This window comes from Roseateles sp. GW821-FHT09G03 (genome assembly GCF_059416045.1).
This window is the reverse complement of the sequence record NZ_JBWKOK010000003.1, coordinates 280,716-394,826: the sequence shown is the minus strand read 5'-3', so window position 1 is coordinate 394,826 and position 114,111 is coordinate 280,716. Positions and strand designations below refer to the sequence as shown.

The 114,111-nt window shown below is 69.2% G+C and carries 91 protein-coding genes (2 of these 91 running past the window's edge); 40 read left to right on the top strand and 51 right to left on the bottom strand.

The window, feature by feature from the left end:
- On the top strand, positions 1-920 hold the 3' portion of the coding sequence (locus AC07OZ_RS13935) for a M48 family metalloprotease (protein ID WP_495467694.1). It extends 580 nt beyond the left edge of the window; 920 of the gene's 1,500 nt are visible here — the last part of the coding sequence; its start codon lies off the left edge, out of view; it ends in the stop codon at positions 918-920.
- Between the two features lie 169 nt (positions 921-1,089).
- Here the strand turns inward: AC07OZ_RS13935 and AC07OZ_RS13930 are convergent, their stop codons facing one another.
- A complete protein-coding gene (locus AC07OZ_RS13930; protein WP_495467693.1) occupies positions 1,090-3,759 on the bottom strand; it encodes a S9 family peptidase in 2,670 nt (889 codons plus the stop codon).
- 213 nt (positions 3,760-3,972) lie between these two features.
- Here AC07OZ_RS13930 and AC07OZ_RS13925 point away from each other — a divergent pair, with 213 nt between their 5' ends.
- From AC07OZ_RS13925 to AC07OZ_RS13915, 3 genes are all read left to right on the top strand, one after another.
- Positions 3,973-4,587, top strand: coding sequence for a hypothetical protein (locus AC07OZ_RS13925; RefSeq protein WP_495467692.1), 615 nt, complete (start codon positions 3,973-3,975; stop codon positions 4,585-4,587).
- A 73-nt stretch (positions 4,588-4,660) separates the two neighbouring features.
- Entirely contained in the window at positions 4,661-4,954 is a 294-nt protein-coding gene (locus AC07OZ_RS13920; RefSeq protein ID WP_495467691.1) for a hypothetical protein, read from the top strand.
- 37 nt (positions 4,955-4,991) lie between these two features.
- Positions 4,992-5,375: a VOC family protein gene (locus AC07OZ_RS13915; protein WP_495467690.1), complete on the top strand. Its 384-nt coding sequence runs from the start codon at positions 4,992-4,994 to the stop codon at positions 5,373-5,375.
- Positions 5,376-5,416: 41 nt separating this feature from the next.
- Here AC07OZ_RS13915 and uvrA read toward each other — a convergent pair whose 3' ends face one another.
- A complete protein-coding gene (uvrA, locus tag AC07OZ_RS13910; RefSeq protein WP_495467689.1) occupies positions 5,417-11,053 on the bottom strand; it encodes an excinuclease ABC subunit UvrA in 5,637 nt (1,878 codons plus the stop codon).
- Positions 11,054-11,401: 348 nt separating this feature from the next.
- Here uvrA and AC07OZ_RS13905 point away from each other — a divergent pair, with 348 nt between their 5' ends.
- From AC07OZ_RS13905 to AC07OZ_RS13895, 3 genes are all read left to right on the top strand, one after another.
- Complete coding sequence (locus AC07OZ_RS13905) at positions 11,402-11,932, top strand: response regulator (protein WP_495467688.1); 531 nt, start codon at positions 11,402-11,404, stop codon at positions 11,930-11,932.
- A 187-nt stretch (positions 11,933-12,119) separates the two neighbouring features.
- Positions 12,120-12,332, top strand: a complete 213-nt coding sequence (locus AC07OZ_RS13900; protein ID WP_495467687.1) for a hypothetical protein — start codon at positions 12,120-12,122, stop codon at positions 12,330-12,332.
- On the top strand, positions 12,322-12,591 hold the full coding sequence (locus tag AC07OZ_RS13895) for a hypothetical protein (RefSeq protein ID WP_495467686.1): 270 nt from the start codon (positions 12,322-12,324) through the stop codon (positions 12,589-12,591). The genes AC07OZ_RS13900 and AC07OZ_RS13895 overlap by 11 nt, the downstream gene beginning before the upstream one ends.
- A gap of 22 nt (positions 12,592-12,613) precedes the next feature.
- Here AC07OZ_RS13895 and AC07OZ_RS13890 read toward each other — a convergent pair whose 3' ends face one another.
- The 9 genes from AC07OZ_RS13890 to AC07OZ_RS13850 all read right to left on the bottom strand — a co-directional run bounded on the left by AC07OZ_RS13890 (position 12,614) and on the right by AC07OZ_RS13850 (position 23,340).
- Positions 12,614-13,459: an alpha/beta fold hydrolase gene (locus tag AC07OZ_RS13890; RefSeq protein WP_495467685.1), complete on the bottom strand. Its 846-nt coding sequence runs from the start codon at positions 13,457-13,459 to the stop codon at positions 12,614-12,616.
- Positions 13,456-14,529: a branched-chain amino acid ABC transporter permease gene (locus AC07OZ_RS13885; RefSeq protein ID WP_495467684.1), complete on the bottom strand. Its 1,074-nt coding sequence runs from the start codon at positions 14,527-14,529 to the stop codon at positions 13,456-13,458. Before AC07OZ_RS13885 ends, AC07OZ_RS13890 begins: the two co-directional genes overlap by 4 nt.
- A gap of 15 nt (positions 14,530-14,544) precedes the next feature.
- Positions 14,545-15,555 carry a branched-chain amino acid ABC transporter permease gene (locus tag AC07OZ_RS13880; RefSeq protein WP_495467683.1) on the bottom strand — a complete coding sequence of 337 codons (1,011 nt, stop codon included), beginning with the start codon at positions 15,553-15,555 and terminating at the stop codon, positions 14,545-14,547.
- Complete coding sequence (locus tag AC07OZ_RS13875) at positions 15,552-16,337, bottom strand: ABC transporter ATP-binding protein (protein ID WP_495467982.1); 786 nt, start codon at positions 16,335-16,337, stop codon at positions 15,552-15,554. Before AC07OZ_RS13875 ends, AC07OZ_RS13880 begins: the two co-directional genes overlap by 4 nt.
- Positions 16,338-16,363: 26 nt before the next feature.
- Positions 16,364-17,119, bottom strand: coding sequence for an ABC transporter ATP-binding protein (locus AC07OZ_RS13870; protein ID WP_495467682.1), 756 nt, complete (start codon positions 17,117-17,119; stop codon positions 16,364-16,366).
- Positions 17,119-18,399, bottom strand: coding sequence for an extracellular catalytic domain type 2 short-chain-length polyhydroxyalkanoate depolymerase (locus tag AC07OZ_RS13865; protein ID WP_495467681.1), 1,281 nt, complete (start codon positions 18,397-18,399; stop codon positions 17,119-17,121). Before AC07OZ_RS13865 ends, AC07OZ_RS13870 begins: the two co-directional genes overlap by 1 nt.
- A 56-nt stretch (positions 18,400-18,455) precedes the next feature.
- A complete protein-coding gene (locus AC07OZ_RS13860; RefSeq protein WP_495467981.1) occupies positions 18,456-19,601 on the bottom strand; it encodes a substrate-binding domain-containing protein in 1,146 nt (381 codons plus the stop codon).
- 393 nt (positions 19,602-19,994) lie between these two features.
- Entirely contained in the window at positions 19,995-21,620 is a 1,626-nt protein-coding gene (locus tag AC07OZ_RS13855; protein WP_495467680.1) for a methyl-accepting chemotaxis protein, read from the bottom strand.
- A 184-nt stretch (positions 21,621-21,804) separates the two neighbouring features.
- Positions 21,805-23,340, bottom strand: a complete 1,536-nt coding sequence (locus AC07OZ_RS13850) for a sigma-54 interaction domain-containing protein (RefSeq protein WP_495467679.1) — start codon at positions 23,338-23,340, stop codon at positions 21,805-21,807.
- 214 nt (positions 23,341-23,554) lie between these two features.
- Between AC07OZ_RS13850 and AC07OZ_RS13845 the strand changes: the two genes are divergently transcribed.
- From AC07OZ_RS13845 to AC07OZ_RS13825, 5 genes are read left to right on the top strand one after another with little or no spacing between them, the layout of a single operon-like run.
- A complete protein-coding gene (locus AC07OZ_RS13845) occupies positions 23,555-24,862 on the top strand; it encodes a malonyl-CoA decarboxylase domain-containing protein (RefSeq protein WP_495467678.1) in 1,308 nt (435 codons plus the stop codon).
- Between the two features lie 59 nt (positions 24,863-24,921).
- Positions 24,922-25,926 carry a Bug family tripartite tricarboxylate transporter substrate binding protein gene (locus tag AC07OZ_RS13840; protein WP_495467677.1) on the top strand — a complete coding sequence of 335 codons (1,005 nt, stop codon included), beginning with the start codon at positions 24,922-24,924 and terminating at the stop codon, positions 25,924-25,926.
- Between the two features lie 41 nt (positions 25,927-25,967).
- Positions 25,968-27,536: a malonate--CoA ligase gene (locus tag AC07OZ_RS13835; RefSeq protein WP_495467676.1), complete on the top strand. Its 1,569-nt coding sequence runs from the start codon at positions 25,968-25,970 to the stop codon at positions 27,534-27,536.
- 21 nt (positions 27,537-27,557) lie between these two features.
- Positions 27,558-27,851 (top strand): cysteine-rich CWC family protein, encoded by a 294-nt coding sequence (locus tag AC07OZ_RS13830; RefSeq protein ID WP_495467675.1) that lies wholly within the window; start codon positions 27,558-27,560, stop codon positions 27,849-27,851.
- A gap of 31 nt (positions 27,852-27,882) precedes the next feature.
- Complete coding sequence (locus AC07OZ_RS13825) at positions 27,883-30,297, top strand: bifunctional diguanylate cyclase/phosphodiesterase (RefSeq protein WP_495467674.1); 2,415 nt, start codon at positions 27,883-27,885, stop codon at positions 30,295-30,297.
- A gap of 49 nt (positions 30,298-30,346) precedes the next feature.
- Here AC07OZ_RS13825 and AC07OZ_RS13820 read toward each other — a convergent pair whose 3' ends face one another.
- The 4 genes from AC07OZ_RS13820 to AC07OZ_RS13805 all read right to left on the bottom strand — a co-directional run bounded on the left by AC07OZ_RS13820 (position 30,347) and on the right by AC07OZ_RS13805 (position 34,854).
- Positions 30,347-30,925, bottom strand: coding sequence for a 3'-5' exonuclease (locus AC07OZ_RS13820; RefSeq protein ID WP_495467673.1), 579 nt, complete (start codon positions 30,923-30,925; stop codon positions 30,347-30,349).
- Between the two features lie 53 nt (positions 30,926-30,978).
- A complete protein-coding gene (locus AC07OZ_RS13815) occupies positions 30,979-32,028 on the bottom strand; it encodes a VTT domain-containing protein (RefSeq protein WP_495467672.1) in 1,050 nt (349 codons plus the stop codon).
- Positions 32,029-32,089: 61 nt separating this feature from the next.
- Positions 32,090-32,776, bottom strand: coding sequence for a class I SAM-dependent methyltransferase (locus tag AC07OZ_RS13810; protein ID WP_495467671.1), 687 nt, complete (start codon positions 32,774-32,776; stop codon positions 32,090-32,092).
- 188 nt (positions 32,777-32,964) lie between these two features.
- Positions 32,965-34,854, bottom strand: a complete 1,890-nt coding sequence (locus AC07OZ_RS13805) for a methyl-accepting chemotaxis protein (RefSeq protein ID WP_495467670.1) — start codon at positions 34,852-34,854, stop codon at positions 32,965-32,967.
- 313 nt (positions 34,855-35,167) lie between these two features.
- On the opposite strand from AC07OZ_RS13805, the gene AC07OZ_RS13800 reads away from it, so the two are divergent.
- Positions 35,168-37,228, top strand: a complete 2,061-nt coding sequence (locus AC07OZ_RS13800) for a beta strand repeat-containing protein (RefSeq protein WP_495467669.1) — start codon at positions 35,168-35,170, stop codon at positions 37,226-37,228.
- Positions 37,229-37,263: 35 nt separating this feature from the next.
- Here AC07OZ_RS13800 and AC07OZ_RS13795 read toward each other — a convergent pair whose 3' ends face one another.
- The gene (locus AC07OZ_RS13795; RefSeq protein WP_495467668.1) at positions 37,264-37,863 is read right to left on the bottom strand and encodes a DUF3455 domain-containing protein; all 600 of its coding nucleotides are present in this window, start codon (positions 37,861-37,863) and stop codon (positions 37,264-37,266) included.
- A gap of 258 nt (positions 37,864-38,121) precedes the next feature.
- Here AC07OZ_RS13795 and AC07OZ_RS13790 point away from each other — a divergent pair, with 258 nt between their 5' ends.
- Positions 38,122-38,568, top strand: coding sequence for a hypothetical protein (locus AC07OZ_RS13790; RefSeq protein WP_495467667.1), 447 nt, complete (start codon positions 38,122-38,124; stop codon positions 38,566-38,568).
- Between the two features lie 22 nt (positions 38,569-38,590).
- Here the strand turns inward: AC07OZ_RS13790 and AC07OZ_RS13785 are convergent, their stop codons facing one another.
- On the bottom strand, positions 38,591-41,569 hold the full coding sequence (locus AC07OZ_RS13785; RefSeq protein ID WP_495467666.1) for an adenosylcobalamin-dependent ribonucleoside-diphosphate reductase: 2,979 nt from the start codon (positions 41,567-41,569) through the stop codon (positions 38,591-38,593).
- A 321-nt stretch (positions 41,570-41,890) separates the two neighbouring features.
- Here AC07OZ_RS13785 and AC07OZ_RS13780 point away from each other — a divergent pair, with 321 nt between their 5' ends.
- Positions 41,891-42,541 (top strand): hypothetical protein, encoded by a 651-nt coding sequence (locus tag AC07OZ_RS13780; RefSeq protein WP_495467665.1) that lies wholly within the window; start codon positions 41,891-41,893, stop codon positions 42,539-42,541.
- Positions 42,542-42,619: 78 nt separating this feature from the next.
- Here the strand turns inward: AC07OZ_RS13780 and AC07OZ_RS13775 are convergent, their stop codons facing one another.
- A complete protein-coding gene (locus tag AC07OZ_RS13775) occupies positions 42,620-43,270 on the bottom strand; it encodes a DUF1134 domain-containing protein (RefSeq protein ID WP_495467664.1) in 651 nt (216 codons plus the stop codon).
- 254 nt (positions 43,271-43,524) lie between these two features.
- On the opposite strand from AC07OZ_RS13775, the gene AC07OZ_RS13770 reads away from it, so the two are divergent.
- A complete protein-coding gene (locus AC07OZ_RS13770) occupies positions 43,525-43,953 on the top strand; it encodes a hypothetical protein (protein WP_495467663.1) in 429 nt (142 codons plus the stop codon).
- Positions 43,954-43,977: 24 nt separating this feature from the next.
- Positions 43,978-44,343 (top strand): PilZ domain-containing protein, encoded by a 366-nt coding sequence (locus AC07OZ_RS13765; protein WP_495467662.1) that lies wholly within the window; start codon positions 43,978-43,980, stop codon positions 44,341-44,343.
- A gap of 21 nt (positions 44,344-44,364) precedes the next feature.
- Here AC07OZ_RS13765 and AC07OZ_RS13760 read toward each other — a convergent pair whose 3' ends face one another.
- On the bottom strand, positions 44,365-45,213 hold the full coding sequence (locus AC07OZ_RS13760) for an alpha/beta fold hydrolase (protein WP_495467661.1): 849 nt from the start codon (positions 45,211-45,213) through the stop codon (positions 44,365-44,367).
- A 133-nt stretch (positions 45,214-45,346) separates the two neighbouring features.
- On the opposite strand from AC07OZ_RS13760, the gene AC07OZ_RS13755 reads away from it, so the two are divergent.
- The 4 genes from AC07OZ_RS13755 to AC07OZ_RS13740 all read left to right on the top strand — a co-directional run bounded on the left by AC07OZ_RS13755 (position 45,347) and on the right by AC07OZ_RS13740 (position 50,813).
- Complete coding sequence (locus AC07OZ_RS13755) at positions 45,347-46,531, top strand: sensor histidine kinase (RefSeq protein WP_495467660.1); 1,185 nt, start codon at positions 45,347-45,349, stop codon at positions 46,529-46,531.
- Positions 46,528-47,637 (top strand): histidine kinase, encoded by a 1,110-nt coding sequence (locus AC07OZ_RS13750; protein WP_495467659.1) that lies wholly within the window; start codon positions 46,528-46,530, stop codon positions 47,635-47,637. The genes AC07OZ_RS13755 and AC07OZ_RS13750 overlap by 4 nt, the downstream gene beginning before the upstream one ends.
- Positions 47,634-48,395, top strand: a complete 762-nt coding sequence (locus AC07OZ_RS13745) for a LytR/AlgR family response regulator transcription factor (protein ID WP_495467658.1) — start codon at positions 47,634-47,636, stop codon at positions 48,393-48,395. The genes AC07OZ_RS13750 and AC07OZ_RS13745 overlap by 4 nt, the downstream gene beginning before the upstream one ends.
- Positions 48,396-48,503: 108 nt before the next feature.
- Positions 48,504-50,813 carry a molybdopterin-dependent oxidoreductase gene (locus AC07OZ_RS13740; protein ID WP_495467657.1) on the top strand — a complete coding sequence of 770 codons (2,310 nt, stop codon included), beginning with the start codon at positions 48,504-48,506 and terminating at the stop codon, positions 50,811-50,813.
- Here the strand turns inward: AC07OZ_RS13740 and AC07OZ_RS13735 are convergent.
- From AC07OZ_RS13735 to AC07OZ_RS13720, 4 genes are all read right to left on the bottom strand, one after another.
- Positions 50,773-51,867 carry a sce7725 family protein gene (locus AC07OZ_RS13735; RefSeq protein WP_495467656.1) on the bottom strand — a complete coding sequence of 365 codons (1,095 nt, stop codon included), beginning with the start codon at positions 51,865-51,867 and terminating at the stop codon, positions 50,773-50,775. The genes AC07OZ_RS13740 and AC07OZ_RS13735 overlap by 41 nt on opposite strands.
- Before the next feature lie 246 nt (positions 51,868-52,113).
- Entirely contained in the window at positions 52,114-52,758 is a 645-nt protein-coding gene (locus tag AC07OZ_RS13730) for a BON domain-containing protein (RefSeq protein WP_495467655.1), read from the bottom strand.
- A gap of 109 nt (positions 52,759-52,867) precedes the next feature.
- Positions 52,868-53,437: an SIS domain-containing protein gene (locus AC07OZ_RS13725; protein ID WP_067277832.1), complete on the bottom strand. Its 570-nt coding sequence runs from the start codon at positions 53,435-53,437 to the stop codon at positions 52,868-52,870.
- 24 nt (positions 53,438-53,461) lie between these two features.
- Positions 53,462-53,881: a YraN family protein gene (locus AC07OZ_RS13720; protein ID WP_495467654.1), complete on the bottom strand. Its 420-nt coding sequence runs from the start codon at positions 53,879-53,881 to the stop codon at positions 53,462-53,464.
- Here AC07OZ_RS13720 and rsmI point away from each other — a divergent pair.
- Positions 53,880-54,815 carry a 16S rRNA (cytidine(1402)-2'-O)-methyltransferase gene (gene rsmI, locus AC07OZ_RS13715; protein ID WP_495467653.1) on the top strand — a complete coding sequence of 312 codons (936 nt, stop codon included), beginning with the start codon at positions 53,880-53,882 and terminating at the stop codon, positions 54,813-54,815. The genes AC07OZ_RS13720 and rsmI overlap by 2 nt on opposite strands.
- A 34-nt stretch (positions 54,816-54,849) precedes the next feature.
- Here the strand turns inward: rsmI and AC07OZ_RS13710 are convergent, their stop codons facing one another.
- Entirely contained in the window at positions 54,850-55,200 is a 351-nt protein-coding gene (locus AC07OZ_RS13710) for a hypothetical protein (RefSeq protein ID WP_495467652.1), read from the bottom strand.
- Between the two features lie 193 nt (positions 55,201-55,393).
- Here AC07OZ_RS13710 and tldD point away from each other — a divergent pair, with 193 nt between their 5' ends.
- Both tldD and AC07OZ_RS13700 read left to right on the top strand, forming a co-directional pair.
- Complete coding sequence (gene tldD, locus AC07OZ_RS13705) at positions 55,394-56,857, top strand: metalloprotease TldD (protein WP_495467651.1); 1,464 nt, start codon at positions 55,394-55,396, stop codon at positions 56,855-56,857.
- A 320-nt stretch (positions 56,858-57,177) separates the two neighbouring features.
- Positions 57,178-58,329 carry a 3-deoxy-7-phosphoheptulonate synthase gene (locus AC07OZ_RS13700; RefSeq protein WP_495467650.1) on the top strand — a complete coding sequence of 384 codons (1,152 nt, stop codon included), beginning with the start codon at positions 57,178-57,180 and terminating at the stop codon, positions 58,327-58,329.
- Positions 58,330-58,372: 43 nt separating this feature from the next.
- Here the strand turns inward: AC07OZ_RS13700 and AC07OZ_RS13695 are convergent, their stop codons facing one another.
- Positions 58,373-59,218 carry a lectin gene (locus AC07OZ_RS13695; RefSeq protein ID WP_495467649.1) on the bottom strand — a complete coding sequence of 282 codons (846 nt, stop codon included), beginning with the start codon at positions 59,216-59,218 and terminating at the stop codon, positions 58,373-58,375.
- Positions 59,219-59,286: 68 nt separating this feature from the next.
- The gene (locus AC07OZ_RS13690; protein WP_495467648.1) at positions 59,287-59,673 is read right to left on the bottom strand and encodes a hypothetical protein; all 387 of its coding nucleotides are present in this window, start codon (positions 59,671-59,673) and stop codon (positions 59,287-59,289) included.
- Positions 59,674-60,008: 335 nt separating this feature from the next.
- Between AC07OZ_RS13690 and AC07OZ_RS13685 the strand changes: the two genes are divergently transcribed.
- Entirely contained in the window at positions 60,009-60,827 is an 819-nt protein-coding gene (locus AC07OZ_RS13685; protein ID WP_495467647.1) for a M90 family metallopeptidase, read from the top strand.
- Positions 60,828-60,869: 42 nt separating this feature from the next.
- On the opposite strand, the gene AC07OZ_RS13680 is transcribed toward AC07OZ_RS13685, so the two are convergent.
- Positions 60,870-61,424, bottom strand: coding sequence for a protein phosphatase CheZ (locus tag AC07OZ_RS13680; RefSeq protein ID WP_495467646.1), 555 nt, complete (start codon positions 61,422-61,424; stop codon positions 60,870-60,872).
- Positions 61,425-61,712: 288 nt separating this feature from the next.
- Here AC07OZ_RS13680 and AC07OZ_RS13675 point away from each other — a divergent pair, with 288 nt between their 5' ends.
- Entirely contained in the window at positions 61,713-62,165 is a 453-nt protein-coding gene (locus tag AC07OZ_RS13675; RefSeq protein ID WP_495467645.1) for a hypothetical protein, read from the top strand.
- A gap of 19 nt (positions 62,166-62,184) precedes the next feature.
- Here AC07OZ_RS13675 and AC07OZ_RS13670 read toward each other — a convergent pair whose 3' ends face one another.
- Both AC07OZ_RS13670 and AC07OZ_RS13665 read right to left on the bottom strand, forming a co-directional pair.
- Entirely contained in the window at positions 62,185-62,883 is a 699-nt protein-coding gene (locus AC07OZ_RS13670) for a CBS domain-containing protein (RefSeq protein ID WP_495467644.1), read from the bottom strand.
- 186 nt (positions 62,884-63,069) lie between these two features.
- Positions 63,070-63,540, bottom strand: coding sequence for an Lrp/AsnC family transcriptional regulator (locus AC07OZ_RS13665; RefSeq protein ID WP_067277870.1), 471 nt, complete (start codon positions 63,538-63,540; stop codon positions 63,070-63,072).
- Between the two features lie 162 nt (positions 63,541-63,702).
- On the opposite strand from AC07OZ_RS13665, the gene AC07OZ_RS13660 reads away from it, so the two are divergent.
- The 7 genes from AC07OZ_RS13660 (at position 63,703) to AC07OZ_RS13630 (ending at position 74,314) form a co-directional block, all read left to right on the top strand.
- Positions 63,703-67,290 carry an indolepyruvate ferredoxin oxidoreductase family protein gene (locus AC07OZ_RS13660; RefSeq protein ID WP_495467643.1) on the top strand — a complete coding sequence of 1,196 codons (3,588 nt, stop codon included), beginning with the start codon at positions 63,703-63,705 and terminating at the stop codon, positions 67,288-67,290.
- Between the two features lie 78 nt (positions 67,291-67,368).
- Positions 67,369-68,955, top strand: coding sequence for a DUF1800 domain-containing protein (locus AC07OZ_RS13655; protein ID WP_495467642.1), 1,587 nt, complete (start codon positions 67,369-67,371; stop codon positions 68,953-68,955).
- 53 nt (positions 68,956-69,008) lie between these two features.
- On the top strand, positions 69,009-70,292 hold the full coding sequence (locus AC07OZ_RS13650) for a DUF1501 domain-containing protein (RefSeq protein WP_495467641.1): 1,284 nt from the start codon (positions 69,009-69,011) through the stop codon (positions 70,290-70,292).
- A 322-nt stretch (positions 70,293-70,614) separates the two neighbouring features.
- Entirely contained in the window at positions 70,615-71,088 is a 474-nt protein-coding gene (locus AC07OZ_RS13645) for a hypothetical protein (protein ID WP_495467640.1), read from the top strand.
- A gap of 19 nt (positions 71,089-71,107) precedes the next feature.
- On the top strand, positions 71,108-72,508 hold the full coding sequence (locus tag AC07OZ_RS13640; protein ID WP_495467639.1) for a class II fumarate hydratase: 1,401 nt from the start codon (positions 71,108-71,110) through the stop codon (positions 72,506-72,508).
- Positions 72,495-73,421 (top strand): ZIP family metal transporter, encoded by a 927-nt coding sequence (locus AC07OZ_RS13635; protein ID WP_495467638.1) that lies wholly within the window; start codon positions 72,495-72,497, stop codon positions 73,419-73,421. The genes AC07OZ_RS13640 and AC07OZ_RS13635 overlap by 14 nt, the downstream gene beginning before the upstream one ends.
- Before the next feature lie 176 nt (positions 73,422-73,597).
- Positions 73,598-74,314, top strand: a complete 717-nt coding sequence (locus AC07OZ_RS13630) for a hypothetical protein (protein WP_495467637.1) — start codon at positions 73,598-73,600, stop codon at positions 74,312-74,314.
- Positions 74,315-74,411: 97 nt separating this feature from the next.
- Here the strand turns inward: AC07OZ_RS13630 and AC07OZ_RS13625 are convergent, their stop codons facing one another.
- Both AC07OZ_RS13625 and AC07OZ_RS13620 read right to left on the bottom strand, forming a co-directional pair.
- Complete coding sequence (locus AC07OZ_RS13625; protein WP_495467636.1) at positions 74,412-76,082, bottom strand: outer membrane protein assembly factor BamB family protein; 1,671 nt, start codon at positions 76,080-76,082, stop codon at positions 74,412-74,414.
- Positions 76,083-76,300: 218 nt separating this feature from the next.
- Positions 76,301-77,977 (bottom strand): outer membrane protein assembly factor BamB family protein, encoded by a 1,677-nt coding sequence (locus AC07OZ_RS13620; RefSeq protein WP_495467635.1) that lies wholly within the window; start codon positions 77,975-77,977, stop codon positions 76,301-76,303.
- A 297-nt stretch (positions 77,978-78,274) separates the two neighbouring features.
- On the opposite strand from AC07OZ_RS13620, the gene AC07OZ_RS13615 reads away from it, so the two are divergent.
- Entirely contained in the window at positions 78,275-79,024 is a 750-nt protein-coding gene (locus AC07OZ_RS13615; protein ID WP_495467634.1) for a carbonic anhydrase, read from the top strand.
- A 58-nt stretch (positions 79,025-79,082) separates the two neighbouring features.
- On the opposite strand, the gene AC07OZ_RS13610 is transcribed toward AC07OZ_RS13615, so the two are convergent.
- The 9 genes from AC07OZ_RS13610 to AC07OZ_RS13570 all read right to left on the bottom strand — a co-directional run bounded on the left by AC07OZ_RS13610 (position 79,083) and on the right by AC07OZ_RS13570 (position 90,470).
- Complete coding sequence (locus AC07OZ_RS13610) at positions 79,083-80,213, bottom strand: acyl-CoA dehydrogenase family protein (RefSeq protein ID WP_495467633.1); 1,131 nt, start codon at positions 80,211-80,213, stop codon at positions 79,083-79,085.
- Positions 80,214-80,215: 2 nt separating this feature from the next.
- Positions 80,216-81,634, bottom strand: a complete 1,419-nt coding sequence (locus AC07OZ_RS13605) for a hypothetical protein (protein ID WP_495467632.1) — start codon at positions 81,632-81,634, stop codon at positions 80,216-80,218.
- Between the two features lie 127 nt (positions 81,635-81,761).
- Positions 81,762-82,430, bottom strand: coding sequence for an SDR family oxidoreductase (locus AC07OZ_RS13600; protein WP_495467631.1), 669 nt, complete (start codon positions 82,428-82,430; stop codon positions 81,762-81,764).
- Between the two features lie 11 nt (positions 82,431-82,441).
- A complete protein-coding gene (locus AC07OZ_RS13595) occupies positions 82,442-83,620 on the bottom strand; it encodes an acetyl-CoA C-acyltransferase (protein ID WP_495467630.1) in 1,179 nt (392 codons plus the stop codon).
- 31 nt (positions 83,621-83,651) lie between these two features.
- Positions 83,652-85,475 carry a bifunctional isocitrate dehydrogenase kinase/phosphatase gene (aceK, locus tag AC07OZ_RS13590; RefSeq protein WP_495467629.1) on the bottom strand — a complete coding sequence of 608 codons (1,824 nt, stop codon included), beginning with the start codon at positions 85,473-85,475 and terminating at the stop codon, positions 83,652-83,654.
- A 23-nt stretch (positions 85,476-85,498) separates the two neighbouring features.
- Positions 85,499-86,176 (bottom strand): carbonate dehydratase, encoded by a 678-nt coding sequence (gene can / locus AC07OZ_RS13585; RefSeq protein WP_067283092.1) that lies wholly within the window; start codon positions 86,174-86,176, stop codon positions 85,499-85,501.
- A 56-nt stretch (positions 86,177-86,232) separates the two neighbouring features.
- Positions 86,233-87,411, bottom strand: a complete 1,179-nt coding sequence (locus AC07OZ_RS13580; protein WP_088404942.1) for an isovaleryl-CoA dehydrogenase — start codon at positions 87,409-87,411, stop codon at positions 86,233-86,235.
- 266 nt (positions 87,412-87,677) lie between these two features.
- Positions 87,678-88,145, bottom strand: a complete 468-nt coding sequence (locus AC07OZ_RS13575; protein WP_495467628.1) for a cyanophycin metabolism-associated DUF1854 family protein — start codon at positions 88,143-88,145, stop codon at positions 87,678-87,680.
- A gap of 18 nt (positions 88,146-88,163) precedes the next feature.
- Positions 88,164-90,470 carry a cyanophycin metabolism-associated ABC transporter gene (locus tag AC07OZ_RS13570; protein ID WP_495467627.1) on the bottom strand — a complete coding sequence of 769 codons (2,307 nt, stop codon included), beginning with the start codon at positions 90,468-90,470 and terminating at the stop codon, positions 88,164-88,166.
- A 193-nt stretch (positions 90,471-90,663) separates the two neighbouring features.
- Here AC07OZ_RS13570 and AC07OZ_RS13565 point away from each other — a divergent pair, with 193 nt between their 5' ends.
- From AC07OZ_RS13565 to AC07OZ_RS13555, 3 genes are read left to right on the top strand one after another with little or no spacing between them, the layout of a single operon-like run.
- Complete coding sequence (locus AC07OZ_RS13565) at positions 90,664-92,841, top strand: cyanophycin synthetase (protein ID WP_495467626.1); 2,178 nt, start codon at positions 90,664-90,666, stop codon at positions 92,839-92,841.
- A gap of 56 nt (positions 92,842-92,897) precedes the next feature.
- Positions 92,898-95,483, top strand: a complete 2,586-nt coding sequence (gene cphA / locus AC07OZ_RS13560) for a cyanophycin synthetase (RefSeq protein WP_495467625.1) — start codon at positions 92,898-92,900, stop codon at positions 95,481-95,483.
- Complete coding sequence (locus AC07OZ_RS13555; protein WP_495467624.1) at positions 95,483-97,603, top strand: FUSC family protein; 2,121 nt, start codon at positions 95,483-95,485, stop codon at positions 97,601-97,603. The genes cphA and AC07OZ_RS13555 overlap by 1 nt, the downstream gene beginning before the upstream one ends.
- A 93-nt stretch (positions 97,604-97,696) precedes the next feature.
- On the opposite strand, the gene AC07OZ_RS13550 is transcribed toward AC07OZ_RS13555, so the two are convergent.
- The 6 genes from AC07OZ_RS13550 to AC07OZ_RS13525 form a co-directional block, all read right to left on the bottom strand.
- Positions 97,697-98,122, bottom strand: coding sequence for an Hsp20/alpha crystallin family protein (locus AC07OZ_RS13550; protein ID WP_495467623.1), 426 nt, complete (start codon positions 98,120-98,122; stop codon positions 97,697-97,699).
- A gap of 64 nt (positions 98,123-98,186) precedes the next feature.
- Positions 98,187-98,690 carry an Hsp20/alpha crystallin family protein gene (locus AC07OZ_RS13545; RefSeq protein ID WP_495467622.1) on the bottom strand — a complete coding sequence of 168 codons (504 nt, stop codon included), beginning with the start codon at positions 98,688-98,690 and terminating at the stop codon, positions 98,187-98,189.
- Between the two features lie 202 nt (positions 98,691-98,892).
- Positions 98,893-100,056, bottom strand: a complete 1,164-nt coding sequence (locus AC07OZ_RS13540; protein ID WP_495467621.1) for a Fic family protein — start codon at positions 100,054-100,056, stop codon at positions 98,893-98,895.
- A gap of 205 nt (positions 100,057-100,261) precedes the next feature.
- Complete coding sequence (locus AC07OZ_RS13535; protein WP_495467620.1) at positions 100,262-101,629, bottom strand: c-type cytochrome; 1,368 nt, start codon at positions 101,627-101,629, stop codon at positions 100,262-100,264.
- Entirely contained in the window at positions 101,626-102,396 is a 771-nt protein-coding gene (locus AC07OZ_RS13530) for a c-type cytochrome (protein ID WP_495467619.1), read from the bottom strand. The genes AC07OZ_RS13535 and AC07OZ_RS13530 overlap by 4 nt, the downstream gene beginning before the upstream one ends.
- A 38-nt stretch (positions 102,397-102,434) precedes the next feature.
- On the bottom strand, positions 102,435-104,351 hold the full coding sequence (locus AC07OZ_RS13525; RefSeq protein WP_495467618.1) for a diguanylate cyclase domain-containing protein: 1,917 nt from the start codon (positions 104,349-104,351) through the stop codon (positions 102,435-102,437).
- Positions 104,352-104,584: 233 nt separating this feature from the next.
- Between AC07OZ_RS13525 and AC07OZ_RS13520 the strand changes: the two genes are divergently transcribed.
- The 3 genes from AC07OZ_RS13520 to AC07OZ_RS13510 all read left to right on the top strand — a co-directional run bounded on the left by AC07OZ_RS13520 (position 104,585) and on the right by AC07OZ_RS13510 (position 107,079).
- On the top strand, positions 104,585-105,805 hold the full coding sequence (locus AC07OZ_RS13520) for a low temperature requirement protein A (protein WP_495467617.1): 1,221 nt from the start codon (positions 104,585-104,587) through the stop codon (positions 105,803-105,805).
- Complete coding sequence (locus AC07OZ_RS13515) at positions 105,802-106,779, top strand: alpha/beta fold hydrolase (protein WP_495467616.1); 978 nt, start codon at positions 105,802-105,804, stop codon at positions 106,777-106,779. Before AC07OZ_RS13520 ends, AC07OZ_RS13515 begins: the two co-directional genes overlap by 4 nt.
- 66 nt (positions 106,780-106,845) lie before the next feature.
- Entirely contained in the window at positions 106,846-107,079 is a 234-nt protein-coding gene (locus AC07OZ_RS13510; protein WP_495467615.1) for a hypothetical protein, read from the top strand.
- Between the two features lie 7 nt (positions 107,080-107,086).
- On the opposite strand, the gene AC07OZ_RS13505 is transcribed toward AC07OZ_RS13510, so the two are convergent.
- The 5 genes from AC07OZ_RS13505 to AC07OZ_RS13485 all read right to left on the bottom strand — a co-directional run.
- A complete protein-coding gene (locus AC07OZ_RS13505) occupies positions 107,087-108,010 on the bottom strand; it encodes a nucleotidyl transferase AbiEii/AbiGii toxin family protein (RefSeq protein WP_495467614.1) in 924 nt (307 codons plus the stop codon).
- On the bottom strand, positions 108,007-108,744 hold the full coding sequence (locus tag AC07OZ_RS13500) for a type IV toxin-antitoxin system AbiEi family antitoxin domain-containing protein (protein ID WP_495467613.1): 738 nt from the start codon (positions 108,742-108,744) through the stop codon (positions 108,007-108,009). Before AC07OZ_RS13500 ends, AC07OZ_RS13505 begins: the two co-directional genes overlap by 4 nt.
- A gap of 250 nt (positions 108,745-108,994) precedes the next feature.
- Positions 108,995-109,528 (bottom strand): NYN domain-containing protein, encoded by a 534-nt coding sequence (locus AC07OZ_RS13495; protein ID WP_495467612.1) that lies wholly within the window; start codon positions 109,526-109,528, stop codon positions 108,995-108,997.
- Between the two features lie 163 nt (positions 109,529-109,691).
- Positions 109,692-111,107, bottom strand: coding sequence for an efflux transporter outer membrane subunit (locus AC07OZ_RS13490; RefSeq protein ID WP_495467611.1), 1,416 nt, complete (start codon positions 111,105-111,107; stop codon positions 109,692-109,694).
- 99 nt (positions 111,108-111,206) lie between these two features.
- On the bottom strand, positions 111,207-114,111 hold the 3' portion of the coding sequence (locus AC07OZ_RS13485; RefSeq protein ID WP_495467610.1) for an efflux RND transporter permease subunit. Its footprint extends 359 nt past the window's final position; 2,905 of the gene's 3,264 nt are visible here — the last part of the coding sequence; the start codon falls outside the window, past its right edge — the gene reads right to left on this strand; its stop codon occupies positions 111,207-111,209.

The window sequence follows — 114,111 nt, the reverse complement described above, 5'->3', positions numbered from 1 at the left end:
AGCAGGAACTGCAGGCCGACCAGCTCGGCGCCGAGTACCTCTCCCGCAACCACTACGACCCGAAGCACATGGTCGACGTGATCCAGGTGCTGAAGGACCAGGAGCAGTTCGCCGCCGACCAGGCCAAGGCGCAAGGCAAGCAGCCGCAGAGCGGCAACAGCTGGCTGGCCTCCCACCCGAGCAACGAGCAGCGCCTGCAGCGCATCCGCGACGAGGCGGCGCAACTGACGGGCGGCCAGCCGGTCGACGAAAACCGCGCCGCTTTCCTGCAGGCGATCGACGGCATGGTCTTCGGCGACAGTCCCGCACAGGGGCTGGTGCGCGGCCAGCAGTTCCTGCATCCGACGCTCGACATCGCGCTGACGGCGCCCACGGGATGGGCACTGCAGAACGGCAGCGAGACGCTGACGGTGATGAGCCCGCAGCGCGACGCGGCGCTGATCCTGCAGCCGGTGCCGGAGAAGGCCGGCACGGTGCACGACGACATCCTGCGCCGCTGGGGCGCGGAGCAGGGTCGCACGGACGAGAAGACGATCAACGGCCTGAAGGCCACGCACTTCAGCGGCGTGCGCAAGAACGCGCAGGGCCAGCGCGGCAATGCCGAGATCACGCTGATCACGAGCGCCAAGGGCGCGGTGTACGCGCTGGTCTATGCGGCGAAGGACGGCCAGTCGCTGCAGGCGCGGCGTGCCGCGCTCGCGCAGGCGGAAGAGAGTTTCCGCGCGTTGACCGCCGACGACAAGAAGCTGGCCAAGCCGTGGAAGGTCGCGCTGCGGCCCTACCCGGCTGGCGGCTTCGCCGAGATGGCGAAGACCTCGGTGATCACCGAGGCGCAGCTGAAGCTGCTCAACGGCCGCTACGGCGGCGAGGCGCTGCCGAAGGTGGGTGAGCGCGTGAAGACGGTCGTCGCCGCGCCCTGACCCGAGAAACGACAAGCCTCGCAGTCCTCGGTCGCAAAACCGACGAAGTGCGGGGCTGATGGGGGACGGCTGGTCGCGGGGTTCTGGCGCTTGACGCCAGGGCCCTGCGACCTGGCGGCCAACGCACCACCTTCAGCAGGTGGGCGCCGACACGCCAAGCACTCCAGCATCACTTCTGCTGAGCAGGCCCCAGGTTCCTCAACCAGAACTGCTCGTACTTCCGGTGCCAGCCGACGGCCTTCACCGCGCCGCCGAGGGCGTGCTCGCCGTCCGGATCCAGGAAGAGCTCAACGAGCCCTTCCTTCCCCGACTCCAGCAGCGCGCGGTACACATTGACGGTGTCTTGGTACAGGACGTTCGGGTCCTGCATCCCGTGCACCAGCAGCAGCGGCTTCTTGAGGTTCTTCGCCAGCGGCAGCAGCGAGTACTTCCGCAGCACGGGCTTGGTCCGGTCGACCTTGCCGATGGTGCGTCCGCTGTACCAGCTGTTGTAGTTTTCCCATTCCGTCGGGCCTGCGCCCGCGATGCCGGCCGCGAAGAGATCGGGCTTCGTGTACATCGTGTACTGGGTCTGGAAGCCGCCGAAGCTCCAGCCGTTCAGGCCGATGCGCGCGCCGTCGACGCCCAGGTTGGCCTTCATGTACGCAGCGAGGTCCTCGAGGTCTTCGGTCTGCGGCGCGCCCGGCTTCTCCCAGTTGGCGTCGGCGAACTTCTCGCCGTAGTTGGAGTGGCCGCGCGGGTCCACCGTCACCGTGACGTAGCCGTGCTTGGCCGCCATGTACATCGCGAAGACGTAGCCGGTCGGCTGGAAGCTGTCGGTCTCGACCGAGTGGCGGTCGTTGAGCGGGCCGCCGTAGGTGTAGACGATCGCCGCGCGCTTGTCCGTCGGCGCCCAGCCCAGCGGCTTGAACACGTAGGCAGGGATGGTGTCGCCGTGTCGGTTCTTGAAGCTGAAGCGCTCCGGCCGCAGCACGTCGACCTGCGCCCAGGCGGGGTCGTGGCTCTGGGTGAGCAGCTTGCCGGCTTCCGCGCCGGCCGCGGGCGCCTGGCCCTTCAGCAGCTTGAGCTCGGGACGCTCGGCCCAGTTGCCCGCCACCGCCGCGGCCCATTGGCCGTTGCGCGCCACCACGGCGTTGCGGTGGTAGTCCGGCGAGCGGCCCAGCGCCGTCATTCGACCGTCCTTCAAGTCCACGCGCCAGACATTCATCGCGGCGTAGTCGTCCTTGTTGGCCACGACGAACATCGTCTTCGCATCCGGCGTGAAGCCCAGCACCTGGAAGGCCTCGAACTCACCCGTCAGCAACGGCTTCACCGAACGGTCCGCGCCGGCCGCGAGGCTCATTGCATACGGTTGGCGCCAGCCGTTGTCGGCCAGGATCAGCACCAGCTGCTTGGAGTCCGGCGTGAACGACGGCGTCATCACGTTGACCAGCTCGTGGTGGATGGGCGCGCGGCGCTCCAGCACCATCTCGGGCTTCGCATCGCCCGGCTTGCCCAGGTAGACGCGGAACTGGTCCTTCTCACGCTCGAAGGTCGTGAAGGCGTAGACGCTGCCGTCGCGGGCCCACACGACCGGCGAGATCTCGAACCAGCTGTCGCCGCCCGGATGCGTGAACACCGGTTGCGGCTGGCGTTCCGGCGCGGCGCCCGGCGCCGGCACCTTGCGGACGTAGATCGCCATAGAAGGCACGCCGCGCTTGTCGTCGGAGACCTCGCGGTCGACCTTCTTCGCGGTGGCCCAGCGGTCGTTGAAATTCATGATCTCGACCTGCCGGCCCGGCTTGGGCAGCGGCTTGCCGTCGGCGCCGACCAGCGGCGCGTTGGCGACCAGCGCCATCCAGCGGCCGTCCTCGCTCATCGCGGTCTGGGCGATCTTGAACTTGCGGTCCTCGTCGTCCGGATTGAAGAGCTCGCGGTTGATCACCTCGATGCCGGCCGTGGCCAGGCGCACGCGCAGCACGCGCGTCTCGTCCTGGACGATCAGGAACTGGTCGTCCGGCGCGTAGGCCACCGGCTTGAGCGTGCGGCCCGTGGCGAGCAGCGGCTCGGCGCGCTCGCTGCCGGCCTTCCAGCGCAGCAGCTGGCCGCGGTAGGCCAGCACGAGCTCCTCGCCCTTGGACGCCCACACAAACTGCGACACGCCGGGGTACAGGTCCTCGGGCTTGAGCTTCTCGCGCTCGCGCTTCTTCTTGAGTTCGTCGCGAAGCTCCCAGAGTGCCATGTCCTTGGGATCCTTGGCCGGCTTCTTCGCCTCGGGCGCCGAAGCGGCGGAGGCAGGCGCGGCGGCCGCGACCGCGGCGTCGCCCCAGGCAGCCTTCTCGGCGGCCTTGCGGGCCTCCTCGCGCGCCTTGCGCTCGGCCAGTTCGACCTTCAGTTCCTCGATGGCCTTGCGTTCCCATTGCTCGAGGTCGACCGCCTCGCCGCGCAGGTAGGCGGCCTGCGCCTCTTCCCGCACCTGGCGCTCGGTCAGCTCGTCGCGCTTCTGCTTGAGCTTCTTCGCGTAGCGGTCCAGGTTCTCCGGCGTCTCCACCGCGGCCATCAAGGTCGGCGACGTCAGGCGCAGCGTCTTGCCCGTCTGCGTGTCATGCACGTAGAGGTCGCTGCCCGGTTCGCCGAACGGATTCCACAGGTAGGCGACGTAGCGGCCGCTCGCGCTGAAGCGCACGTCCTTGGCGGACTCGCCGCGATAGGGTTCGGCGCGGAACAGCTGTTCCAGCGTCAGCGGCCGGTTGGTCACGGCCACCGGCACGGCGGCCGTCTGTGCCAGCGAGCCTTCGCTGGCGCCCAGTCCCGTGGCCAGGGTCGCCAGCACCAGGGAAGTCAGGATCCATTGCTTCAATCGTTGCTCCACGCCCCGCAGGTTCGGCGGGGACGCGGGATTCTAGGGACGCCCTCAACAACTGCTTACCGCTGCGATGTCCACCGCATCCGTCAAGCGCGCGTTAACTGTCCATACTTTCCCTAGGCAGGCCCTTTCCGGACGCCTCGCCCATGACCTCCGGCAGGGGGAAAGGTCGCGAAGCGAACCGGAAGCACCAGAAAGAGGTATTCGATGAAGCACCTGATTCAACGCATCCTCGGCGCCGTGGCGCTGACGGCTGGCGCGCTGGCCGCGCCGGCGGCCTTCGCGGGCGACGTGGGCGTGTCCATCAGCGTCGGGCAACCGGGCTTCTATGGCCGGATCGATGTGGGCAACGTCCGTCCCGACGTGGTGTACGCGCAGCCGATGGTGATCGAGCGCGTCTACGCGCCGGCGCCGCCGCTCTACCTGCGCGTGCCGCCGGGGCACTACCGCTCCTGGGCGCGCCATTGCGGCTACTACGGGGCCTGCGGCCGGCAGGTGTACTTCGTGCAGGAGGGTTGGTACTCCCGCGCCTATGCGCCGGCGTACTACGGCCGCCCGCACGTGCATCCGATGCCGGTGTACGCGCCGCCGCCTCCGCGGTGGGATCCGCCGCGCCGCGACCATTGGGACGGCCGCCGCGACTGGCACGACCATCGCGACGACCGCCGCGGCTGGGAAGGCCGCCGCTGGGACGAGCGCCGCGACGACCACCGGGGCGGTGACCGCGGCGGCTGGGACCGGGGCGGTGATCGTGGGGACCGGGGAGATCGCGGCGATCGGGGGGGCGACCACGGCCACGGCCACGGACGTCATCGCGACTGACAGACGGCCTGCGGGGCCTCGCGTATAGTGGTTGGCTTACACACCAGCAAGGTGTGATTCACAGCGCCGACGTATGTTCGCCAAAGTCCTCGCCGCTCTCGGTCTGCTGACCTGCGTGTTCCTCGCGATCGACATGGCCTTGCCGCGCCGGCATCAACTGGCCTGGCGCGGCTGGTTGAAGCAGACCGGCGTCCGCATGAGCGGTTTCAGCCTGCGCGGCCGCTTCAATTCCCGCGACCGCCGCCGTGCGGCCCACGATGCGGCGCTCGACGCGATCGCCCGCGCCAAGAACCGCTCGGGTACCTGGGACGGCAACGTCTATCACGGCGACGACTTCGAGCAGCGGCAGCGGCGCAAGCCGCATTGAAAACCTCGCGCCGCGCGATCGATCCGGAAGTGCCGCGATGGCCGTCCTCGATCACTTGATCCTGAAGGTCAACGACCTCGCCGACAGCCTCGCGTTCTACGTCGGCATCCTGGGATTCACGAACGAAGGCGCCTCGGGCCCGTTCACGGTGATCCGTGTCGGTCGAGACTGCCAGCTGCAACTCGCCCCTTGGGGAACTCCCGGCATGGAGCACTACGCGTTCTCGGTGTCTCCCGAGGAGTTCGATCGCATCTTCGAACGCGTGAAGGCGGCCGGTATCGGGTACGGACCGAGCTTCCACGCGGTCGGCACCAACACCGGCCCCGGCGAGGAAGTCGGCGCACGGGGCGCGGCGCCGACGCTGTACTTCAACGATCCGAACAAGCACTTGATCGAGATCCGCGCGTATCCGGTCGTTTGAGTGAACTCGTCCGAGCGGCCGCTTGAGCAGCCGCCCGAACCTCAGCGCCGCGCCAACACCGGCGCGAGCGCCTTCCCGGTATGCGTCCCCTGCTCGACCAGCGTCTCCGGCCGCCCTTGCGCGACCACGAGGCCGCCCGCCGAGCCGCCTTCCGGCCCGAGGTCCAGCACCCAGTCCGCTTCCGCGATCACGTCGAGGTCGTGCTCGATGACGACGACACTGTGCCCGCCGTCCACCAACCGGTGCAGCACGCGGATCAGCTTCTCGACGTCGGCCATGTGCAAGCCCACCGTCGGCTCATCCAGCACGTACAGCGTGTGCGGCGGCTTCTGGCCGCGGCGCGTGACGTCGTCGCGCACCTTCACCAGTTCGGACACCAGCTTGATCCGCTGCGCCTCGCCGCCCGACAGCGTCGGGCTCGGCTGCCCCAGCGTCAGGTAGCCCAGTCCCACGTCCTGCAGCAGCTTCAGCGGGTGCGAGATCGAGGTCATCGCCGCGAAGAACTCCACCGCCTCGTCGACCTCCATCTGCAGCACCTCGCCGATGCTCTTGCCGCGCCAGCTCACTGCCAGCGTCTCCGGATTGAAGCGCTGTCCGTGGCACTGGTCGCAGAGCACCTTCACGTCCGGCAGGAAGCTCATGGCGATCGTGCGCATGCCCTGACCCTCGCAGCCCGGGCAGCGGCCTTCGCCGGTGTTGAAGCTGAAGCGGGCCGGCGCGTAGCCGCGCGCCTTCGCTTCCAGCGTCTCGGCGAACAGCTTGCGGATCGCGTCCCAGAAGCCGATGTAGGTCGCCGGGCAACTGCGCGGCGTCTTGCCGATCGGCGTCTGGTCGACTTCGAGCACCCGGTCCACCTTCGCGTGGCCTTCGACCGCGTCGCAGCCCACCCACTTCGACGGCGCCCGGCGCAGCGGCACGGCCGCGGCCATGTTGGCCAGCAGCACGTCCCGCGCCAGCGTGGACTTGCCGGAGCCCGACACGCCCGTGATCGCCACCAGTCGGTGCAGCGGCACATCCACCGTCACGCCGCGCAGGTTGTGCAGCGTCGCGTTGAGCACCGTGAGCTTCGGCGCGTCAGCCTCCATCACGCGGCGCTCCTTCAGCGGGTGCACCAGCGGTCTGGACAGGAAGCGGCCCGTCAGCGAGTCGGGGTTCTTCGCGATCTCTTCCGCCGTGCCCTCGGCGATCACGCGGCCGCCGCGCTTGCCCGCGCTCGGACCGATGTCGATGATGTGGTCGGCGCGCCGGATGGTGTCCTCGTCGTGCTCGACGACCACCAGCGTGTTGCCCTTGTCGCCCAGCGTCGCCAGCGCCTTCAGCAGGATCTGGTTGTCGCGCGGATGCAGGCCGATGGTGGGCTCGTCCAGCACGTAGCAGACGCCCTGCAGGTTGCTGCCGAGCTGCGCCGCCAGCCGGATGCGCTGCGCCTCGCCGCCCGACAAGGTCGGTGCCGCGCGGTCCAGCGTCAGGTAGCCGAGCCCCACTTCCTCCAGGAACTCCAGGCGCCCCTTGATCTCGACGACCACGTCGCGCGCGATCTCCGCGTCGCGACCCGTCAGCGTCAAGGCGGCGATCCACTCGCGGGCCTCCTTCACGCTCCACGACGCGACCGTGCCGATCGTCTCGTGCTCGAAGCTCACCGCGCGCGCCACCGGATTCAGTCGCGCGCCATGGCAATCGGGACACGGCGCGTCGCTCAGGTCCTCGATCTCGGCTTCTTCCGCGGGGAAGCTCTGCTCGCGGCCGCGGTTGTCCTTGTCCTGCTGCGTGTCGTCCAGCGCCTTGCGCTGCTCGCGCGTCAGCGCCAGGCCCGTTCCGACGCAGGTCGTGCACCAGCCGTGCTTGGAGTTGTAGCTGAACAGCCGCGGATCCAGTTCCGGATAGCTGGTGCCGCACTGCGGGCACGCCCGCTTGGTGGAGAACACGCGCAGCTCGCCGATGCCGCGCGTCGCCTTCCCGCTGCGCAGCGCGTCGTGCAGGCCGTCCAGCGGCGACAGCACGTGCACCACGCCCTTGCCGTGGTCCAGCGCCTTGGCCAGCAGCTCGCGCAGCTCGGCCTCGGTCTCCGGCGTGATCTTCATGTCGCCGACCGGCAGCTCGATGCTGTGCTCCTTGAAGCGGTCCAGGCGCGGCCACGGGCTGGTCGGCAGGAACTCGCCGTCCACGCGCAGATGCGTGTGGCCGCGCTGCTTGGCCCACTTCGCCAGATCGGTGTAGACGCCCTTGCGATTCACCACTAGCGGCGCGAGCAGCCCGATGTGACGGCCCTTGTAGTCGCGCAGCAGCTGCGCGGCGATGGCCTCGACGCTCTGCGGCTTCACCGGCGTGCCGTCGTGCGCGCAATGCTGGACGCCCAGCTTCACGTAGAGCAGCCGCAGGAAGTGCCAGACCTCGGTCGTCGTCGCGACCGTGCTCTTGCGGCCGCCGCGCGACAGGCGCTGCTCGATGGCCACCGTGGGCGGGATGCCCCACACCGCGTCGACCTCGGGCCGGCCCGCCGGCTGCACGATCGAGCGCGCATAGGCGTTCAGCGATTCCAGGTAGCGGCGCTGCCCCTCGTTGAACAGGATGTCGAAGGCGAGCGTGCTCTTGCCCGAACCCGACACCCCGGTCACGACGTTGAACTTGCCGCGCGGGATGCTGACGTCGACCGACTTCAGGTTGTGCTCGCGCGCGTTGACGATGCGGATCACCTCGTCTTCCTGGCGGCGCCGGCGCAGCAGCGACTGCAGCGGCTGCCCCTCCGAGACCTTCATCGGCGCGCGGTCCATCTCCAGCGCGTACTCGCGCAGCGCCTTCGCGGTGTGCGAGGTCGGGTGGTCCTTCAGGTGCTCCGGCGTGCCGGTGGCGACGACCAGACCGCCGTCCTCGCCGCCTTCGGGGCCGAGGTCGATGACCCAGTCCGACGCGCGGATCACGTCGAGGTTGTGCTCGATCAGGATCAGCGAGTGTCCCGCCGACAGCAGCTTGCGCATCGCGCGCATCAGCTTGGCGATGTCGTCGAAATGCAGGCCCGTCGTGGGTTCGTCGAACAGGAACAGCGTGCCCTTGGTCGCCGTCGCCTGGCGCGGCTTGGACGCTGCCTCGGCCAGGTAGCCGGCGAGCTTGAGCCGCTGCGCCTCGCCGCCCGACAGCGTCGGCACCGGCTGCCCCAGCGTCAGGTAGTCGAGCCCGACATCCGACAGCGGCTGCAGCTTGTTGATCACCTCCCGGTCGTCCTTGAAGACGCTCAGCGCTTCGGCCACTGTCAGCTCCAGCACGTCCGACACGCTGAGCTGCCGGCCGGCGCGCTCGAGCTTGACCTCGAGCAGCTCGGCACGGAAGCGCTTGCCGTCGCAATCGGGGCAGCGCAGGTAGACGTCGGACAGGAACTGCATCTCGACGTGCTCGAAGCCCGAGCCGCCGCAGGTCGGGCAGCGGCCGTCGCCGGCGTTGAAGCTGAACATGCCGGCGCCGTAGCTGCGCTCCTTGGCCATGGGCGTGTCGGCGAAGCGCTTGCGGATCTCGTCGAAGACGCCGACATAACTCGCCGGGTTCGAGCGCGCCGTCTTGCCGATCGGCGACTGGTCGACGAAGACCGCGTCGGCCAGCCAGTCCGCGCCCAGCAGCCGGTCGTGCTGGCCGGGTGTCTCCGTGGCCTGGCCGAACCAGCGCGCCAGCGCCGGATAGAGCACGTCCTGCATCAGCGTGCTCTTGCCCGAGCCGGACACGCCCGTCACCGCGACCATGCGCTGCAGCGGGAACTCGACGCTCACGTTCTTCAGGTTGTGCTCGCGCGCGCCTTCAAGGATCAGGCGCGGCGTGCTCTCCTCGACCACCCGCTTGAGGCCCATGCCCACGTGCTTGCGCGCACCCAGGTAGGCGCCGGTCAGCGTGTCGGCGGCACGGATCTGTTCCGGCGTGCCGTCGAAGACGATCTGCCCGCCCAGCTTGCCCGGTCCCGGGCCCATGTCGATGAGCCGGTCCGCCGCCAGCATCACCGCCGGGTCATGCTCGACGACGACCAGCGTGTTGCCCGCGTCGCGCAGCCGCTGCATCGCCTCGACGATGCGGTTCATGTCGCGCGGATGCAGGCCGATGCTGGGCTCGTCCAGCACGAACAGCGTGTTCACCAGCGAGGTCCCGAGCGCCGTCGTCAGGTTGATGCGCTGCACCTCGCCGCCCGACAAGGTGCGGCTCTGCCGGTCCAGCGTCAGATAGCCGATGCCGACGTCGACGAGGTACTTGAGCCGATTGCGGATCTCGTCGAGCAGCAGCTTGAGCGCCTCGTCGAGCAGCGAGCCCGGCAGCTGCAGCTCGTCCATGAACCGTCTGAGCCGATGGATCGGCAGCTGCATCAGGTCGTGGACCGACAGGCCCGGCAGCGCTTCCAACTGCTCGCGCGACCACTTCACGCCTTCCGGCATGAAGCGCTTGTCCGCCGGCAGGGCCGCGTCCGCCAGCGCCTTCGAGCCGACGCGCCACAGCAGCGCCTCGGTCTTGAGCCGCGCGCCGCGGCAGGTCGGGCACTCGGTGTAGCTGCGGTACTTCGACAGCAGCACCCGGATGTGCATCTTGTAGGCCTTGCTCTCCAGGTACTCGAAGAACCGGCTCACGCCGTACCACTGCTTGTTCCAGTTGCCGTTCCAGTTCGGGCTGCCGCCAATGACCCAGTCGCGCTGCGCCGGCGTCATCTGGTTCCACGCGGTGTCGCGCGGGATGCCGGCATCGCCCGCGTACTTCAGCATGTCGTCCTGGCTCTCCTTCCAGGCCGGCGTCTGCATCGGCTTGATCGCGCCGCCGCGCAGGGTCTTGCGCTCGTCGGGGATGACCAGGCCGAGGTCCACGCCGATCACCCGGCCGAAGCCGCGGCAGGTCTCGCACGCGCCCATCGCCGAGTTGAACGAGAACAGCGCCGGCTGCGGATCGGCGTAGCGGATGTCGCTCTCCGGGCAATGCAGGCCGGTGGAGTAGCGCCACAGCGTCGGCTCGACACCCTCCTCCGCGCTGAGCACGTGGACCGTCAACCGGCCGCTGCCGCGCTTGAGCGCCAGCTCGATCGCCTCCATCGCGCGCGCCTGCTCGACGCCCTGGATGCGGAAGCGGTCGGCCACGACGTCGAGCACCTTGCGCCCGTTGACGACGCGCTCGGACTGCACGCGCGTGAAGCCGGAGGCGGACAGCCATTGCTCGACCTCGCCCGCGCTGACCGATTCGGGCAGCTCGACCGGGAAGGTCAGCACCAGGCGCGGATCGTCGCCGACCGTGCGCGCCAGCAGTTCGGCGTAGATCGTCTGGGGCGTGTCGTGGCGGACCGGCAGCGCGGTCTCGCGGTCGAACAGGTCGGCGCCGCGCGCGAACAGCAGCTTCAGGTGGTCGTTGAGCTCCGTCATCGTGCCGACGGTGGAACGGCTGGTGCGGACCGGGTTGGTCTGGTCGATCGCGATGGCGGGCGGGACGCCCTCCACCTTGTCGACCGCCGGACGGTCCATGCGGTCCAGGAACTGGCGCGCGTAGGCGGAGAAGGTCTCCACGTAACGGCGCTGGCCTTCGGCATACAGCGTGTCGAAGACCAGGCTGGACTTGCCCGACCCGCTGGGCCCGGTCACCACCGTCAACTCCCCCGTGCGGATGTCCAGGTCGAGGTTCTTGAGGTTGTGCTGGCGGGCGCCCCGGATGCGGATATCGGAATCGGACATGTGATGTGGGCCTTGGAGCCTCGGGAAAGGCAGTGGGCGACGATTCTAGGGAGCGCCGGTGCCATGAAGTGGCAGCAGCGGGCGAGTGATGGTGAAGACCGGCGCGCGGGGCGGACGCGGCGACACAGTGGTAAGCAAATGAAAACGGGTGACCGCTCAGGAAGCTGGGGCCTACCTCTTGTCAAGGCCTCCGATTGATGACTTCCGCACACTTGCTAGTCTTCGCGGGCTGCGGCAACAATGGACCCCGTCGTCGCCGAACAACACCGGCTTCCGGTTCCACCCGAACGGCGGACGATATACCTAGGGAATACCCGCATCCCGATCGGATCGGGGACGACAAGCGACATGGACAGAAACGACGGCCATTCCACTTCGGAGTTTTCCGAGACCCCGCTGGTCTTGATGACCTCGGACGCGTCCGCGAAGCCCGCGCCGCCGTCGTCGATGACTGACCCGTCCGTGTCCGGTCAACGCCCGGCCCCCGGCGAACCCTTCGTGCTGCTGGTCGAGGACAACCCGATCAACCAAGTCGTCGCCCTGGAGTTCCTGGCGCTGATGGGTCTGAAGACGCAACTCGCGCGCAACGGCCAGGAAGCGCTGGACCTGTGCGAACAGGCGGCGCCCAGCCTGGTGCTGATGGACATCCAGATGCCGGGCATGGATGGCCTGGAATGCGCGCGCCGGCTGCGGGAGCAGCAGGCGCAGGGACGGCTGCCCCGTTTCCCGATCCTGGCGCTGACGGCGCATGCGCTGGACAGCGACGTCGCCGACAGCCTGAAGGCCGGCATGGACGAGCACCTGACCAAGCCGCTCGACTTCCTGACGCTGCGCCGCCGGCTGGCGCGCTGGCTGGATCTGCCGCAGCTCAACGACTGACCCCCGCGAGGGATCCCTCCGACGAGGGACGAGGCGTCGCCACAACGGGGGGACGCTCGTTATTTCGAGGGCCTTTGACAGCGCGCAAAGCTTCCACGAATCCCCCGTCGCGGCGCTGGCGTTGAGCGCTGCCTGCGTGCTCCACTTTCGATCCGTGCCCGATGTCCGGGTGCGCCAGGAGTGATGCATGCTCAACCCAGTCAATGTCCAGATGTCGGGGCCGCTGATGGCCGAAATCCAGCGCACGGCCCGAGAGGACGGGCTTCGCGACACGGAGGTCATCATCCGGGCCTTCGCCATGTACTTCTCTTTCCGCAGGGAGGTCCGGAGCGGGTTGGTGCTCGGCCTCATCGACCCCGAACATCAACACCAGCTGAAGAGGGCCTTCGATGTCTTCTAAGTGGGAAGCGCTCGTACGGGAGATTCCCGCCAATCACGAGGTGAAGATCGGTCCCGCTGAATCCGCCCCGGACGGATCAGTACGACGTCTCAAGGACGTGACCCTGTTCTTCTTCGGGCTGCTGGTGCTCGTGACCGTCGTGGTCTATAGCCTCGTCGTCCTGTTGGCCGACTGCATTGTTGAAGAGGATCGTCGATGGGCGACGTCCACACTGACCGCCGTCTTCGGGGGCGCACTGGGCTGGCTCGTCAAGCGATGAGGTCCATCGCGCGGTCGTCCCCTCAAGTGCTTTCGAGAAATCGCTGCACGATCGCGAAATGCTCCGGCACGTTCAGCGCCGGCGCGTGCCCGCAGCCGGGGATCGTCGCCACCTCCGCCCGCGGACCGCGCACGCGCATCGCCTCGGCTGTCTCCGGCAGCAGAAGATCCGACGTCTCCCCGCGCAGGCACAGTACCGGCAAGCTCAGCGAGTCCCATTCGGTCCAGCGCTTGTAGTCGTCCGGATGGACGAAGAACTGGCGCACCATCGCCGGGTCGTAATGCGGCGTCACGCGCCCGTCGGGCAGCCGCCGGACGGAGCTCTCCGTCAGCCGCCGCCATTGCAAGTCGCTCATCCAGCCGTAGGGCTGGTAGATCTGGCGGAAGTACTGTTCCAGTTCCGACACCGTGTCGAACGCCGACGGCGACCCCGCGTAGCTGCGGATGCGCTGGATCGCCGGCTCCGCGAGCTCCGGACCGATGTCGTTGAGCACCATCCGACGGATGCGCCCGCGCAAGGACGTCGCCGCCGCCAGCAACCCGATCGCGCCGCCCATCGAGGTCCCAATCCAGTGGAACTCCTTCAGCCCCAGCTGATCGACGAGCGCCACCGCCAGCCTCACGTAGAACGCGAGGCAGTACTCGTTGTCGGGATCGGGGCTCCACTGCGACAACCCTCTTCCGAGGGTGTCCGGACACACCACGAAGTAGCGCCCCGTCCCCGCCAGGTGGGTGGCCAACTCGTCCATGTCGCGCCCGGTGCGCGCCAGGCCATGCCAGGCGATCACCGGCTCGGCGCCCGGGTCGCCCCAGGCCTGGAAATGGATCTCGCGGTCTTCGCAGCGCAGGTAGTTCGACGTCGACTTCACGATCTCCTCCTCGCCTGCCGCAGGCGCCCGACCAGTCCGTTCGGGAAGTGGTACACGGCCAGCACGAACAGCACGCCCAGCCACAGCAGCCAGCGTTCCGGCGCGATCAGTTGCGAGAGCACCGGCACGCCTTCGACAGCGGAGGCGCCCACACGCATCAGGTCCTGCAGATAACTCTGCGCCAGCACGAACAGCGCGCTGCCGATCACCGCGCCGTAGATCGTCCCCATGCCGCCGATCACGACGATCAGCAGGATGTCCAGCATGATCTCGAAGGACAGCGAGGTGTCCGGTCCGTTGTAGCGCAGCCAGATCGCCAGCAGCGCGCCCGCCAGTGTCGCGAAGACCGCCGCCAGCAGCGTCGACAGCGTGCGGTAGGTCACCAGCCGGTAGCCGATCGCCTCGGCGCGGAAGTCGTTGTCGCGGATGGCCTGCAGCACGCGCCCGAACGGGGAATTGACGATGCGCAGCAGCGCGAGCACCAGCACCACGGTCACGACGAACAGCAGGTAGTAGCTCAACAGTCGTCCGTCGATGACGACACCGAGCACGGGTTCTTCGAAGAACTCGGTCGACGGCGAGAGCAGCGCCGGCAGCCGGAAGTTGAGGCCATCCTCACCGCCGGTGAAATCGGACAGCTGCGAGGCCAGCCCCTGGAACGCCGCCGCGACGGCCAACGTGATCATCGCGAAGAAGATCGCCTTCACGCGCAACGAGAACAGCCCGATCACAAGCGCGAGCAGCAGCGACACCACCAGCGCGCCGCCCACCCCGACAGCAAGCGCCGCGAAGCCCGGATCCATCCGTGAGCTCGCGATGGCGACGCCATAGGCGCCGATGCCGAAGAACATCGTGTGCGCGAAGCTGACGATGCCGGTATAGCCGAGCAGCAGGTCGTAGCTGCCCACGAGCACGATGAACACAAGGATCTTCGCCGCCACGTTGAGCGCCTTCGTGCCCGGGAACACGAAGGGCGCGAGCGCGAGCCCGAGCACGGTGACCAGCAGCAGCGCCGCCAGCACGCGGCTGCGCGGCAGGTCGTGGGACAGCAGGGAGCGGATGAGCGTCATGGGGGATCGCTCCATTCAACGGCGGCCGACCGCATAGAGGCCCTGCGGCCGCCACAGCAGGACGGCAACCATCAGCCCGATGTTGGAGAACAAGGCCGCCTTCGGTGCGAGGAAGCCGCAGTAGTTGGCCATCAGGCCCACCAGCAGCGCGCCCACGAAGCATCCCAGCGTCGAGCCCAGCCCGCCGATGATGATCACGATGAAGATCAGCGTGTTGACCTGCGCGCCGATCTGCGGGATCACGCTCTGCTGGTAGAGCCCCCACAGCACGCCGCCGAGACCTGCCAGCCCCGAGCCGGCGACGAACACGGCCACGAACAGCCGCCGGATGCGATAGCCGAGGCTCTCGACCATCTCGCGATCCTGGACTCCGGCGCGGATCAGCAGACCGAGCTTGGTACGGTTGAGCAGCCACAGCAGCCCGACGAAGACGGCAAGGCCGACGACGACGGCCAGCAGCCGGAACTTCTCGACCGCCACGTCGCCGACCACGAGCGCGCCGCGCAACGACTCCGGCGGCTGCAGCGGGATCATCTGCGCGCCCCAGACCAGCTTGATCAGTTCCTCGCCGATGATCATCCCGCCCATCGTGATCAGGATCTGCTTCAGGTGCATGCCGTAGACGGGTCGCACCAGCACGCGCTCGAAGACCAGACCCAGCGCCGCGGCGCTGGCGATGCCGGCCAGTGCCGCCACGGCGACCGCGAACAGGTTCGCCGCCAGCGACGGGCTCGCGACGAATCCGCCGTAGGTGTTCATCGCCCCCATCACCGTCGTCGCGACGAAGGCGCCGAGCGCGATGAACACGCCGTGCCCGAAGTTCAGCACGTCCATCAGGCCGAAGATCAGCGTCAGCCCGGAGGCGATGACGAAGATGATCAGCCCCATCGCGAGGCCGGCGATCGTCAGCGTCGCCCAGCTCGACATCGAGCCGATGAGCGGCAGCGCCGCCAGCGCCAGCGCGGCGATCAGCAGCAGCGGGATCGCGTCGAATCGTGCCTGCGGCACCGGAGAGGTCTCGTTCATTGATGGGCCGCCAGCGACAGTCCGAGCAGCCGCTGCTGCAGCGCCTCGTCGGCGGCCAGGTCGGCCATGCGGCCCGCATGCACGACACGGCCGTCGTCCATGACGGCCACGCCGTCGCCCAATGCCTGGGCGACCATGAAGTTCTGCTCCACCAGCAGCACCGTCGTCCGCGCGCCGTCGCGTCCGCGCTGGATCTCCCGCAGCGCCTCGATGAGGTTGCGGATGATCGCGGGCGCCAGCCCCTTGGTGGGTTCGTCGATCAGCAGCAGCCGGCGCGGCTCGACCATCGCGCGCGCGATCGCCAGCATCTGCTTCTGCCCGCCGCTCAGCTTGCCGGCCGGGTACAGCCAGAACTTGCGCAGCGCCGGGAACAGCCCGAACAGCCAGTCGAGCCGTGTGGTGTCGAGGTCGTCGAGCGAGCGCGCCCTGCGCGCCGCCAGCAGCAGGTTCTCGCGCACCGTCAGGTCGCCGAAGATGCCCATGTTCTCGGGCACGTAGGCGATGTCCAGGCGCGCGATCTCCGGCGTCGGCACGGCCTGGATCTCGCGGCCGTCCAGCAGCACGCGACCCGCGCTCGCGCGCCACAGACCCATCACCGTGCGCAGCGTCGTCGTCTTGCCGGCGCCGTTGCGGCCCAGCAGCATCGTGACCTCGCCGTCGGCAACGGCCAGGTCGACGCCGTGCAGGATGTGATACGCCCCGATGTGCGTCTGCACCCGCTCGAGCCGCAGCAGCACCCGGCCCTTCGACGCGTTGTCCGTCCCGTCCGTCGCCGTATCCATCGGCATTCCCGTCGATGCGGCGGCGTTCATGCGGCCTCCGGCATCGCGAGCCCCAGATAGGCGCTCTGCACGACCGGCGAGGCGATCACCGTCTCAGGATCGCCGTCCGCCACGAGCTGCCCGTTGTGCAGCACGACGATGCGATCGGCCAGCTCCCGCACGACGTCCATCTTGTGCTCGACGAGCAGGATCGTGTGCGTCCCTTCCGCCTTCAGCGCGCGGATCAGGTCGAGGATCACCGGCACCTCGTCGACGCTCATGCCCGCGGTCGGTTCGTCGAACAGATAGACCTTGGGCTTGAGCGCCATCAGCATCGCCACCTCCAGCTTTCGCTGGTCGCCGTGCGGCAGGCTCGCGGCCGGCGCATCGACGCGATGACCGAGCCGCACGCGCTCGACGATGGCGCGCGCCTCGTCGAGCAGCTCGCGGTGGTTGAGCCACACCGAGAACATCCTCAAGCCTTCCCCACACCGCGACTGCACGGCCAGGCGCACGTTCTCCAGCACGCTCAGGCTCGGGAACAGCTGCGTCAGCTGGAACGCCCGCCCTAGGCCCCGCCGCGTGCGCAGCGGCGCGGCCAGGCGCGTCAGGTCTTCGCCGTCGAGCAGCACGCGACCGGCGCTCGCGCCGAGCTGGCCGGAGATCAGGTTGAAGTAGGTCGTCTTGCCGGCGCCGTTGGGCCCGACGATGGCCGTCAGCGTGCCCGGATGGAAACTGCAGCTGACGCGGTCGACGGCCGTGTGGCCGCCGAACCGGATGGTGAGGTCGCGGGTCTCGAGCATCAGGGACAGGTGCCGATCACGTAGTAGTTGGGCGCGGTCTGCTTCAGCGTCGTGGTGACGAAGATGTTCCACAGGCCCATCGCCTGGTTGGAGCCGTTGGCGTAGGTGATGCCGTACAACGCGTAGGCGCGGCCGGAGATCGAGTGGGTGTAGTTGGACGCGGTGAAGCAGGTCGCGGGCGTGCCAGGATCGCCCGGGTCGCCGGGATCACCGGGGTTGCCCGTCGTGCCGCCGGCGACCTTGTCCACCATCGCCTTGAGGGCCGCGATCTGCGTGCCCGCCTTCTGCGCGAAGTTCGAGCCGTACCAGCCGACCCAGTCCCAGCAGCCGTTCGGGTTGGGCAGCAGGCCGCTGGCCGCGGTCGAGCGCGAGGTGTTGTCGACCTTCGTCTGCGGAAACAGCACGACGATGTTGTTGGTGTCGGCCCAGCGCGAGAAGCCGGTGTTCCTCACGAACTTGTCGCCGATGGTCGCGTAGTTCTGCTGGCAGCCGTGCAACGCGACGTGCAGCTTGCAGACCTGACCCGCCGCGCAGTTGGCCGGCACGTAGGCCCAGCCGGTCGCCGCAAGGCCGGGGTTGGTGCTGAACGCGGTCTGGTCGAACTCGATGTAGTTGGCCGCGGCGGGGCTGTTGTTGCGCGCGCTCAGCGTGCCGTAGAGCTTCGTGAGGACCGCCTTCGCGCCGTCGTAGCCGCAATTGGCGATGTAGGGCGACGCGCTGCTGCCGCAGCTGTTGTTGCCGGTGGCGTCGAAGTCGGTCGGCAGCACGTGGGCGGTGCCGCTGCGCTGGACGTATTCCAGGTTGGCGGCCGTGACGCCGTTGTTGAGGTACTGCGTCTGTACCGCGTTCATCGGATTGGGACCGACGGTCGTGTCGCTCAGGCCGACGAACAGGTAGACCTTCTGGGACGCGACGTTGCTCTTGGCGTCGATCGCCGTGCCGCTCCAGTTGTTGAGGTCGGCCTGCATCGTGTTCAGCGCGGACGACGAGATCGTCGCGTTGTACATGCAGGCGGTGTAGTTGCTGTGGCCGGCGCAGTTGTAGGGCCCGGCGGCGAAGACGCCGACGCCCTTGAACGTCGATGAATGCGCGTAGCCGAGCTGGTTGGCCATGAAGCCGCCCGACGAAAGACCCGACACCGTGATCTGGGTCTTGTCGATGTTGAGCGATGGCAGCGGCACGGCGGCCCGCGCCAGACCGGCCAGCAGGAACGATGCAGCCACCGCGACGGTGGGAACGAAACAGCGGAACGCGGAACTTCGGACAGCGGATGACTTCATTGGAAACCTCCTTGATGTCGACGGACCTTCGGCGTTGGATTCGCGGCGCTGGATGCTCAGCGCTTGTTGCGGATGGGGATGCTCATTTCCTCCGGCTTGATCTCGCGCACCAGCTCGGGCACGCCCCAGGCGAAGGCCGGATCGACCTTGATCTTGAAGTGGTACATCGATTGCATCGCCTGGTGGTCCTCGGGCCGGAAGGTCATGCGGCCCTTGGGCGTCTCGAAGCTCATGCCTTCCATGGCCTTGATGAGCTTGTTGGTGGTCGTGTCGCCGCTGGTTTTCTTGAGTGCCTCGACGACCGCGATCGCCGCGCTCATGCCGCCGGCGGTGAAGAAGTCGGGCGGTGTCTTGAACTGCTTGTAGTGGTTGGCGACCAGCCACTCGTTGACCGGATTCTTCGGGATGCCGAAGTAGTAGTAGGTCGCGCCCTCCATGCCGGGCAACGCCTTGTACGCCGCCATCGCCGGCAGGATGTTGCCGCCCGTGGCGATCTCGATGCCGTAACGCTTGAGGTCGAGGTCGGCGATCTTGAACGGGTTCCCCGCCCCGGCCCAGATGATGAAGATCACCTTGCGGCCGGGCTGGTCCTTGAGCCGGTCGATGAGACGCTGCGCGCCGGCGGTGAAATCGGTGGTGGTGGTCGGCAGGTATTCCTCATGCACGACCTTGGCCTTCTTGATCGCGTCCTTGAAGGCCTTCACGCCGTCGCGGCCGAAGGCGTAGTCCTGCGCCAGCGTCGCGATCACGGTGCCCGGCTTGTCGAGCGCCACCGCGTTGGAGATCGCGTCCTGCGAGCTGTTGCGGCCCGTCCTGAAGATGTACTTGTTCCACTTGTCGCCGGTGATCGAATCGGCGACGGCGGGCTCGACGAGCAGGATCTTCTTGTACTCCTCGGCCACCGGCAGCAGCGCCAGCGCAACACCCGAGGAGGACGGTCCGACGGCGATGTCCGCCTTGTCGTCACCATAGGCCGCGGCCAACAGACTCTTGCCGACGTCGGGCTTGCCCTGGTCGTCCTTCTCGATGACGACAAGCTTGCGGCCCGCCACGGTCATCGTGCCGCCGGTCGCGTAGTCCAGACCCATCAGGAAACCGGTCTGCGTCTGCTTGCCGTAAGCCTCCAGCGGGCCGGTGCGGCTGTAGACGTGAGCGATGCGGATCTCCTTGCCTTGGGCGAGCGCCGGGGCGCTGATGCTCATGCTCAGGACGGCGGACAGCGCCAGCACCGCGCCGGTCGCGGCGCGGATGAAGCCATGGGTCATGGAACTTGTCTCCTGTGGGCGGTCCGGTCGTGCGCCGGACTCGATGGGGCTCCTTTGCAAGGTCCATGCCGACTGCGGTCGGCCAAGCGCGGGCTCTCCACGACGCAGGGGGCATCCCTCCGGGAACCCCCAGCATCATTCCGGCCCCACCGGGGCTCGCTGACTCCCGCTTCGTCTTGCGAGGGTCGTGGTGATCGTCCTGAAACGACGACGCCGCTGTCCGGGTTTCAGACAGCGGCGTGTGTTGGCGAACAGAAGCTTGTCCGGAAACCGGTCAGTGTCCGGAGTCCAGACAGCGGCGTGATCGGCACGCCGCCCGGGAGCGGTGCGTCAGGTGCGGAAGGTCGCGACGTGCTCGTTGAGCAGGCGCGCCTGCTGTTGCAGCGATTCGGCGGCGGCAGCGGTCTCCTCGACCAGCGCCGCGTTCTGCTGCGTCATGTCGTCCAGATGCTTCACGGCCTGGTTGATCTGCGCCAGGCCGTCGGACTGGCCCGCGCTCGACTGGCTGATCTCGGCGACCGTGCCGCTGACCTGTTGCACCGACTGCAGGATCTGGCCCATCGCCTCGCCGGCACGGCCGACCTGGGCACCGCCCGCGTCGACGCGCGTGACCGAGTCGTTGATCAGCGCCTTGATTTCCTTGGCCGCGTTGGCGCTCCGCTGCGCGAGCGCGCGCACTTCGGAGGCCACGACCGCGAAGCCGCGGCCCTGCTCGCCCGCGCGGGCCGCCTCGACCGCCGCGTTCAGGGCCAGGATGTTGGTCTGGAAGGCCACGCCGTCGATGACCGAGATGATGTCCGCGATCTTGCGGCTGGCGCCGGCGATGCCGTCCATCGTTTGCACCACCTCGCCCATGACGTCGGCACCGAGCTTGGCGCGATCGGCCGCGCCGATGGCCAGCTGGTTCGTCTGATGCGCGGCCTGCGCGGAGTGCGTGACCTGCTGCGTCAACTCGTGCATGGACGCGGCCGTCTGCTGCAGGCTGGAGGCCGCCTGCTCGCTGCGCTGCGACAGGTCCTGGCTGCCCATCGCGACTTCGCGCGACGCATGCTGGATGGAGTCCGTGGCGTCGCGGATGGCGCGCACCAGATCGCTGAGGCGCCCCTGCATCGCGGCGACCTGCGTGAGCACCTGGCCGATCTCGTCGTTGCCCATGCCCTCGCCGCCGGTCACCTGCGCGCGCAGATCACCGTTGGCCACGGCCTCGACGACCTCGCGCATCTGGTTCAGCCGGCGCTTGAGACCGCGCGCGAACCATTCGACCGCGCCCAGCGCGGCGATGCCCACGGCGATCACCAGCGCCAGCGCGATCATCCCGTCGCGGCGCGCGATGCCGGCCACATCATCGATGTAGACGCCGGAGCCGATCACCCATCCCCAGGGCTTGAAGCCGGCGACGTAGGAGCGCTTGGGCTCCGGATCCTTGGCGCCGGGCTTGGGCCACAGGTAGTCGACGAAGCCGCTGCCCTGCGTCTTGACGGTGTCGACGAAGGCGACGAACAGCTTCAGGCCGTTCGGGTCCTTGTTGCCGGAGAGGTCCTTGTCGTTGAGCTCGGGCTTGATCGGGTGCATGACCATCTTGGGGGTCATGTCGTTGATCCAGATGTACTCGTTTCCGGAGTAGCGGATCTTGCCGATCTCGGCGGCGGCCTGCTTCTTCGCGTCGGCCTCGGTGAGGCCGCCCGATCCGATGCGGTCGAAGTGGCGCTTGGCGATCTGCTCGGCGTTCTTCACCTGCTCGACCGTCGTGATCATCTTGACGTCCAGCAGGCTCATCGCGGAACGGTGGCTCAGCCACATCACCAGCACGACGAAGCCGACCACCGCGGCGAGCACCGCGACGCGCAGCTTGGTGGCCAGCGTCCAGGCCCGAGGGGCCGTTCCCTTCGCGGTCGTCGTGGCGCCCGAGGGCGCGTCCGCATGGAAGCCGGTGGCAGTCGTGGTGAGCGTGTTCATGAAGTCTCCTGGGCGGGCCGGTCCATCCGGTCCTCATCGTCTAACCCCGGCCTCGAATATGCGCATGCCGCACGGTGTGCGGCAAGCCCCCAGAACCCTCGAAGAAGCCCTTGAACACAGGCCAAACGTGACGATGTGACGTCGCCCCCACCCTCCGTTCGAGGGCCTTCCGCTGCCGTACGCGTCAGGCAGAAGCGAGCTCGGGGTACTTCGCCAGCTTCTCGTAGAGCGTCGCGCGGGAGATGGCCAGCATCCTCGCGGCGGCGACGCGGTTGCCGTTCGTGCTCCTCAAGGCCTGCGCGATGGCGGCGCGCTCCAGCTCGGCTTTGCGGGCGGGCAGGGTCTCCGTTTGACCGAGCCCACGCTGCGGCTGCCGGTACCCCTCCTCGCTCCCACTTCTCCTCACGCTCGAAAGGTCGCTCGGAGGGGCACCGGCAGCCGCAGCGTCCGCATCGCCCGTGGCGATCGCGTCCGTCAGCGTCGCCGCCTCGTGGAGCCCGAAATGCCTCGGGAGCAGCTCGTCGTCATCGCTCATCAGGAAGGCCTGCTCCAGCGCGTTGCGCAACTCGCGCACGTTGCCGGGCCAGGTCTTGCCTTCAAGCGCCTTCAACGCCGAAGCGCTCAGCGTCTTCGGCGCGAGGCCGCTGCGCCGCGCGATGTCCCCGAGCAGCACGTCGACCAGCGTTCCGATGTCCTCGCACCGCTCCCGCAGCGCGGGCAGGCGGATCGGCAGGACGTTGAGGCGGTAGAAGAGGTCGGCGCGGAACTCGCCGCGCTGCACCATCGCCGCCAGATCGCGGCTGGTGGCCGCGATCACGCGGACATCGACCTTCACGACCTCGTTGCTGCCCAGCGGTTCGAGTTCCTGCTCCTGCAGCACCCGCAGCAGCTTGGCCTGCAGCGCCGGGGGCATGTCGCCGATCTCGTCGAGGAAGAGCGTGCCGCCGTCGGCCAGCTTGAACTTGCCCTCGCGCCCCTTGCGATCGGCGCCGGTGTAGGCGCCGGGCGCAACGCCGAAGAACTCCGACTCCAGCAGCGTCTCCGGCACGGCGGCGATGTTGACCGACACGAGCGGCCGGGCCGCGCGTCGCGAGGCCGCGTGGATGGCATGCGCGAGCAGTTCCTTGCCGGTGCCGGTCTCGCCCAGGAGCAGCACCGTCGCCTCGGTCTGCGCAACACGGCGCGCGTGGCGCTTGACCTCGACCGCGGCCGGGCTGGCGCCGACGAAGTCGATGATCCGGTGCTTGGCGCGGCGATTGCGGGACTGCTCGGCGGCGAGCTGGCGACGGGTGTCGTCGAGCTCCGCCTGCAGGCACGCGAACTTGTTCATCAACGGTTGCATCGTCGTCTCGGGATGGTCCAGCAGGACCATGCCCATCGCGCCGATGACGTCGCCGCCGGGACCGCGCAGCGGCAGCCGGCTGACGAGGAAGGTCCCCGCCTTGTTGGTCAGCAGGTCCACGAGGATGGGCTGACCGGTGTCGATGACCTGCGCCATCAGGGTGTTGGGAACGACCTCCTCGACGCGGCGGCCGACGAACTCGGATTCGTCGCGGAAGCCGAGCGCGGGCAGGAAGCGCTTGTAGCCCTCGCTGATCCAGACGACGCGGTGCTCGCGGTTCACCACCATCGCCCCCTGCGCGGTGCTGGCCAGCACATCGAACATGGATTGCGCCGCCAGCCGAAGCACCGCCTCGGCATCCTGGGGAATGTCGTTCATGGCTTGTCTCCTGGACGTTCGTCCTGGGCCTTCCGCAGCACGGAAGGGTGTCCGGGATCGGCCTGCCGCCACGCGGCGTCGCCCCGGATCTGATGCGGACCAATGTAGCAGCCGCCTCCCGGTGCGAAGGCCGTCCCTGCACACGAGCTCCCTGGGGAATCCCCGAAGAGGACCTCTCGCCGCGCGGGAGGCGATCCGGCTATAAACCGCCCTCATGGCCATCGTGGATTCCTGGACTTCGGCGCGGGCGGCAAGGCAGGTGCTGTCGCTGGCGCACAAGCTGCTGTCGGAACGCGGGCAGGCGAACAGCCTGGGCCTGGCCCATGACCTGAGCGGCCGGATGGGTACGCTGCCGGCGGAGGCCTGGCCGGCGGTCTTCGACAAGCTGGCCGCCGACTTCAATCCTGACCCCGCCGCGGTGCTGCGCGCCGCGCAGGCCTATGCCGACGCGCCCGGCACCGACACGCTGCGCCAGTTGACCGACGTGAGCGAGCCGCCGCGGCAGGAACTGTTCCGCCGCCTGAACCGCGCGCCCGGCGGCACCGGGACCCTGGTGCGGATGCGGCGCCGGCTGCTGGAAGGCCTGGCATCACACCCGGACTGGCGCATGGTCGACGCCGACCTGCTGCACCTGCTGTCCTCGTGGTTCAACCCCGGCTTCCTGGAGATGCGGCAGGTCGACTGGCACTCGCCCGCGCACCTGCTGGAGCAGATCATCCGCCACGAGGCCGTGCATGCGATCGACGGCTGGGACGACCTGCGCCGCCGGCTGCTGCCGGACCGGCGGCTGTTCGCGTTCTTCCATCCGCAGTTGCCGGACGAGCCGCTGATCTTCGTGGAGATCGCGCTGCTGCCCGACATGCCGGACGCGATCGCGCCGCTGATCGGCAAACGCAGCGAGCCGATGCCGCCCAACAGTTTCAAGACCGCCGTTTTCTATTCGATCAGCAATTGCGAGCCGGGCCTGCGCGGGGTCTCGCTGGGCAACTTCCTGATCAAGCGCGTGGCCGAGCACCTGCGGCGCGAGCTGCCGCGGCTGAAGCAGTTCTGCACGCTGTCGCCCATGCCGGGCTTCGCGGCGTGGCTGCAGGCGATCCGGTCGACGGACGACGAGTCGCCCGCAGGCGCGGGCCTCTCCGGTCTCTCCAGTCTGAAGCCGGCGCAGCGCACGCGAGCGGCTGAGGCGCTCGAACGACTGAAGCGCCACACGCCGGCCGAACTCGCCAGCCCGGGCGCGCTCGACGACGAGGCGCTGCAGGCCGACCTGCGCCGCCTGGCCGCCGTGTACCTGATCGGCCAGACGCCGCTCGCGGGCGGGGATCCGGTGGCACGCTTCCATCTCGACAACGGCGCCCGGCTGGAACGTCTCAATCCCGGCGGCGACCGCTCGGCCAAAGGGCTGAAACAGTCGCACGGGATGATGGTCAATTACCTGTACGACCTCGACCGCATCGAGGAACACCACGAAGCCTTCACCCAGGGAGAGATCGCGACGGCGCGCGCCGTCGGCGGTCTGCTCTGACCTTTTCGACACCCTTGCCTACCGACACCGCGGCCCGCAGAGGCCCACAGGAGACACGCATGACCCAGAGTTCCACGACCCGCCGCCGCCTGCTGGGCGCCGCCGCCCTGGCTTCCCTGTCCGCCGCGGGCGCGGGGCTCGCGCCTTCGGCGTTCGCGCAGGCCGCCTGGCCGAGCCGGCCGGTGGTCATCGTCGTGCCCTTCCCCGCCGGCGGCGGCACCGACGCCTTCGCCCGGCCGCTGACCGCCGTGCTGACCAAGCAGACCGGCAAGCAGTTCATCATCGACAACAAGGGCGGCGCCGGCGGCACCGTGGGCGCGACCATCGCGTCCAAGGCCGCGCCGGACGGCTACACCTTCTTCATGGGCGCGGTGCACCACGCGATCGCGCCGGCGATGTATCCCAAGCTCGACTACAAGCTCGAGGAGGACTTCATCCCCGTCGCCCTGGTCTCCAGCGTGCCGCAGGTCATCGTGATCAATCCGCAGAAGGTGCCCGTCACCGACGTCAAGGGCCTGCTGGACCTGCTCAAGAAGAACCCCGGCAAACTGAACTACGGGTCCGCGGGCAACGGCACCTCGCACCACCTGGCGGGTGAGCTCTTCAAGCTGCAGACGCAGACCTTCATCACCCACATCCCCTACCGCGGCGCCGGTCCGGCGCTGCAGGACCTGATGGCGGGCCAGGTGGACCTGATGTTCGACGGCCTGGGCTCGTCGGCCGCGCACATCCGCGGCGGCCGCATCAAGGCGCTCGCGGTGGCCTCCTCCAAGCGCGCGCCGGGCTTCCCGGACATCCCGAGCGCGACGGAAGCCGGCATCCCGCAGTACCAGGTGTCGACCTGGTACGGCCTGTGGGCGCCCAAGGGCACGCCGAAGGAAGTGATCGCCGCGATGCAGGCCGAGCTCCGCAAGGCCTATGCGACGGAAGAACTGAAGAACATCTGGACGGGGCTGGGCACCGACATGCCGACGCTCTACGGCGATGCGTTCGGCAAGTTCGTGCACGGCGAGGTCGTGCGCTGGGCCGACGTGGTCAAGCGCAGCGGTGCGAAACTGGATTGATCCGACAGCGATTGCCTGAACCACGGCCTGCGACTCCCGACATGAACGCTCCCCAGAAAGCCACCGCGAACGCCAACCTGTTCGCCGCGCTGCGCGCGAATTTTTCCGACGACCTGGACGCCTGCGCGATCGAGCTGGCCGACGGCCCCGACGCCGGCCAGCGCTACAGCTGGCGCGACATCGACCGCGCCACGGCGATGATCGCGAACCTGCTGGACTCGCTGGACCTGCCCGCGGGCAGCCGCGTCGCGGTGCAGACGGAGAAGAGCGTGGAGGCGCTGCTGCTGTACCTCGCGGTGCTGCGTGCCGGCTACGTCTACCTGCCGCTGAACACGGCCTACCAGGCGGCGGAGCTCGAGTACTTCATCGGCAATGCGGAACCGGCCGTGGTCGTCTGCGCGGGCAGGCATTTCGGCTGGATCAGCAAGCTGGCGTTCCAGGCGAAGGTGCCGTGGGTGTTCACGCTGAACGAGGACCGCAGCGGCACGCTGCTGGACCGCGCGGTGCAGATGCCCGATTCGCACCAGGTGGCGGAGAAGAAGGCCGATGACCTGGCCGCGATCCTCTACACGAGCGGCACGACCGGTCGCAGCAAGGGCGCGATGCTGAGCCACGGCAACCTGCTGTCCAACGCGGAGGTGCTCAAGCACTACTGGGGTTGGAAGGCGGATGACGTGCTGATCCACGCGCTGCCGATCTTCCACGTGCACGGGCTGTTCGTGGCGTCGCACGGGGCGCTGCTGGCCGGGGCGAAGATGCTCTGGTTCAACCGCTTCGATCCGCGCGGCGTGATCGCGCGGCTGCCCGACGCGACCCTGTTCATGGGCGTGCCGACGCTGTATGTGCGGCTGCTCGAGCAGGCCACGCTGACGAAGGACGCGTGCGCGCGGATGCGGCTGTTCATCAGCGGTTCCGCGCCGCTGCTGATCGAGACCTTCCACGAGTGGCAGCGCCGCACCGGGTTCACGATCCTGGAGCGCTACGGCATGAGCGAAACGATCATGCTGACGTCCAACCCCTACAAGGCCGAGGACGGCGAGCGCCGCGGCGGCACGGTCGGTTATCCGCTGCCGGGCGTGGGCCTGCGCGTCGTCGACGACGCGGGCGCGCCCTGCCCCAGCACGGGCGACGGCGAGATCGGTCACCTCCAGGTCAGCGGGCCCAATGTGTTCTCGGGCTACTGGCGCATGCCGGAGAAGACGAAGGAGGAGTTCACCGCCGACGGCTGGTTCAAGACCGGCGACGTGGGCCGGCGGGACGACCGCGGCTACGTGACGATCGTCGGCCGGAGCAAGGACCTGATCATCACCGGCGGCTACAACGTGTACCCGGCGGAGATCGAGGGCTGGCTCAACGAGCTGCCCGGGGTCGCGGAGTCGGCCGTGGTCGGCGTGCCGCATCCGGACTTCGGCGAGGGCGTGATCGCGGTGGTCGTGCCGCGGGCCGGCGCCGCGCTGGACGGCACGACGCTGGTCGCGGCGCTGAAGGACCGCATCGCCGGCTTCAAGGTGCCCAAGCGCGTCTTCGTCGAGACCGAGCTGCCGCGCAACGCGATGGGCAAGGTGCAGAAGAACCTGCTGCGCGAGCGGCATCGGGGGCTGTTCGGCTGAGCATCGCCGACAATCGTCGTCATGAGCACGCCGACGCCGCTCCCCGCCAGCACGACCGGCACGGCCGACAAGGTCGCCGCCCTCGACACCGCCTGCCCGCGCTGCGGCGGCGGCTTCCATTGCGGCGTGAACGACGGCTGGTGCGCCTGCTTCGGCACGCGGCTGGGCGAGGGCCTCAAGCGCGAGCTCGCCGCGCGCTGGCCCGACCGGTGCCTGTGCCTGCGCTGCCTGGGCGAACTGGCCCGCGACGATCCGGACAGCCACGTGCCGGACGCGCCGAAAAACCCGCCTGAGCCCCCGCTGTTGGGCGTTTGAAGGCGTACGCGGCACGGCCACAATCCGACCGATGCCCGCCTCCCCATTCAGCCAATCCGTCGCGGAGCGCCTCCAGGTCAGGCGCCTGGTGGTCTTCGGCCCCTTCCTGGCGCTGGGGCTGGTGCTGGTCGTGCTGTGGGCGCTGGTCCTCTGGTTCGCGCTGATCTATCCGAAGTCGCTGGTCGAAGACCTGCAGGACGACCTGCACAGCATCGCCCTCAACGCGGCCCAGGACACCGAACAGCTCCTGCGCGAGACCGAGGGCAGCCTGCGCACGCTCGACCTGCTGCTGCTCACCCGCAGGAACGAACGCCAGGACCTCGACGCGACCGTGTCGTTGCTCGCCGATTCGATGCGCGACAACTCGCGCGGGATCACCGACGTGATGCTGGCCAGCGCCGACGGACGCCTGTGGCGCATCCCGTCGGTCACCGGCGAACCCTATGTGGACCTCGGACGGAAGAGCTTCCTGTCCGAACTCGGCCGCCCCGGCGGACCGAGCGTCGTCCTCGGCGCGCCGATCCGGCTGCGGCCGGGCGCGCACTTCGTGCTGCCCATGGCCACGCGCCTGAGCGCGCCGACCGGATCGTTCACCGCGACGGTGGGCTTCATCGACCTCGACGTCCTGCTGCGCGTGTACCGCACGCGATCGATGCGCTCGGGCATGGCCGTGCTGCTGGAACGCGACGACGGCGTCGCGATGGCGCGCTGGCCCGAAGTCCCGGGCCTCATCGGCACCAACATGCGGCAGGTCCCCGGCGGCGAGGTGCTGCCGCCGAGCCCGCCGGCCAGCGGCCAGTTCATGGTGTCGCGGAGCCCGGCCGACGGACGCGACCGCATCGTCTCGTACCGCGTGCTGCAGGACTATCCGCTGCGTCTGTTCGTGTCCTTCGAGCGGGACCGCATCCTCGCCGGCTACCTTCAGCAGCGGCGCGCCGTGCTGGGCTTCTCGCTGGTGGTCACCGCGATCGCCGTCGGCCTGATGGCCTGGTTCACGCGGCTGCAGCAGCGCACCCGGCTGCGCGAAGCCGAACGCGAGGCCACCGCCGACGCGTCGCCGATGGGCCTCTTCCGCTGCGACCTGCAGGGGCGCACCGTGTATGCCAACGAGACCTACCTGCGACTGATGGAAGTCGACCGCAAGGACCTGGCCTGGGGATGGCTCGACCGCCTGCCCGCGTCGGAACGCGAGCTGACGCGCGAGCAGTGGGCCGCGCTGGTGGCCGTGGGCGAGCCGGTCGACCGCGTGCGGCAGCTGACGCGCCGCGACGGCACGGAGCTGCTGGTGCGCCTGCGGATGCGCCCGATGCGGCTGGGCGGGCGCGTCGTCGCGCATGCCGGCACGATCGCCGACATCACGCCCGAGCTCGCGGCCCGGCGCGAGCGCGAGCGCAGCCAGGCCGTCATGAGCGCGATGGCGCAGAGCGTCAACGTGATGATGCTGGCCGTCGACACCGATGAACGCGTGCTGTTCTGCAACAAGGCCTTCGAGCGCCGCTTCGACATCCCGGAGAAGTCCTGGCAAGGCCGCCACGCAGCGGACGTGTTCGACGACCTGTACCCGGCCGTGCATCCGCTGATCCAGCGCGCCTTCGCGGGCGAGACCAGCGTCGTCGAGATGCGCGACGACGACGGCGTCAGCCGCCCGATGCCGCTGGACGGCGACGACCGTGGCGAGACGCGCTACGTCGAACTCACCTACGCGCCGCTGCTCAACGATGACGGCACGATCCTCGGCGCCTACGGCGTCGCGCGCGACGTCACCGACGTGAAGCAGGAACAGATGCGGCTGCTGCGGGCCTCCAACACGGACCCTCTCACCGAGCTGCTCAACCGGGCCGGCTTCGCCTCGCAGGTCAACGCGGCGCTCGGCCGCGCGACCGACCGCGACGAGCTGGTGGCGCTGCTGTACCTCGACCTCGACCGCTTCAAGCCCGTCAACGACGAGTACGGCCATCCCGTCGGCGACGCGCTGCTGAAGGCCGTCGCCGGCCGGCTGCGGCACGCGCTGCGGCCGCAGGACCTGGTCGCCCGCGTCGGGGGCGACGAGTTCGCCGTGTTCCTGACCCACGTCGCGAAGCCGGTCGACGCGCAGGTCGTGGCCGACAAGCTGGTGCACGCGTTGACGATGCCGTTCCGCATCGGTGCGCTCGAACTCCACATCGGTACGAGCGTCGGGTTCTGCGTCCAGTGGGCGAGGCAGGCCGACATCGACGACCTCGTCACGCAGGCGGATGAGCAGCTCTACCGTGCGAAGCGGGCGGGGCGGGGGAGATCGAGCGGGAGCCTCTGCGCGGAGCGCAGGCCGGCTTCTGGCGCAGTGGGCGCGGTAGGCGCCGTGAGCGAGGTTGCGGACCCCGGGTTGCCAGGCGCGGGCTCTCCACGGGGCATGGGGGATCCCTCCAGGACCCCCAAGCCCCATTCCGGCCCCACGGAGGTCAGCTGACGTCGTGACGATTTGAGATCGGGGACTTCGTTGTCGAGGGATGCGGGCGTCAGCCGCAGTTGCCGAAGTCGCCGGGGTCGCGGCCGTTCAGGGAAGCGGTCGGTGTCGAGACGCCGTGCTTGAGGCGCATCAGCGTCATCTGCAGCACCTTGGCATCGGCGCTGGCGCGATGACGCCGCAGTTGGGCCTCGGCACGGACCTCCTGCTGGACGGCGTTCCAGCGCAGGGCCTCGTCCTCGCTGAGCAGGCGGCGCAGGTCCTCGATCCGGAAACGCGGCAGGCGGCCGACGCTGTCGAAGAGCTTGCTCATCCACGGGTAGTCGTGGCCCCAGCTGTCGGAGTAGACCGTCTGGCCCGCCAGGCGCTTGTTGAGCTCGTCGACGACCCATTCACGGGGACGGCCGTGGCGAAGCAGAAGCTCGCGCGTGATGCCGTGCAAGGCCTCCGCCTGCTCGTCCCAGTGCTCCCATTCGGGCGCCGGCTGGATCAACGAGCAGAACGGCAGACCGCCGGCCTCGACGAAGCCGATCTCGATCGGGTAGCTGCCGCGACCGAAACCGGAAGCCTCCAGGTCGAGGATGGTCGGCGCAAGGACCGGCGAGGCGACGGGCAGGACGGCAACGGTCATGGGCGCCAGTATGCAAGCGCCGGGCCAGCCGCGGGAGCCGCCCCCTCCTCAGATCAGGGGACGGCGGGCGTGGCCGAATGCAGGGCCGCCGGCGTGGCGGGAGCAGCCGTCGACACGGTCGTCGGCTTGGGCGCCTGGCCCGCCGCGTCGCCGTCGCCACTGTCGCCCCGGTCGCGACCCTGGCGCCGTTGCAGTTCGTGCCAGCCGTCCAGGCCGCCGTCTAGCGCCAGCACGCGCGGGTGACCGCGCTTCATGAGCTCGTGCGCGCCCTGGATGGCGGAGACCTCGTTCGGGCAGTTGCAGTAGAGGACCAGCAGGCGGTCGTCCGGCAACTGCTCCGCGTATTCGGGCAGGCGCGTCAATGGGATGTTGAGCGCGCCCGGCAGCGTGCGCGGATCGGCGGCGCGGCCCGGGTCGCTGCGGACGTCGATGAAGAGCGGCGCCATGTCCTGCTCGCAGAGGGCGGCGGCGTCCTCGACGCTGATGCGCTCCACTTCGCCCTGCAGCTTCGCCATCTGGCGGCGGCGGCGCCAGCGGTTGCCGATCAGGAGCGCGAGCACGGCGACGATCGCGGCCACCGCGAACATGCCGGCGTTGGAGAGGAAGTCCAGCACGTCCTGGATCTGGTCGCTGAAGATCAGGCCCAGGCCGAGGAAGCAGGCCGTCCAGACCAGTCCGGCGACGGCGTCATAGGCGATGAAACGGCGCCAGCCCATGCCGAGCGCGCCGGCCATCGGCGCTGCGACGACGGAGATGCCGGGCAGGAACTTCGCCGCCAGCAGCGAGCTGCCGCCCCAGCGCGCGATGAGGCTTTCGCTCTGGCGGACGCAGACGTCCGGCGACAGCGAGACGCGGCAGAGCAGGCGCAGCACGCGGTGACCATAGCTGCGGCCGGCGATGAACCAGATGGCGTCGCCCAGGACGTTGGCCAGCACGGCCGCCACGACCAGCGACAGCGCGGACAGGCGTCCCGCCGCGGCCAGTCCGCCCGCCACCACCAGCAGCGGCGCCGCGGGCACCGGCGCACCGACGCGCGCGGCCAGCGTCACGAGGAAGACGAGCAGGAAGTCGTGTTGGATCAGCAGGTCGATCAGGGCGCGCATGCCACGCATTGTCGCGGCTGCCGATGACACCCGTCGGCGGTGGGGCGATTCGTCACCCCCTTCAGGACACCAGGCGGGGTGCCTTGGGCCGGGCGACGAAGGCGAATTGCACCCACTTCGTCTCCTCGAGCTGCCGCCCGAAGAGCCGGAAAGCGAGCCGGCGCTTGATCGACGAGGTGTACCACTGCTCGTTGATGCCCTGGACGCTGAGCACCTCGTAGCCGCACTCGTCGAACATGCGCAGCGCGCTGGTGCGGGTGAAGAAGCGCAGGTGGGTGCGGTCGCGGACGCCGCAGGACTCATAGCGGAAGTCGCGGTCGTGGACGAGCGGCCAGATCGTGTCCAGGTGCAGCAGGTTGGGCAGCGAGACCAGCACGACGCCGCCCGGCGCGAGCAGCGGCGCGGCGTGGTTGAGCGCCTCCCAGGGGTCGGGCATGTGCTCCAGCACGTCGTTGAAGGAGATGACGTCGAAATGGGCCTCGGGCAGCGTCAGGGCGGGGCCGAAGAAGCCCTGCATCACCCGGTCCAGGTGGGCGGTGGCGCGTTCCGCGGCGCCGGCGTCGGGCTCGATGCCCCAGACCTCGGTCCCGGGACGGGCCTGCTTGACGGCTTCTCCGAAGGCGCCGGTGTTGCAGCCGACGTCCAGCACGCGCCGGCAGTCCTTCGGGAGGAAGGCCAGCATCTCGCGGCGCGCGGCGTGCGGATAGTCGAATCGGGCCAGGGGACTGGTGGAACGGAGAGCCGGCATGGATACCTCCTCGGCGCCCGCCACGAGCACCGCGGCGGTGCGCGAAGCATAGTCAGGAGCCGGTCCCCTCGACATCCTTCTCTTACGGGACAGGGAAGTCCCGACCGCCTGGGCTCAGGACAGGGAGTGGGCGACCGGGGAACGGGCCTCGCGACGGACGGCGCCGCGTCAGCGGCCGGCCCGCCGATTCAGAACGAGGTCCAGTCGTCGTCGCCGGCAAGGACAGGTTCGGCCACCGCCTTCGCAGGCGCGGGGGAAGGCCGGACCACGTGCAGGTCCGGCGCCGGTGCCGAACGGCGCCGCGGGGCGGGTGTGGCCGCGACGACGTGAACGTTCGGGCGCGAGCCGCCCGGCGCGGACGCGGGGGCCACCCTGGACACTGCCACCGACGCAAAACCCGACGCCGGAACGGGGCGGACCGGGGCGGGTCGTTGGGGTGACGATGCCCGTGCCATGGAACGGCCGTCGTCGGCCCGGGCCGCGGAGGGCGCGGCCGTCGCCGGTGTCCGGCCATCGTTGCCGATGCGGAAGACCGCCACCGCGCCGACCATGCCGGCGGCCTGCTGCTTCATGCTGTCGGCGGCGGCGGCGCTTTCCTCGACCAGCGAGGCGTTCTGCTGCGTGGCGCGGTCCATCTGGGTGATGGCCTCGCCGACCTGCGTGACGCCGGCACTCTGTTCGGCGCTGGCGGCGCTGATCTCGCCGACGATGTCGGAGACACGCCGGATGGCGCCGACCACCTCGGTCATCGTCGCGCCGGCCTGGTCGACCAGCCCGGTGCCCTGTTCGACGCGGGAGACGCTGTCGCCGATGAGCTGCTTGATCTCCTTGGCTGCGCTGGCCGACCGGCTGGCCAGGCTGCGCACTTCGGACGCCACGACCGCGAAGCCGCGGCCCTGTTCTCCCGCGCGGGCCGCTTCCACGGCGGCGTTCAGCGCCAGGATGTTGGTCTGGAAGGCGATGCCGTCGATGACGCCGATGATGTCGGCGATGCGGCGGCTGCTGTCGTTGATGCCGCGCATCGTCTCGACGACCTGCCCGACCACCTCGCCGCCACGCGAGGCGACCTCGCTGGCATTACGCGCCAGCTGGTTGGCCTGCTGGGCGTTGTCGGCGTTCTGGCGCACGGTGGCGCTCAACTGCTCCATCGAGGCGGCGGTCTCTTCGATCGCGGACGCCTGCTCCTCCGTGCGCGCGGACAGGTCGTTGTTGCCCTGGGCGATCTGGGTGCTAGCCATCGCGATCTGGTCGGCCGAGCCCCGCACCTGGCCGATCAGCGTGACCAGTTGCGACTGCATCGCGCCCATCGAGGCGAGCACGCTGTCGGCGGGCGCCGACGCCGCGCCTTCGACCGGGCGCAGGTCGCCGTCGGCGATGCGATGCGCGGCATCGGCCAGTTGCGCGGGTTCGGTGCCGAGCGCGGTCATCAGGCGACGCGTGATGAGCCAGCCGAGACCCACCGCCAGCCCGACCGCGGCCAGGCTGATCAGGGTCATCCACCAGCGTTGCGCCTGGTACTGGGCGGTGGAGGCGGCAGCCACTTCGTCCCCGGCCTTCGCGGCGTAATCGACGTACTCGCGAGCCGCCGCCAGCAAGGCCGCCAGCAGCGGGCGGCAATCCCGGGTCATCGTCTCCATCGCCTCGTCGCGCTTGCCTGCCGCGGCCAGCTCGACGATGTGCGCGGCGACGGGACCGTATCTGGATTCGACCTCGGCGATGCGACCCAGCAGTTCCCGCTCACGGGGCGTGACGTCCGGCGCGGCGGCGACGGCGTCACGCAGCTTGCGCAGGTGATCGCCGATCGCGGCATGCGCGTCGAGCGCCATCTTCTTCGAGGCCTCGATATCGGCCGCGTCCTTCACGATGACCATGTCGCGCACGCCGATGGCGCGGCGGTTGGCGTCGATGCGAACGTCGACAGCCATCGACTCGCGTTCGTTGATGCCGTGGACGAAGCCGCTGAAGCGGGCATCCGCGCCGGCGAGATTGCGCAAGGCGACCACGCTGACCAGCACCACGGCCGCGACCAGCGCGGCGAAGGCGAACATCAGCTGCTTCTTGACCGAAAGAGCATTCATGACCTGTCCCTGATGAGGCGTCGAAACGGTCGAAATGCTACTTTTGAAACTCGTGACGCGAATATGTCATTCACGACCCGCCGTGACGCAGTGCGGGATCGGTTTTCCCTCCCCCCGCATTCGCGGGGAAGGTCGCCGTGACGGCGATCACGGGACGCGTGGTTCCCCGATGGAGCCTGGGGATTCGACAGCCCATCGCTCCATGACAGGCGTGTGTCAACTGGCTCTCCGCGGGCACCCTGCTCGGGCGGTGCCGGGCGGAACCAAGGCCTCCTAGCATCGCGTGAATTTTTCACACGAGACACACTGCGCCATGGTCCACCTCCTGCCCCGCCGTTCCGCCTCCGACCTCCGCCATGCGCCGGTGTTCCGCCTGAGCGGCCTGGCGCTCGCCGCCCTGCTGCTGCAGGCGGGCACGGCAGGCGCCGCGTCGTTCGACCTCTGCGGCGCGTTCACGGCGGCGCAGACGCTGGGCAGCGGCAACGGCCAGACCGGCGCGCTCTGCGCGACGGGCACGCTCACGGTGGGCGGCTCGACCGTCGCAGTGACGGTCAGCGGCAACAACGCGACGCTCAACAACCTCGGCAGCATCGTGCAGACGGGCACCGGCCGCGTGATCCGCGACAACACCGGCGTGCAGAACCTGGTCATCGTCAACGGCAGCGCGAGCAACAGCACGGCACTGATGCGCGCCCAGGATGCAGACCTGATCCAGATGAACAAGTCGCCCGCGAGCGTCACGCTGACCAACTGGGGCAGCATGATCTCGACGAACGCGTCGGGCGGCGGCAACCAGGTGGTCGACTTCAACGCGATCGGCTCGGGCAGCAACATCGTCAACAACCAGGCCGGCGCGCTGATGCTGGCCTACGAGGCGGATGCGGTCCGTCCCGGCGTCAACGGCATCGTCAACAACGCCGGCACCATCCGCTCGGTCACGACGACGGGCTCGAGCAGCGATGGCATCGACTTCCAGGCCAACAGCGGCATCACGTTCAACAACCTGTCGGGTGGCCTGCTCGAAGGGGCTCGCCACGGGGTGACCGGCGGCCCGGAGACGGCGATCGCCTGGACCGGCACCATCGACAACGCCGCCGGCGCGACGATCCGCGGCATGAACGGCGCCGGGCTGAACTTCGACGGCTTCAATGCGCTGCAGGTGATCACGGTCCGCAACGCGGGGCTCATCACCGGCAACGGCCTGACCGGCGACGGAGACGGCGTCGATGTCGACGGCCCGCTGGACCTGACCAACAGCGGCACGATCCGCTCGATCAATGCCTTCTCGCCGCTGGGCAGCGGTCTGGCGTTCAGCGAGGGCATCTCTGCCGGTGGCGGCACGATCCGCAATACCGGCCTGATCGAAGGCCTGGTCGCGACCGGCAACACGAACGCGGCGGGCCGCGGGATCTCGCTGGTCGGCAACGACATCACCAGCGGCCCGAACGCCGGACTGCGCGAGGCGCTCTACGCCAACGCGACCGTGATCAACGGCGTCGGCGGCGTGATCCGCGGGTCCAGCGATTCGGCGATCTACATCGGCGGACTGGGCGGCAGCGGCAAGCTGGTCCGCATCGACAACCAGGCCGGCGGCACCATCATCGGCGGCGGGACTGCGGCAGCGATCCGGTCGGCCTCGGACTACGACACGACGGTGATCAACGCCGGTCGCATCGACGGCAGCGCCAGCGGCGTCGCCATCGACCTGGGCGCGGGCCGCAGCACGCTGGTGGTCAGCGGCGGTCAGGCGGTGATCCTCGGCGACGTGCATGGCGCCAGCGGCGCGGGCTCGGCGACGGTGCGCTTCGAGGTCGGCAACGGCAACCAGTTCAGCTACGCGGGCGCGTTCAGCAACGTCAACCAGATGCAGGTCGAGAGCGGCCGCGTCGTGCTGACCGGCGAGAGCCGGAACATCGGCACCGTGACGCTGGACGGCGGCGTGCTCGAGCTGCAGGGCGACCAGCGGCTGGGCGCCGCCGGCGCGCTGGAAGTGAACGGCGGCACGCTGAAGGTGACCGGCGGGAACCAGAGCTTCGCGAGCCTGGCGCTGCTGGGCAGCGGCGCGTTCGAGCTCGACGGCGCGGGACTGAATTTCGCCTCGCTGGGGAGCATCGTGGCGGGCAGCCTGCTGCAGGTGACGCAGGTCGGCGCCGGCTACGCGCTGCGCTTCGCGGGCGACCTGTCGCATGACGCGAGCTTCCTCAGCCTCGTCGCCGCGACGAAGATCAACGGCCTGGCCGCCACCTACAACTTCAGCAACGGCTTCACGACGCTCGGCGCGAGCGCGGTCCCGGAGCCGTCGACCTACGCGATGCTGCTCGCGGGCATCGCCGTGCTGGGATGGCGCCTGCGCAAGCGCAGCGCGGCCGCCTGAGCGCGCCGCGCTGAACGCTGTACTCCCGCGCTTCTTCAGCGCATCGCCACCGGCGCCCAGAAGATGTAATCGGCCTGGTAGTCGACGACCTGCTTCTGGCCGACGCCCATGGCGTCGCAGGCGGTCTGCGGCGCGACCCCGCCCTTGGTCGCCACGCGCTGGATGTGGCTCACGCCCTGCATGGCACCCATGCCCACGGCCGGGTTCGCCTTCACCAGCTGCAGCGGGATGCTGCCCGCCGAGGCCGGTGCCACCGCGACCTGCGTGCCGGTGACCTTGGAGCCATCGCGGGCCTCCCAGGTGGCGGGCGGGCCGTAGTACTTGCCGACCACGGTGCTGCGACGGTCGCTCAAGGTCGCGTCCGGGCCGACGAACACCCACTCGAACTGCCCCGCCATGTCCTTCTTCGCGCGGCACTCGTAGGTGATCTTGCCGACGCCGACGGTCTCCATCGACACCTTGTGGCCATCCGGCACCTGCACGGCGGCCGGCAGGCCGGCCTGGGAGAACGCCGGCGCGTTCGAGCCCGACGGACCGGACATGGCGCAGGCACCGAGCAGCGCGACCGGCGCCAGCAGGACAAGGACGGACTTCGTACGGGTCGTCAGGGCGTTCAGGGCGTTCAGCGGGGTCATCGCAGCTCCTCGGGGGTTGGCGGCGAGGCCGAAATGCCCCACCGGAACGCTGTACGCAAACGCCGCCTTAACGGATTCGTTTCCCGCGAAAAAGGTTCGCGCGCGGGTCTGCGCTACGATCAGCCGATAGACCGTGAGCCTGTCATCCGAAGTCTTCGCTTCGTCTCTCCTGCCGGAAGCCGTGCAAGTCCTCGCCTTGATTGCCTGGCGAATCTGTCCGCTCCGCATGTCGCGGGGCGGGATCGGAGGAGGAGCACCATGCCTGTCCCACAAACCCTCGACGAGCTACGCGCTTCGTTGCGGCAGAGTGTCGATGCGCTCCAGCGCCGTCAGGCCAATGAGATTCCAGAGAAGCTGATCGACCGCCTGGTCGACCTGGACTGGTTGGAATGGCACGGCGGCGGCCTTCGGTTGACCACCACCGGGACCAACGTCCACCGCCAGGAGCTGGCCCGGATTCGCGCAATGGCGGAAACGTCAGGCTCATCGATCACCCCCAACCTATCGGAGGCCGATATCGCTACCCCCAACTACTCATACGAAAAACGCCAACGCGAGCTGGCCAAGAAAAAGAAGAAGGAAGAGAAGGCCCATCGCAAGGCCAGCGGTGCAGGCTCGGACGCGCCGCCGGACGACGTGAACAACGCCGCCGGCCCCGTCGGCGAAGCCGCCCCGGCGGAAGACAAGGCTCCTGGCCAAGCCTGAAGCCCGGCCGCGGCGGGGGCAGTCACCCGCACTGCCCCACGAACCCGCACGCGGTGCAGAACTCGCACCCGTCGCGGTGGATGAGCGTGGCGTTGCCGCACTCGGGACACTTCTTGCCGGCCATCGCCACGATGCCGCCGGCTTCCGAGGCGGCGCGCGCCGACCCTGCGGCCGCAGCGGCCTTGAGCGGTGCCTGCTGCATCAGCCCCATGTCGACGAGCGGATAACCGCTCTCGTCCAGCACCCCCAGCATCGCGTAGCGGTGGATGACCAGACGCGCGACATACGCGACCGTCGACGGCCACACCTGCTGCCGTCTTTCCCCTGAGAGCGTCGGCACCGGCGCCATGAAGTGGCCCAGCGGCTCGCCGACGTTGAGCAGCTTGCGCAGCTTCATGCCGATCCAGCCCGGGTCGAGCACGCGCATGTCCAGCGACAGCAGACGCGCCAGCCCATCCAGCGCCTTCGGATAGTTGCCTGAGAAGCCCATCGCGCACGGCCGCGTGACGCTGCCGCCGTCGGGCGTGGGCAGGCTCACCTCCTTGAGCGTCAGCGTGAACAGCTCGCTGGTCGCGGGGTTGTCCACGTCGACGGCCCACGCGAGCGTGCCGGCCGTGCCGGTGCGCGGCTCCTCGCGCGAGAACATCGCATCGAGCACCGGCGTCGGGCCGCCTTCCTGCAGCGCGCCGAGCTGCTCGCAGCGCCAGCGGATCACCGCGGCGGTCGCGGCGACGACGCCCGGGAACAACCGCGGCTCGCCGAGCGGCGGCATCGGCATCTCGAACGCGCGCTCCTCGGCCACGGTCGCCAGCGCGTCGAGCTTCAGCCGCAGCCAGGCCGCGTCATTGGCGCGCAGGTCCATCGACAGCGTCTTCGCCAGCGCGCCGAGGCCCCGCGGCTGCTCCGCGCCGTTGACCCAGACCTCGAAGGGCAGCGTGCGGCCGAAGAGGCCCGCGTCCGGCCCCTCCGCCGGCAGCTCGCCGACGAAGAGCGCGAAGTCGCCATGCGGGTGGCGGATCATGGTCGACCACGCCGGATTGCCGCCGGGCATCTCAGGCCGGCTCGGCCAGCGCAGCGAGGCGAGCACGGGCTTGGGCAGGCGCTCGACGCGCAACCGCTGGTTGGGACCAATGTCCGCCTTCAGCGGCTCGGGCTTGGCGATCGGCTCGACGCTGAGCACCGCGCCGAGCACGCTGTTGGGACGGTAGGTGGCGAGGCCCTTCAGGCCGCTCTTCCAGGCCAGCCGGTAGAGGTCCTGGAAATCGGCGTAGGGATAGTCGGCCGGGACGTTGACGGTCTTGGAGATCGAGGTGTCGACGTACGGCGCGACGGCCGCGACCATCGCCTCGTGATCGGACGCCTGCAATTCCAGCGCGGTGACGAAGGCATCGGTCAACGGCGCGTCGGCGCCGAACAGGTGCCGATAGAGCCGCCAGGCGTGGTCCTCGACGGCGTACTCCTTGAAGGAGTTGTCGGGCATCCGCTTGCGACGGGTGTAGCTCCACGAGAACGCGGGCTCGATGCCGTTGCTGGCGTTGTCGGCAAAGGCCAGCGAGATCGTGCCGGTCGGCGCGATCGAGAGCAGGTGCGAGTTGCGCAGGCCCTGCGCGCGGATCTTGTCCTTCAGCCACGGCGGCAGCCGCGAGGCGAAGTTGCCGCCCGACAGGTAGAGATCGGCGTTGAAGAGCGGGAACGCGCCGCGCTCGATGGCGAGGTCGGCGGATGCTTCATAGGCAGCGTCGCGCATGATCTCGCTGATGCGCCGCGCCATCGCGCGGGCGGGCTCGCCGTCGTAGCGCAGGCCGAGCATCACCAGCGTATCGCCGAGGCCGGTGAACCCGAGTCCGACACGCCGCTTGTTGCCGGCCTCGCGCGCCTGCTGCGGCAGCGGCCACGGCGTCACGTCCAGCACGTTGTCGAGCATGCGGGTGGCGGTCTTGCAGATGTCGGCGAACCCTTGCTCATCGAAGCGGGCTTTCGCTGTGAAGGGATCACTCACACAGAGAGCGAGATTGATCGATCCGAGGCAGCAACATCCATAAGAAGGTAGGGGCTGTTCGGCACACGGATTCGTCGCGCTGATCGACTCGCAGTAATGCAGGTTGTTGTCCGCATTGATCCGATCCAGGAACAGCACCCCGGGCTCCGCGTGGTCGTAGGTGGAGCGCATGACCTGATCCCACAGCTTGCGGGCGCGCATCCGGCGGTAGACCCACAGTCCGTCCGCCCGCTGCGTCGCGCCGGCCGCGCGCTGCTTGTCGCCCGGCGCCGCCTTGTGCACGAGCTCGATGTCCGCGTCCGCCTCCACCGCCTCCATGAACGCGTCCGTCACGCCCACCGAGATGTTGAAGTTCTTCAGGTCGCCCTGGTCCTTGGCGTGGATGAACTCCTCGATGTCCGGGTGGTCGCATCGCAGCACGCCCATCTGCGCGCCGCGCCGCGAGCCGGCCGATTCCACCGTCTCGCAGCTGCGGTCGAACACCCGCATGTAGCTCACCGGCCCCGATGCGCTCGACTGCGTCGACTTCACGTACGCGCCCTTGGGCCGGATCCGGGAGAAGTCATAACCGACGCCGCCGCCGCGCCGCATCGTCTCGGCGGCCTCGGTCAACGCCGTGTAGATGCCAGGGTGGCCGTCCTCTTCCTCCGCGATCGCATCGCCCACCGGCTGCACGAAGCAGTTGATCAAGGTGGCCGACAGCCCCGTCCCCGCCGCCGAGGCGATCCGCCCCGCCGGCACGAAGCCGCGCCGCTGCGCCTCCAGGAACTTCGACTCCCAGTGCGCGCGCTGCTCCGGCGACTCCGCTGCCGCCAGCGCCCGCGCCACCCGCGCCCGCACCTCCTCGAGGCTGCGTTCGCCGTCCTTCGCGTATTTCTCCAGCAGGACCTCGGCGCTGATGTCCTGCGGCGGGAGCGTCTCTGCCGTCGCCTGCAGCGGCAGCTGCGACGAAGCCGCAGGCGCGGTGGACGGAACAGTCGGGGGTACGGTCTGCTGGGTCATGCGGGGGGTCTCCATCAGCGTCACACAAGGGTCTCGGACCATCCTAGTCCCGCCTCGCCCCACGCCCTGTCCCTCATCCACGAATGCGTCATGGCCTGGCCGCGCGATCGTCATCCGCTCCGCCTGCCGCACCGATCGTCCGGCCGTCGCGATCACCACATCCGCTCGTCACCAAGCAGTGGTCCGCGTGTCCACCGGTAAGCACGCACTTGCAGCGCGCACACCATTTGATGCGACTGCAACGGCGTTTCCCCGGGTTGGCCCCATAGTTTGGTCGGATAGCGGACGCTATTCTTTTCGGTTATGACTCCCGATAAGGTCTTGCGGTCCAGCCCCAACACGTTGGGCGATCTGGAACAAGGCTGCGCCGATGCCCGCCGTCTGATCCTGGACGGCCAACTCGACGCAGCCCGTTCCCGTCTGGACGAGTTGCGCAAGATCCACGGCGACAACCACGCGCCTATCCAGGAGACCTTCAGCGCCCTGGCCGAAGCCCATGGCGACTTCAGCGTCGCCCTCGCCCACTTCAAGCGCTTCCATCTGCTGGCCATCGAATCCGGCGCGTCCTCGCCGCTGGCCTCGCGCGATCAGTTGCTCGCGCGGCTGGTCGAGCGCCAGCAGCAGAACTCCCCAGACATGGCCTGGTGCCTGGTCGCGCTGGGCGCGGCGCGGGCGCCCGCCGGCGCGCTGCCGCACATGCTGCGCCAGCAATGCCGGGCGCAGGACGTGCTTGCGCTCGGACAGGGCGAGGCAATGCTCATGCTGCTGCACGACGTCGACCTGCCCACCGGCCGCAAGGTCTGCGAGCGCTTCCGCGCGGTGTGGATGCAGCAGCAGCCGACCGCCGGTCCGCTCAGCATGGGCCTCACGGCCTGGCGCGGCCCCGGCGACACCGGCAGCGGCCTGCTCGGCCGGGCCGAACAGGCGCTCGCCCGCAGCCAGCGCGAAGGCGCGCCGCTGCGCACCGGCTGAACCCGGCCGACGGTCCGCCTGGCCGGGTCCCAGGGCCGAGTCTTGCCCGGCCCCACCGGCCTGCTCGATCGCAATGCCTCAGAACGGATTGATCGTCTTCTCGCGCCGGTAGTGCAGGTAGCCGACGCTCGCGCCCGCGCGCAGCCCCACGCCCAGCCGGATCGGTGCCAGTGTGATGCCGTCGGCGCGCTGGTAGTTCACGCCCGCGCCGCCGATGTAGTACAGACTGCCATCCACGCCGGGGAAACGGCGATAGATCGCGCTCGCCTTCGGCAGCTTGTAGACCAGCGTGAACACCTTGGACGCATTGCCGCCGACGTCGAACCCCACCGACGGCCCCGCCCAATAGACGTTGCCGCCGCCGCCGCGCTTCATGATCAGTTGGCCCTCGCCGTAGCGCAGACCCACGGTCAGGGCGCCGCTGGCCTCCTGACCCTTGATGTACGCGTTCGGGCGGCCCTGGTCCTTGAAGGCTTTCTCGATCACCTTGGCCAGGCCTTCGGTCGTTTCGCCGAAGAACTCGGTCGCCTCATGCAGGACCGAGTTCTGGTCGTAGGTGTCGTCCTCGTTGTCGGCGGCCAACGCCGGCAGCACGGCCAGGCCGGGCGGCAGCACCAGCCCCGCGGCGGCGTAGCGGCCCAGCCGTCCCAGCGCGTCGCGGCGCGCGCGCATCGTCGGCGCCTCGCTGAGATCGATCAGTCCCTCGGTCGGCATGTCATGTCGGTCCATGTGATTCTCCGGGTAAGTCTGGATGGCGTGGGGTTCTGGCCTCGCCCGCGCCGGGCCAGGTCGGACGGCAAAAAGAGTGCCCGCCCTGCGAACCGATGGATGCTACCCCCCGCCGTGACAAACGGTGTGCGCGGCGCGGCGGCGCGCCGATACACTCCCCTTCACGCCGTCGAGAGGGAACCGGTTTCCAGAACAAGGAGCGGCGATGCATGCAAAACGCAGTCGTGACAAGAGTGCATCAAGGAGGACATGCAGTGAGCAGTGATCTGCCCCGTCTGGCGCGAGCGCTGGAGTACCTGGACATGGCGTCGGCGCTCTATGTGGGCGGCGGCGCGGACCATTCCGCGCAGCTGCTGGCGGCCGCCGGCGAGCGCCTGCTGGGCGACCTCGCGCGGTTGATCCAGTCCCCCGAGCATGGCCATGAGGTCCAGCAGCTGCTGGGCCGGCTCACCCAGGCGCATGTCCCGTCGCAGGTGCCGGAAGTCGTCGGCCACAACCAGTCCCGCCAGCTCCAGGCGATGCTGTCCCGTGCCGAGACGCCCGAATCGACCGAGCTCCGCCAGGCCACGTCCGCGCTGCTGCGCGCCTCGTGGTACTTGCTGGAGACGATGGGGCTGGAACCGCTCGCGCCCTCGCGCCTGCATCAGGCGATCGAGAAGAGCACGATCTACGCCGAGCTCTGAACGCCGGCCCACCCGGAAGACACCATGAGCGCCGCCGAACGCCGTCACTTCTCCCGCATCGCGTTCGCCGGTCCGGCGCAACTGGTGACGGTCGAGCAACGCCTGCCGGTGCAGGTGCTGGACCTGTCGCTGAAGGGCGCGCTGCTGCTGCTGCCGCCCGGCTCGGACGTCGAGCCCGGCGCGCTGTGCCTGCTGGACCTGCCGCTGGCGCCGCATGACGGCCGCATCACGATGGCGGCGCAGCTGGCCCACGTGGAAGGCGATCGCGCCGGGTTGCTCTGCCTGGGCATCGACATCGAGAGCATCACCCACCTGCGCCGCGTCATCGAGCTCAACCTCGGCGACGCGACGCTGGCCGAGCGCGATCTCAAGGCGCTCGTGGCGTCCTGACGCACGCGTCTCTCCCGCCGATCATTCGGCGATGAACTTCCTCAGCACCGCGAAGGCCGCGACCGGATCGTCGCGCCACGCGCCGTGGCCGACCCCGGGGAAACGCGCCAGCTGACGCCACTGCGCGGGCAGCGCGTCGTGGATCTCGAGCGCATCCTCGAGCGGGCAGACCGGGTCGTCCTCGCCCACCATCACCAGCACCGGGCACTGCGCCTTCTCCAGCCCCTTCAGGAGGCCGAGGTCCTGCTTCTCGCCGCTGACGAAGTGCAGCAGGATGTCCAGGTTGACCAGCGTGCGGCCGCCCGCCTCGGGATCGGCCGCCGGCTGCGTGTTGTAGAGGTGCCGCACGCCGGACCAGTAGGCCTCGAAGGTCTCGCGCGTCGGCCGGCTCCAGAAGGCCTCGGCCAGCGCGCGGGCCTCGGGTCCGCCGCGCCGCTCGAAGGCGTCGAGCTTGCGCGCCAGCCCCATGTGGTGCGAGGTGCTGGACAGGATCACCTTCGACGCATGCCCGGGATGCCGCGCGATGTAGCGTTGCGCGACGAAACCGCCGAAGGACTGGCCCAGCACGATCGGCTTCTCGATGCCCAGCGCGTCGCAGAGGCGGACGATGTCGTCGGCCCACATGTCCAGCGTCCACTCGGACGACGGCCGCGGATCGCTGCGGCCATGGCCGCGGTGGTCGTAGTAGACGACCTGCGCCAGGTCCGCCAGCTGGCTGAACGCCGGCTTGAAGGCCGCATGGTCGAAACCCGGCCCGCCGTGCATGCAGATCAGCGTCGGCTTCTCCCGCATCCGTGTCCCGTCCGGCACCAGGCCGGGTCCCTCGACGTCCACGAACAGGCGGGCGCCATTGCCGATATGGATCTTCATGGGCGGCGAGTATGCCGTGTCCTTGCCGGGCCCGTGCCGCGTCCGCCCCACGGATGCCGGACTCGTCCGACCCTGGGCGGCTTCGTCGCACGCCCGCTGGCGGACCCCGCGCACGGCGGACAGAATCCCGTCCATGTCCGATGTGTCCCCCGCCCCGCTCGCCGGTGAACCGCCCGCGCCCCGCCGTTCGGCGCGGGACGCCGCGCTGCAGCTCTTCAACCTGCGCATGATCGCGGCGGCCTTCTACTTCTGCCTTGCCATGGCAGGCTCCCGCGCGCTTACCTGGCTGACGCAGGACGACGGCGTCAGCGACTGGCTCATGGAGTGGCTGCGCTTCACCCGGCAGACGCTGCTGACCGCGCTCTGCGTGCTGGCCGCGCTGGCCCTGGTCGAGGCCCTGCTCACCCGCTGGCGGACCCGTTGGCCGGTCGCCGTGCGCGCCGTCGCGATCGCCGCCGGCGCCACCATCGGCACGCTGCTGCGCTACAAGGTCGCCAACCTGGGCGATCCCGACGCGCCGCTGCATTGGGACTGGGTGCTGTCCACCTCGCTGCTGTGGCTGGTGCTGGGCGGCTTCTTCGCTGCGCTGCTGCACGGCGTCCGGGAGGAACGCAGCGCCCAGGCCCGGCTCGCCGAACTCGCCCGCCAGCACGACACGCTGCAGGCGCAGCAGATGGAGGCCCAGTTCTCCGCGCTGAATGCGCAGATCGAGCCGCACTTCCTGTTCAACACGCTGGCCAACGTGAAGCGCCTCTACGAGACCGCGCCCGAACGCGGCCGCGACATGATGGGCAGCCTGATCGCCTACCTGCGCGCGGCGCTGCCGAGCATGCGCCAGGGCACGTCGACGCTGGGCCAGGAGCTGGAACTGGCGCGCAGCTACCTCACCATCCTGCAGATGCGCATGGGCGAGCGCCTGCGCTTCGACATCGAGGCCGACGCGGCGCTCTTCGCCACGCCGCTGCCGCCGATGGTGCTGCCGACGCTGGTGGAGAACGCCATCAAGCACGGCCTGTCCCCGCTGCCCGAGGGCGGCCGCATCGACATCTCCGCGCGGCGCGAGCCCGGTGGCCAGGGGCTGGTCCTGGAAGTGCGCGACACCGGCCAGGGCTTCGCCGCCAGCGGCGGCAGCGGCGTGGGCCTGGCCAACACCCGGGCCCGGCTGACGGCGATGTTCGGCCGCGAGGCCTGCCTGGAACTCGAGGCGGCGGCGCCGCGCGGCGTGGTCGCGCGGGTGCGCGTGCCGCTGGGCGGCACGGCGCCGCTGGCCCACACGGCTTCCGCGAGCACCGCGGCCACGGCCGGATCCGTCTCATGAGCGCGGCCACCTGGCTGTCCCACGTCTGGTACTCGTGGCGGTCGCTGCGCCGCGAGGAGCTGTCGTGGTTCCTCCTGATGGGCATCTTCTTCGGCCTGCTGGACGTGCCCTCCATCTTCTACGTGATGGACAACCCGCGCTGGCCGGCGGCCTTGACCAACCAGCTGCTGACGCCGCTGCTGGTGGCGCTGGCGCTGCTGCTGACCTGGCTGCCGGCCGCGCGCAGCGCGCTGGACGACCGCTGGCGGATCGCGCGTCTGGGCGCCGCCGTGGTGATCGGCGCGCTGCTGGCCAAGCTGCTGTACAGCCAGCTGATGCCGCTGCTGCAACTGCCCTCGATCGCCGAACTGGCGCGCGAGCGCAAGGGCGAGGGGCCGTACCTGCCGATCCGCTGGCTCAGCTTCGTCGGCGAAAGCCTGTCGATCTGCGTGAACGCCGGCCTGTCGGTGGCCTGGATCGAAATGGTCATGCGCCGTCGGCACACGCGCGCCCGGCTGGAGGCGCTGCTGCGCGAGCAGAGCGCGATGCAGCGCGACGCGGTCGCGGCGCGGCTCGCCGCGCTGCAGGCGCAGGTGGAGCCGCAGTTCCTGTTCGACACGCTGGTCGACATCGAGCGCGCCTATGAACGCGCCGACCACGAGGCGCCCGAGCAGATGGAGCGCCTGATCCGCCACCTGCGCGTGGCCCTGCCCCGCTTGCGCGAGCGCGGCGTGACGCTGGCCTCGGAGGCGGCGCTGCTGGACAGCTACCTCGCCGTGGTCGCGGGACGCCATCGCCGGCTGCTGCCCTTGACGACGGACTGGTCGGCGTGGCTCGCCACGCGGCCGTTGCCGCCGATGCTGTTGCTGCCGCTGGCGCAGCTGATGCTGCGCGACGCCACGCGGCTGCCGTCGCAGGCCCGCCTGAGCGCACAGGAATCGCCCGGCGGCGGCCTGCGGCTGCGGCTGTCGTTCGACCGCGGCGGCCTGGGCGGCGAGGAGACCTCGCTGCACGCGCTCGGCGAGCGGCTGGAACGCCTCGAACGCGCGCCCGGCGCGCCGCCGCCGCGGCTGCAGTGCCGCAGCAACGCCGAGGACACCGAATTCACGCTGGAGCTGCCCGCATGACCCCGCACCCGACCGCCGTCGTCGCCGAGGACGAGGCCACCCTGCGCCATGAACTCGTCGAGCGGCTTTCGCAGCTGTGGCCGGAGCTGGACATCCTCGGCGAGGCCGCCGACGGCGTGCAGGCGCTGCGGCTGCTGCACGAGGTCAAGCCCGACGTGCTGTTCCTCGACATCGAGATGCCGGGCGCCACCGGCCTGGACGTGGCGCGCCAGGTGCAGGGCCGCTCGCACGTCGTGTTCGTCACCGCGTACGACCAGTACGCCGTCGCCGCCTTCGACGAGGGCGCGGTGGACTACCTGCTCAAGCCGCTCGAGCCCGCGCGGCTGTTCACCGCGATCCAGCGCATCAAACAGCGCCTGTCCGGTCCGCCCGCCGACCTGAGCGCGGTGCTGAGCCAGCTCGGCGCGCAGGCGGGCACGACCACGAAACGGCAGTACCTGCGCTGGATCAACGCGTCGGTCGGGCAGACGCTCAAGCTGATCACCGTCGACGAGGTGCTGTACTTCCAGTCCGACAGCAAGTACACGCGTGTCGCCACGCGCCAGGGCGAGGCGCTGATCCGCAAGCCGCTCAAGGAGCTGGTCGAGGAACTAGATCCGCAGCAGTTCTGGCAGATCCACCGCTCGACGCTGGTCAACGCGGCGGCGGTCGCCGGCGTGTCGCGCGATTTCCGCGGCCGCATGCAGGTCAAGCTCAAGGAGAGCGAAGACGCGCTCATCGTCGCGGAGAGCTACACGCATCTGTTCCGGCAGATGTAGCCTGCTCGTCGCCAAGCTGGACTCATCCCCGAGGCTCGGCTGTCGCCTACATGACCTCACAGGCATTGATCGACTCCCACAATCGTCCACAAACGACGGGAGACAGCCATGGCCATCGACGCCGCCGCCGACAGCAACACCACTGCCGCCAGCGAACATACGCACACCCGCATCTGCCCGCTCTGCGAGGCCTGCTGCGGGCTCGAGATCCGCACCCGCACCTCCGCCGAAGGCACGGCCATCGTGTCCATCCGCGGCAATGACGCGGACCCGTTCAGCCACGGCTACCTCTGCCCCAAGGGCGTCGCGCTGAAGGACCTCCATGAGGATCCCGACCGCCTGCGCCAGCCGATGCGCCGCCGCGCCGACCGCTCGGGCTTCGACCCGATCGGCTGGGACGAGGCCTTCGAGGAGATTGCGCAACGCCTGCCGCCGCTGCGCGCGCAGTTCGGCGCCGACACGGTCGCGTTGACCATCGGCAATCCGGCCTCGCACAAGATCGGCCTGTTCAGCTACTTCCCGCATCTGGCGCGCGCGCTCGGCACGCGCAACCTGTTCTCGGCCTCGACGCTGGACCAGATGCCCAAGCAGCTCGCCTGCGGGCTGATGTACGGCCACTGGCTCAGCGTGCCGGTGCCGGACCTGCCGCGCACCGACCTGTTCATCTGCCTCGGCGCGAATCCGATGGTCAGCAACGGCAGCCTGTGGACCAGCCCCGACTACCGCGGCAAGGCCAAAGCGATGCGCGCGCGCGGGGGCCGGATCATCGTCATCGATCCGCGCCGCACCGAGACCGCGCAGGCCGCCGACGAGCACCTCGCGATCCGCCCCGGCGGCGACGTCTTCCTGCTGCTCGGGCTGCTGCACACGGTGTTCGAGGAAGGGCTCGTCAAGCTCGGCAAGATGGCCGATCACATCGAGGGCCTGGACGCGCTGCGAGCCGCCGTCGCCGACTTCCCGCCCGAACGCGGCGCGGCGCACTGCGGCATCTCCGCGGAGGCGCAACGGCGGCTCGCGCGCGAGTTCTCGACGACGCCGAAGGCCGTCCTGTACGGCCGCTTCGGCACCTGCACACAGCGCTTCGGTTCGCTGAACAGCTGGCTGATCGACGCGCTCAACATCGTCACCGGCCACTTCGACACCGAGGGCGGCCTGATGTTCCCGAAGGCCGCGGCCTTTGCGGCCAACACGATGGGCCGGCCCGGCCAGGGCAAGGGCGTCGCGACCGGCCGTCGCCAGAGCCGCGTCGGCAAGGCGCCCGAGGTGATGGGCGAGTTCCCCATCAGCTGCCTCGCCGAGGAGATCGAGACGCCCGGCGACGGACAGGTCCACGCGCTGATCACCGTGGCCTGCAACCCGGTGCTCTCATCGCCGAACGGTGCGCGGCTCGCGCGCGCGCTCGACGGCCTGGACTTCATGGTCAGCCTGGATCCGTACATCAACGAGACCAGCCGTCACGCCGACCTGGTCCTGCCGCCGCCGTCGCCGCTGGAGGACTGGCACTACGACATGGTGTTCGCGCAGCTGTCGTGGCGCAATCACGCGCGCTGGTCCGGCCCGGTGATGCCTGCCGATACCGGCGTCAACGCCGATGCCAGTCCATCGACCGAAGCGCCGCGCGCCGAATGGCAGACGCTGCTGCGGCTGGCCGCGATCGCCGCGGGCCAGCCCGCCGACGCGGACCTGCAGGCCTTCGACGACGCCGCGCTCCGCGCCGAACTCAAGCGCCAGACCGGCGACCATGCCGACACGATCTTCGCGATGCTGGACGGCGGCTCGGGCCCGGCGCGCTGGCTCGACCTGGGCCTGCGCTCCGGTCCGTACGGCGACGGCTTCGGCGCGAAGCCGGACGGCCTCACGCTGAAGCGCGTGCGCGCCGCGCCGCATGGCATCGACCTCGGTGAACTGCAGCCGCGGATCCCCGAAGTCCTGCGCACGACCTCGGGCCGCGTCGAGCTGGCGCCGCCCGCGCTGCTCGCGGACCTCGTCCACGCGGATGCCGCCCTGCGCCACCCGACCGGCGACGAACTGCTGCTGATCGGCCGGCGCGAGACCCGCAGCAACAACAGCTGGATGCACAACCTGCCGGTGCTGGCGAAGGGCCGGGACCGCTGCACGCTGCTGGTCCATCCCGACGACGCCGCGCGCGCCGGCCTGGCGGACGGCCAGTCCGCGCGCCTGAGCAACGCGCGCGGCAGCCTGATCGCGCCGGTCACGCTCAGCGCGGACATGCGGCCGGGCGTCGTGAGCCTGCCGCATGGCTGGGGCCACGACCTCACCGGCAGCCGGCTCTCGGTCGCCGCCCGGCATCCGGGCGTGAACATGAACCTGCTGCTGGACGACGAGGCCCGCGACCCGGTCTCGGGCACCTCGGTGCTCAGCGGGATCCCCGTGCGCCTGAGCGCGGCGGCATCGTGAGCAGACTCTCCGGCGCACCGGCCGCCGGCTTCGCCGGGAACCGTCCCGCCAGCACGCCGCTGACCAGTTCGAGGTGGTGCATCACCTCCCACTGCTTGCTCAGCGCGCGCGTCGGCACGATGCCGTCGATGAGCCCCGTGAGGTAACGCCGCACCGCCTCGGTGGGACCGAAGCTGACGTCGGTCCGGTCCAGCGCCGCATGGAAGGCCAGCAGCGCCTGACGGAAGCGAGCATCCGCGCCGCCCTCCTCGGGACCGAATCGCCCGCCCATGAAGTGCTCGATCCAGAACTCGCCGGAGGCCGGCGCGATGCGCAGGCAACTGAGCCGGAAGGCCGCGAGCCGGGACGGCAGTTCCGGCGCTTCCGGGCGCGAGGGCAGCGTCGTGTAGTCCGAGAACCCGGCCAGCCCATCATCGCGGAACGTCACTGCGCGATCGGTGAACAGGTGCCGCTCGCTGACGCGCAGCGCCGGGCTTTCCGGCAGCCGCCGGTCCTCCACCCACACGCAGCCGGCGGCGCCGATCGCCGTGCGCGCCGCCGGCGTGGGTTCGGTGTCCTTGAAGAAGACCATCCGCACCTGCGCGCCGCCGAGCAGCGCCATCACCTCGTGCAGCGGCGGAGCGTCGGGCCCGACGACCAGTCCCAGCGGCCTCGCGCCGAACAGTTGCACGAAGCGCCGCATCACGGCCGGCGTCAGGGACGGACCGAGCATCAGCGTCGGATGGATCCATTGCCGCTGCGGCAAGGAGGTGAACAGCTGACGGCCCCATTCCAAGGATTGCGCCGGCGGCAGCAGTTCGAAATCCTGCCGCACGGGATTGACGACCAACCAGACCTGGAGCCGGTGCGTCTCGCAGGCCTCGAGCGTATGACGCACCGAGGTGACCGCCTGGCGCACCGGCTCCAGCACCGGCTGCAACTGGCCCTCCGACCCGAGCACCGGGGCGAGGTGCCGCAGGGCCAGCACCTCCTTCTGTTTGCCATGGAGATAGGGAAAGTACATCGACTCGGCCTCCGCCTTGCTCATTGAAAGAGGCGCGATGATGAGGAGCACTGACCGATCCGTCAGCAGCGATTGCCTTCATGTGTGAGGCAAGTCAAAGGACTCGCAAAAAAGATCAAAAGCGACGAGTCGAGATCGCACCGCCCACAGGGGTCGCGACACTGATGCGCCCCTTTTTCCGGGGCAGGTGATGCGGCCAAGAAAAAGGGACCGCGTGTGCGGTCCCTGCGAGGAGAACAGCGGTCGGCGGATCGCGCCGCCGATACCGTTCAAGACGTGCTTTTCAAGGCGTGCCGCTCAAGGGTTGCTCGAGGGCTTGGCCTGCTGCGACTGGCCCATCGCGGCCAGTTCGGCCTCGCTGATGATCTCCATCGCGCGCACGACCTTCTGCACGCCGCGCACGCCGCGTGCGATGTCGGTGACGCGGGTCGCTTCGCGTTCGGTCACGCGGCCCATGATGTACACGTTGCCGCGTTCGACCACCACATAGAACGCGTTCGAGATCAGATCTTTTGCGTCGACCAGGCTGGCCTTGACCTTGGCCGCGATCGCCACGTCGTTGGCGCGGCTGGACAGCGAACTCAACATGCCGACACCGACCTCGTTGAGCACGCTGCCGACGTTCTCGACGCCCTGCGCGATGCGCTCGACGGCGGCCTTGTCCTCGTCGTTGCGGGTCTCGCCGGTCAGCAGCACCATGCGGTTGTAGCTGTTGACGCTGATGTGCACGCGGTCGCCGAGCTGCTCGCGGATGCGGTTGGAGGTCTTGAGCTCGATGCCCTGGTCCTCGAGCTGCGTGCCGGAGGTGCGGCGGTCGGTCGCCACGAGCGCCCCGCTCACCGCGGCGCCGCCGACGATCAGCGGCACGCACGCGGTCTGCAGCAGGGCGCCGCCGAGGGCGGCGGCAAGGATCAGGCGGCGGTTCCAACGGGTGGGGGTCATCGGGAGGTCCTTCGAGGTCGGGAGGGAGGTCGTCGGCATCGCCGTCGGGTTCAAGGTCGGGGTCGCGTCAGGTTCGAGCTCGGGGTCGAGTTGCGGATCGACGTCCGGATCATTCGCCCGCGCCGAGCAGCTGCAGATCGATCGCGTCGCTGAGGCAGTGGGAGAGCAGGCGGTGCGCTTCCGCCACCCGCGCGAAGCGGCTGTGCGGCACGCGCAGCTGCACGTCGGTGTCGAGCAGCGTGCCGCGCCACTCGTCGTCCTGCGTGCCGCTGAGCACGATCACGCTCATCTCCTGGCCGTGCGCCACCTGCAGCAGCGCAGCGGCCGCGCCGCTGGCCTGCGCCTCGTACAGCAGCAGCAGATCGCCGGGATGGCCGAAGGTCTGGATCTGCCGCATCAGCGCCGACGCCGGATCGGCGTAACCCTGCGCCTGCGCGTCCAGCGCGATCGCGGCCAGGCCGGGCCGTTCCTGTTCGAAGCGGCCGGACAGCAGCGAGGCCATGTAGGTCGCGTCCGCGGCCGAGATGCCCAGGCCCGCGCTCAGCACGCGGCCGCCGCCCGTCAGCGCGTCCACCATCATCTGCGCCGCGACCGCCAGCGGGCGCGACAGGCCCTCGGCGATCTGGTACAGCAGGTCCGCGCTTTCGAAGAATTGTTGTTGTATGCGTTGTTCCAACATAGGTGCGGGGATGATAAAGGCGTCTCAATGCTCCGCCGGCACATCGAAGGCGCCTCGCAGCCACTCGATGCGGTCGCCGTCGATGGCCACCACGTCGAACCGGCACGGCGGCAGCACGGCCTGCGTCCGCAGGAAACATTGCGCAGCGAAGATCACACGCCGTTGCTTGGCCCGCGTCACGCTGGCCGCCGCGCCGCCATGCGCATCGCCGTCGCGCGCGCGGACCTCCACGAACACCAGCGTCCCGTCGCGATCGCGCAGGATCAGGTCCACCTCGCCGCCGCGCGCGGACGGACCGCGCGCCACCCGATAATTGCGCGCCACCAGCCGCAACCCCTGCCGCCGCAGATGGTCGAGGGCGCGCTGTTCGGCCTCGGCGCCGCGCGCCTGCTTGTCCACGGCCTCCGTGGTGCCCGTGCTTCCCCTGGAGAAATTCTTGACCATGTCGACGTCCCCGTCCGCTTCGCTGATCGCCGCCGCTTCCGCCGCGGCCGGTCATCAGCAACACCCGGGCGGCACGCTCTACGTCGTCGCGACCCCGATCGGCAACCTCGCCGACCTCAGCCTGCGCGCGATCCACGTGCTGGGCCTGGTCGACGCGGTCGCCTGCGAGGACACGCGCGTCAGCGCTCAGTTGCTGCGATGGCTCGGATTGCACAAGCCGCTCGTGGCGCTGCACCAGCACAACGAGCAGCAGGCGGCGGAAGGCCTCGTCGCGCGCCTGCTGGCCGGCGAACGCATCGCCTACGTGAGCGACGCGGGCACGCCGGCGATCTCGGACCCCGGCGCGGTGCTGGTCGCGGCCGCGGCCAAGGCCGGCGTGCGCGTCATGCCGCTGCCCGGCGCCAGCAGCGCGGCGGCGGCGCTCAGCGTCGCCGGCGACGCGCGGGCGCAGGGCTTCCGCTTCGTGGGTTTCCTGCCCACCAAGGCTGCGGAGCGCCGCAGCGCGCTGCAGGCGCTGACCGGCGCGCCGCACAGCCAGGTGCTGTTCGAGGCGCCGCATCGTATCCAGGAGTTGATCGCGCTGCTGGCCGAGCTCGCACCCGAGCAGACGCTGACGGTGTGCCGCGAGGTCACCAAGCAGTTCGAGACCATCCACACCGCGCCCTGCGCGACGCTGCCCGCCTGGATGGCCGAGGACAAGCAGCGCGAGCGCGGCGAGTTCGTGCTGGTGCTGCATGCGGCGCCGGCGGTTTCCAGCGGCGACGGCCTGCCCGACGAGGCACTGCGCACGCTGCGCGTGCTCGTGCGAGACCTGCCGCTGAAGCAGGCCGCGGCGCTGGCCGCGGAGCTCACTGGCGAGTCGCGCAAGGCGCTGTATCAACAGGCGCTCGAGTGGAAGCAGGACGCTGCGGGCGACGAAGATGAGGACGCCTGAAGGGCGATTGGCCCCTCAGGGGATCACGCCCTGATCACTTGCCCGCAGTCTTGTTGTTGTGCTTCGCGCGGCGGATGTCGGCGCTGGCGACGTCCTGCTTGCGCTGCAGTTGGCGGCGTTCCTTCGCGGTGACCACGCCGTCGGACTTGGCCTTGGCTTCGGCGTTGTTAACGTGGGCCTGTTCCTTCTCCAGATGCTGGGTTTCCTTGGCGGTCAACTGACCGGAAGCGGCGCCGTTGGCGATGCGCTGCTGCTGGTTCGCTTCGCGCTGGTCGACGCGGGGCGTCGCGGTCGCGGCGGGAGCCACGGGGGCTGCGGTCTGGGCGAACGCCGAGGCGGCGATCAGGCTGGAGACAAGGGCGATCGACAGGGACATGCGCTTCATCGAGGTTCTCCTTGGGAGGGTTGGCTGCGGTTTTCGTTGCCGCTGGGGAGACAACGACCGTCCACGCGGGCACGGTGACCGGGTCACCGTAAAGATCGGTGAAGCGATTGCTACCGGAGGTCACCATCCCCCCGGGAGGGTCGGTCCCGCCGGCTCCAGGGCGGGCGTCACGGCCGATGCCTACAATCAGCCGATGATTTCGCGCGAACCCACCCTCGCCCGCCTGGTCACCGCCCGTGCCCAGCTGCTCGAACCCTTCGGCCTGACCGATGCGTCGCTCTCGCAGGCCCTGCGCCTGATCACCGAGCACCGCGTCGACGACGCCGACCTCTACTTCCAGACCACCCGCGCGGAGGGCTGGAGCCTGGAGGAAGGCATCGTCAAGAGCGGCAGCTTCTCGATCGACCAGGGCGTGGGCGTGCGCGCCGTCGCCGGCGAGAAGACGGCGTTCGCGTACTCCGACGACATCTCCGAGGCCGCGCTGCTCGACGCCGCCCGCACCGTGCGCGCGATCGCCTCGGCCGGCCAGAGCCGCCGCGTGAAGGTGCCGAGCGAACCGATCGTCTCCGGCAGCCGCGCGCTCTACGGCGACGCCGACCCGATCGCCAGCCTGGACAGCGCGCAGAAGGTCGCCCTGCTTGAGCGCACCGAGCGCCTGGCCCGCGCCAAGGACCCGCGCATCGCGCAGGTGATGGCGGGTCTGGCCGCCGAACACGAGGTCGTCCTGATCGCGCGCGCCGACGGCACGCTGGCCGCCGACGTGCGGCCGCTGGTGCGCCTGTCCGTCACCGTCATCGCCGAGAGCAACGGCCGCCGCGAGGTGGGTTCCGGCGGCGGCGGCGGGCGTTTCGGCCTGGCCTATTTCACCGACGAGATGATCGCCTCCTACGTCGAGCAGGCGGTGAGCGCGGCGCTGACCAACCTCGAGTCGCGCCCGGCCCCGGCCGGCGAGATGACCGTCGTCCTCGGCCCGGGCTGGCCCGGCGTGCTGCTGCACGAGGCCGTCGGCCACGGCCTGGAAGGAGACTTCAACCGCAAGGGCTCGTCGACCTTCTCCGGCCGCATCGGCGAACGCGTCGCCGCCAAGGGCGTGACGGTGCTGGACGACGGCACCATCCCCGACCGCCGCGGTTCGCTCAACGTCGACGACGAGGGCTGCGCCTCGCAGCGCAACGTGCTGATCGAGGACGGCATCCTCAAGGGCTACATCCAGGATGCGATGAACGCGCGCCTGATGAAGGTCGCCCCGACCGGCAACGGCCGCCGCGAGAGCTACGCCCATGTCCCGATGCCGCGCATGACCAACACCTACATGCTGGGCGGCGACAAGGATCCCAAGGAGATCATCGCCAGCATCGACAAGGGCCTGTACGCGACCAACTTCGGCGGCGGTCAGGTGGACATCACCTCGGGCAAGTTCGTGTTCTCCGCCAGCGAGGCCTTCTGGGTCGAGAACGGCAAGATCCAGTACCCGGTCAAGGGCGCGACCATCATCGGCAACGGCCCGGACGCGCTGACCCGCGTCAGCATGATCGGCAACGACATGCAGCTGGACACCGGCGTCGGCGTCTGCGGCAAGGAAGGCCAGAGCGTGCCGGTGGGTGTCGGCCAGCCGACGCTGCGCATCGACGGGCTGACCGTCGGCGGCACGGCCTGACCCCCGCCCGATCGCGACCGAACCACATTCCCACGAAGGATGACTTGCCCGATGTCGGCGATCGAATCGTGCGGCTGTCACCGCACGACGCTTGACGCGCCGCATTGAGCACAGGCACTATTGGTCCCATGCGTTCCGCACCCAAGTTTTATTTTGCTTACTTTTGGTTCTCGCACCGCCCCGGCGGAGGAGAGGCGAACGCATAAGCAGAGCGCCAAAGAATCCTCAAGAAACCGCCGGGCCCACAGCCCGGCGGTTTTTTTTCGGCCGGGCGAAGTGACTACCCAGCAGCCCGTCCACCACGAGAAAGCGTGATACCCATGAATGCCAAGTCGACCAGCCCCTATCCCAGCGCCACGCAGGCGGAGCGCTGGTATTCGCCGCAGGACAAGACCTCCCAGACCGACGACGAACGCATCCTGGACATCACGCCCTTGCCGCCTCCTGAACACCTCATCCGCTTCTTCCCGATCCGTGGCACGGCCATGGAGCAGCTCGTCGTCGGCACGCGCCAGCGCATCCGCGACATCATGCAGCGCAAGGACGACCGGCTGCTGGTGATCATCGGGCCCTGCTCGATCCACGACCCGGCTGCGGCGCTCGAGTACGCCAAGCGCCTGGTGACCCTGCGCGAGCAGCACGCCGACACGCTGGAGATCGTGATGCGCGTCTACTTCGAGAAGCCGCGCACGACGGTGGGCTGGAAGGGGCTGATCAACGATCCCTACCTGGACGAGAGCTACCGCATCGACGAGGGCCTGCGCATCGCGCGCCAGCTGCTGCTGGAGATCAACCGGCTGGGCATGCCGGCGGGTTCGGAGTTCCTGGACGTGATCTCGCCGCAGTACATCGGCGACCTGATCAGCTGGGGCGCGATCGGCGCGCGCACCACCGAGAGCCAGGTGCACCGCGAGCTGGCCTCAGGCCTGTCCGCGCCGATCGGCTTCAAGAACGGCACGGACGGCAACATCAAGATCGCCACCGACGCGATCCAGGCGGCGGCGCGGCCACACCACTTCCTGTCGGTGCACAAGAACGGCCAGGTCGCGATCGTCGAGACCAAGGGCAACCGCGACTGCCACGTGATCCTGCGCGGCGGCAAGGCGCCGAACTACGACGCCGCGAGCGTCGCGGCCGCGTGCGCGGACCTGGCGGCGTCGAAGCTGGACACGCGGCTGATGGTCGACTGCTCGCATGCCAACAGCAGCAAGAACCATGAGCGCCAACTGGACGTCGCGCGCGACATCGCCGCGCAGATCCGCGCCGGCGGCACCAGCATCTTCGGCGTGATGGTCGAGAGCCACCTCAAGGGCGGCGCGCAGAAGTTCAGCCCCGGCAAGGACGATCCCTCGAAGCTGGAATACGGCAAGAGCATCACCGACGCCTGCCTGGCCTGGGACGACTCGATCGAGGTGCTGGATGTGCTCAGCGAAGCGGTCCGCGCCGCACGCACGGAGACCGTCTCGCGCTGATCCTGGCGACCGGTCTCACCGCGTCGGTCTCACCACCGCGGGCTCACCACGACCAGCGCTGGTTCTCCCCGCCGTTGCAGCGATACATGATGACGGCCGTGCCCGGGCGGGCGCGGCCGTTCTCGATGTCGAGGCACTTGCCGGAATCCACGCTGCGGATCTCCCCGCCGCGCGTGCGCCAGCGCTGGTTGGCACCGCCGTTGCACTCGTAGGCCATCACGCGTGCGCCGTCCGAGGTGTTGCCGTTGGCGACGTCGAGACACAGGCCCGAGACGCGCAGCTCGCCGTTGCGGTTCCATTCGAAGCGCTGGTTCCCTCCGCCGTTGCAGTCGTAGACGATGAGGTTGCGGCCGGGGCGCGCGCCGCCTTCGATGTCGAGGCAGAGGCCGCCCTTGCCGCGGATCTGCCGGCTGTTCCAGCCGGGGTCGCCCTGCCAGTCATCGTCGCGGCCCTTGTCCTTGCTGGCAAGCAGCGCGATGCCGGCGATCACCGCCGCAGCCGCCACGGCGGCGCCGACGTTGCTCGAGTTGTCCGAGCTGCCCGCACTGCCGGTGTCGCCCGTGCCGTCAGTTCCAGCCGCCGCGACCGTCACCTTGAACCGCCCCCCGCAGCCGCCGTCGACCCACATCTCCTTGCTGGTCAGATCGAAGCCCCAGGTCCGCCCGAAGCGGCACCCGCCGGCCGTCTGCTGGACGAGTTCCACATCCGTCGCGCCATCCGGCAGCCGGTGGCTCTGATAGCCGCCGCGCGAGTTCAGTTCGATCGTCTGTTCGGCCGCCCGTGCGGGCGCGCCCCCGAGCACGAGCCCGGCCGCGACCGGTGCCGCGATGACGCGCCGCATCCAGCGCGCGCGCTGATCCTGTCGATCTTGCTGACCTTGTTGGCCCATCGTGCCCTCCCGCCTGTCGCTCGATCCGCGCGCCAATCGCACGCGGTTCCGGGCGATGCTAAGGCGGGTCAGGCGGTGACGTCCAGCACGCGCGGCGTCCCGCCGGCGCGGTCGACATGGCTGACGAGCATCGGCCCGAGCTCGACCTGCACGCGCAGGTCCGGGAAGCTGGCTGCCGTGTAGGTGCCGTGCGAGTACGGCGGCGTCTCGACGCGGCTGACCGGCGGCGCTTCCTGGCCGAGCGGGTGACGGCCATAGGTGACGTCGGCGCTGTTCTGTGCGTACATCTCCTTGAGCGGCCCTTCCGTCCCGATGAAGGGGGACAGGCGCAGCACGACGGACGGCGCGGGGCCGTCCAGCATCTCCTGCTGGACTTTCGCGCGGTACTGCTGCAGCGGACTGACGTCGAACGGCGAGGTCCTGAGCGACGTCGCCTGCACTTCCGAAAACTTCAAATCGCCTCGACGGCCACCGCGCCTGCCGGCCGGTCGCCGCCCTCCCTCATGCTCGTCTGTTCGTATCAAGGCGACCGTCTGGGGGTGGCGCTTTAATCAGCGCTCAAGTCCGCGGTCGTCCAGGCCGAAATTGTCCGGGCCGCGGATGACGGCGCCGGGCGTCTGCGCCTTCGCATCGACCGTCAATCGCCCTCGGGGCCCGACTTCGTCGCGTCGACGCCGCAATCCCGTTCGAACAACGATTGCAAGCGGCAACACCTGACCCGCTCTTGAAAAGCGCCCGCCATGCGCGCATCTTCAAGGTCTTGCAGCGAAGCGCCGAGGCGCTCCCCGCCATGACCTTGCTGTTGCTTGCGCTGATCGCGGCGCTGATCTGCTTCTGGCTGATGAGCCACTCCTGGCGGCAGGCGCGCCGTCGCGCGCGGCTGCGCGCCAAGGCCTTCCCCGCCGTGTGGCGGGCGATCCTGCGCCGCAACGTGCCGCAGGTCGCGCGGCTGCCGGCGGACCTGCAACTGAAACTCAAGCGCCAGATGCAGGTCTTCCTCGCGGAAAAATCCTTCATCGGCTGCGCCGGCCAGGTCATCACCGACGAGGTGCGCGTGACCATCGCCGCGCTGGCGACGCTGCCGCTGCTCGGACGCGCCCGCGGCTACTACCCGAAGCTGCACACGGTGCTCGTCTATCCCGGCGCGTTCATCGTCGATCGCGTGCGGCATCAAGGCCCGTTGCAGATGCAGGACCGGCAGGTGCTGAGCGGCGAATCGTGGGGCGAGGGTCAGGTCGTGCTGTCCTGGGACGACGTGCTGAGAGACGCCGCGCAGCCTGAGCGCGGCCACAACGTCGCCGTGCACGAATTCGCGCACCAGCTCGATCAGGTCAAGGGTCTGGCCAACGGCGCCCCGTGGCTGGGCAACCGGGCGCGGCAGGCGCGCTGGGCGGTGGTGATGCAGCAGAGCTTCGACCTGCTGCGGGCACGGCTGGCGGCCGGCGAGCCCGATCCGCTCGGCGACTACGCCGCCACCGAACCGGCGGAGTTCTTCGCTGTCGCGAGCGAACGTTTCTTCGGGCAGCCTTGGGCGCTGGCTCAGGCGCATCCCGCGTTGTACGGGGAATTGCGCCGGTATTACGAGGTGGATCCGATGCTCTGGTCCTGAACGAGGACGGAGCCGTTCATCGACGGGCCGGGAACAGGCCCCTCAGAAGCCCATCTCGGCCAGCAGCGCGTCGACATCGTCCTGCTGCAGCGCCTTGTCCGGCGTCTGCACGCCAGCGAGCTGCTCTTCCACGGCGGCGGCCGCCGGCGCCGCCTGTTCCTGCGCGGCGAGCAGCTGCTGCAGCGGCTCCTCCGCGGGGCGCAGCATGTTCAGCACCTTGTTGATCACCTGGCCGGACAGGTCCTGGAAGTCCTGGGCCATCATGATCTCGGTCTGCAGGCCCTTCACGCGGTCCGCGAAACCGGCGGCGCCCGCCGCATAGGCGGCGCACAGCCGCATCATCGCGCGGGCGCGTTCGACGCTCAGGTCCGGCGCGGCCGCCAGACGCTGCAGCGACTCCGACAACTCATGACCCTGGCGCGCGACCGATTGCGCATCTTCCTGCGCCGACTCGACGATGCCGAGCACCTTGTTGGCGGCCTGGTCGGTCATGCGCTTCACGTAGTCCAGACGCTCGCAGGCATCCGGCAGCTCGTGCGACAGCTTCTGCAATGCCTGATGCGCGGCGGCCGTGAGAGGGGTATCGGCGTGGGTCATGGTGTTCGAACTCGCGAAGGTGGACGCAGGGTCGGCGTTTGGATCCGCGCGGTATGCGCACTGCGCCACTGTCGGGCGCTTCAGGGCGCCCGGGAGGCGTCCTTTTGAGGTGCGGAAATCTTAGTTCTGCAACTGCTGTAACCAACGGAAAGGGTGCCGGGCACCCGTGCATTTTTGGTGAGGAGCCCCGCATTTAAGTCCTGGCCCGAACCGGTCGCCTGTAGCCTTCATCCCGTCCGTCTTCGGTCCGCCCTGCTGGTGTTTGTCTTTGGCAAAGCGATCCGTTTCATGAACATGGCCACCACCCGTCCTTCGTCCGGCTTCAACCGCGCCAACACACGGTCTGGTGCGACGTCTTCGTCGCGCTCTCCGTCGAGCGCGTCGCGTGACGACGGCCGAAGCTTCGCCGCCGCGCCCCGTGCGCAGGCGGCGCCGCCGGCACCGCCGTCCGCGTTGCGCGACGTCAGCGACATCGTGGTCGGCGTGGCGCTGATGCTGGGTGTGCTGTTCGCGCTGCTGATGCTGACGCTGTACACGCGGGATTCGATGGTCATCGGCAAGGCGCTGCAGGAGCAGGGCCAGGCGCGCGGCACCATGATCTGCAAGGACGGGAAGGTCGCTCGCGGCGACGGCTCGCTGCCCGACCGCATCGTCGAGGACGGCGTCTTCGTGTGCACCGACTGGCGCACGCTGCAGGCGGTCGAGCAGGAAGAGTCCGAGCGCGGGATGCGCAAGTACTGACCCCGGAGGGCCGCAGCCTTCAGGACCAGAGGTCCAGCGGCGGCTCGTGCGTCATGCCGCGCAACAGATCGCTGCGCGAGAGAAAGCCGATCAGGTGGCCGTTGTCGTCGCCCACCGGCAAGCCGGGCAGGCCCAGGTCGAGCATCAACTGGGCGGCCTCCCGCAAGGGCGTGTCGGGCTGCGCGACCGGCACCGGCGTCCACATCACATCGTCCACCGCCGCGGCGAGCCGCCGCGCGATGACCATGATCTCCGCCATCTCCTCCAGATCCTCCGCCAGCCCGCGCGTGAGATCGCCGCGCGAGACCAGCCCGCGCACCTCGCCCTGCTCACCGAGCACCGGCGCCTGCGCGACGCCGGCGCGTGACATCGTCCGCATCGCCTGCCGCAGCGACGAGCCCGACATCACGCTGATCAGCTTCCGGCTCATCAGCTGATGCACCTGCGTCAGCGGCACTCGCGTGGTGTCGCCGGCGTAGGCGGCCAAGGCCTCGTGCGCCATGTAGGCCGAGGGCCCGAATCCCGGCGCGCCGCCGACACCGCCGCCAGCCCCCTGCCCCACGCCGGCGAGCACCACCGTCGAAGGCGTGAGATCACCCTGCCGCGCAATCGGCGCCACAGCGCGCGTGCGCGCCACCGCCTGCACCGGAGCCAGATCGCGGACCTGCTCCAGGCCGCCGGTGAGAAGCTTTCCCGAAGTGCCGTAGACGGAGAACATGGCGTCAGGATCTCACGTCGAAAACGCGATGCCCATTGAGGAGAACGCGCACTGCGGCGGTCGCTTTCACGCGGGAGGCCAAGCGCGGGCACTCCATGATGCAGGGGGCATCGCGTCCGCGAACCCCCAGCATCATTCCGGCCCCACTCGCTGTCTCTGCCTGCACGTTGAACTGGCAGTCGCGGGTCATGGCACGGGATACGCCGTCTCGTACTTCACCTCGCGCAGCACCACGTTGCTGCGTACGCTCGCCACGCCCGGCACCCGGAACACCTTGCTCTGCAGGAACTGGTCGTAGGCCTTCATGTCCGGCGCGACGATCTTGATCACGTAGTCGGCCTCGCCAGTGATCGCCTGGCATTCGACGATCTCCGGACTGCCCGCGACCATCGCCTCGAAGGCATCGACCGCGCCCTCGGTGTGCCGCACCAGGCTGACGTTCGCCAGGACGCAGATCGACAGGCCCAGTTGTTCCCGGTCGACCAGCGCCACGTGGCGCTTGATCACGCCGCGCTCCTCGAGCTCCTTGACCCGGCGCCAGACCGGCGTCGCCGACAGACCGACCTTGTCCGCCAGCTGCTGCGTGCTCTGGCGCGCGTCCGCTTGCAAGGCCTCGAGGATCAAGCGCGTCGCCCGATCGAAACGTTCGTTCTCCATATTGGCGATTCCTGAGAATGATCCTGTCGATTCACGCCTCCGCTTTAGTAAACGGAGCAAGAAAGTGCGCATTGTCTCGGAAAGAATCGCCTCATTCATTCTTCTGACAATCCGAGCCGACCGGCCTTGCCTGGTCGGCTCGCCCCATTGGGGAGACAAGCCATGACCGAAGCCAGTCTTGCCGCCGCGCCGGCCTTGCGCCCGTACCAGCTCTCCGACAACCTGGCCGCCAGCGCCGGACCGGTGTTCCTGACCGGCACCCAGGCGCTCGTGCGCCTGTTGCTGATGCAGAAGGCGCAGGACGAACGCCAGGGTCTGAAGACCGCCGGTTTCGTCAGCGGCTACCGCGGCAGCCCGCTGGGCATGGTCGACCAGCAGCTGTGGAAGGCGAAGAAGTTCCTCGACAAGGCGGAAGTCAACTTCCTCCCCGCGATCAACGAGGACCTCGCCGCCACCGCCTGCCTGGGCGTGCAGCGCGTGGCGCTGGACCCCAAGCGCACCGTCGATGGCGTGTTCGCCATGTGGTACGGCAAGGGCCCGGGCGTGGACCGCTCCGGCGACGCGCTCAAGCACGGCAATGTCTACGGCACCGCGAAGCAGGGCGGCGTGCTCGTCGTCTGCGGCGACGATCACGGCTGCGTTTCCTCGTCGACGCCACATCAGAGCGATCTCGCGCTTCAGGCCTGGTCGATGCCGCTGGTGCATCCGGGCAACGTGGCCGAGTACCTCGAGTTCGGCCTCTACGGCTGGGCGCTGTCGCGCTTCTCGGGCGCGTGGGTCGGCTTCAAGGCGATCTCGGAAGTCGTCGAGTCGGGCATGACGGTCGACCTCGACGCCGTGCCGATGGATTTCGAGCTGCCCGTCGACCACACGCCGCCGACCAACCTCCACATCCGTTCCGTCGACCTGCCGTCGCTGGAACTGGAGTCGCGCCTCGCGCACAAGATCGACGCGGTGCTGGCCTTCGCCAAGGTCAACTCGATCGACAAGCACATCGTCGTCAGCCCGCGCGCGTCGCTGGGCATCGTCACGGTCGGCAAGGCGCATTACGACTTCATGGAAGTGCTGCGCCGCCTGGACCTGGACCCCAACGCGCTGGCCGCGGCCGGCGTGCGCGTCTACAAGGTCGGCCTGGTGTACCCGCTGGAACCGACGCGTATCCGCGAGTTCGCGCAGGGACTGACCGACATGCTGGTCATCGAGGAGAAGGCGCCCGTCGTCGAACGCCAGATCAAGGAACTGCTGTACCACCTGCCCGACGCGCAGCGTCCGCGCGTGGTCGGCAAGTCCGATGAACACGGGGCCGCCGTGCTGAGCGCGCTCGGCGAGCTGCGGCCCTCGCGCATCATGCCGACCGTCGCCGACTGGCTCGCGCGACTGAACCCGGCGCTGGACCGGCGCCATCTGGTGGTCGATTTCCTGACGCCCTGCCTGCTGTCCAACAGCGCCGACGCGGTGCGTCGCCAGCCCTACTTCTGCTCGGGCTGCCCGCACAACACGTCGACCAAGCTGCCCGAAGGTTCGCGCGCGCTGGCCGGCATCGGCTGCCACTTCATGGCCAGTTGGATGGAGCGCGGCACCTCGGGCCTGATCCAGATGGGCGCCGAAGGCGTCGACTGGGCGGCGCATTCGCGCTTCACGACCGAGAAGCATGTCTTCCAGAACCTGGGCGACGGCACCTACTACCACTCGGGCTACCTGGCGATCCGGCAGGCCATCGCGGCCAAGGCCAACATCACCTACAAGATCCTCTACAACGACGCGGTCGCGATGACCGGCGGCCAGCCGGTCGACGGCCAGACCTCGGTGCCGCAGATCGCGCGTCAGGTCGAGGCCGAAGGCGTCAAGCGCCTGGTCGTGGTCTCCGACGACATCGAGAAGTACGAGGGCCATCACGGGCTCTTCCCGACGGGGACGACCTTTCACGACCGCTCTGAGCTCGATGCCGTGCAGCGCGAGCTGCGCGAGATCGCCGGCGTCACCGTGCTGATCTACGACCAGACCTGCGCCGCGGAGAAGCGCCGCCGCCGCAAGAAGGGCGAGTTCCCCGACCCCGACAAGCGCATCTTCATCAACGAGTCCGTCTGCGAAGGCTGCGGCGATTGCGGCCAGGCGAGCAACTGTCTGTCCGTCGTGCCGGTGGAGACCGACTTCGGCCGCAAGCGCGTCATCGAGCAGAGCAGCTGCAACAAGGACTTCAGCTGCGTGAACGGCTTCTGCCCGAGCTTCGTCTCCGTGCACGGCGCCAAGCTGAAGAAGCGCGCCGGCGCGGCCTTCGGGCCCGCGGACCTGGCGCGCGAGATCGCCGCGATCCTGCCGCCCGCGCCCTGGGCGTGGACGGGGCCCTTCGACATGCTGGTCACCGGCGTCGGCGGCACCGGCGTCGTGACGGTGGGCGCGCTGGTCACGATGGCTGCGCACCTGGAAGGCAAGCAGAGTTCGGTGCTGGACTTCATGGGCTTCGCGCAGAAGGGCGGCGCGGTGCTGTCCTTCGTGCGCGTCGCGCCGACGCAGGACCTGCTCAACCAGGTCCGCATCGACACGCAGCAGGCCGACGTGCTGCTCGCCTGCGACATGGTCGTGGGCGCGAGCGCCGACGCGCTGGCCACGATCAAGGCCGGCCGCACGGTGATCCTGGCCAACACGCATGAACTGCCGACCGCGGCCTTCGTCCGCAACCCGGATGCGAGCCTGCAGGCCGACGCGCTCATCGCGAAGATGCGCCACGCCGTCGGCGAGGGCAAGGACCTGCTCGCCAGCATCGACGCGCAGGACATCGCCAAGCGCCTGATGGGCGACACCATGCCCAGCAACATCATCATGCTGGGTGCGTGCTGGCAGCGCGGCCTGGTGCCGGTGTCCTTCGAGGCGCTGATGCGCGCGATCGAGCTCAATGGCGTCGCGGTCGAGAACAACAAGACCGCGTTCGCACTGGGCCGTCTCGCGATCGCCGCGCCGGAGGCGCTGCGCCGCCTGGCCGGTGAGCAGCCGGGCTCCGCGGTGCAGTGGTTCAACTTCGACCAGCTCGACGACAAGGACGGACAGCCGGGCCTGGTCTCGCGCCGCAAGGCCTTCCTGACCGACTACCAGGACGCCGCCTACGCCTCGCGCTACGAGGCGCTGGTGCACCGCGTGCGCACTGCCGAGTCCGCGCTGGGCGAGGCCGGCAAGGGCCTTCGCCTGACGAAGGCCGTCGCGCGTTACTACGCCAAGCTGCTCGCCATCAAGGACGAGTACGAGGTCGCGCGCCTGTACACCGACGGCAAGTTCGAAGCCGCGCTGAAGGCGCAGTTCGAGGACTGGGACCACCTCAGCTTCCACATGGCGCCGCCGCTGCTGTCGAAGCCGGGCGCCGACGGCCGCGCGAAGAAGATCGAACTGGGCTCGTGGACCTTCAAGGCGCTGAAGACGCTGGCGAAGTTCAAGGGCTTGCGCGGCGGCGCGCTCGACATCTTCGGCAAGACCGAAGAGCGCCGCATCGAGCGCCAGCTGGTCCGCGACTACGAAGCCCTCGTCGACGAGCTGCTGGCGCATCTGAGCGCGGACAAGCTCGACGTCGCCATCAAGCTCGCACGCCTGCCCGAAGGCATCCGTGGCTACGGCCACGTGAAGCTGGCGAACGTCGTCACCGTGCGCGCGCAGTGGAAGGATCTGCTCGATCGCTTCCACGGCCGTGCGGTCGAGGCGCCCATCGCCGTCGTGCCACTGACGAAGGCGCCCGAACGGGTGAAGGGCGTGGCCGAACTCTGACGGTGCGGCGCGCCTACAACTGTGAAGTAGCGCAAAGGCCACTGGACACGGTCGACACGGGGGCGGCATGCTTGTCGCATGTCACCCTCGACACCGATCCCTTCGTCGACCGCAGTGCCGGCGACGGCATCGCCCCTCGCGCTCCGGCGCCGCTCGCTGCTGCTGGGCGCGACGGCCTCCGCTGCGCTCGCCGCGTGCGGCGGGTTGCCCTCCGCGCCCGACATCCCGATGGACGCGTCGCAGCGCCTGCGTGCGGCCAACCGCATCGGCTGGGGCGCGACGCAATCGCAGTTGGGCGAGATCGAGCGCGTCGGCTGGGGCCGTTACGTCGAACGTCAACTCAAGGCCGATGCAAAGGCGACGATGCCCGCGCCCGTCCAGGCCCGCATCGACGCGATGGGCATCAGCCAGGGGGACCTGTCCTCTCGTGTGTGGGCGGCGGAATCCTTCCGGCGCAACGGCGACAACAAGGTCGCGACAGAGGAAGAGCGCGTCGCGGCGCGCAAGGCCTATCAGGACGCGCAGGGCCTCGCGGCGCGCGAGACCGGTGAACGCCAGCTGCTGCGCGAGCTCTACGCCGAGCAACAGCTGCTTGAACAGCTGTCGTGGTTCTGGTTCAACCACTTCAACGTGCACCAGGGCAAGCGCGACATCCGGCTGATGCTGGCCGACTACCAGGACCGCGCGCTGCGCCCGAATGCACTGGGCTCATTCCGGAAGATGCTGGGCGCGGTCGCGCGGCATCCGGCGATGCTGCGCTACCTGGACAACGACCAGAACGCCGTGCGCGCGATCAACGAGAACTACGCGCGTGAGCTGCTCGAGCTCCACACCCTCGGCGTCGACGGCGGCTACACGCAGCGCGACGTGCAGGAGCTGGCGCGTGTGCTGACGGGCTTCGGCGTGCGCGTCGATCCCGATCCGGCGAAGGTCGCGCCGCGCGTCGAGGGGCTCTACAAACGCGACGGCCTGTTCGAGTTCCACCCTGGCCGGCACGACTTCGGCGACAAGCAGCTGCTGGGCCGCACGATCAAGGGCCGCGGCGCCGATGAACTCGACGAGGTGCTGGACCTGCTGGTCGCGCAGCCGGCGACCGCGCGTTTCGTCTGCGGCAAGCTAGCGGTGTTCTTCCTCGGCGAACAACCGCCGCGAGACGTCGTCGACGCGATGGCGGCTGCCTTCCTCAGAACGAAGGGCGACCTGCCGGCCACGCTGCGCCCGATGCTGTACGCGCCGCAGTTCGCGTCGGCGGAGACGCCGCGGTTCAAGGATCCGCACGTCTACCTGCTCTCCAGCCTGCGCGCAGGTTTCGAACAGCGTGAACTGCAGAACGCGCAGCCGCTGCAGAACTGGCTGCGCCGCCTCGGACAGGGTCTCTACGACAAGCAGACGCCAGACGGCTATCCGCTGACGGCGGACGCCTGGAACAGTCCGGGCCAGATGACCTTGAGATTCGAGGTGGCGCGTCAGATCGGTGGCGGGGCGGTGGCGCTGTACCGGCCCGAGGGCACGACCACGCCAGTGCCGATGCCGGACCTGCAGCCGCTGCGCGCCCGTGTCGAGCCGACGCTCGCGCCGGCGACGCGCACGGCCCTTGCCCAGACCACGACGCCGCAGCAATGGCTGACGTTGTGGCTCTCCAGTCCTGACTTCATGTATCGCTGACCATGGACCGACGACATCTTCTTCGAACGCTGGCAGCCGGATCCCTGACGATCTTGCATGCCCGCCTCTTCGCCGCGAACGCCGCAAGCGCCACCGGCACCACAGGACGCGGTCTGGAGAAGCCGGGGACGCCGGCGCCCCTTGGAGCGAATGCCGAGCGTGAGGAGGCGATTGAGCGGAGAGGGGCGCCGGCGTCCCCGGCTTCGGGCGCACGCCCGCGTTTCCTGCTGGTTTTCCTGCGCGGCGGCTACGACGCGACGAACCTGCTGATCCCGACGGGCAGCAGCTTCTATTACGAGCAACGGCCACGCATCGCGATCGCCAGACCGTCGCCGACCGATGCGGCCTCCGCGCTGCCGCTCAACGCTGACTGGGGCCTGCACCCGGCGCTGCGCGCGAGCCTGTTCCCGCTGGCGCAGGCGGGACAGGCGCGCTTCATTCCCTTTGCCGGGACGGAGGACCTGTCACGCAGTCACTTCGAAACGCAGGACAGCATCGAACTCGGCCAGCCGGTGGGCGGTTCGCGCGACTACAACTCGGGCTTCCTGAACCGCCTGGCGGCCGAACTCGACGCGCAACAGGCGCTGTCGTTCACGGACCAGTTGCCGATCGCCTTCCGCGGTCCGGTGAGGATCGCCAACGCCGGCCTGCGCGAGACCGCGCGCCCCGCCGTCGACGCGAAAAACCGCGCGTTGATCGCGAGCATGTACCAGGGCCAGAGCCTCGGTGCCTCGGTGGAGGAAGGCCTCGCGCTGCGCGAGGAGTTGGCGCGCGACCTGTCCCCCGACCGGATGAAGACGATGACCGACGCCGCCGGTCGCAACGCGATTCCCGCCAAGGGCTTCGAACTGGAAGCGCGCCGCATCGCGACCCTGATGCGCGGACGCTTCAGCCTGGGCTTCATCGACGTCGGCGGCTGGGACACGCACGTCAACCAGGGCGGCGCGACGGGTCAGCTGGCCAACCGCTTCGAGGAACTGGGCCGTGGCCTCTCGGCGATCGCCAGCGAGCTCGGACCCGATCTCTGGCAACAGACCACCGTGATGGTGATCAGCGAATTCGGCCGCACCTTCCGCGAAAACGGCAACCGCGGCACCGACCATGGTCACGGCAGCGTCTACTGGCTGCTGGGCGGCGGCCTCGCGTCCGGCGGCCCGGTCGCCGGCGACCAGATCGCGCTGACGGCGACCTCGCTGTTCCAGAACCGCGACTACCCCGTGCTCAACGACTACCGCGCCGTGCTGGGCGGACTGTGGCAACGCCAGTTCGGCCTGTCCAACGAGGCGCTGGCCCGCGTCTTCCCGGGCGTCCGCCCCAAGGACCTTCGCCTGATCTGACGCCGCTTCGCGCAAAGCCCCCAGCCTTCGCAAGCGCTTGCGCACACTGGCTTGCAGATGAGAGCAATTCTCATCTAGGATCATCCTCAAACGAGAAGACTCCTGCGGGTTCCGACCCCGCGCGACCAATGCAAATTGCAGAGAGGTTGCGCCGCGATCCGATCGGCATCGTTTCGCGGCTCGACCTCTCTTTTCTTTTTTGCATGCCTGCATCGGGCGCCGGTCTTGCCGGATCCCGCTTCCCGTTCCGCCACAGCAAGCGTTCCTGCCAGCCCGTGTCCGCCGGTCCTCCCGGTTCACGCCTCGATCGTCAGGAGTCGCCATGCCCTTGCTTCCCTCCCGCATGCCCGCGCCCCATGGCTCGTCCGTGCCTGCCTCCGCCCTCGCCCTCCCTCTCGCGGGGGAGTCGCGGGCCGCTCCGATGGCGGTCGACGGGGAATGCGCCGCCGCCGATCATCCGGGCGTCGAATGCCTGCGCTGGATGGCGCTGAAGATCAGTTGCGGCCTCGCCCCCGATGAACCGGCGCTGCTGCGGCAGCATCAGCTGGCGCTGGAGCAACTGGTCGATGCGGGCGTCCTCGCGGCGATCCCCGCTCACGAACAGGCCCTCCGGCTGCTGTACGGCGCTTCTCACAACACGCTGCTACCCTGGCATTGGCGATGTGCCTGCCTGGATCAGCTCAACCGTCCGCTCGCGGCGTTGCACCGGCTGGCCGACGCCCAGGGCGACACCGCCCTCGTCGCGCGCCTGCAGCGCTTCCATTGGCGCCTGAGCCGCAGCCCCCTCCAGGAATGATCAGGAAAGAAGCATCCCCATGAACAAGGCCACCCGCATCGAACGCGACTCCATGGGCGAGGTCGCCGTGCCCGTCGACGCGCTGTACGGCGCGCAGACGCAGCGCGCGGTCGAGAACTTCGCCATCAGCCGCCAGCCCATGCCCGAGCGCTTCGTGCGCGCGCTGGTGCTGCAGAAGGCCGCCGCGGCGCGCGCCAACATCGCGCTCGAGCAGGTGCCGGCCGACATCGGTCAGGCGATCGACCGCGCCGCGACGCAACTGCTGCAGGACCCGGCGCTGATGAGCCACTTCCCGGTGGAGATCTTCCAGACCGGCTCGGGCACCAGCTCCAACATGAATGCCAACGAGGTGATCGCCACGGTCGCCACGCGGCTGATCGGCAACGGCGCGGCGAATCCGGTCACGGTCAATCCCAACGACCACGTCAACGCGGGCCAGAGCAGCAACGACTCGATCCCGACGGTGCTGCACATCAGTGCCGCGCAGGCGCTGCAGGGTGAGCTGCTGCCCGCGCTGGACCTGCTGGTGCAGACGCTGCAGGACAAGATCCAGAGCGTCGGCCATCACGTGAAGACCGGCCGCACCCACCTGATGGACGCGATGCCGTTGCGCCTGGGCCAGGAGCTCGGCGGCTGGTGCGCGCAGATCGAAGCGCGCCGCGCGCAACTGCGCGCGCTGCTGCCGTCGGTGTGCGAGCTCGCGCAGGGCGGCACCGCGGTGGGCACCGGCATCAACGCCCATCCGGACTTCGCGCAGCGCTTCGCCGAGGAACTGTCCACCCTCACCGGCCTGAGCTTCCGCCCGGCGCCGGACTTCTTCGCCGCGCTCTCGGCGCAGGACACGGCAGTCGCCCTGTCGGGCGCGCTGAAGGGCCTGGCGGTCGCGCTGATGAAGATCGCCAACGACCTGCGCTGGATGAATTCCGGCCCGCTGGCGGGCCTCGCGGAGATCGAGCTGCACGCGCTGCAGCCCGGCTCGTCGATCATGCCGGGCAAGGTGAACCCGGTGATCCCGGAAGCGGTGACCATGGTCTGCGCGCAGGTCATCGGCCATGACGCGGCGATCACGATCGCGGGGCAGTCCGGCAACTTCCAGCTCAACGTGATGCTGCCGCTGATCGCGACAAACCTGCTGGACAGCCTGGCCCTGCTGTCTGCGGCCACCAAGGCGCTGGCCGAGCAGGCGATCCGCGACTTCAAGGTCAACACCGACGGGTTGCAACACGCGCTGGCGCGCAACCCGATCCTTGTCACCGCGCTGAACCGCGAGATCGGCTACCTGAAGGCCGCCGCGATCGCCAAGCGCGCCTATGCGGAGAAGCGGCCGATCCTCGACGTGGCCGAGGAGATGACCGACTTCGACCGCGCCACCCTCCAGCAGATGCTGGATCCCGCGAAACTGACCGATGGCGGACTCTGACGCGATCACCCACCACGACAGGGCCCTGGCGCGCCGGCATCGGCTGCGCCAGGCCTTCGGCTTCGCGATCCTGCTGATCGGCGCAGTGCTGTTGCTGCAGCAGGGCTGGCTGTGGATCAAGCCGGCCGGCGGCGTCGGTCACGGCTCGGTGATCTCGATGGCGCTGCAGGCGGGCCTGCTCGCCGCGGCAGCGACGGCCTTCGGCACGCTGCCCGCGCTGGGCACGCGCAGCCTGTCCGCACGCGGGCAGGACGCGCTGATGGGCTTCGGCGCCGGCGTGATGCTGGCGGCCTGCTCGTTCTCGCTGATCATTCCCGGCCTCGAGGCCGCGCGCGTGCATGCGACGCCGACCGGCGCCGCCGCGCAGGTCGCGCTGGCGGTGCTGCTCGGTGCCTGGGCGCTGATGGCGCTCGACCGCTGGCTGCCGCACGAGCATTTCATCAAGGGCCGCGAAGGCATGGACCCGACGCGGCTGCGGCGCACGACGCTGTTCGTGATCGCGGTCACGCTGCACAACCTGCCCGAGGGTCTCGCGATCGGCGTGGCCTTCGCGGCCAACGATCCGGTCGCGGCGGCCAGCCTGAGCCTGGCCATCGCGATCCAGGACTTGCCGGAGGGCTTCGTCATCGCGGTGGCGCTGATGTCGGTCGGCTACTCGCGGCGCAAGGCGCTGCTGCTGGGCGCGGCGTCGGGGCTGGTCGAGCCCGTCGGCGCGGTGCTCGGCGCGTGGGTCGTCTCCGCATGGCCGCTGCTGCTGCCCTGGGGACTGGGCTTCGCGGCGGGCGCGATGCTGTTCGTCATCAGCCACGAGATCATTCCCGAGTCGCACCGCAAGGGCCATGAGCGCTGGGCGACGCAAGGGCTGATGCTCGGCTTCGCGTTGATGATGGTGCTGGACACGGCGCTGGGCTGAGCGGCCCGACGTCTCGGGCGCAGCGTCCAGCGCACGGCGTCCGGTTTACAACTCGCCGCGTTCTAGCGGCAGCCTTTCACGCGACCCCGGCTCGCACGCGGAACCGCTCGCCCACAAGCGTCATGCGTCCCTTCACCATCGGTGTTCTGCCTCCTTGCTGCAGGACACGAGCCGTGATGAAGAAGTTGTTCGCCGCACTTGCCGCGCTCGCCGCGCTCGCCGCCGCCCTCCCCGTTGTCTCGACGACCGCGCACGCCGCCGGCCTGACGCCGCTGGAACAGCGATGGATCGCAGGCATGACCCCCGTGCTTCAGCACGCGAAGACGTCGGGCATGCCGATCGATGTCGTCGTCCAGCCGCAGGAGGCGCCCGACGCGGCGCCGCTGGCGCTGGGCTTCAAGGACGGCCGCTGCAAGCTGGTGCTCAGCCTGCGCGGCAACCCCGAAGGCGAAGCGACGATGCAACGCCTGCCGGCGGGCCTGGAAGACAGCGCACTCGAACTGATGGCGGCGCATGAACTCGGCCATTGCCGCCGCTACCTGGACGGCGCCTGGTTCAACGTGCCGACGGGCTTCTCCGCGACGCCGGTCCCGGAGGGCCTCAGCCCGGACCTGCAGCGCGCCTACCTGTCCATGAAGTCCGCGCGCCGCGAGGAGGGCTACGGCGATCTCGTCGGACTGGGCTGGACCGCGCAGCGCCACCCTGGCCAGTACGCCGCGCTGCACGCCTGGCTGATGCAGGAACGCAGCCGTGACCTGCTGCCGGGCAGCCACCACGACACGCTCGCGTGGCTCAAGCTGGCCCGTGATCCGACAGCGCTGGGAAGCGCGCCGTCGATGTTCGAGGCCGCGCTGCCGGTCTGGCAATCCGGGTTGCACATCGACGAAGAGTGATTCGAGCGAATGGCCCCGACGAGTGCCGACGCCGCCGCGTGAGGCACTCGTTCTCCTTGTGCGCGTCCGTCGCCAGCGCGGCGGCATCGCCGTGCGCTCAGCGCAGGTCGATCGCCGTCAGCGACGTGGGCGCACTCGCCGTGCCGAAGTTCGGCGCCATGATCATCAGCGTGCCGCGTTGCGTCATGCCCAGCCAGCCGCCCTGCGCATGGCGCCACACCGCCTGGTGCGTCGCCAGATCGATGGCGACGGTGCGCTGGTCGGTGGACACGAACAGGTGGGTGTCCGTGAGCACCATCGTCAGCTGCCAGGAGGTGTCGCCCGCGTCCATCGGCCAGGACCACAGCACCGAGCCGTCAGCGACGCTGCGCGCTTCGATCGTCCTGTTGCCTTGGTTGGCCGCGTACAGCACGCCGTTGGCGGTGACCGGCAGGCCGCGGAACGGCTGACGCACCGTCCAGCGCACCGAGCCGTCGGTCCGCGACAACGCCTGGATGCCGGCATTCACGACCGCATCCGGCTGAACGTAGCGCGGACGGTCCATCGCGAGCACGGTGTTCGCGTCGGCGATCACCGGGGTCTGGCTCTCGTAGAGCTTCAAGGGCAGCGTCTGCCCGCCGTCCGCCGGCACGTCATAGAGCTGACCGCCGTCGCTGTCGCGGAAAGCGCGGAAGTTGATGCCCGAGTGCGTGTACACCACCCCGTCGGCCAGCGTCGCGCCGAAATACCCATGCACCGGCAACAGGCTGGTCGGTGAAGGTTCCGCGGTCACCGTCCAGCGTGTCTGCAGGTCGTCGAGGTTGAGCGCCGTCATCTGGCCCTTGCTCCGGTCGGGCAGGTACAGCGTGTTGCCGGTCATCAGCCAGAACTTGGGATCGTTCGGGTCCGTGAGGGGGCGCGACCCGAGCTGCGTGCCGGCAGACCGGTTCGTCAGGTAGGCGTTGTAGACGTACTGCGGCGTCGTCGACTGCACGGAGGACCAGATGGCGCGGTCGCCCGCGGCGATCACGCCCGTCAGGCGTTCGCCGGGGATGGTGACCGACCACTGCGGCTTGCCGTCCTGTTCGGACAGGGCCAGGGCGTTCGGGCCCGGGGCGGACCCGAAGGCGCGCGCCTGCGGCACCAGGATCTGGCCGTCGATCAACGCCGGCACGCCCGGCCCCGTCAGGTCGGTGCCGCCGAGCACCCAGGTCTTCCAGCGGCGCGAGAATTTGGACGCATCCAGCGACACCGGCACGTAGCCGCTGCGCGTCGCGCCCGCGGGGGCCTCGGTCCACGGCGCCGCGCCCGGGACGACCGCCGGCAACGGCGTGGTCGACGCGGTCAGGGCGGACACCTCCAGCCGGTAACTCAGCCGCGCGCCCCGGTACTGCTTGCCCTCCGGCGCGGCCGCGTCCAGGTCCACGTGCAGGGCCCCGACGTAGACGCCCGCGGGGCGGTCGGGATTCAGGTGCACCACCAGTTGCCAGCGGCCATCCGGCAACTGGGTCGGGCGCGACGAGAATTCCAAGGGGATGCCGGGCGCGCCGTCCACCGAGCGCGCGATGAGCAGCGGGCTCTTGTCGCGCCGCTCCATGTGCACCGGCGTGGCGTAGACGGTGATCTGATCGCAGCTGCCATCGGGCGCCGCCTTGCAGTCGACCGTGTCCTTGTCCAGCGTGAAGGCCGGGATGTCCTCCACGCTGTTGCCGCCGCTCGATCCGCTGCAGCCCGCCAGCAGCAGCGCCGCCGCGGCGGCCAGCGCGGCCGCCGGCCCCGTCGAAGCCATGACTTTCCATCCGACGGCGCGCGGCCGTCCAGGCAACCTGTTCATCTTCTCTCCCTGAATGACTGATGGTCGAGGGCGACGCGGCTCATGACCGCGTCGTGCTCCCCGGGCGGGCGCAGGCTAGCAGTCCCGCGTGGCCGCACATACCCGCCAAAGGGGGAAGCCTGGGGAAACTCCCAAGCGCCACACCGGACGGGGTCGCGAGATTCCGCCAGCGCTCAGCGGACGTCGAAGGTCACCAGCATCGCCTTGCCGCTGCCGCGATCCAGCAACATCGTCAAGGTGCCGTTGGCCGACATGCCCAGGCGCCCCGCCGACGCGTAGCGCCAGACGGCCTGATGCGTCACCAGATCGACCGCCACGACCTGGCGGTTGGTCGACACGAACAGGTGGCCGTTGGTCAGCACCATCTGGCGCTGGAAGTACTGGTCGCCGGACTCCATCGTCCAGGACCACATCAGGCTGCCGTCCGCCAGACTGCGGGCCTCCACGGCCTTGGTCGCCTGGTTGGACGCATAGACGACACCGCCCGCGGTCACCGGCAGGTCCATGAAGCGGCCGGAGGCCGTCCAACGCACCTGCCCGCTCGCCAGGTCCACCACGCTCAACTGGTTGTCGCGCCCTTCCCCGGAGCGCAGTTCGCGGTGCGTGATCACCACCGCCGTGGTGGCATCGGCCAGCACCGGCGCCTGGTTCAGCGCCGTGCCCAGCAGCAGCGTCGGCGACTTCGCGGGCACGGCGATGTCGACGCCGCGCGCGCCGTCGGCCAGCGACAGACCGCGCAGACGGCCGCCGACGTTGACGTAGGCCAGCCCGTTGCCGATGGTGGCACCCCAGCGCTGCAGCCCGCCGGAGCCCACCGGCGTCGTGTAGGCCGAGGCACTCCACAGCACCGTGTTGAGATCGGCCAGGCTGCGCGCGACGACGGTCTCGCCGCGCAGGTCCGGCAGCACCAGCGTGTCACCGCTGAGGGCCCAGGTGTCGGTCATGTCGACGGTATCCAGCGACAGCTGGCTGCGCACGGCGCCGTCCTGGCGCGCCAGCACCGCCATCGCCGTGGTCTTGCCGTCGGCGGATGCCGCGCCCGCCACCACCAGCCGGTCGCCGGCCGGCAGCACGCGGTCCGGCTTGCCGATCGGCGAACCGCCCCAGACGCGGGTGCCGTCGGCTTCGGACAGCACGGTCAGGGTGTCCCCGACCATCGCGTCCTCCAGCTGCAGGCCGGGCAGCACAACCTGACCCTGCGTCAGGAGGGGCGCCGGCAAAGGATCGACGGCCAGTCCGGCCAGCGGGCGCGACCAGCGCGGCTTGATCCGGGCCGGATCGACGGTGACGCCGACGAAGCCGGTCCGGGCTGCATTGCCGCCCCATCCGCTCCAGTCGCCCGCGCCCGGCACCGCCTGCAGCGGACGCGAGATCGAATCGCCCGCCACGACCAGCCGGTAGCTGAAGCTCACCGTCCGGCTGTTCTTGGGCAGCGGCACCAGGATGTCGCCGACCGGGTTCGTGCCGAACTCGATCGTGCCCGTGTAGGTGCCGGCCTTGAGACCCGTCGCGAATCCGACGCTCAGCTGCCAGCGCCCGTCGGGCTGCAGGTCGCGGTAGACGTGGTCGATGGCCTGGTAACGCGTGTCCGACGCACGCTCCGACCAGCCGGGCCGGAAATCGCTCGTCGTGCCGTTGATCGGCGTCGCGTAGAGCTTCACGTCCTCGCAGACGGTTGCCGGTGCCGCGTCACAGCTCACGCTGGACTGGCTCAATGCGTACATGTCCTTGGGCGAATCGTCGAACGGACTGCCGCCGCAGCCCGACAACACGATCGCTCCCAGCAGTGCCGGCATCGGCGGAAAAAGAGGTCCCATGGCGGGCAGACGCCGCCGGATCGTCGACAACATGAACTTCTCCCTGATCGAAGGCGATGCCTGATGTCCGTCGAGGGTCAGGTCTTGTCGCCAGCGCGCCGGAATCTACGTCCGTCGTCCCGTGCAGGCAAGCCATCGGAAGAGGGATGCGGGAAAACGCCGAGCCCGCCGAGCGTCACTCGGCGCCGGCAAGCAGTTCGGCTGCGTGAATGAGGCGTCGCAGGAAGTCGTCGGATTCACGCTTTCATGACGTCTTGATCACATGGCGAGCGCCAGGCTGCCACGGTTTACCCACTGATCCGGTCCCGCTCAGCGTCGTTCGAGAATCCCATGGCCCTTCACTCACGTTTCCTGTTCGCCGCACTGTCGGCCTGGCTCCTGTCCTCCGCATTGCCCGCTGCTGCGGCCTCGCACTGGGCATACACCGGCGCCAACGGCGCGGCGCATTGGGGCGAGATCGATCCCTCGTTCGCCGCGTGCGCCTCGGGCCATGAGCAGAGCCCGATCAACATCGTCAAGACGGTGAAGGCCGCGCTGCCCGCCCTCGACTTCCACTACGGCAACGCCGCGCCGACGATCTGGAACAACGGCCACACGGTGCAGGTGAACCTGCCGGCGGGCAACACGCTGGAAGTCGGCGGGCAGCGCTACGACCTGCTGCAGTTCCACTTCCACACGCCCAGCGAGGAACACATCAACGGCAAGCCGACGCCGATGGTGGCGCACTTCGTCCACCAGAACGCGGCGGGCGAGCTCGGCGTGGTGGCGGTGCTGATCCGCGCGGGGCGCCCGAACGCGGCATGGGAACCGGTCTTCCAGCACCTGCCGCGCGTGGGCGAGAGGATCACCGTGGACGATCTGTCGCTGGACCTGGCCGCCTTGCTGCCAGAGTCGCTGGGCTACTACGACTTCGCCGGCTCGCTGACCACGCCGCCGTGCTCGGAAGGCGTGCACTGGATGGTGCTGAAGGCGCCGGTGACGCTGTCGTCGCGACAGATCGCCGCGTTCCGCAAGCTGGTCGGGAAGAACGCCCGGCCGGTGCAGGCGCTGAACGAGCGCGTGGTGCGGGAAAGCGAGTGAGCCGCCGCGCGGCGCCGTCATCACGACGACGCGCGCGCGGGCCGGTTGATCGGCTGACTCAGACGAGCGCGCGGCCGATCAGGATCTTCTGCACCTCGGACGTGCCCTCGTAGATCTGCGTGACGCGGACATCGCGGTAGATCCGCTCGACCGGGAAATCGCTGACGTAGCCGTAGCCGCCGTGGATCTGGATCGCGGCGGAGCAGACGCGCTCCGCCATCTCGCTGGCGAAGAGCTTGGCCATCGCCGCTTCCTTCAGGCAGGGCTGGCCGGCGTCCTTCAGCGCGGCGGCGTGCCAGATCAATTGCCGCGCGGCCTCGATCTGCGTGGCCATGTCGGCGATCTTGTGCTGCATGGCCTGGTGCTCGAAGATCGGCACGCCGAAGGCGACCCGTTCCTTGCTGTAGCGCAGCGCCGCCTCGAAGGCCGCGCGGGCCATGCCCACCGACTGCGACGCGATGCCGATGCGGCCACCCTCCAGCCCCGACAGCGCGATCTTCAGCCCCTGCCCTTCCTCGCCGATCCGGTTGGCGGCGGGCACGCGGCAGTTCTCGAACAGGATCTGCGCCGTGTCGCTGGCGTGCTGACCCATCTTGTCCTCGATGCGCGCCACGATGTAGCCGGGCGTGTTCGTCGGGACCAGGAAGGCCGAGATGCCCTTCTTCCCCGCGGCCTTGTCGGTCACCGCCATGACGATGGCGACGTCGCCGTTCTTGCCGCTGGTGATGAACTGCTTGACGCCGTTGAGGATGTACGCGTCGCCATCCAGCACAGCGGTCGTCTTCAGGCCGCCGGCCTCCGAGCCGACATGCGGCTCGGTCAGGCAGAACGCGCCCAGCATGTCGCCGCGTGCCAGCGGCTTGAGGAAGCGCTGCTTCTGGTCCTCGTTGCCGAAGGCCATCAGGATGCTGCACACGGGGCAGTTGTTGACGCTCACGACCGTGGAGGTCGCGCCGTCGCCGGCGCCGATCTCCTCCAGGATGATGGCCAGCGCGAGGTAGTCCAGGCCCGCGCCGTCGTACTCGGTCGGCACGGCCACGCCGTAGCAGCCCAGTGCGGCCAGGCCCTTGAGCTCCTCGGCGGGGAATTCGTGGGATTTGTCCCACCCGGCCGCCTTCGGCGCGATCTGGTCTTGCACGTAGGCGCGGACGGCGTCCTGAACGGCGCGGTGGTCTTCGGAAAGCAGCATGGTCAGCTCTTGGACGGAGAGGGATCGAGGGTGGATCCCGTGACAGTGGCGGCGCTCGTGGCGCCGGGGGGAATGCGGTAGCGGAGCGTGTCCTGGCTGGACACGGGCTCCCAGACGCGGGCGACGACATGGTCGCCGTCGATTGTGAGGCGCTCGCGCAGGCGGGCGTCCATCGCTTGTTGAGACAGCCAGGCCGCGCGTTTCGCGGGATCGACGGCGCTGGCGGCCAGCGCGAGGCGGGCGGCCTCGTTGAGCAGCAGCAGCGAGGCCTGCTTGCGGAAGTAGATGGCGTAGGCGGGTTCGCTGACCGAGACCAGCAGGCCGCCGACCGAGTTGCGCCAGGGGGCACCGAACCACCAGCGCGAGGACAGCTGCGGTTCCCAGGACAGCAGGTCCAGCGGACCGGAGGAGGCCATCGCCTGCGCGCGCATCCACGTCTCGTCCATCAGGTGCTGCGTCGCGTTGGGCATGGCGAAGAAGCGAGGCTCGCAGACGAGGGGCGTTTCCGGCTCTTCCATCTGCGGATCGACCGAGCCCCCGAGGCAGTACGCCTCCCGGATGGTCTCGCGACCGTACTGCGACTCTGTCCGGATCCAGGTGGAAGCATCCAGTGCCTGTGCCGGCAACGGAGCCACCATCGCGCGCAATGCCGGCGCGCTGTCAGGATGGCGGGCGACCAGGTCCGTCATGACGCGCCAATGCCGGCGCGCCATCACTGACGCGATCTGCACCTGGATCAGCGAGCGCGAGCCCTGGAGCATCGCGGTGGTCAGGGCATCGGCCTGGCGTGCGAAGCCAAGCATGCCAGCCTCGTCGCCCTGCAGCCCTGCGAGCGCCGCGCGGATCTGCAACCAGCGCTGGCAGTTCAGCGGCGGCAATGCGTGAAAGATCATCCCGCGGCGGATATAGCTGTCGCCCGCGATCTTCAACGGCTCGCGAAGTGTCAGCGTGGGTTCTTCCACGGCCATGCCCGGACGGGCCACCGCTTCGCAGCGACGACCGATGTCGCCGTGCGCCTCCATCATCGTGCGCAGGCCCTCTGCGTTCCGCGCCCACACCTCGATGCAGCCTTGCGTCTGCGCATCGCATTGCCAGGCCTTGCCGGCGGCGCTCGCGGTCGAAGGCCAACTGCGGGGCGACGTCAGTTCCTGCGCGGGGATGCGCCCCTCATCGATCACCGCCCAACGGCGTTGCCCCTCCGCCTGCGGGTCATCGCCCGCCATGCCCAGGCCCATCAATCCGAAGAACGCGTTGCGTTCCGCCGGCAGCGTCATGGCCGGCACGCGCAACGCCTCCGGCACCGGACGCGGCGCGTCGTCGACCAGGCGGTTGTTGAACGCGGCCCAGGCCGCCGCGAGCGTGACCACGCCGAGCAGCAGTCCGCCCAGGATCTTCAGCGTCACGCGAGCCCAGCGCTTCATCGACCTCTCCCTGAATCTTGATCTGCGGTCAGCGAGTATCGGACGACCGCAGCCCTCACCCCTGCCCTCTCCAGCAAGCGGGAGAGGGAGAAAGAAGGAGTCGTGCGCGGGGTTCCGGACGAAGGCGTTACCAGGGCAGCGGAGTGCCGTCGTAGTTGAAGAACCCGCCGTTGTCGGCCGGCTTCAGGCCGTCGAGCACGGCGCGCAGGCTGGACGCGCTGGTGGCGACGTCGATGTCGGCCTCCTGCCCGCCCATGTCGGTCTTGACCCAGCCCGGGTGCAGGCTGACGCAGACCGCGCGGCCGTCGAGCGTCAGCGACAGGTCCTTCATCACCGAGTTCACCGCCGCCTTCGATGCGCGGTAGACCCAGCCGGCCGAGTTCGCGCGCAGCGTCATCGATCCCATCCGCGAGGACAGGATGCCGATGCGCGCGTCCGGCGCGAGTGCGTCCAGCAACTGCGGCAACACGCGCATCGGGCCCAGCACGTTGGTGTGCATGACGGCGTCGAAGTCGGCCGCGCTCGGCGGCTGCAGGCCGATCGTCTTGGGACCGTAGAGGCCGGCCACGTACATGACGCGGTTGAACTGGTAGCCGTCGAGCTGCCAGGCCAGGCCGGCGATGCTGACCACGTCGGACACTTCGAGCTTGATCGCCGTCGCGCCGAGCGCCTTCAGCTTCTCGAGACTGGCATCGTCCCGCGCCGTCGCGACGACGGTGTCGCCGCGCTCGCGGTGCTGCTTGACGAGCTCGAGGCCGATGCCCCGCGACGCGCCGATGATGAGGACTTGCGTCATCCGGTCCGTCCTCAGATCAGCTCGACGCCGACGGCGGTCGCTTCGCCGCCGCCGATGCACAGCGCCGCGACGCCGCGCTTCAGGCCGCGGTGCTTCAGCGCGCCCAGCAGCGTCACGAGGATGCGGGCGCCCGACGCGCCGATCGGGTGACCCAGCGCCACGGCGCCGCCGTTGACGTTGACGATCTCGTGCGGCAGCTTGAACTCGGCCATCGCGGCCATCGTCACCGCGGCGAAGGCCTCGTTGACTTCCCACAGGTCGACGCTCTTCGCGTCCCACTGGTTCTTGGCCAGCAGCTTCTGGATCGCGCCGACCGGCGCGGTCGTGAACCACTCCGGCGCGTTCGCATGCACGGCGGTGCCGACGATGCGCGCCACCGGCTTCACGCCCAGCTTGTTGGCGGTCGACTCACGCATGAGCACCATCGCCGCGGCGCCGTCGGAGATCGACGACGAGGTCGCGGCCGTGATCGAGCCGTCCTTCTTGAACGCCGGCTTCAGCGTCGGGATCTTGTCGAGCTTGGCCTTGAAGGGCTGCTCGTCGCGCGAGATCACCGTGTCGCCACCCTTGCCGGCGATCGTCACCGGCGCGATCTCCCAGGCGAAGCTGCCGTCCTCGTTGGCGCGCTTGGAGCGCTCCGTCGACGAGATCGCGAACTGGTCCTGCGCCTCGCGCGTGAAGGCGTACTTGTCCACGCACTGCTCAGCGAAGACGCCCATGGCCTTGCCGCGCTCGTACGCGTCTTCCAGGCCGTCCAGCGCCATGTGGTCGTACATCTGCGCGGCGCCGTACTTCACGCCCTTGCGCGCGAACATCAGGTGCGGCGCGTTGGTCATGGACTCCATGCCGCCGGCGATCAGGATGTCGGCGCTCTCCGCCTTCAGCGTGTCATGCGCGAACATCGTCGCGCGCATGCCGGCGCCGCACATCTTGGACAGCGTCACCGCGCCCACCGATTGCGGCAGGCCCGCCTTCAGCACGGCCTGGCGCGCCGGGGCCTGGCCCTGGCCGGCCATCAGGCAGTTGCCGAGGAAGGCTTCCTCGATCGAATCGGCCGGCACGCCGGCGCGCTCGACGGCGGCCTTGATGGCGATGGCGCCCAGCTCCCACGCGGCCAGGCCGGCGAAGTCGCCCAGCAGGCCGCCGATCGGCGTGCGGGCGGCGGAAACGATGACGATGGAATCGGACATGGGGGTCTCCTTCAAAGAATGCAGTTGTTCGTCAGTGGATCGGTAGTTCGCGGTCCTGCGGCTCCGGCACCCGGAGGGCCGGCGCGACGTCGCGGACGTGGAAGCGCTTGTGCGGGTCGTACGGGAAGACGTCCTCGACGTGCCCCGCCAGGATGCGTTCCTTGTGGGTCTGCCAGAACGCGGGATCGAGCAGGTCGGCGTGGTGCGCCATGAAGACATCGCGCACGCCCGGATGCCCGAGCAGGAACGGGCCGAAGGTCTCGGGGAACACGTCGTGCCTGTTCACCGTGTACCAGACCTCGCCGGAGAGCTCTTCCTCTTCGTTGCGCGCTTCCGGCACCTTGCGGAAGTTGCAGTCGGTCAGGTATTCGATCTCGTCGTAGTCGTAGAACACGACCTTGCCGTGGCGGGTCACGCCGAAGTTCTTCCACAGCATGTCGCCGGGGAAGATGTTGGCCGCCACGAGGTCCTTGATCGCGTTGCCGTACTCCACCACCGCATGCGCCAGCTGCGCCGGCGACGCTTCCTGCAGGTAGATGTTGAGCGGCACCATGCGGCGCTCGATGTAGAGGTGCTTGATGACCAGGTCCTCGCCGGTCTCCTCCAGCAGCGAGGGGCAGAAGTGCTTCAGCTCGGCGACCAGCTCGTCCTCGAAGCGGTGGCGCGGGAACGCGACCCGCGTGTACTCCAGCGTGTCGGCCATGCGCCCGACGCGGTCGTGCTGCTTCACCAGCAGGTACTTGGACTGGATCTGCTCGCGCGTCGTGTCCTTCTGCGGCGGGTAGAAGTCCTTGATGACCTTGAAGACGAAGGGATAGGACGGCAGGTCGAAGACCAGCATCACCATGCCCTTGATGCCGGGCGCGATGCGGAACTTGTCGCTGCTGTGGCGCAGGTGGTTGAGGAAGTCCCGGTAGAAGAGGTTCTTGCCCTGCTTCTGCAACCCCAGCGTCGCGTAGATCTCCGAGCGCGGCTTGCGCGGCATCAGCGAGCGCAGGAACTGCACGTAGGCGCTGGGCACTTCCATGTCGACGAGGAAGTAGGCCCGCGCGAAGCTGAACAGCATCTGCAGCTCGTCCTCGCCGAAGAGCGCGGCGTCGATGTAGAGCTGGCGTTCCGTCGTTCCGTCCGTCGATTCCTTGTGCAGGATCGGCAGCGCGAACGGTGTCTCGGTGAAGCCGTTGATGATCTTGCCGACGATGTACGCGCCCTTGTTTCGGAAGAACAGCGAGGACAGCACCTGCACCTGGAAGTTGGTCCGCCAGCGGAAGGCGCCGAGTTGCTCGCCGACGGCCTTCAGCACGAGGTCGATGTCTCGGCCGAGGTCCTCGAACTCCAGCGCCAGCTGGAAGTTCCAGACGATGCGCATGAAGGTGTCGCGCAGCGTGTCCTGCGAGGGGTAGTAGCAGCGGTAGGTCGGCTGCGCGGCGGGCTCCTCGTTCTCGATGAACTCGGTGGAGATCGCCGGCCGGACGAAGATGAACTCGTTGTGGAAGTAGCTGTGGTGGAGGATGCGCGTCGTGACCGAATTGAAGAAGGTCTCGGCGAGCTCCGGCCGCAGGTGCTTGGTCAGCAGCCCGATGTAGTGCAGCTTGACCTGCTGCCAGACCTCGCTCGGCAATTCACTGGTGCGGAAGCGCTGTTCCAGCTCGAGGACGGCCTCGTCGACGCGCAGGTCGTAGAACTCGATGCGTTCGCGCTGAGCGAACTGTTGGCCGTGCCAGTCGGCCTGCTCGAAGCGCTGCTTGGCGGTCGCGGACGCCGCGCGGAACAGGCGGTAGTGCTTGTCGAAGCCCGCGAGCATCGCCTGCGCGATCTCGAACGCGCGCGGATCGTTGAGCTCGTGGGGGAACATGGCGCGCCGTCCGCGTGCTGGGCTCAGCGGCCCATGGCCGCCTCGTAGCGGCGGTGCAGCGCGTCGAGGGCGCTGCGGTAGGCGGGGCCGACGTCCTCGGCCTTGCCGACGGTGATGCTCAGGTCCTTCAGCAGACCGTTGTGCAGGCCGTAGACCCAGCCGTGCACGGCGACTTCCTGGCCGCGCGCCCAGGCATCCTGGACCACGGTCGTCTGGCAGGCGTTGCGGGCCTGCTCCAGCACGTTGAGCTCGCACAGCGCATTGGCGCGCTGGTCGGGGACGACCTGGTCCAGCCATTCCTGATGGTGGTTGCGCACGTCCTGGACGTGGCGCAGCCAGTTGTCCACGAGGCCGACCCGCAGGTCTTCCAGCGCCGCACGCACGCCGCCGCAATTGCTGTGGCCGACGATGATGATGTGCTGGACCTTGAGCTGGTCGACGGCGAACTGCATGACGGACAGGCAGTTCAGGTCCGAATGGACCACGACGTTCGCCACGTTGCGGTGGACGAAGAGCTCACCCGGCAGCAGGTCCACCAGCTCATTGGCCGGGACGCGGCTGTCGGCACAGCCGATCCACAGGTATTGCGGCGTCTGCTGCTTCAGCAAGCGCGAGAAGAAGCCGGGTGACTGTTCCTCAGTCGCGGTGGCCCAGCGCTTGTTGTTGTCCAGCAGGTCTTGCAGTTCGTTCGTCGTGCTCATGGACGTGGATTGTCGCGGTTACGGACCGACACGCGCCTGTCGCAACCGCGAAGGCCTCACATCGTTTCGGCGAAGAGCTCGCGGCCGATCAGCATGCGCCGGATCTCGGACGTGCCCGCGCCGATTTCGTAGAGCTTCGCGTCACGCCAGAGGCGGCCCAGCGGGTACTCGTTGATGTAGCCGTTGCCGCCGAAGATCTGGATGCCTTCGCCGGCCATCCAGGTGGCCTTCTCGGCGCACCAGAGGATGACGGAGGCGCAGTCCTTGCGCACCTGGCGGACGTGGGCGCCATCCAGGGCGTCCAGGTTCTTGCCGACCGTGTAGCAGAACGCGCGGGCGGCCTGCAGCACGGTGTACATGTCGGCGACCTTGCCCTGGATCAGTTGGAACTCGCCGATCGACTGGCCGAACTGCTTGCGGTCGTGGATGTAGGGGACGACGTTGTCCATCACCGCCTGCATGATGCCGATCGGACCGGCGGCCAGCACGGCGCGCTCGTAGTCCAGACCCGACATCAGCACCTTGGTGCCGCCGCCGACCTGGCCCAGCACGTTCTCGGCCGGGACTTCGACGTCCTGGAACACCAGCTCCCCGGTGTGGCTGCCGCGCATGCCGAGCTTGTCCAGCTTCTGCGCGATCGAGAAGCCCTTCATGCCCTTCTCGATCAGGAAGGCGGTCATTCCGCGGGCGCCGAGCTCGGGTTCGGTCTTGGCGTAGACGACCAGCGTGTCCGCGTCGGGACCGTTGGTGATCCACATCTTGTTGCCGTTGAGGACGTAGTAGCCGCCCTTGTCCTCGGCGCGCAGCTTCATCGACACGACGTCGGAGCCGGCGCCGGGTTCGCTCATCGCCAGCGCGCCGACGTGCTCGCCGGAGATCAGCTTGGGCAGGTACTTCTGCTTCTGCGCGTCGGTGCCGTTGCGCTTGATCTGGTTCACGCACAGGTTGGAGTGGGCGCCGTAGCTCAGGCCCACCGAGGCGCTGGCGCGGCTGATCTCCTCCATGGCCACCATGTGGGCCAAGTAGCCCATCGCGGCGCCGCCGTATTCCTCGGGCACGGTGATGCCCAGGACGCCGACGTCGCCCATCTTGCGCCACAGGTCCATCGGGAACTGGTCGCTGCGATCGATCTCCGCGGCGCGGGGAGCGATCTCGGCTTGGGCGAACTCGCGCACTGCGTCGCGCAGGGCGTCGATGTCCTCGCCGAGATGGAAGTTCAGACCGGGCAGGCTCATGGGTTTGTCTCCTCGACCGCCTCCGCGGACGCCTCTCCGGGCGCCCACTGGACGATTCGCCTTACGTTTACGTAAACGTCAATTGTAGGCCACAGCCACCCCGATCCGGCTACTGCAGAAATGCTTAAGTAGCGCCCCCACCTCCCGCAGTCGAGCGCGGTGGGTCGAGCCTCGGGAAGCCGGGCCGCTCCCGGCGATTTAGCGGAGCCTGCCGAGCGTATGAGCCGGGGGCGGCCCGGCTTCCCGAGGCTGCGCTCGGTCCTCCGTCAGAGGAAGCGCTCGAGCAGCTTCCTCGAATGCCGATCCAGCGCGAACCGGTCCGGCACCAGGAAGTGCAGCCCGTGGGAGCTGGCGATCAGCAGCCGTCCTTCCCCGATGCGCCGGATGTCTTCCTCGCTCTTGAGGATGAAGCCGGTGGTGCCGCGATCGGTCTCGACGGTCCACTGGGACGGCGTCGAGAAGGTCGAGACGACCAGCAGCTTCAGCACCGTCGGCGTCATCTCGCGATGGGCGAGCTCGTCCTGGAGCAGCTCGCGCTGCGCCGGCGGCAGGTCGGCGATCCGGTCGATCCACGCGATCTCATGCCCGTCCGTGCCGACCAGCGAGAGGCCTTCGTCCGGCGCGCTCAGCGGGTGCGCCCGCACGGGCGTGACGTTGTCGTGGGTCTGGCCGGCGTCGTCCACCAGCGTCAGCCGGCCGTAGGCGTTGCGCCCCAGGGTCTGGATGTTGTTCATGAAGGGACCTAGTCGCGATCAGGCCTGCGTGGCCGTGTGGACGTTGACGTTAGGGGCGACGACAACCACGTTGTCCTGCTCCTCCGCGTCGACGCGGCGGGCTTGTGCCTCCCACAGGCGCCAGTAGGCGCCCTGCTTGGCGATCAGCTCGTCGTGCGGTCCGACCTCGACGATCTCGCCGCGGTCCATCACCACCAGCCGGTCGGCCTTGCGCAGCGTCGACAGCCGGTGGGCGATGGCGATCGTCGTGCGGCCCCGCACCAGGTTGTCCAGCGCCTTCTGGATCTCCTTCTCGGTCTCCGTGTCCACGGCCGAGGTGGCCTCGTCCATGATCAGGATGCGCGGGTCGATCAGCAGCGCGCGCGCGATCGAGATCCGCTGGCGCTCGCCGCCGGACAAGCCCTGACCCCGCTCGCCGACCAGCGAGTCGTAACCCTGCGGCAGCCGCAGGATGAATTCATGCGCATGCGCGGCGCGGGCCGCGGCGACGATCTCGTCGCGCGTCGCCTCCGGCTTGCCGTAGGCGATGTTCTCCGCGATCGTGCCGAAGAACAGGAAGGGCTCCTGCAGCACCAGCCCGATGTGGCGGCGGAAATCCGACAGCTTGAAGCGCCGCAGGTCGACGCCGTCGAGCTTGATCGCGCCCTCGGTCACGTCGTAGAAGCGGCAGATCAGGTTGACCATCGTGCTCTTGCCCGAGCCGCTGTGGCCGACCAGCCCGATCATCTCGCCCGGCTTGATCACCAGGTTGAGGTCGCGGATCACCGTCCGGTTGCCGTAACGGAAGCCGATGTCCTGCAGCGACAGCTCGCCCGCGACCTTGTCCAGCACCACCGGCTGCGTCGGCTCCGGGACGTTGGAATGGTGGTCGAGGATGTCGAAGATCCGCTTCGCGCCCGAGGCCGCCTTCTGCGTCACCGACACGATGCGGCTCATTGAATCCAGCCGTCCGTAAAAGCGCCCGATGTAGGCCAGGAACGCCGTCAGCGTACCGACCGTGATCTGCGAATGCGCGATCAGCCAGATGCCGAAGGCCCAGACGACCAGCAGGCCGATCTCGGTCAGCAGCGAGACGCTGGGCGTGAACAGGCTCCAGGTCTTGTTCAGCCGGTCGTTGACGACCAGGTTGTGCTTGTTGGCGGTGCGGAAGCGCTCGGCCTCGCGGCGCTCCTGCGCGAAGGCCTTGACCACGCGGATGCCGGGAATCGTGTCCGCCAGCACCGAGGTCACCTCGCCCCAGACGCGGTCGATCTTCTCGAAGCCGGTGCGCAGCTTGTCCCGCACCAGGTGGATCAGCCACGCGATGAAGGGCAGCGGCACCAGCGTGGCCAGCGCCAGCCACGGGTTGGTGTGGAACAGGATCGCCGTGATCATCGCCAGCATCAGGCAGTCGGTGATGAAGTCCAGCGCGTGCAGCGACAGGAACACGCTGATCCGGTCCGTCTCCGAGCCGATGCGGCTCATCAGGTCGCCGGTGCGCTTGGAGCCGAAGTACTCCAGCGACAGGCCCAGCAGGTGGTCGAAGGTCGCCGTGCGCAGGTCCGCGGCGATGCGTTCGGACACCAGCGCCAGGATGTAGGTCTTGGCCCAGCCCAGGATCCAGGACACGATGGCCGCCCCGAACAGCCCGCCCAGGTACATCACCACCAGCATGGTGTCGATCTGCTTGCCCTGCTGGAACGGGATCAGGACGTCGTCCATCAGCGGCATCGCCAGGTAGGGCGCCACCAGCGTCGCGCCGGTCGCGCCCAGCATCAGCAGGAAGCCCAGCAACAGCTGACCCCGGTAGGGTCCGGCGAAGCGCCACAGGCGCAGCAGCACCCAGGTCGACGGCGGCGTGTGCAGCTCACGGGCGCAGGAGGGGCATTCCTCGCTGTCTTCCGGCAGGATGGCCTGGCAGCTCGGGCAGAGCTCGGGCTCCTCGTCCAGCTTGGCCTCGACCTCGTCGCGGCGGTTGAAGGCGTCCTGGAAGCGCTGCGCCTGCAGGTTGGCCTTAATCGTGAAGCGCCACTGCGCCAGCCGGCCGTCGGCGTCCACCAGCTCCAGCGCGCCCAGCCCGGCGTGGTCGGACAGCACCAGCCGCAAGTCCGGCGTCAGCGGCCATTCCCGGAAGACCGGCGCGCCGCCCTCATCCTCGGAGGCTTCCAGGGACAGCAGCCGTTGATCCGTGAGTCGCAGACCGCCCGCCGAGAAGCGCAGACGCCCGTCGAGGTCAACCTCCAGCGAGGCCCGGACGTTCTCGCCACGCCGCAGGCGTGTTTCGAAAGCCTCGGCGGCCGGATTGCCGCCGGCACCGGCCGACGCGACAGGATGTGAATGCTGCATTTGTGATTCTTCTGGCGATCTGCGAAACGAGGAGTTTCTTCGAGACTTTTCTGCCACCGCCCCCCAACGGGGCAAGACCCGGTCCATCCAGGTCGTGGCATCTTTCGCACAATTTTCGCTTAAGCGCACAATTGTGCTTCGCATCATTGTCCGGTGGTCCGCCGGGCGACCCTCTTCCACGTTTCCACCCCTCATGAGCCGACACGACGACATCAAGCTCCTGCGCATCAACTACCTGCGCGGCCCCAACATGTGGACCTACCGTCCGGTGCTGGAAACCTGGCTGGACCTGGGTGGCCTGGAAGAACACCCCTCCCACCTGATCCCCGGGTTCACCGACCGCCTGTGCAAGCGCCTGCCGGCGCTGGAAGAGCACCACTGCGGCGTCGGCGAACGCGGCGGCTTCCTGCAGCGCCTGACCGAGGGCACCTGGATGGGCCATGTGCTGGAGCACATCGTCATCGAGCTGCTCAACCTGGCCGGCATGCCGACCGGGTTCGGCCAGACGCGCTCCACCTCGCGCCACGGCGTGTACCGCATGGTCTTCCGCGCCCGCGACGAGCAGGTCGCCCGCTGCGCGCTGGAGCAGGGCCACGCGCTGCTGATGGCGACGATCAACGGCGACGACTTCAACGTCGACGCCGCCGTCGAGGCGATCCGCGACAAGCTCGACGACTGCTACCTCGGCCCATCGACCGCCGCCATCGTGGCCGCGGCGACCGACCGCCGCATCCCCCACATCCGCCTGAACGACGGCAACCTGGTGCAGCTCGGTTACGGCGCGCGCCAGCGCCGCATCTGGACGGCCGAGACCGACATGACCAGCGCGATCGCCGAAGGCATCGCGCGCGACAAGGACCTGACCAAGGAACTGCTGAAGTCGGTCGGCGTGCCGGTGCCCGCGGGCCAGGCGGTCAAGACCGCGGCCGAGGCCTGGGACGTCGCCCAGGACCTGGGCCTGCCCGTCGTCGTGAAGCCGTCCGACGGCAACCACGGCCGCGGCGTCACGCTGGACCTGCGCCATGAGGCCGACGTCGAGGCCGCCTTCCACGTCGCCGACAAGGAAGGCTCCGAAGTCCTGGTCGAGAGCTACATCCCCGGGATGGAGCACCGGCTGCTGGTCGTCGGCGGCCAGGTCGTCGCCGCCGCCCGCGGCGAGGAAGCCTGGGTCACCGGCGACGGCACGCACACCGTCATCGAACTGATCGACCTGCAGATCAACACCGACCCGCGCCGTGGCACGACCGAGGACTTCCCGCTCAACCGCATCAACATCACCGACGACCCGGTCGTGCTGCTGGACCTGCAGCGCCAGGGCCTGACCGGCGACGGCGTGCCCGAGGCCGGCCAGCGCGTGCTGATCCAGCGCAACGGCAACGTCGCGATCGACTGCACCGCGCAGATCCATCCGGAAGTGGCGCACGCCGTCTCGCTGGCGGTGCGCACCGTCGGCCTGGACATCGCCGGCGTCGACCTGGTCTGCAGCGACATCTCGAAGCCGCTGTCCGAGACCGGCGGCGCGATCGTCGAAGTCAACGCAGGCCCCGGCCTGCTGATGCACCTGAAGCCGGCCGAGGGCATGCCCCAGCCGGTGGGCCAGGCCATCATCGACCACCTGTTCGCCGAGGACGAAAGCGGCCGTATCCCCATCGTGGGCGTGGCCGGTTCGCGCGGCACGGCGCAGATCGCGCGCCTGGTCGGCTGGCTGCTGCACCTGAACGGCCGCCACGTCGGCCTGGCTTGCGGCGCCGGCCTGTTCCTGGGCACCCGCCGCGTCGAGCGCAAGCCCAGCGCGACCTGGGCCGCCAGCCACCGCCTGCTGATGAACCGCGCCGTCGACGCCATCGTGGTCGAGAACGGCGCCGGCACCATCCTCGGCGACGGCCTGGCCTACGACCGCTGCCAGGTCGGCGTGGTCACCGACCTGGGCCGCGTGGCCGAGCTCGACAACCACGACATCCAGACCGAGGACCAGCTCTTCAAGGTGCTGCGCACGCAGGTCGACGTGGTGTTGTCCGACGGCGTCGCCGTGCTGAACGCCGACGAGGCCAAGGTGGCCGAGATGGCCGAGCTGTCCGACGGCGAAGTGATCCTCTACGCGCTGGACGCCGGCAACGCCGCGCTGACCGAGCACCGCGGCAAGGAAGGCCGCGGCGTGTTCCTGCGCGGCGGCGCCGCGATGCTGGCGCAGGGCACGTCGGAGACTTCCGGCGCCAACGTCGAATCGCTGCAGGCCCGCTTCCGCGCGGTCGGCCAGGAGATCGCGACCGACGCGGTGCTGGCCGCCGTCGCCACCGGCTGGGCCATGGGCATCTCGCCCGAGCTGATCTCCGCCGGCCTGGACACCTTCGTGCCGGACCTGCCGCAGTAAGCAGCCCCGCTTCACGATCGCCCCTTCAAAGAACAGTCGAACCCGAAAGACGACAGATGGAAGTCTCCCGCACACGCGCCCTCCGCGGTCCCAACATGTGGAGCCGCCACACCGCCATCGAAGCGGTCGTGCACTGCAGCGACACGGAACGCACCATCGCGGACATGGCCGGCTTCGAGGCCCGCCTGCGCGAACGCTTCCCCGGCATCGGCCCGCTGCGGCCGGCCAGCAGCGCCAAGACGCCGATCACGCTGGCCCATGTGCTCGAGCAGGCCGCCCTGGCGCTGCAGGCGCAGGCCGGCTGCCCGGTGACCTACAGCCACACGCACACGACCTCGGAAACCGGCACCTACCAGGTCGTCGTCGAGTACAGCGAGGAAGATGTCGGTCGCGCCGCCTTCGAGAAGGCCGTCGAGCTGATCAACGCCGCGCAGTCCGGCACGGCCTTCGACGCCGACGCCGCCGTCAAGGCGCTGCGCGAGACGGACGAGGACATCCGCCTCGGCCCTTCGACCGGCTCCATCGTCGACGCCGCCAGCAAACGCGGCATCCCGTTCCGGCGCCTGACGCAAGGCTCGCTGGTGCAACTGGGCTGGGGCGTGAAGCAGCGCCGCATCTGGGCCGCCGAGGTCGACGCGACCAGCGCCGTCTCCGAATCGATCGCGCAGGACAAGGACCTGTCCAAGCGCCTGCTGCAGTCGGCCGGCGTGCCGGTGCCCATCGGCGCGCCGGTGGAAACCGTCGACGAGGCCTGGGAACTGGCGCTCGAGATCGGCCTGCCGGTCGTGGTCAAGCCGCTGGACGGCAACCAGGGCAAGGGCGTGACGGTCAACGTCGCCTCGCGCGAGCACATGGAGATCGCCTACAAGGCCGCGGACGAGATCGGCACGGTGATGGTCGAGAAGTTCCTGCCCGGCAGCGACTACCGGCTGCTGGTCGTGGGCGACAAGCTGGTGGCCGCGGCCCGCCGCGATCCGCCCAACGTCACCGGCGACGGCGTGCACACGGTGCGCCAGCTGGTCGACAAGGTCAACGAGGACCCGCGCCGCGGCGACGGCCACGCGACCTCGCTGACCAAGATCCGCCTGGACGACATCGCCATCGCGCGGCTCGACCTGCAAGGCCTGACCCCGGCCTCCGTGCCGGACAAGGGTCAGCGCGTGATCCTGCGCAACAACGCCAACCTGTCCACCGGCGGCACCGCGACCGACGTGACCGACGACGTGCATCCGGATGTCGCCGCCCGCGCGATCGCGGCGGCGACGGTCGTCGGCCTGCACGTCTGCGGCGTCGACGTCGTGGCCGAGAGCGTGCTCAAGCCGCTCGAGGAACAGAGCGGCGGCATCGTCGAGGTCAACGCCGCGCCCGGCCTGCGCATGCACCTGAGCCCGTCCTACGGCAAGGGCCGCGACGTCGGCGAGGCCATCATCTCCAGCATCTACGGCGGCAACCGCGGCGCGGCGAGCGAAGACGGCCGCATCCCCATCGTGGCGGTGACCGGCACCAACGGCAAGACGACGACCTCGCGCCTGGTCGCTCACATGTTCGCGACGCAGGGCCTGCGCGTGGGCATGACCAACACCGACGGCGTCTACGTCGACGGCCGCCAGACCGACAGCGGCGACTGCTCCGGTCCCAAGAGCGCGCGCAACGTGCTGATGCATCCGGACGTCGAGGCGGCGGTCTTCGAGACCGCGCGCGGCGGCGTGCTGCGCGAGGGCCTGGGCTTCGACCGCTGCCAGGTGGCGGTGGTGACCAACCTCGGCGAGGGCGACCACCTCGGCATGAACTTCCTCAACACCGTCGAGGAACTGGCGCTGGTCAAGCGCGTGATCGTGCAGAACGTGGCGCCCAACGGCTACGCGGTGCTGAACGCCGCCGATCCGGTCGTGGCCAAGATGGCCGACGTCTGCCCGGGCCAGGTGATCTTCTTCGCGAGCGACCGCCACCATCCGCTGATGGCGACGCACCGCGCGCAAGGCAAGCGCTGCGTCTACATCGACGGCGACGCGCTGGTCGCGGCGCAGGGCGCGTGGCGCGAATCGATCCCGCTGCGCGACATCCCCTTCACCCGCGGCGGCGCGATCCCGTTCCAGAACGAGAACGCGATGGCGTCGGTGGCGGCGGCCTGGGGCGTGGGCCTGGACTGGGACACGATCCGGCGCGGTCTGGCGAGCTTCATGAGCGATCCGGACAGCGTGCCGGGCCGCTTCAACGTGATGGACTATCGCGGTGCGACGGTCATCGCCGACTACGGCCACAACGGCGACGCGATGCGCGCGCTGGTGCAGGCCGTGCAGGCGCTGCCGGCCAACAAGCGCTCGGTGGTGATCTCCGGCGCCGGCGACCGCCGCGACGAGGACATCCGCATCCAGACGCAGATCCTGGGCGAGGCCTTCGACGAGGCCATCCTGTTCCAGGACGCCTGCCAGCGCGGCCGCGAGGACGGTGAAGTCCTGGCGCTGCTGCAGCAGGGCCTGAAGGGCGCGACGCGGACCAAGCACATCGAGGAGATCCGCGGCGAGTTCGTCGCGATCGACCGCGCGCTGGAGCGTCTGCAGCCGGGCGACCTGTGCCTGGTGCTGGTCGACCAGGTCGAAGAGGCCCTGGCCCATCTGAACCAGCGCGTCCGGGAAGCCTGATGGCGGCCGGTGGCTGGCGTCACTGGCCGGCGCACTGGTGGAACGGCCTCAGCGTCGCCCTCGGGGTGATGCTGGTGCAGGTGATCGTGTCGCACGCGGCTCCGGCCGAGCTGTCGCGCGTCGCCTCGCAGCTGGCGATGGCCTGCGCCATCTGCGCCAGCCTGGCCGATCTGCCGGGCAGCGTCCGCCGCAACCGCAACCGCGTGCTCACCGCCGGCGGCATGACGCTGCTGGCCGTGGGACTGGTCGCGGTCCTGCATCCGTATCACCTCGCGATGGGCACGCTCGTGGCGGCGCTGGCGTTCGGCAGCGCGATGCTGCTGAGCTGGGGCCCGCGCGCCGGGCCCGTGTCCTTCGCGCCCATCCTGGCGATGGTGTTCGCGCTCGCGTGGCCGCCGCAGCCGCTGATGATCGTGCTGGCCAGCGGTGCCGCGGGCATCGGGCTCTACCTCGTGTGGAGCGTGATCTCCAGCGCCCTCCTGCAGCGGCGCTTCCACCGGCTCGCGCTGGCGGATGCGCTGCACGGCCTGGCGCAGTTGCTGAGCGCGCGGGCCGAGCTGCTCGGCAGCGGCGGCGCGGCGCATGCGATGCGCGACTGGCTGGGCAACGAAGCCCAGCTCGCGGAACTGCTGCAGACGGCGCGCGACCAGGTCTTCCCGCGCGCGAAGACCGATCCGCGCAGCGCCGCCGTCCTGCTGCACGTCGTCGAACTGCGCGACCTGATGCTGGCGAGCCGCCTCGATCTGGAACTGCTGGGCGAGGACCCCGTCGGTCAGCACATGCGGGCGGCGCTGGTCGGCCGGCTGAAGGCGCTGTCCGTGCTGCTCGACGAGTACCGCGATGCGCTGCTCGACGAGCGCGCGCCGGCGATGAACACCGTGCGACCGACGCAGTGGCCGGACCTGCCGCCGCAGGATCCGCGCACGCGGCTGCAGCTCGTGCTGCAGGACCGGCTGTCCCATCTCGACGGCGAAGTGCTGGCGATGGGCCGCGCGCTCGACGCCGCCCTGCCCTTGCCGCCGCTGCCGCTGGACGCCGGCGAACTGCGGAGCTTCGTGACGCCGGTTGGCTGGCCGATGGGCCTGCTCCGGGCGCAACTGCACCTCGACTCGCCGGTGCTGCGCCATGCGCTGCGCAGCACGCTGGCGCTGTCGGCCGCCTACTTCATCGCGCTGGCATTGCCCTGGGCCTCGCATCCGCACTGGCTGGTGCTGTCGGTCGCCGTGGTGCTGCGCGGCAGCCTCGACCAGACGCTGGAGCGCCGCAACATGCGTGTGCTCGGCACGGCGATCGGCTGCGGGCTGATGCTGGCGCTGTCGCTGATCCCCAACCAGACGCTGTGGATCGTCGTGCTGCAGATCGCCGTCGGCATCGCGCATGCGTTCGTCACGCGCCGCTACCTGATCACCGCGATCGCGGCGACGGTGATGGCGTTGCTGCAGTCGCACCTGGCGGATCCGTCGCATGGGATCGCGATCTCGGAGCGGCTCGCGGACACGGTGCTGGGCGCGATCCTGGCCTGGGCCTTCAGCTACGTGCTGCCGGCGTGGGAGCGTCGCAACCTGCCGCGCGCGCTCAAGCGGGCGCGCGGCGCGCTGCAGCAATACGCGATGCAGGCGATGACCGCGGCGATGACACCGGCCGGCGCGCTCACGCAGCGCATGGCGCGGCGCCAGGCCTACGACGCGCTGGCCGCGCTGTCCGCGGCCCTGACGCGCAGCGCCGCCGAACCGCGTCGGGTGCGTCCGCCGCTGCAGGAACTCAACACGGTGCTCGACCACGGCTACCGGCTGATGGCGCATCTGTCGATGATGCGCCAGAGCCTGATGCGCCGCGCCAAGGACCTCGACGCCGGCTTCCTCGCCGAGCTGCCGGAGTCGGCCAAGCGCCTGCAACGCGCGCTCGCGGGTCAGGAACCGGTGCCGCACGCGGTGCAGGCACTCCAGGACTGGAGCCTGCTCCCCGACGTCGGCCCACTGGAAGACCTTCGCCCGTGGATGCGGCGCCGCTTGCAGGTGAGCCTGGACGACGCCGCCCGCGCGGGCGAGGCGGCCGATGCGGCTTTCGCCGCGATGTCCGCGCCGCCGGAGCCGGACGTGACGCTGTCGCGTCTGCAGTGAGATCGCCCCTTCTTACTCCCTCTCCCGCTTGCGGGCGAGGGTTGGGGTGAGGGCCAGCGGCGGTGGAAGGCCTGAAGCCTTCCCGGTCTTCGATCAGCCCAGCTTGATCTCGATCTTGCGCGGTTGCGCATGCGCGGCCTTGGGGATGCGCACGCGCAGCACGCCATTGCTCAGCTCCGCGCCGATCTGGTCGGCATCCAGCTCCTTGCTCAGCGTGAACGCACGGCGATAGAACTGGCGCGACACCTCGACGTGGCCGGCCTTCAGGCCGTCGGGCAGGTCGAGCTGCATCTCGGCCTCGATGATCAGGCGGTCCTTCTCGACGCGCAGCTGGAGCTGCTCGCGCGGCACGCCGGGCAGGTCGGCGAAGAGGGTCAGCCCTTGCGCGTCCTCGGTCACGTCGACGGCGGGCTGGATCGCGTAGTCATCGCGACGGCGCGCGGTCTGCGCGGCGGTCGAAGCGCTGGTCTTCACTTGCTCGGCCGCATCGGCGGCGGGGGTGTGCACGGCAGTAGTCATGATGTTCTTTCGGATCGTGTTCGGTGGCGATGGACGGGCGGGGATGGCCAGGCGCGTCCGGGACTCAATGGATGTCGATGCGACGCGGCTGCGGCGCGGGGCGGCGCTTGACGCTGACACGCAGCACGCCGTCCTTGTAGGAGGCCGAGACCTGTTCCGGATCGATGTCGTCGGGCAGGCTGACCACGCGGCGGAACTTGCCGGCGAAGCGTTCGCGCTGATGGACGATGGTCTTGTCGGCGGTCTTCGCGGCCGGCGCGGCGGCTTCGCCTTCAGCGGCGGCGGTTGCAGCGTTGGCGGCGCCTTCGGTGGTCGCGGTCAGCGACGACGCGCGCTCGCCGGACAGGCTCAGCACGCCGCGGTCCAGGTCGACACCGATGGTGGCGGGGTCCAGGCCCGGGGCGAAGGCGTAGACCTCCACGGCTTCCGGCGACAGGCCGACGTTCAGCGCGGGATAGCCGCCGCGCGGGGTGCCGCGGCCGGCGGTGGATTCGAACAGGCCGCTCATCTCGCGCTGGAAGCGGTCGAGGTCGTTGAACAGCTCACGGGCAAACAGTTGACGGTACATGCGGGGCTCCTTGGCATCCTGCGGGTGGATCGCGGCGGAACGTCGTCCGCCATGCATCCCAACGTAGGAGCAAGAAGCAGCGCTTCAAGATCTTGAAATCAAGGGTGGCCCGTCCCCATATGCCGCGCCCGCTGCGCGTGCCGGGCATTGCCGCGCCGGCTTTCCGTGAGCGACTTCTCGCATTGCCGACGTGCCTGAAGCGTCAGCCCGCGGTCGCCGCGTCGGCCTCAGCTTCAGGCCACAGCGCGGGGAAGAGGAAGCGCAGCGCCGGCATCGGAATGCCGAACCGGACCTTCCCCCGGGTCGTATCGGACACCAGCAGCCCGATGTCGACCAACTTGCCGATGAGTGTGGCGGCCGTGCGATCGCCCAGGCCGGTCATGCTGGCGAACTCCCCTCTTGCGATCTCCCCTTGCGTGGCGAAGAGGTAGTGCAAGGGCCGCAAGGCCTCCATCCGGATGCCGCGTTTCATCACATGCTCCTCGTGTGCCAGCAGGGCTCCGAGACGATCCTGCATCTCCTGCAGATTCAGCATCTGCGACATGAATCGCACCTGGTCGATGCAGACATCCAGGAAGAAGTCGATCCACTCGATCAACATCTTCTGGCTGCGCTGTCCGCGTCCATCGAGATCGCCCATGCGAGGCATGTCCGCATCGGACAGTCGCTGCGCGTAGCGTTCGCCGCTCCGCGCCAGACCGCGCAAGGGAGACCAGAGGCCGCAGGTCAGATCGAGCGACTGCAGCACGGCCAGCGAATGCAGCCGGGCCGTTCGACCGTTCCCGTCGAAGAATGGATGGATCCAGGCCAGACGGTGATGCGCCGCAGCGGCAGCGACGAGCTGCATCTCTCCGCGCCGCACACGACCATACCCTTGCGACCATCGCGCCAGCATCGGACCGAGCGCTTGCCATGCGGGCGCCACGTGCCGCCTGACGGCGACATCCCGCGTGCGGATCACGCCGGGCTCGACGGCCACCTCTTCCGTCACCTGCCCCGAAGGATCGAGGAGCCGGACGATGCGATCCTGCGGCTCGAGTTGCGAGAACAGATGGCGATGGATGGCTTGGACGGATTCGACTTCGTAGAGCGCGGCCGTCTCCGGCCGGGATTCGAAAAGCCAGCGCTCCGTCTCGATGTGCGCAATGGCCAGGCGCTGCAGACGCGCCTTTTCGACGTTGTCGGAGAACTGGTGTGCCATCGCCTGCTCGATCTCGACGGGACGAGTGTGCTCGCCCTCGATCTTGTTCGAGTAGTAGGAGTTCATCGCTCGCAGCAGCCAGGCCAGCTCGCGGCTGACACCCGCCTGGCAGGCACCGGCGAGCCTCGTGGAAGCGGTTCGAAGGTCGTGCGCCTTTTCGAGCACGGATTCGCAGGCTCGATCCTGAGGGATCAGCGGCTCCAATTGGTCCGGATGATCAGTTCCTGATGCAGACATTTTTGCGGATCTTTAGATCGTCGCAACTGATTGATCCAAAAAGAATAATCAGAGATTTTTCTGATTATTTTGCGGATCTTTTTGCGGATCTCTTTTCGCATGCGACTGCGGGAGTGTAAAGGGCTGGGCGCGCCTACTTCAAGCGCAGCACTTCCTGCTCCGTCACCGCCGACGCCTGGTTCCCCCAACTCTGTCGGATCATCGTCGCGACGGCGGCCATCTCTGCCTCGGTGAGCACCTGCCGCAGCGGCGGCATGCCGTACGGACGCGGATGGCCCGGCGTCGTCGGCGCGTAGCCGCCATCGGCCAGCATCTGCAGCACGTTCTGCGGCGCGCCCAGCGTCACCGCGCGGTTGCCCGCCAGCGCCGGATAGGCGGGCTCCCCGGCGATCCGGCGCCCTTGCCCCTGGTCGCCGTGACAGTCGGCGCAATGCTTGGCATACACCTGACGACCGAGGTCCAGTTGCGCCGGCGGCGCCGGCTTGAACTCGGCGGCCGGCGACCCCTCGCGGGGCAAGCCGCGCAGGTAGACGGTCACTGCCTGCACATCGGCATCGGTCAGGTGCTGGAGGCTCTCCGCGACGACGTCCGCCATCGGGCCGAGCGCCGCGCCCTTCGGCGACCAGCCTGAGCGCAGCCAGGATCGCACGTCGGCCTCGGACCAGTCCTGCACACCCGCCGCATGCGGATCGGCCAGCGAGGGCGCGATCCAGCCCTGCACGCCGACCCAGCCGCCGCGCAATCCCGCCGCGTCGCGCAGCGCGCCAAGACGATTGCGGGGCGCGTGGCATTCCGCGCAATGGCCGACCGCCTGGACGAGGTAACGCCCCCGCTCGAGCGTTGCCCGGCCGGCGGCGTCTTGCGTCGCGCCGCGATCGATGCCCGGCTCGTCATGCGAGGGCGCATCGCCGGGCGTGAAGTACATCAGCCGCCACACCGCCAGCGCGGACTGCCAGCGGTACGGCCAGCCGAGCTGATGCGCAGTCGCCGTCTGCGTCACCGCCGGCTGTTGGCGCAACCACGCGAAGATCGCATCGGCGTCCTCGCGCGTCATCGCCGTGTAGCTGGTGTAGGGGAAGGCGGGATAGAGCAGCCGCCCGTCGCGGCTGCGACCGTGATGCATCGCGCGCCAGAAGTCGTCGGCGGTCCAGCGGCCGAGACCGGTCTCGGGATCGGGCGTCAGGTTGCTGCTGAACAGCGTCCCGAAGGGCGTGCCGAGCGGCAGCCCGCCGGCCAGCGGTGCGCCGCCGCGCGGGCTGTGGCAGCCGGCACAGTTGGCGATGCGGGCCAGGTAGGCACCGCGGGCGACCAGCGCGGGACTGGTGTCCTCGGCGCCGGACTGCACGGGCCGCCCCGACAGCCAGAGCTCCCGGCCCCACGCGCCGGCGAGCAGCAGCACCGCCATCAGCGGCACTGCGATGGCCATGCCGATCAGCAGGCGGATGAAAGTCCTCATCGGCGCGGCGCTGGCCGTGTGCCTGGTGGTCGCATCCCCGCTCATGGCGCCAGCCCTCCGCACTGGACGGGCAAGGGGGCGCTCGACGGCGGTTCCGGATGCGCGCCCGCCGGTCTCGCGGCGAGCCAGCTCGCGACGACGGCGATGTCGTCGGGCGACAGCGCCTTGGCCACATCGGCCATGCAATCAGGCGCATGCGCGCGACGCAACCCGCTGCGCCACGCGCCGAGCTGCCCGACCAGGTAGTCACGCGGCAACCCGAGCAGCCCCGGGATCGCCGGCTCCCGTCCCGCCATCGACGGCCCGTGGCACGCCGTGCAGGCCGGCACCTTGCGCGACGGATCACCCTGCGTGATCAATCGCTCCGCGCGGGCCTGCTGTTCCGCGCCCAGGCCCGATGGCCCCGGCGCCGGATACGGCACGTCGAGCGCCGCGAAGTAGCCGGCGATCTCGCGCAGGTAGTCGTCGCTCATGTTGCGCAGCAGCCCGGCCATCAGCGCGTGATGGCGGCGTCCGTCGCGGAAGCTCTGCAGCTGGTTGTACAGGTAGCCCGACGGCTTGCCCGCCAATCGCGGGAAGTAGCCCTGCGTCGTCGCCCGCCCCTGCGCGCCATGGCACAGCGTGCAGGCCTGGACGCGTTCGGCGATGTCGTTGGTCAGCGGCCGCAACGGTCGCGCGCCGGGATCGGCCGGCGGCGCGGAAGCCCCCTGCGCGAACGCCGCGGACATGTCGGAGACAGCAGAGACAGCGGAGAGTCCCAGGCCCAGCACAGCGGCGATGAGGACACCCGGGAGGGATCGGGAGATCTTCATCCGGCCATCATCGCCGATCCTCGCCGCGAGTGCCGCCCTCAGCGTCGCTGGTCAGGTCCGGGCCATCTCAGGGCCGCCCAGCCGTCGCGGCCCTGGTGCTTGGCCTGGTACAGCGCGCGGTCGGCGAGCGCGATCAGGTCCGCCGCCGGCACGTCGCCGTCGGCCATGCTGGCGATGCCGATGCTCGCCGTGATCGCAACACCCGAGGGCCGCGCTGCGCGCACCGCCTCGACGATCTTGGCCGCGACCTGCTCGGCCTCCTCCGGCCGGTTCAGGCCCTCGAGCACCGCGACGAACTCGTCCCCCGCGATGCGCGCCACGTGGTCGCTGCCGCGCACGGTGCGCCGCAGCACGGTCGCGAAGTCGCGCAGCACCGTGTCGCCGACGCCGTGCCCGTGGGTGTCGTTGATCGCCTTGAAGCGGTCGACGTCCAGGAACAGCAGCGCCAGCACCCGCCCCTCGCGCATGTGGCGTCGCTGCCGCGCCAGCGCGCCGTCCAGCGCCTGGTCGAACTCGCGCCGGTTCGGCAGTCCGGTGAGCGCGTCGGAACTGGCCAGCCGCGCGAGCTGCGCTTCCGCCTGCTTCATGACGGTGATGTCGATGGACAGCGTGAAGATGCCCAGCACGCGCCCGTCCGGACCGACGTCCGGCACGTAGATCGAGCGCAGGTGCCGCTGCTTGCCGAGCATCGTCGAGGTGATCTCGAACTCCACGCGCTCGCCGCCCAGCGCGAGCGCCAGCTGCGCGCTGCGCTGGCTGGTGCTCGCGGTGCCGAAGACGTCGTCGATGTGCAGCCCCAGCGACGCCTGCGGATCGAGGCCGAACCAGCTCCGCATCGTCTCGTTGGTGTAGCGCAGCTTGCGTTGCGCGTCGATGTAGCAGATGAAGACCGGCAGGTTGTCGGTGATCGCCTTCATCTGGCGCTCGCTGGCGGCGATCACGGCCTCGGCGCGCTTGCGCTCGGTGATGTCCATCGAGCAGGCGTAGAAGCCCTCGACGCGGCCGCCCGCCAGTTCGGGCACGAAGCTCTGGTGGAAGTGCAACGTCTCGCCGTCGATGATCTGCTCGGCGTCGAAGGCCACGGCCTCGCCCTTCAGCACGCGCTCGACGAAGGGCCGCATCTGCTCGGCGCTCTCCACGCCGCGCAGCTGTTCCATCGTCTTGCCGACCAGGCTGCCGGGATCGGTGTGGAAGACGCGGCCGACCTCCGCGTTGGCGAAGCGCAGATGGCCTTTCCCGTCGTAGTGGCTGATCAAGGCCGGCACGTTGTCGGCGATCCCGCGCAGCCGCTTCTGCGTGCGCAGCAGGTCGCGCGAGCGCAGCAGGACCTGCGAGGTCGCCATCACCGTGAACAGCGCCAGCATCGCCAGCCCGGCCAGCATCAGCAGCTCGGTGTGGCTGGCCTCGCGCGACAGCCGCTCGCTGATCGTGCCGCGCTCGGCGCGCAGCGACGAGGTCAGTTCGCCCAGCACGTCGCGCAACTCGTCCATGTGGTGCAGGCCCTGGTCGCCGAGCACCAGTTCCAGCGCTTCCTCGTGACGACCGGAATCGTGCAGCCGGATCGTCTGGTTCATCTCGGTCATCTTGAGCTGGACCAGCTCCCGGATGCGGGCGAGCTTGGGCGCGTGCGCGGGGTCGTCGTCGCGGGCGAACAGGTCGTCCACGCGGCGGTCGAGGCTACGGACGGCGTCCCGGTAGGGCTGCAGGTAGCCGGCGCGCTGGGTCAGCAGGTAGCCGCGCTGGCCGGTCTCGGCGTTGAGCAGGTCCTCCATCAGCAGCGTCATCGCCGGCAGGACGCTGTTGATGCGGTCGGCGCGGCGCAGGTCGTCCAGCGTCGCGCGGGCGCGCCAGGCCAGCAGGGCCACGATCACCGCCATCGCGAGCAGCGCCACCATCAGCAGACCCACGCCGCGACCGAGGCTGCTGCGGTAGATCGGCTCGGCGGAAGAACGCATGCAACGGCTCGGGCGGGTCGGTCTCGAGGACGGAAAGGAAGGCGCGAAGGCGGCGCGCGACCCCTGAGTGCGCGAGGACGCGCGAAAGTGCGCCGTCGAACGCGGACTCGACCGGCCGTGGCGGCGGCGGGGCCGGTGGGTCGTGCGGACGATTATGGGGAGGGCCGTGCGATTGGCGTCAAGCTGGCATCGGCCCCGGTGGCCGGGTGGTGCACGCATGCGACAGTCCGGGGATGTCCGCCATCCCACTCCTGCGCCGGCCCGACCCGCACGGCCATGCCAAGGTCAGCTTCGTCGAGCTGTTCTTCGACCTCGTGTTCGTCTTCGCCGTCACACAGCTGTCGCACACGCTGATCGGCCACTTCGCCCATGACGGCGTCACGCTGGGCGGCGCGCTGCAGACCGGTTTCCTGATGGCAGCCGTCTGGTGGGTGTGGATCTTCACCTCCTGGGTCACCAACTGGCTGGACCCGGAGCGCCTGCCCGTCCGGGTCTGCCTGTTCGCGATGATGCTGGGCGGGCTGCTGATGTCGGTCTCGCTGCCGCAGGCTTTCGGCGAACGCGCCTTGATGTTCGCCGCCTCCTTCACGGCGATCCAGGTCGGGCGGACGCTGTTCTTCCTCTGGGCGGCGCGCGGGGCGGAGGTGGCGCTGCTGCGCAACTTCCAGCGCATCGCGGTGTGGCTCGTGGTGTCGGGCGCCTTGTGGATCACCGGCGCGCTGGACCCGGCGCTGCGGGTGCCGCTGTGGGTGGCGGCGCTGGCGATCGAGGTCGTCGGTCCGTCGGCCGGCTTCTTCGTGCCGGGCATGGGGCGCTCGTCGACGGCGGACTGGACGATCTCCGGCGGCCACCTGGCCGAGCGCTGCGCGCTCTTCGTGATCATCGCGCTGGGCGAATCGCTGCTGGTCACGGGCGCGACCTTCGCGGAGGCGCCGCTGACGACGATGAGCCTGTTCGCCTTCCTGGTGTCCTTCGCCGGGAGCATCGCGCTGTGGTGGCTGTACTTCGACACGACCAACGACTTCGCCACGGGCCGCATCACCCACAGCGACGATCCGGGACGGATCGCGCGGCTGGCCTACACCTACATCCACCTGCCGATCGTGGCGGGGATCATCGTCAACGCGGCGGCGGATGAATTCGTCCTGGCGCATCCGGACGGCCACACGGACCTGAAGACGGCGCTGTGCCTGCTCGGCGGCGTGGCGATCTACGTGATCGGCGTGGGCCTGTTCAAGCGCGCGGTCGTCGGGCGGTGGCCGTGGTCGCACGGCGTGGCGGTGATCGTGCTGGCGGCGGTTGGGCCCTTCGTGCACGCCTGGCCGCCGGTCGCGACCAGCGCCTTCGCCTGCGCGGTGCTGGTGGCGCTCGCGGCGTGGGAGCGGCACTCGCGGGCGATGTGTCTCGTTCCCGACAGCGCGGATGAGGACGACGCGCCTAGCATCGGCGCATGAGCGCGCCCTCCACCACCATCCCCTCCTCTACTTCCGCTGCCTTTGCGGGGGAGTTCACCGTCGAGCCTCATCCGGCCGACGCCCTGTTCCCCGCGTCGACGCGACGGCTGACCGTCGAGACCGAGCCCGGCGTCCGCATCCATGCGCGCGTGTGCGGCGAAGGTCCGCCGCTGCTGCTGATCCACGGACACCCGCAGACGCTGGTCATCTGGCACCGCGTGCTGCCGGCGCTGGCGGCACGCTTCACCGTCGTGATGCCGGACCTGCGCGGATACGGCGATTCGTCGAAGCCCGCGGGCGACGCGGACCACGGCAACTACAGCAAGCGCCGCATGGCGCAGGATCTGATCGCGGTGATGGCGGCGCTGGGCCATGCGCGCTTCCGCGTGCTGGCGCACGACCGCGGCGCGCGCGTCGCGCACCGGATGGCAGCGGATCACCCGGCGGCGGTCGAGCGCCTCGCGCTGCTGGACATCGCGCCGACGCTGGCGATGTACGAGCAGACGACCGAGGCGTTCGCGCGGGCGTACTGGCACTGGTTCTTCCTGATCCAGCCCGCACCGATGCCGGAGCGGCTCATCGAGGCCGACACGGCGGCCTACGCGCTGGACGTGATGGGCCGGCGGCACGCGGGCGTGTCGGCCTTCGACCCGCGCGCGTTCGCCGAATACCAGCGCGCGCTCGCGCTGCCGGGCACCGCGCACGGCATGTGCGAGGACTACCGCGCCGCGGCGGGCATCGACCTCGAGCACGATCGCGCGGACCGCGACGCCGGCATGAAGCTCGCGATGCCGCTGCGCGTCTACTGGGGCGCGCAGGGCGTGGTGGCGAAGTGCTTCGACCCGTTGAAGGAATGGCGGCGCGTCGCGGCGGATGTCGACGGCGGTCCGCTGCCCTGCGGTCACTACATCCCGGAGGAAGCGCCGGACGAGTTGCTCGCTGCAGTGATGTCGTTCCTGACCGAGGGGCTTTGAGCGAAGCAGCCACGAGGCCCGTTAGGCTGCACGCATTGCAGAGTCCGACGTGGACGGAGTGACGGGATGAACAAGCTGGTGGCGCTCGGGCAGTTCCTGGGCGGAGCGATCCTGTGGATCGCGGCGGTGGTGGCGGGCTACAACGCACTCAAGCCGCTGATCGGCGCCGCGGAAGGCGCAGGCGCGCCGGCGGGAGCCGGTGGGGCGTTCGTGATCGTGTTGCTGCTGGCGGGGATCGGGACGTGGCTCATGCGCGCCGGCTGGCGCCGCTTGCGGGCGCGAGCGGGCGGGCATTGCTGAGAGCGCGTCAACGCTTCAGTCCCGCCACCAACTGCCGATGCTGCTCCTCGAACTTCGCGGGATGCTTCCGCCGAAGCACTGCGAGGTTGTCGAGCTTCCACCGCACTGCTGGCAGATGCCGCAGGTGGTCGAAAGGCATCAAGGACCAATCCGGCTCCGCCCGCACCAGCGACACCAGGAACTCACGATGCGCGTCGGTGAGTTGCTGAGGCAGCTCGGCGAGCAACTGCCGCTGAACGCATTCGAGTTCTGACTGGGACACCGGCGTACGCGTCATGCCGCGAAACTCGTTGCCGTAGCTCAATTGCAGAGATCGTGGCGCGGAGAAGAGCACCTCATGCACTGGCCGGTTGTGCCCGACGAGGTATCCGACGAAACAGTCGATGACACTGGAGTTCCATCCGAGGCGCTGCCACATGCCGATCACGTCGAACAGATCGCGCGGATGTTGACGGTCCATCGCCGCCACGAGCTTGCTCCCGTACAACTCCTCGACAGCGAGCGTCGGAACTGCGACGTCGCTGTCGAAGATCTCGGCAGCCGCCGCCGTCAGCGGCAAGGCACGAACCGGAAGCAACGTGCCTCGGAACACAGCGTTCGCTTCCACTTTCACCCGCGTTGTCTTCCGAGCGGCGAGGAGTCGCACCTCCTCGCCATCCAGGCGCGTCGACCATTGCACTTGCAGACCTTGCTCGCCTAGAGCCGCGGCCATGTGGCTCAACTCGCCCGTGATTCCTGCGAGATCGACCTCGCGGTCTGGCGTTGGATCGACCCAGACCAGGTCGATATCGACAGAGAGTCGGGGCATGTCCTGAACAAACAGGTTGATCGCCGTGCCCCCTTTCATCGCGAACCGTTCCGAGGCAAACACCGTCGGGAGAATGTCCAGCAGCAGTCGCACCGTGTCGACATACCGCGCATTGAATGTCATCGAAAGTCCAGTCTCTCCCCAGCTTTGGACACTGCGATCCAGCGCGAACCGCCGAGGCGGTCGCTGTGCGTGCGCGCCACGGCCGCCCAAGGCAGGCCAAGGTCCGCAGCCAGGTGTGCGGCCGCGCGGACGACCTTGATCCGATCCGTCCGCGCCAGCAGTTGATCGAGCACCTTCGTCCGCAAACCGCCAAGGCCTTCCATCAGGCGGCGGGCGTCCGCAAGGCTCTGCGTCTTGCCCAGGTCGCTCAGCATCTCCAGCATGGCCCGCTCCGGTGAGGAGACAAGCACGCGAGGATCACCGGCAGGCAGGGGTTTCAGTCCCAGCGAGGCATGAGCCTGCTTCTCCAGGATCCGCGTCGTCTGGTACCGCACGGGAAACCGCTCGGCGATCCATGCCGGTATCGCCTTGGGTCGATCGCCCCAGAGGCTGAGCACCTCATCGAACGCGATGTCGTGTTCCAGGCCATGCCAAGCCAGCGCAGTCTTGCCGCCCACGTGAAATCCCGGCACCTGGCGCGCCAGGAATGCCAGAGCACCGTCGCGCGACAACGCATCGCCTGCAACGGCATAGACGCCTCGACCCAGATGGTCGAGCCATCCGGTACGTGCCCAGGCGGATGCACGGAAGGCGGAGATGCCTTCGCGTTGCAACACGCCCATGTCCACAGGCTCTCCCCGCGGGTGATCGCGGAGAAGCGCCTTGAATGATCCTTGGTCGATAGTTGTCCCCATTCGTCAACTTTACGCCTCATTTCATTCCCTGGATCCTTGTTTGTCAGCGACGAACGTTAGGTGGTGCAGGCGCGGCAAGCCATGACCTCCACTCGTGGAAAAACCGCCCCGACCTACGGCAATAGGCCAGGGTCGTGACTGAAATCGCTGGGGAAAACGAGGAGCGGCATGCATTCCTGCCCGCAAGAAGGGCGACGGGAAATCGTCCGTGGCGAGAACGCTGTTCAGGCGTGCGCGCCGCCGTCGCGACTCACCTGGCGATCGTCGGATAGAGATCGTCCATCCACACCACCTCGTCCGCATAGGACTGCAAGTCGGTCGACAGATTGGCTTGCAAGCCACTGACCCAGACTTCCTTCTTGAGATCCGACTTGACGTAGGAGATCGCCTCCTCGAAATCGCCGTCGCCCGCCGACAGGATCAATCGGTCAAAAACGTTCTGCACCGCGAGCTTGATCAGCAGCGTCGCGATGGCGACGTCCACGCCCTTCTGCACTTCGCGGTCGAACTGCACGCCGCAATCCGGGCATTGAAGATGCAGGTTCTTCATCTCGTAAAGCTGGACGCGAATCTTCGGACCGCGCGGCGGTGCCGCCTTGAGCCACGTGTGGAACGCGTTCTGCTGGTCCGTTGCCAGGTCGCGCGTGGAGTTCAGGTAGTAGCTCTCGTAGATCGGACCACCGTTGCGCTGGACGAGCTCGTTCTTGAGCTTGAGGTAATCGAACGGACGGCCGCGACCCACATTGAACAGGTAGGCGCCGTCGATGATCCAGACCGTTTTCATGCTTCCTTTCGGTTACGACGATTCTAGGCAGGGTCCCTCGCGGCATCCCTCCAAACCTGAGCAGGCCACGAACGAAAAAAGGGCGTGCACTCCTGCACGCCCAAAGGGGCACCGGTAAAGGTCCGGTCGCGTATGTTGGGGCCGGGTCTTGCCCGGCCGGGGCTCAGGCTGGCGTGGTCCAGCCGCCGCCCAGGGCGCGGACGAGTCCCACCGTCGCCTGGTACTGCGCGGCCTGCACCTGCAGCGCCGCACGGCGGTTGCGCAGCTCGCTGCGGCGCGCGTCGAGCAGGTCGAGCTGGCTCACCAGCCCGTTGCGATAGCGCGAGTCCGACAGCGCCGTCGCGCGCGTCGACGACTGCACCGCCTGCCCTTGCACTTCCGCCTGCTGCGACAAGGTCTGCAGGCCGACCAGCGAATCCTCGACCTCGCGCAGCGCCTGCAGCAGTTGCTGACGGTAGTTCGACATCGCCAGATCCAGGCCCGCCTTCGCCGACTCCACGCCTGCCTTGCGGCGGCCGCCGTCGAAGATCGGCAGCGACAGCAGCGCATCGACCGACCACGCGCGCGCCGACCAGCGGAAGACGTCGCTCAGCTCCGGCGAGGCGTACCCGCCGTTGGCCGTCAGCGTCAGGCTCGGGAACCACGCGGCCTGCGCCACGCCCACCCGCGACTGCGCCGCCAGCAGGCTGCGCTGCGACGCCGCCACGTCAGGACGACGCGCCAGCACCGTGCTCGGCAGACCCGATGGGATAGCCGGCAGCGGCGCGAGCGCCGTGTCTTCCGCCACCTTGAAGCCCGACGCGGGCTCGCCCAGCAGCACCGACAGCGCGTTCTCCAGCTCGGCGCGGCGGCGGTCGAGGCTGATCGCCTCGGCCTCGGTCGCGGCGACTTCCGTCTGCACGCGCGCCAGGTCCAGCTCGGCGACGTCGCCCGCTTGATAACGGCGCTGCGTCAGCGCCAGCGTCTCGCGATAGGCCGCGACCGTGTCACGCACCAGCCGGCGCTCCTGGTCGGCGAAGCGCAGGGCCAGATAGGTCTGCGCCACATCCGCCTGCACGATCAAACGCGTGGACTGCAGCAAGGCCTCACGCGATTGCGCGTCCAGCGACGCCGCACGGGTCGCTTCCGACAAGCGGCCGGAGAGATCGACTTCCCAGCTCGCGCCCAGGCCGGCGTTGTAGACCGTCGTGGCGGCCGGGCCTTGGCCCGCCACCGTGCCGCGCGTGGCACCAGCGCTCGCGCCGACCTGCGGCAGGCGATCCGCATTCGTGCTGCGCAGCAGTGCGCGGGCTTGCGCCAGTCGCGCAGCCGCGCCTTGCAGGTCGTTGTTGTTGACCAGCGAGCGGCGGATCAGGTCGTTCAGCGTCGCATCGCCGAACGCCAGCCACCAGTCGCCGCGCGGCTCGGCATCGGCCGGCGGGGCCACCGCCCAGCGCGCCTCGCCCACCGTCGCGGTGCCTTGCGACTTGAAGGCCGTCGGCGTCGCCGGCAGGCGCGATTCGTCGATCGGCGGCGGTGTCGCGCAACCGGCCAGCACCAGGGCCGCCAGCAGCGTCGTCATCATCAGTTTGGTTTTCATGGCATCACTCCTTGGAGCCGCACGGAGCCGCTGAGGCTCCGCCGGCCCCGGAGCCCGCCTCGCGGCGGAACTCCAGGTGTCGTGGATCAGGATTGCGAGTTACTCGTGCTCGTGGCGCGGCGCGGCCGGATGCGGACGGGCATTGCCGCCCGGACCGAAGTCGTGACCCGCGCCCTGCTCGGGCTGCACGAAGGCCTCGACGTCATGCGGCACCTCGCCGTGCTGCTTGAGCGGCTTGTTGCCGGTCAGGCGACGCACCACCACGTAGAACACCGGCGTCAGGAACAGGCCGAAGGCCGTCACGCCGATCATTCCGGAGAACACCGCCACGCCCATCGCGTTGCGCATCTCGGCGCCCGCGCCCGTGGCCAGCACCAGCGGCAGCACACCCATCACGAACGCCATCGACGTCATCAGGATAGGACGCAGACGCAGCCGGCTCGCCTCGATGGCCGCCTGCAGCGGCGTCCTGCCGGCAAACTCCAGCTCACGGGCGAACTCCACGATCAGGATCGCGTTCTTCGCCGACAAGCCGACCAGCACGATCAACCCGATCTGCGTGAAGACGTTGTTGTCCCCGTGGCTGAGGAACACGCCGGTCATCGCCGCCAGCAGACCCATCGGCACGATCAGGATGATCGCCACCGGCAGCGCCAGGCTTTCGTACTGCGCGGCCAGCACCAGGAACACCAGCAGGATGGCGAGCGGGAAGACCCACACGCCGGAGTTGCCGGCCAGGATTTCCTGGTAGGTCAGCTCGGTCCATTCGTAGCTGATGCCCGGGGGCAGCGTCTCCGCGGCGATGCGCTCGACCGCGTCCTGCGCCTGGCCGGTCGAATACCCCGGTGCGGCGCCGCCGTTGATGTCGGCCGACAGGAAGCCGTTGTAGCGCATCGCGCGTTCCGGACCGAAGCTCGGCTGGACCTTCATCAGCGCCGACAGCGGCACCATCTCGCCCGAGGCCGAACGCACCTTCAGCAGACCGACGTCCTCGGCACGGGCGCGGTAGGCGGCATCCGCCTGCACGCGGACCGTGTAGGTGCGGCCGAACTTGTTGAAGTCGTTGACGTACAGCGAGCCCAGGTAGATCTGCATCGTGTCGAACACGTCCGTCACCGCGACGCCCAACTGGCGCGCCTTGGTGCGGTCCAGGTCGGCGTACAACTGCGGCACGTTGACCTGGTAGCTGCTGAACAGGCCGGCCAGTTCCGGCGCCTTCTGGGCCTTGGCCATGAAGGCCTTGACCGCCGCGTCCAGCGCCTCGTAGCCGAGACCGCCGCGGTCTTCCAGCTGGAACTTGAAGCCGCCGGTCGTGCCCAGGCCCTGCACCGGCGGGGGCGGGAACATCACGACGAAGGCGTCCTGGATCTGCGCGAACTGCGCGTTCAGGTTGCCCGCGATCTCACCGGCGGACAGGCCCTTGCCGGTGCGCTCGTCGAAAGGCTTCAGCGGCGTGAAGACGATGCCCGAGTTCGAGCTGTTGGTGAAGCCGTTGATGGACAGGCCCGGGAAGGACACGGCGTGGTCGACGCCGGGGGTCTTCATCGCGATCTCGCTCATGCGGCGGATCACGTCTTCCGTGCGGTCCAGCGTGGCGCCGTCCGGCAGCTGCGCGAAGCCGATCAGGTACTGCTTGTCCTGCGCCGGCACGAAGCCGCTCGGCACCGCCTTGAACAGGCCGACGGTCAGGCCCAGCAGGCCGCCGTAGATGACCAGCATGATCACCTTGCGGGCGATCGCCTTCGTCACACCGCCGCTGTAGGCCTTGGCGCCGCGGTTGAACAGCTTGTTGAAGCCGCCGAAGAAGCGGCCCAGCACCTTGTCCATCGCGCGGGTCAGCCAGTCCTTGGGCGCGTCGTGGCCCTTGAGCAGCATCGCGGCCAGCGCGGGCGACAGCGTCAGCGAGTTGACCGCCGAGATCACCGTCGACATCGCGATCGTCAGCGCGAACTGCTTGTAGAACTGACCCGTCAGACCGGTGATGAAGGCCAGCGGCACGAACACCGCGACCAGCACCAGCGCGATCGCGATGATGGGGCCGGACACTTCGCGCATCGCGCGGTAGGTCGCTTCACGCGGACTCAGGCCCGCCTCGATGTTGCGCTCGACGTTCTCGACGACCACGATCGCGTCGTCCACCACGATGCCGATCGCCAGCACGAGGCCGAACAGCGACAGCGCGTTGATCGAGAAACCGAAGAGATGCATCACCGCGAACGTGCCGATGATGGACACCGGCACCGCCAGCAGCGGGATGATGGACGCGCGCCAGGTCTGCAGGAACAGGATCACGACCAGCACGACCAGCGCCACCGCTTCGAGCAGCGTGTGGACGACGGACTCGATGGACGCCCGCACGAACTGCGTCGGGTCATAGACGATCGAGTAGTCCACGCCTTCAGGCATGGCCTTCTTCAGCTCGGCCATCGTGGCACGCACGTTGTTCGAGATCTCGATCGCGTTCGAACCCGGCGCCTGGAAAATCGGGATCGCCACCGCGGACTTGTTGTCCAGCAGCGAGCGCAGCGCGTATTCCGCGGCGCCCAGCTCGATGCGGCCCAGGTCGCGCAGACGCGTCACCTGGCCGTTGGCGCCGGACTTGACGATGATGTCGCCGAATTCCTGCTCGTTGTTCAGACGGCCCTGCGCGTTGATCGGCAGTTGCAGGTCGATGCCCTGCAGGCCCGGCGAGGCGCCGACCACACCGGCGGCCGCCTGCACGTTCTGCTCACGGATCGCCTGGACGACGTCGCTGGCCGACAGGCCGTGCTCGGCCACCTTCTGCGGGTCCAGCCAGATGCGCATCGAGTAGTCCCCCGAGCCGAACAGCTGCACCTGACCCACGCCCTGGATACGCGCCAGGCGGTCCTTGACGTTCAGCACCGCGTAGTTGCGGAGGTAGGTCATGTCGTAGCGGTCGTTGGGCGACAGCAAGTGCACGACCATGGTCAGGTCGGGGCTGCTCTTGACCGTCGTCAGACCGAGCCGGCGCACCTCCTCGGGC

Bases quoted from the DNA above. Each gene is read 5' to 3' on its own strand.
- AC07OZ_RS13510 (WP_495467615.1), top strand. From the start codon at position 106,846: ATGAACAAGCTGGTGGCGCTCGGGCAGTTCCTGGGCGGAGCGATCCTG.
- AC07OZ_RS13880 (WP_495467683.1), bottom strand. From the start codon at position 15,555: ATGAACGAGACCTCTCCGGTGCCGCAGGCACGATTCGACGCGATCCCG.
- AC07OZ_RS13605 (WP_495467632.1), bottom strand. From the start codon at position 81,634: ATGAAGCGCTGGGCTCGCGTGACGCTGAAGATCCTGGGCGGACTGCTG.
- AC07OZ_RS13655 (WP_495467642.1), top strand. From the start codon at position 67,369: ATGTCACCCTCGACACCGATCCCTTCGTCGACCGCAGTGCCGGCGACG.
- AC07OZ_RS13580 (WP_088404942.1), bottom strand. From the start codon at position 87,411: ATGAGCCTGCCCGGTCTGAACTTCCATCTCGGCGAGGACATCGACGCC.
- AC07OZ_RS13765 (WP_495467662.1), top strand. From the start codon at position 43,978: ATGAGCGCCGCCGAACGCCGTCACTTCTCCCGCATCGCGTTCGCCGGT.
- AC07OZ_RS13905 (WP_495467688.1), top strand. From the start codon at position 11,402: ATGGACAGAAACGACGGCCATTCCACTTCGGAGTTTTCCGAGACCCCG.
- AC07OZ_RS13720 (WP_495467654.1), bottom strand. From the start codon at position 53,881: ATGGTCAAGAATTTCTCCAGGGGAAGCACGGGCACCACGGAGGCCGTG.
- AC07OZ_RS13835 (WP_495467676.1), top strand. From the start codon at position 25,968: ATGAACGCTCCCCAGAAAGCCACCGCGAACGCCAACCTGTTCGCCGCG.
- can (WP_067283092.1), bottom strand. From the start codon at position 86,176: ATGAGCACGACGAACGAACTGCAAGACCTGCTGGACAACAACAAGCGC.
- AC07OZ_RS13700 (WP_495467650.1), top strand. From the start codon at position 57,178: ATGAATGCCAAGTCGACCAGCCCCTATCCCAGCGCCACGCAGGCGGAG.
- AC07OZ_RS13790 (WP_495467667.1), top strand. From the start codon at position 38,122: ATGCCTGTCCCACAAACCCTCGACGAGCTACGCGCTTCGTTGCGGCAG.
- AC07OZ_RS13515 (WP_495467616.1), top strand. From the start codon at position 105,802: ATGAGCGCGCCCTCCACCACCATCCCCTCCTCTACTTCCGCTGCCTTT.
- cphA (WP_495467625.1), top strand. From the start codon at position 92,898: ATGGAAGTCTCCCGCACACGCGCCCTCCGCGGTCCCAACATGTGGAGC.
- AC07OZ_RS13520 (WP_495467617.1), top strand. From the start codon at position 104,585: ATGTCCGCCATCCCACTCCTGCGCCGGCCCGACCCGCACGGCCATGCC.
- AC07OZ_RS13675 (WP_495467645.1), top strand. From the start codon at position 61,713: ATGAACATGGCCACCACCCGTCCTTCGTCCGGCTTCAACCGCGCCAAC.
- AC07OZ_RS13860 (WP_495467981.1), bottom strand. From the start codon at position 19,601: ATGAGCATCAGCGCCCCGGCGCTCGCCCAAGGCAAGGAGATCCGCATC.
- AC07OZ_RS13660 (WP_495467643.1), top strand. From the start codon at position 63,703: ATGACCGAAGCCAGTCTTGCCGCCGCGCCGGCCTTGCGCCCGTACCAG.
- AC07OZ_RS13870 (WP_495467682.1), bottom strand. From the start codon at position 17,119: ATGCTCGAGACCCGCGACCTCACCATCCGGTTCGGCGGCCACACGGCC.
- AC07OZ_RS13680 (WP_495467646.1), bottom strand. From the start codon at position 61,424: ATGACCCACGCCGATACCCCTCTCACGGCCGCCGCGCATCAGGCATTG.
- AC07OZ_RS13645 (WP_495467640.1), top strand. From the start codon at position 70,615: ATGCCCTTGCTTCCCTCCCGCATGCCCGCGCCCCATGGCTCGTCCGTG.
- AC07OZ_RS13610 (WP_495467633.1), bottom strand. From the start codon at position 80,213: ATGCTGCTTTCCGAAGACCACCGCGCCGTTCAGGACGCCGTCCGCGCC.
- AC07OZ_RS13740 (WP_495467657.1), top strand. From the start codon at position 48,504: ATGGCCATCGACGCCGCCGCCGACAGCAACACCACTGCCGCCAGCGAA.
- AC07OZ_RS13570 (WP_495467627.1), bottom strand. From the start codon at position 90,470: ATGCAGCATTCACATCCTGTCGCGTCGGCCGGTGCCGGCGGCAATCCG.
- AC07OZ_RS13625 (WP_495467636.1), bottom strand. From the start codon at position 76,082: ATGGCTTCGACGGGGCCGGCGGCCGCGCTGGCCGCCGCGGCGGCGCTG.
- tldD (WP_495467651.1), top strand. From the start codon at position 55,394: ATGATTTCGCGCGAACCCACCCTCGCCCGCCTGGTCACCGCCCGTGCC.
- AC07OZ_RS13545 (WP_495467622.1), bottom strand. From the start codon at position 98,690: ATGTACCGTCAACTGTTTGCCCGTGAGCTGTTCAACGACCTCGACCGC.
- AC07OZ_RS13865 (WP_495467681.1), bottom strand. From the start codon at position 18,399: ATGAAGTCATCCGCTGTCCGAAGTTCCGCGTTCCGCTGTTTCGTTCCC.
- AC07OZ_RS13925 (WP_495467692.1), top strand. From the start codon at position 3,973: ATGAAGCACCTGATTCAACGCATCCTCGGCGCCGTGGCGCTGACGGCT.
- AC07OZ_RS13815 (WP_495467672.1), bottom strand. From the start codon at position 32,028: ATGCGCGCCCTGATCGACCTGCTGATCCAACACGACTTCCTGCTCGTC.
- AC07OZ_RS13855 (WP_495467680.1), bottom strand. From the start codon at position 21,620: ATGAACACGCTCACCACGACTGCCACCGGCTTCCATGCGGACGCGCCC.
- AC07OZ_RS13490 (WP_495467611.1), bottom strand. From the start codon at position 111,107: ATGAAAACCAAACTGATGATGACGACGCTGCTGGCGGCCCTGGTGCTG.
- rsmI (WP_495467653.1), top strand. From the start codon at position 53,880: ATGTCGACGTCCCCGTCCGCTTCGCTGATCGCCGCCGCTTCCGCCGCG.
- AC07OZ_RS13800 (WP_495467669.1), top strand. From the start codon at position 35,168: ATGGTCCACCTCCTGCCCCGCCGTTCCGCCTCCGACCTCCGCCATGCG.
- AC07OZ_RS13795 (WP_495467668.1), bottom strand. From the start codon at position 37,863: ATGACCCCGCTGAACGCCCTGAACGCCCTGACGACCCGTACGAAGTCC.
- AC07OZ_RS13745 (WP_495467658.1), top strand. From the start codon at position 47,634: ATGACCCCGCACCCGACCGCCGTCGTCGCCGAGGACGAGGCCACCCTG.
- AC07OZ_RS13710 (WP_495467652.1), bottom strand. From the start codon at position 55,200: ATGAAGCGCATGTCCCTGTCGATCGCCCTTGTCTCCAGCCTGATCGCC.
- AC07OZ_RS13750 (WP_495467659.1), top strand. From the start codon at position 46,528: ATGAGCGCGGCCACCTGGCTGTCCCACGTCTGGTACTCGTGGCGGTCG.
- AC07OZ_RS13555 (WP_495467624.1), top strand. From the start codon at position 95,483: ATGGCGGCCGGTGGCTGGCGTCACTGGCCGGCGCACTGGTGGAACGGC.
- AC07OZ_RS13920 (WP_495467691.1), top strand. From the start codon at position 4,661: ATGTTCGCCAAAGTCCTCGCCGCTCTCGGTCTGCTGACCTGCGTGTTC.
- AC07OZ_RS13575 (WP_495467628.1), bottom strand. From the start codon at position 88,145: ATGAACAACATCCAGACCCTGGGGCGCAACGCCTACGGCCGGCTGACG.
- AC07OZ_RS13885 (WP_495467684.1), bottom strand. From the start codon at position 14,529: ATGACGCTCATCCGCTCCCTGCTGTCCCACGACCTGCCGCGCAGCCGC.
- AC07OZ_RS13900 (WP_495467687.1), top strand. From the start codon at position 12,120: ATGCTCAACCCAGTCAATGTCCAGATGTCGGGGCCGCTGATGGCCGAA.
- AC07OZ_RS13535 (WP_495467620.1), bottom strand. From the start codon at position 101,629: ATGAGCGGGGATGCGACCACCAGGCACACGGCCAGCGCCGCGCCGATG.
- AC07OZ_RS13685 (WP_495467647.1), top strand. From the start codon at position 60,009: ATGACCTTGCTGTTGCTTGCGCTGATCGCGGCGCTGATCTGCTTCTGG.
- AC07OZ_RS13525 (WP_495467618.1), bottom strand. From the start codon at position 104,351: ATGCGTTCTTCCGCCGAGCCGATCTACCGCAGCAGCCTCGGTCGCGGC.
- AC07OZ_RS13810 (WP_495467671.1), bottom strand. From the start codon at position 32,776: ATGCCGGCTCTCCGTTCCACCAGTCCCCTGGCCCGATTCGACTATCCG.
- AC07OZ_RS13825 (WP_495467674.1), top strand. From the start codon at position 27,883: ATGCCCGCCTCCCCATTCAGCCAATCCGTCGCGGAGCGCCTCCAGGTC.
- AC07OZ_RS13760 (WP_495467661.1), bottom strand. From the start codon at position 45,213: ATGAAGATCCATATCGGCAATGGCGCCCGCCTGTTCGTGGACGTCGAG.
- AC07OZ_RS13670 (WP_495467644.1), bottom strand. From the start codon at position 62,883: ATGTTCTCCGTCTACGGCACTTCGGGAAAGCTTCTCACCGGCGGCCTG.
- AC07OZ_RS13495 (WP_495467612.1), bottom strand. From the start codon at position 109,528: ATGAAAACGGTCTGGATCATCGACGGCGCCTACCTGTTCAATGTGGGT.
- AC07OZ_RS13500 (WP_495467613.1), bottom strand. From the start codon at position 108,744: ATGGGGACAACTATCGACCAAGGATCATTCAAGGCGCTTCTCCGCGAT.
- AC07OZ_RS13755 (WP_495467660.1), top strand. From the start codon at position 45,347: ATGTCCGATGTGTCCCCCGCCCCGCTCGCCGGTGAACCGCCCGCGCCC.
- AC07OZ_RS13630 (WP_495467637.1), top strand. From the start codon at position 73,598: ATGAAGAAGTTGTTCGCCGCACTTGCCGCGCTCGCCGCGCTCGCCGCC.
- AC07OZ_RS13505 (WP_495467614.1), bottom strand. From the start codon at position 108,010: ATGACATTCAATGCGCGGTATGTCGACACGGTGCGACTGCTGCTGGAC.
- AC07OZ_RS13615 (WP_495467634.1), top strand. From the start codon at position 78,275: ATGGCCCTTCACTCACGTTTCCTGTTCGCCGCACTGTCGGCCTGGCTC.
- AC07OZ_RS13840 (WP_495467677.1), top strand. From the start codon at position 24,922: ATGACCCAGAGTTCCACGACCCGCCGCCGCCTGCTGGGCGCCGCCGCC.
- uvrA (WP_495467689.1), bottom strand. From the start codon at position 11,053: ATGTCCGATTCCGATATCCGCATCCGGGGCGCCCGCCAGCACAACCTC.
- AC07OZ_RS13565 (WP_495467626.1), top strand. From the start codon at position 90,664: ATGAGCCGACACGACGACATCAAGCTCCTGCGCATCAACTACCTGCGC.
- AC07OZ_RS13635 (WP_495467638.1), top strand. From the start codon at position 72,495: ATGGCGGACTCTGACGCGATCACCCACCACGACAGGGCCCTGGCGCGC.
- AC07OZ_RS13850 (WP_495467679.1), bottom strand. From the start codon at position 23,340: ATGAACGACATTCCCCAGGATGCCGAGGCGGTGCTTCGGCTGGCGGCG.
- AC07OZ_RS13915 (WP_495467690.1), top strand. From the start codon at position 4,992: ATGGCCGTCCTCGATCACTTGATCCTGAAGGTCAACGACCTCGCCGAC.
- AC07OZ_RS13600 (WP_495467631.1), bottom strand. From the start codon at position 82,430: ATGACGCAAGTCCTCATCATCGGCGCGTCGCGGGGCATCGGCCTCGAG.
- AC07OZ_RS13695 (WP_495467649.1), bottom strand. From the start codon at position 59,218: ATGGGCCAACAAGGTCAGCAAGATCGACAGGATCAGCGCGCGCGCTGG.
- AC07OZ_RS13665 (WP_067277870.1), bottom strand. From the start codon at position 63,540: ATGGAGAACGAACGTTTCGATCGGGCGACGCGCTTGATCCTCGAGGCC.
- AC07OZ_RS13730 (WP_495467655.1), bottom strand. From the start codon at position 52,758: ATGACCCCCACCCGTTGGAACCGCCGCCTGATCCTTGCCGCCGCCCTC.
- AC07OZ_RS13620 (WP_495467635.1), bottom strand. From the start codon at position 77,977: ATGTTGTCGACGATCCGGCGGCGTCTGCCCGCCATGGGACCTCTTTTT.
- AC07OZ_RS13595 (WP_495467630.1), bottom strand. From the start codon at position 83,620: ATGTCCGATTCCATCGTCATCGTTTCCGCCGCCCGCACGCCGATCGGC.
- AC07OZ_RS13820 (WP_495467673.1), bottom strand. From the start codon at position 30,925: ATGACCGTTGCCGTCCTGCCCGTCGCCTCGCCGGTCCTTGCGCCGACC.
- AC07OZ_RS13845 (WP_495467678.1), top strand. From the start codon at position 23,555: ATGGCCATCGTGGATTCCTGGACTTCGGCGCGGGCGGCAAGGCAGGTG.
- AC07OZ_RS13640 (WP_495467639.1), top strand. From the start codon at position 71,108: ATGAACAAGGCCACCCGCATCGAACGCGACTCCATGGGCGAGGTCGCC.
- AC07OZ_RS13550 (WP_495467623.1), bottom strand. From the start codon at position 98,122: ATGACTACTGCCGTGCACACCCCCGCCGCCGATGCGGCCGAGCAAGTG.
- AC07OZ_RS13725 (WP_067277832.1), bottom strand. From the start codon at position 53,437: ATGTTGGAACAACGCATACAACAACAATTCTTCGAAAGCGCGGACCTG.
- AC07OZ_RS13830 (WP_495467675.1), top strand. From the start codon at position 27,558: ATGAGCACGCCGACGCCGCTCCCCGCCAGCACGACCGGCACGGCCGAC.
- AC07OZ_RS13875 (WP_495467982.1), bottom strand. From the start codon at position 16,337: ATGGATACGGCGACGGACGGGACGGACAACGCGTCGAAGGGCCGGGTG.
- AC07OZ_RS13775 (WP_495467664.1), bottom strand. From the start codon at position 43,270: ATGGACCGACATGACATGCCGACCGAGGGACTGATCGATCTCAGCGAG.
- AC07OZ_RS13895 (WP_495467686.1), top strand. From the start codon at position 12,322: ATGTCTTCTAAGTGGGAAGCGCTCGTACGGGAGATTCCCGCCAATCAC.
- AC07OZ_RS13785 (WP_495467666.1), bottom strand. From the start codon at position 41,569: ATGACCCAGCAGACCGTACCCCCGACTGTTCCGTCCACCGCGCCTGCG.
- aceK (WP_495467629.1), bottom strand. From the start codon at position 85,475: ATGTTCCCCCACGAGCTCAACGATCCGCGCGCGTTCGAGATCGCGCAG.
- AC07OZ_RS13530 (WP_495467619.1), bottom strand. From the start codon at position 102,396: ATGAAGATCTCCCGATCCCTCCCGGGTGTCCTCATCGCCGCTGTGCTG.
- AC07OZ_RS13805 (WP_495467670.1), bottom strand. From the start codon at position 34,854: ATGAATGCTCTTTCGGTCAAGAAGCAGCTGATGTTCGCCTTCGCCGCG.